At 71.9% G+C, this 111,271-nt stretch carries 116 protein-coding genes and 1 pseudogene (1 of these 117 cut by a window edge); 69 read left to right on the forward strand and 48 right to left on the reverse strand.

Going from position 1 to position 111,271, the window contains the following annotated elements:
• Nucleotides 1-108: 108 nt before the first annotated feature.
• Entirely contained in the window at nucleotides 109-1,089 is a 981-nt protein-coding gene (locus ACIOD2_RS34375) for a bile acid:sodium symporter family protein (protein ID WP_400547701.1), read from the reverse strand.
• 96 nt (nucleotides 1,090-1,185) lie between these two features.
• Here ACIOD2_RS34375 and ACIOD2_RS34380 point away from each other — a divergent pair, with 96 nt between their 5' ends.
• Entirely contained in the window at nucleotides 1,186-2,019 is an 834-nt protein-coding gene (locus ACIOD2_RS34380) for a LysR family transcriptional regulator (protein ID WP_392762731.1), read from the forward strand.
• Here the strand turns inward: ACIOD2_RS34380 and shbA are convergent, their stop codons facing one another.
• Together shbA and ACIOD2_RS34390 are read right to left on the reverse strand one after the other, a co-directional pair.
• Entirely contained in the window at nucleotides 2,020-2,616 is a 597-nt protein-coding gene (gene shbA / locus ACIOD2_RS34385) for an RNA polymerase sigma factor ShbA (protein ID WP_400548885.1), read from the reverse strand.
• A 147-nt stretch (nucleotides 2,617-2,763) separates the two neighbouring features.
• Nucleotides 2,764-3,255, reverse strand: a complete 492-nt coding sequence (locus ACIOD2_RS34390) for an RNA polymerase sigma factor (RefSeq protein WP_400547705.1) — start codon at nucleotides 3,253-3,255, stop codon at nucleotides 2,764-2,766.
• A 586-nt stretch (nucleotides 3,256-3,841) separates the two neighbouring features.
• Between ACIOD2_RS34390 and ACIOD2_RS34395 the strand changes: the two genes are divergently transcribed.
• A complete protein-coding gene (locus ACIOD2_RS34395; protein WP_323331510.1) occupies nucleotides 3,842-4,105 on the forward strand; it encodes a WhiB family transcriptional regulator in 264 nt (87 codons plus the stop codon).
• A gap of 220 nt (nucleotides 4,106-4,325) precedes the next feature.
• Here ACIOD2_RS34395 and ACIOD2_RS34400 read toward each other — a convergent pair whose 3' ends face one another.
• The 3 genes from ACIOD2_RS34400 to ACIOD2_RS34410 form a co-directional block, all read right to left on the reverse strand.
• A complete protein-coding gene (locus tag ACIOD2_RS34400) occupies nucleotides 4,326-5,306 on the reverse strand; it encodes an RNA polymerase subunit sigma-70 (RefSeq protein ID WP_400547709.1) in 981 nt (326 codons plus the stop codon).
• Between the two features lie 9 nt (nucleotides 5,307-5,315).
• Entirely contained in the window at nucleotides 5,316-6,833 is a 1,518-nt protein-coding gene (locus ACIOD2_RS34405; protein ID WP_400548888.1) for an MDR family MFS transporter, read from the reverse strand.
• A 78-nt stretch (nucleotides 6,834-6,911) separates the two neighbouring features.
• On the reverse strand, nucleotides 6,912-7,532 hold the full coding sequence (locus tag ACIOD2_RS34410) for a TetR/AcrR family transcriptional regulator (protein ID WP_400547712.1): 621 nt from the start codon (nucleotides 7,530-7,532) through the stop codon (nucleotides 6,912-6,914).
• A gap of 96 nt (nucleotides 7,533-7,628) precedes the next feature.
• On the opposite strand from ACIOD2_RS34410, the gene ACIOD2_RS34415 reads away from it, so the two are divergent.
• Together ACIOD2_RS34415 and ACIOD2_RS34420 are read left to right on the forward strand one after the other, a co-directional pair.
• Nucleotides 7,629-8,372: an SDR family NAD(P)-dependent oxidoreductase gene (locus ACIOD2_RS34415; RefSeq protein ID WP_400547715.1), complete on the forward strand. Its 744-nt coding sequence runs from the start codon at nucleotides 7,629-7,631 to the stop codon at nucleotides 8,370-8,372.
• Between the two features lie 216 nt (nucleotides 8,373-8,588).
• On the forward strand, nucleotides 8,589-9,803 hold the full coding sequence (locus tag ACIOD2_RS34420; RefSeq protein WP_400547718.1) for an LCP family protein: 1,215 nt from the start codon (nucleotides 8,589-8,591) through the stop codon (nucleotides 9,801-9,803).
• Nucleotides 9,804-9,809: 6 nt separating this feature from the next.
• On the opposite strand, the gene ACIOD2_RS34425 is transcribed toward ACIOD2_RS34420, so the two are convergent.
• The 7 genes from ACIOD2_RS34425 to ACIOD2_RS34455 form a co-directional block, all read right to left on the reverse strand.
• Nucleotides 9,810-11,000, reverse strand: a complete 1,191-nt coding sequence (locus ACIOD2_RS34425; RefSeq protein ID WP_400547720.1) for an acyl-CoA dehydrogenase family protein — start codon at nucleotides 10,998-11,000, stop codon at nucleotides 9,810-9,812.
• Between the two features lies 1 nt (nucleotide 11,001).
• Nucleotides 11,002-11,913, reverse strand: a complete 912-nt coding sequence (locus tag ACIOD2_RS34430; protein ID WP_400547723.1) for a 3-hydroxyacyl-CoA dehydrogenase NAD-binding domain-containing protein — start codon at nucleotides 11,911-11,913, stop codon at nucleotides 11,002-11,004.
• The gene (locus ACIOD2_RS34435) at nucleotides 11,910-12,656 is read right to left on the reverse strand and encodes an acetoacetate decarboxylase (RefSeq protein ID WP_400547726.1); all 747 of its coding nucleotides are present in this window, start codon (nucleotides 12,654-12,656) and stop codon (nucleotides 11,910-11,912) included. Before ACIOD2_RS34435 ends, ACIOD2_RS34430 begins: the two co-directional genes overlap by 4 nt.
• Nucleotide 12,657: 1 nt before the next feature.
• Entirely contained in the window at nucleotides 12,658-13,401 is a 744-nt protein-coding gene (locus tag ACIOD2_RS34440) for a crotonase/enoyl-CoA hydratase family protein (protein ID WP_400547729.1), read from the reverse strand.
• Nucleotides 13,402-13,416: 15 nt separating this feature from the next.
• Nucleotides 13,417-14,562: a CaiB/BaiF CoA transferase family protein gene (locus tag ACIOD2_RS34445; protein WP_400547732.1), complete on the reverse strand. Its 1,146-nt coding sequence runs from the start codon at nucleotides 14,560-14,562 to the stop codon at nucleotides 13,417-13,419.
• 116 nt (nucleotides 14,563-14,678) lie between these two features.
• Complete coding sequence (locus ACIOD2_RS34450) at nucleotides 14,679-15,575, reverse strand: LysR family transcriptional regulator (RefSeq protein ID WP_400547735.1); 897 nt, start codon at nucleotides 15,573-15,575, stop codon at nucleotides 14,679-14,681.
• Nucleotides 15,576-16,206: 631 nt separating this feature from the next.
• Complete coding sequence (locus ACIOD2_RS34455; protein ID WP_400547738.1) at nucleotides 16,207-16,743, reverse strand: TetR/AcrR family transcriptional regulator; 537 nt, start codon at nucleotides 16,741-16,743, stop codon at nucleotides 16,207-16,209.
• Between the two features lie 81 nt (nucleotides 16,744-16,824).
• Here ACIOD2_RS34455 and ACIOD2_RS34460 point away from each other — a divergent pair, with 81 nt between their 5' ends.
• Entirely contained in the window at nucleotides 16,825-17,229 is a 405-nt protein-coding gene (locus ACIOD2_RS34460; RefSeq protein ID WP_400547741.1) for an ester cyclase, read from the forward strand.
• Between the two features lie 234 nt (nucleotides 17,230-17,463).
• Here the strand turns inward: ACIOD2_RS34460 and ACIOD2_RS34465 are convergent, their stop codons facing one another.
• The 5 genes from ACIOD2_RS34465 to ACIOD2_RS34485 all read right to left on the reverse strand — a co-directional run bounded on the left by ACIOD2_RS34465 (nucleotide 17,464) and on the right by ACIOD2_RS34485 (nucleotide 20,804).
• Entirely contained in the window at nucleotides 17,464-18,852 is a 1,389-nt protein-coding gene (locus tag ACIOD2_RS34465) for a sensor histidine kinase (RefSeq protein WP_400547744.1), read from the reverse strand.
• On the reverse strand, nucleotides 18,849-19,535 hold the full coding sequence (locus ACIOD2_RS34470) for a response regulator (protein ID WP_400547747.1): 687 nt from the start codon (nucleotides 19,533-19,535) through the stop codon (nucleotides 18,849-18,851). Before ACIOD2_RS34470 ends, ACIOD2_RS34465 begins: the two co-directional genes overlap by 4 nt.
• A 45-nt stretch (nucleotides 19,536-19,580) precedes the next feature.
• Nucleotides 19,581-19,769: a hypothetical protein gene (locus ACIOD2_RS34475; protein ID WP_400547750.1), complete on the reverse strand. Its 189-nt coding sequence runs from the start codon at nucleotides 19,767-19,769 to the stop codon at nucleotides 19,581-19,583.
• A complete protein-coding gene (locus tag ACIOD2_RS34480) occupies nucleotides 19,766-20,188 on the reverse strand; it encodes a hypothetical protein (RefSeq protein WP_323331493.1) in 423 nt (140 codons plus the stop codon). The genes ACIOD2_RS34475 and ACIOD2_RS34480 overlap by 4 nt, the downstream gene beginning before the upstream one ends.
• Nucleotides 20,189-20,258: 70 nt before the next feature.
• Nucleotides 20,259-20,804, reverse strand: a complete 546-nt coding sequence (locus tag ACIOD2_RS34485; RefSeq protein WP_400547753.1) for a TetR/AcrR family transcriptional regulator — start codon at nucleotides 20,802-20,804, stop codon at nucleotides 20,259-20,261.
• Nucleotides 20,805-20,827: 23 nt separating this feature from the next.
• Here ACIOD2_RS34485 and ACIOD2_RS34490 point away from each other — a divergent pair, with 23 nt between their 5' ends.
• The 4 genes from ACIOD2_RS34490 (at nucleotide 20,828) to ACIOD2_RS34505 (ending at nucleotide 23,138) form a co-directional block, all read left to right on the forward strand.
• Nucleotides 20,828-21,268: an SRPBCC family protein gene (locus ACIOD2_RS34490; RefSeq protein ID WP_400547756.1), complete on the forward strand. Its 441-nt coding sequence runs from the start codon at nucleotides 20,828-20,830 to the stop codon at nucleotides 21,266-21,268.
• 66 nt (nucleotides 21,269-21,334) lie between these two features.
• Nucleotides 21,335-21,910, forward strand: coding sequence for a TetR/AcrR family transcriptional regulator (locus tag ACIOD2_RS34495; RefSeq protein ID WP_326951604.1), 576 nt, complete (start codon nucleotides 21,335-21,337; stop codon nucleotides 21,908-21,910).
• 40 nt (nucleotides 21,911-21,950) lie between these two features.
• Complete coding sequence (locus ACIOD2_RS34500; RefSeq protein ID WP_400548892.1) at nucleotides 21,951-22,322, forward strand: winged helix-turn-helix transcriptional regulator; 372 nt, start codon at nucleotides 21,951-21,953, stop codon at nucleotides 22,320-22,322.
• Between the two features lie 99 nt (nucleotides 22,323-22,421).
• A complete protein-coding gene (locus ACIOD2_RS34505) occupies nucleotides 22,422-23,138 on the forward strand; it encodes a M50 family metallopeptidase (RefSeq protein ID WP_400547759.1) in 717 nt (238 codons plus the stop codon).
• On the opposite strand, the gene ACIOD2_RS34510 is transcribed toward ACIOD2_RS34505, so the two are convergent.
• Nucleotides 23,135-23,785, reverse strand: a complete 651-nt coding sequence (locus tag ACIOD2_RS34510; RefSeq protein WP_400547762.1) for a response regulator — start codon at nucleotides 23,783-23,785, stop codon at nucleotides 23,135-23,137. The two genes, ACIOD2_RS34505 and ACIOD2_RS34510, sit on opposite strands and share 4 nt — an antisense overlap.
• Complete coding sequence (locus ACIOD2_RS34515) at nucleotides 23,760-24,995, reverse strand: sensor histidine kinase (RefSeq protein ID WP_400547765.1); 1,236 nt, start codon at nucleotides 24,993-24,995, stop codon at nucleotides 23,760-23,762. Before ACIOD2_RS34515 ends, ACIOD2_RS34510 begins: the two co-directional genes overlap by 26 nt.
• A 165-nt stretch (nucleotides 24,996-25,160) precedes the next feature.
• Here ACIOD2_RS34515 and ACIOD2_RS34520 point away from each other — a divergent pair, with 165 nt between their 5' ends.
• The 5 genes from ACIOD2_RS34520 (at nucleotide 25,161) to ACIOD2_RS34540 (ending at nucleotide 29,997) form a co-directional block, all read left to right on the forward strand.
• A complete protein-coding gene (locus ACIOD2_RS34520; RefSeq protein WP_400547768.1) occupies nucleotides 25,161-26,612 on the forward strand; it encodes an ArnT family glycosyltransferase in 1,452 nt (483 codons plus the stop codon).
• Between the two features lie 10 nt (nucleotides 26,613-26,622).
• Nucleotides 26,623-27,282 (forward strand): GPP34 family phosphoprotein, encoded by a 660-nt coding sequence (locus ACIOD2_RS34525; RefSeq protein WP_400547771.1) that lies wholly within the window; start codon nucleotides 26,623-26,625, stop codon nucleotides 27,280-27,282.
• Nucleotides 27,283-27,484: 202 nt separating this feature from the next.
• Nucleotides 27,485-28,249 carry an isocitrate lyase/phosphoenolpyruvate mutase family protein gene (locus ACIOD2_RS34530; RefSeq protein ID WP_400547774.1) on the forward strand — a complete coding sequence of 255 codons (765 nt, stop codon included), beginning with the start codon at nucleotides 27,485-27,487 and terminating at the stop codon, nucleotides 28,247-28,249.
• Nucleotides 28,250-28,280: 31 nt separating this feature from the next.
• Nucleotides 28,281-29,291 (forward strand): aminotransferase class V-fold PLP-dependent enzyme, encoded by a 1,011-nt coding sequence (locus tag ACIOD2_RS34535; RefSeq protein ID WP_400547777.1) that lies wholly within the window; start codon nucleotides 28,281-28,283, stop codon nucleotides 29,289-29,291.
• Nucleotides 29,292-29,403: 112 nt separating this feature from the next.
• Nucleotides 29,404-29,997, forward strand: a complete 594-nt coding sequence (locus ACIOD2_RS34540; protein ID WP_400548895.1) for a hypothetical protein — start codon at nucleotides 29,404-29,406, stop codon at nucleotides 29,995-29,997.
• Nucleotides 29,998-30,082: 85 nt separating this feature from the next.
• Here the strand turns inward: ACIOD2_RS34540 and ACIOD2_RS34545 are convergent, their stop codons facing one another.
• On the reverse strand, nucleotides 30,083-31,024 hold the full coding sequence (locus ACIOD2_RS34545) for a ferritin-like domain-containing protein (RefSeq protein ID WP_400547780.1): 942 nt from the start codon (nucleotides 31,022-31,024) through the stop codon (nucleotides 30,083-30,085).
• 121 nt (nucleotides 31,025-31,145) lie between these two features.
• Here ACIOD2_RS34545 and rimP point away from each other — a divergent pair, with 121 nt between their 5' ends.
• The 7 genes from rimP to ACIOD2_RS34580 all read left to right on the forward strand — a co-directional run bounded on the left by rimP (nucleotide 31,146) and on the right by ACIOD2_RS34580 (nucleotide 37,914).
• On the forward strand, nucleotides 31,146-31,691 hold the full coding sequence (gene rimP, locus ACIOD2_RS34550) for a ribosome maturation factor RimP (protein WP_400547783.1): 546 nt from the start codon (nucleotides 31,146-31,148) through the stop codon (nucleotides 31,689-31,691).
• A complete protein-coding gene (gene nusA / locus ACIOD2_RS34555; protein ID WP_400547786.1) occupies nucleotides 31,688-32,734 on the forward strand; it encodes a transcription termination factor NusA in 1,047 nt (348 codons plus the stop codon). The genes rimP and nusA overlap by 4 nt, the downstream gene beginning before the upstream one ends.
• A gap of 140 nt (nucleotides 32,735-32,874) precedes the next feature.
• A complete protein-coding gene (locus tag ACIOD2_RS34560; RefSeq protein WP_400548898.1) occupies nucleotides 32,875-33,126 on the forward strand; it encodes a YlxR family protein in 252 nt (83 codons plus the stop codon).
• A 78-nt stretch (nucleotides 33,127-33,204) separates the two neighbouring features.
• Nucleotides 33,205-36,219, forward strand: a complete 3,015-nt coding sequence (gene infB / locus ACIOD2_RS34565; RefSeq protein ID WP_400547789.1) for a translation initiation factor IF-2 — start codon at nucleotides 33,205-33,207, stop codon at nucleotides 36,217-36,219.
• Nucleotides 36,220-36,297: 78 nt separating this feature from the next.
• Nucleotides 36,298-36,591, forward strand: a complete 294-nt coding sequence (locus tag ACIOD2_RS34570; RefSeq protein WP_155545954.1) for a DUF503 domain-containing protein — start codon at nucleotides 36,298-36,300, stop codon at nucleotides 36,589-36,591.
• Nucleotides 36,592-36,600: 9 nt separating this feature from the next.
• The gene (gene rbfA, locus ACIOD2_RS34575; protein ID WP_400547793.1) at nucleotides 36,601-37,077 is read left to right on the forward strand and encodes a 30S ribosome-binding factor RbfA; all 477 of its coding nucleotides are present in this window, start codon (nucleotides 36,601-36,603) and stop codon (nucleotides 37,075-37,077) included.
• Nucleotides 37,078-37,080: 3 nt separating this feature from the next.
• Entirely contained in the window at nucleotides 37,081-37,914 is an 834-nt protein-coding gene (locus ACIOD2_RS34580; RefSeq protein WP_400547796.1) for an alpha/beta hydrolase, read from the forward strand.
• On the opposite strand, the gene ACIOD2_RS34585 is transcribed toward ACIOD2_RS34580, so the two are convergent.
• The 4 genes from ACIOD2_RS34585 to ACIOD2_RS34600 are packed head-to-tail and all read right to left on the reverse strand — an operon-like array spanning nucleotide 37,898 to nucleotide 39,973.
• Nucleotides 37,898-38,308, reverse strand: a complete 411-nt coding sequence (locus ACIOD2_RS34585) for a VOC family protein (RefSeq protein WP_392762642.1) — start codon at nucleotides 38,306-38,308, stop codon at nucleotides 37,898-37,900. The two genes, ACIOD2_RS34580 and ACIOD2_RS34585, sit on opposite strands and share 17 nt — an antisense overlap.
• Before the next feature lie 5 nt (nucleotides 38,309-38,313).
• On the reverse strand, nucleotides 38,314-38,757 hold the full coding sequence (locus tag ACIOD2_RS34590; protein WP_392762639.1) for a helix-turn-helix transcriptional regulator: 444 nt from the start codon (nucleotides 38,755-38,757) through the stop codon (nucleotides 38,314-38,316).
• A gap of 26 nt (nucleotides 38,758-38,783) precedes the next feature.
• Nucleotides 38,784-39,416, reverse strand: coding sequence for a class I SAM-dependent DNA methyltransferase (locus ACIOD2_RS34595; RefSeq protein ID WP_400547800.1), 633 nt, complete (start codon nucleotides 39,414-39,416; stop codon nucleotides 38,784-38,786).
• Complete coding sequence (locus ACIOD2_RS34600; RefSeq protein ID WP_400547803.1) at nucleotides 39,413-39,973, reverse strand: TetR/AcrR family transcriptional regulator; 561 nt, start codon at nucleotides 39,971-39,973, stop codon at nucleotides 39,413-39,415. The genes ACIOD2_RS34595 and ACIOD2_RS34600 overlap by 4 nt, the downstream gene beginning before the upstream one ends.
• A 134-nt stretch (nucleotides 39,974-40,107) precedes the next feature.
• Here ACIOD2_RS34600 and ACIOD2_RS34605 point away from each other — a divergent pair, with 134 nt between their 5' ends.
• Both ACIOD2_RS34605 and ACIOD2_RS34610 read left to right on the forward strand, forming a co-directional pair.
• Entirely contained in the window at nucleotides 40,108-40,347 is a 240-nt protein-coding gene (locus ACIOD2_RS34605; protein ID WP_400547806.1) for a hypothetical protein, read from the forward strand.
• A gap of 20 nt (nucleotides 40,348-40,367) precedes the next feature.
• Nucleotides 40,368-41,525, forward strand: a complete 1,158-nt coding sequence (locus ACIOD2_RS34610) for an SPFH domain-containing protein (protein ID WP_400547809.1) — start codon at nucleotides 40,368-40,370, stop codon at nucleotides 41,523-41,525.
• Nucleotides 41,526-42,056: 531 nt separating this feature from the next.
• On the opposite strand, the gene ACIOD2_RS34615 is transcribed toward ACIOD2_RS34610, so the two are convergent.
• Nucleotides 42,057-43,088: a TRM11 family SAM-dependent methyltransferase gene (locus tag ACIOD2_RS34615; RefSeq protein ID WP_400547812.1), complete on the reverse strand. Its 1,032-nt coding sequence runs from the start codon at nucleotides 43,086-43,088 to the stop codon at nucleotides 42,057-42,059.
• Nucleotides 43,089-43,113: 25 nt separating this feature from the next.
• On the opposite strand from ACIOD2_RS34615, the gene ACIOD2_RS34620 reads away from it, so the two are divergent.
• Nucleotides 43,114-44,103 (forward strand): bifunctional oligoribonuclease/PAP phosphatase NrnA, encoded by a 990-nt coding sequence (locus ACIOD2_RS34620; protein ID WP_400547815.1) that lies wholly within the window; start codon nucleotides 43,114-43,116, stop codon nucleotides 44,101-44,103.
• Between the two features lie 78 nt (nucleotides 44,104-44,181).
• Entirely contained in the window at nucleotides 44,182-45,501 is a 1,320-nt protein-coding gene (locus ACIOD2_RS34625) for an MATE family efflux transporter (RefSeq protein WP_400548901.1), read from the forward strand.
• Between the two features lie 35 nt (nucleotides 45,502-45,536).
• Here ACIOD2_RS34625 and ACIOD2_RS34630 read toward each other — a convergent pair whose 3' ends face one another.
• On the reverse strand, nucleotides 45,537-46,340 hold the full coding sequence (locus tag ACIOD2_RS34630; protein ID WP_400547818.1) for an SDR family oxidoreductase: 804 nt from the start codon (nucleotides 46,338-46,340) through the stop codon (nucleotides 45,537-45,539).
• Between the two features lie 163 nt (nucleotides 46,341-46,503).
• On the opposite strand from ACIOD2_RS34630, the gene ACIOD2_RS34635 reads away from it, so the two are divergent.
• A complete protein-coding gene (locus ACIOD2_RS34635; protein ID WP_400547821.1) occupies nucleotides 46,504-47,829 on the forward strand; it encodes a nitrate/nitrite transporter in 1,326 nt (441 codons plus the stop codon).
• On the opposite strand, the gene ACIOD2_RS34640 is transcribed toward ACIOD2_RS34635, so the two are convergent.
• Nucleotides 47,800-48,297 carry a GNAT family N-acetyltransferase gene (locus ACIOD2_RS34640; RefSeq protein ID WP_400547824.1) on the reverse strand — a complete coding sequence of 166 codons (498 nt, stop codon included), beginning with the start codon at nucleotides 48,295-48,297 and terminating at the stop codon, nucleotides 47,800-47,802. The genes ACIOD2_RS34635 and ACIOD2_RS34640 overlap by 30 nt on opposite strands.
• Before the next feature lie 123 nt (nucleotides 48,298-48,420).
• Here ACIOD2_RS34640 and truB point away from each other — a divergent pair, with 123 nt between their 5' ends.
• The 10 genes from truB (at nucleotide 48,421) to ACIOD2_RS34690 (ending at nucleotide 57,746) form a co-directional block, all read left to right on the forward strand.
• Entirely contained in the window at nucleotides 48,421-49,326 is a 906-nt protein-coding gene (gene truB, locus ACIOD2_RS34645) for a tRNA pseudouridine(55) synthase TruB (protein ID WP_400547827.1), read from the forward strand.
• Nucleotides 49,327-49,355: 29 nt separating this feature from the next.
• Nucleotides 49,356-50,318 carry a bifunctional riboflavin kinase/FAD synthetase gene (locus ACIOD2_RS34650; protein ID WP_400547830.1) on the forward strand — a complete coding sequence of 321 codons (963 nt, stop codon included), beginning with the start codon at nucleotides 49,356-49,358 and terminating at the stop codon, nucleotides 50,316-50,318.
• A 120-nt stretch (nucleotides 50,319-50,438) separates the two neighbouring features.
• A complete protein-coding gene (locus ACIOD2_RS34655) occupies nucleotides 50,439-50,912 on the forward strand; it encodes a helix-turn-helix transcriptional regulator (protein ID WP_323331462.1) in 474 nt (157 codons plus the stop codon).
• Nucleotides 50,912-51,415 carry a 2'-5' RNA ligase family protein gene (locus ACIOD2_RS34660; RefSeq protein ID WP_400547833.1) on the forward strand — a complete coding sequence of 168 codons (504 nt, stop codon included), beginning with the start codon at nucleotides 50,912-50,914 and terminating at the stop codon, nucleotides 51,413-51,415. The genes ACIOD2_RS34655 and ACIOD2_RS34660 overlap by 1 nt, the downstream gene beginning before the upstream one ends.
• A gap of 145 nt (nucleotides 51,416-51,560) precedes the next feature.
• On the forward strand, nucleotides 51,561-51,830 hold the full coding sequence (gene rpsO / locus ACIOD2_RS34665) for a 30S ribosomal protein S15 (RefSeq protein WP_003084034.1): 270 nt from the start codon (nucleotides 51,561-51,563) through the stop codon (nucleotides 51,828-51,830).
• A 231-nt stretch (nucleotides 51,831-52,061) separates the two neighbouring features.
• Entirely contained in the window at nucleotides 52,062-54,308 is a 2,247-nt protein-coding gene (locus tag ACIOD2_RS34670; protein ID WP_400547839.1) for a polyribonucleotide nucleotidyltransferase, read from the forward strand.
• Nucleotides 54,309-54,405: 97 nt separating this feature from the next.
• Nucleotides 54,406-55,770, forward strand: coding sequence for a M16 family metallopeptidase (locus tag ACIOD2_RS34675; RefSeq protein WP_400547842.1), 1,365 nt, complete (start codon nucleotides 54,406-54,408; stop codon nucleotides 55,768-55,770).
• Nucleotides 55,767-56,507, forward strand: a complete 741-nt coding sequence (gene dapB, locus ACIOD2_RS34680) for a 4-hydroxy-tetrahydrodipicolinate reductase (RefSeq protein ID WP_400547845.1) — start codon at nucleotides 55,767-55,769, stop codon at nucleotides 56,505-56,507. Before ACIOD2_RS34675 ends, dapB begins: the two co-directional genes overlap by 4 nt.
• Nucleotides 56,504-56,950, forward strand: coding sequence for a tetratricopeptide repeat protein (locus tag ACIOD2_RS34685; RefSeq protein WP_323331457.1), 447 nt, complete (start codon nucleotides 56,504-56,506; stop codon nucleotides 56,948-56,950). Before dapB ends, ACIOD2_RS34685 begins: the two co-directional genes overlap by 4 nt.
• Nucleotides 56,951-56,969: 19 nt before the next feature.
• Nucleotides 56,970-57,746, forward strand: coding sequence for a hypothetical protein (locus ACIOD2_RS34690; RefSeq protein ID WP_400547849.1), 777 nt, complete (start codon nucleotides 56,970-56,972; stop codon nucleotides 57,744-57,746).
• 437 nt (nucleotides 57,747-58,183) lie between these two features.
• Here ACIOD2_RS34690 and ACIOD2_RS34695 read toward each other — a convergent pair whose 3' ends face one another.
• On the reverse strand, nucleotides 58,184-58,702 hold the full coding sequence (locus ACIOD2_RS34695; RefSeq protein WP_400547852.1) for a hypothetical protein: 519 nt from the start codon (nucleotides 58,700-58,702) through the stop codon (nucleotides 58,184-58,186).
• Between ACIOD2_RS34695 and ACIOD2_RS34700 the strand changes: the two are divergent.
• Nucleotides 58,656-59,297: pseudogene (locus ACIOD2_RS34700) on the forward strand (GtrA family protein); the annotation flags it as partial. The gene ACIOD2_RS34695 and the pseudogene ACIOD2_RS34700 sit on opposite strands and share 47 nt — an antisense overlap.
• Before the next feature lie 18 nt (nucleotides 59,298-59,315).
• On the opposite strand, the gene ACIOD2_RS34705 reads toward ACIOD2_RS34700, so the two are convergent.
• A complete protein-coding gene (locus ACIOD2_RS34705; protein WP_400547855.1) occupies nucleotides 59,316-59,873 on the reverse strand; it encodes a GNAT family N-acetyltransferase in 558 nt (185 codons plus the stop codon).
• Nucleotides 59,874-59,931: 58 nt separating this feature from the next.
• On the opposite strand from ACIOD2_RS34705, the gene ACIOD2_RS34710 reads away from it, so the two are divergent.
• Entirely contained in the window at nucleotides 59,932-61,146 is a 1,215-nt protein-coding gene (locus ACIOD2_RS34710) for a winged helix-turn-helix domain-containing protein (protein WP_400547858.1), read from the forward strand.
• Nucleotides 61,147-61,501: 355 nt separating this feature from the next.
• Here the strand turns inward: ACIOD2_RS34710 and ACIOD2_RS34715 are convergent, their stop codons facing one another.
• The 3 genes from ACIOD2_RS34715 to ACIOD2_RS34725 form a co-directional block, all read right to left on the reverse strand.
• Nucleotides 61,502-62,587: an ADP-ribosylglycohydrolase family protein gene (locus tag ACIOD2_RS34715; RefSeq protein WP_400547861.1), complete on the reverse strand. Its 1,086-nt coding sequence runs from the start codon at nucleotides 62,585-62,587 to the stop codon at nucleotides 61,502-61,504.
• A gap of 82 nt (nucleotides 62,588-62,669) precedes the next feature.
• A complete protein-coding gene (locus ACIOD2_RS34720; protein ID WP_400547864.1) occupies nucleotides 62,670-63,635 on the reverse strand; it encodes a DUF4097 family beta strand repeat-containing protein in 966 nt (321 codons plus the stop codon).
• Nucleotides 63,636-63,647: 12 nt separating this feature from the next.
• Entirely contained in the window at nucleotides 63,648-64,166 is a 519-nt protein-coding gene (locus ACIOD2_RS34725; protein WP_400547867.1) for a toxin-antitoxin system HicB family antitoxin, read from the reverse strand.
• Nucleotides 64,167-64,298: 132 nt separating this feature from the next.
• Here ACIOD2_RS34725 and thyX point away from each other — a divergent pair, with 132 nt between their 5' ends.
• The 9 genes from thyX (at nucleotide 64,299) to ACIOD2_RS34770 (ending at nucleotide 74,700) form a co-directional block, all read left to right on the forward strand.
• Entirely contained in the window at nucleotides 64,299-65,051 is a 753-nt protein-coding gene (gene thyX / locus ACIOD2_RS34730) for an FAD-dependent thymidylate synthase (protein WP_323331449.1), read from the forward strand.
• Entirely contained in the window at nucleotides 65,051-65,449 is a 399-nt protein-coding gene (locus ACIOD2_RS34735) for an ACT domain-containing protein (RefSeq protein WP_323331448.1), read from the forward strand. Before thyX ends, ACIOD2_RS34735 begins: the two co-directional genes overlap by 1 nt.
• Nucleotides 65,450-65,621: 172 nt before the next feature.
• Nucleotides 65,622-66,863: an Nramp family divalent metal transporter gene (locus ACIOD2_RS34740; RefSeq protein WP_400547872.1), complete on the forward strand. Its 1,242-nt coding sequence runs from the start codon at nucleotides 65,622-65,624 to the stop codon at nucleotides 66,861-66,863.
• Between the two features lie 25 nt (nucleotides 66,864-66,888).
• The gene (locus ACIOD2_RS34745; RefSeq protein WP_400547875.1) at nucleotides 66,889-67,329 is read left to right on the forward strand and encodes a hypothetical protein; all 441 of its coding nucleotides are present in this window, start codon (nucleotides 66,889-66,891) and stop codon (nucleotides 67,327-67,329) included.
• A 77-nt stretch (nucleotides 67,330-67,406) separates the two neighbouring features.
• Nucleotides 67,407-68,888, forward strand: a complete 1,482-nt coding sequence (locus ACIOD2_RS34750; RefSeq protein ID WP_400547878.1) for a serine/threonine-protein kinase — start codon at nucleotides 67,407-67,409, stop codon at nucleotides 68,886-68,888.
• A 101-nt stretch (nucleotides 68,889-68,989) separates the two neighbouring features.
• Nucleotides 68,990-70,003 (forward strand): 4-hydroxy-tetrahydrodipicolinate synthase, encoded by a 1,014-nt coding sequence (gene dapA, locus ACIOD2_RS34755; RefSeq protein ID WP_400547881.1) that lies wholly within the window; start codon nucleotides 68,990-68,992, stop codon nucleotides 70,001-70,003.
• Nucleotides 70,000-71,697, forward strand: coding sequence for a ribonuclease J (locus ACIOD2_RS34760; RefSeq protein WP_400547884.1), 1,698 nt, complete (start codon nucleotides 70,000-70,002; stop codon nucleotides 71,695-71,697). The genes dapA and ACIOD2_RS34760 overlap by 4 nt, the downstream gene beginning before the upstream one ends.
• 360 nt (nucleotides 71,698-72,057) lie before the next feature.
• A complete protein-coding gene (locus tag ACIOD2_RS34765) occupies nucleotides 72,058-73,710 on the forward strand; it encodes a VWA domain-containing protein (protein ID WP_400547887.1) in 1,653 nt (550 codons plus the stop codon).
• A 108-nt stretch (nucleotides 73,711-73,818) separates the two neighbouring features.
• Nucleotides 73,819-74,700, forward strand: coding sequence for a TIR domain-containing protein (locus ACIOD2_RS34770; RefSeq protein ID WP_400547890.1), 882 nt, complete (start codon nucleotides 73,819-73,821; stop codon nucleotides 74,698-74,700).
• A gap of 16 nt (nucleotides 74,701-74,716) precedes the next feature.
• Here ACIOD2_RS34770 and ACIOD2_RS34775 read toward each other — a convergent pair whose 3' ends face one another.
• From ACIOD2_RS34775 to ACIOD2_RS34790, 4 genes are all read right to left on the reverse strand, one after another.
• Nucleotides 74,717-75,664, reverse strand: a complete 948-nt coding sequence (locus ACIOD2_RS34775) for an EamA family transporter (RefSeq protein ID WP_400547893.1) — start codon at nucleotides 75,662-75,664, stop codon at nucleotides 74,717-74,719.
• A gap of 49 nt (nucleotides 75,665-75,713) precedes the next feature.
• Nucleotides 75,714-76,331, reverse strand: a complete 618-nt coding sequence (gene wrbA, locus ACIOD2_RS34780; protein WP_323331440.1) for an NAD(P)H:quinone oxidoreductase — start codon at nucleotides 76,329-76,331, stop codon at nucleotides 75,714-75,716.
• A gap of 60 nt (nucleotides 76,332-76,391) precedes the next feature.
• Nucleotides 76,392-76,736 (reverse strand): hypothetical protein, encoded by a 345-nt coding sequence (locus ACIOD2_RS34785; protein WP_400547896.1) that lies wholly within the window; start codon nucleotides 76,734-76,736, stop codon nucleotides 76,392-76,394.
• Nucleotides 76,737-76,854: 118 nt separating this feature from the next.
• Nucleotides 76,855-77,661, reverse strand: coding sequence for a lysophospholipid acyltransferase family protein (locus ACIOD2_RS34790; RefSeq protein WP_400547899.1), 807 nt, complete (start codon nucleotides 77,659-77,661; stop codon nucleotides 76,855-76,857).
• A gap of 126 nt (nucleotides 77,662-77,787) precedes the next feature.
• On the opposite strand from ACIOD2_RS34790, the gene ACIOD2_RS34795 reads away from it, so the two are divergent.
• From ACIOD2_RS34795 to ACIOD2_RS34810, 4 genes are all read left to right on the forward strand, one after another.
• On the forward strand, nucleotides 77,788-80,268 hold the full coding sequence (locus ACIOD2_RS34795; RefSeq protein WP_400547902.1) for a DNA translocase FtsK: 2,481 nt from the start codon (nucleotides 77,788-77,790) through the stop codon (nucleotides 80,266-80,268).
• Nucleotides 80,269-80,354: 86 nt separating this feature from the next.
• The gene (locus ACIOD2_RS34800) at nucleotides 80,355-81,572 is read left to right on the forward strand and encodes an ATP/GTP-binding protein (protein ID WP_400547905.1); all 1,218 of its coding nucleotides are present in this window, start codon (nucleotides 80,355-80,357) and stop codon (nucleotides 81,570-81,572) included.
• A 65-nt stretch (nucleotides 81,573-81,637) separates the two neighbouring features.
• A complete protein-coding gene (locus tag ACIOD2_RS34805) occupies nucleotides 81,638-82,132 on the forward strand; it encodes an RloB family protein (protein WP_400547908.1) in 495 nt (164 codons plus the stop codon).
• Nucleotides 82,133-82,173: 41 nt separating this feature from the next.
• Entirely contained in the window at nucleotides 82,174-82,584 is a 411-nt protein-coding gene (locus tag ACIOD2_RS34810) for a hypothetical protein (RefSeq protein WP_400547911.1), read from the forward strand.
• On the opposite strand, the gene ACIOD2_RS34815 is transcribed toward ACIOD2_RS34810, so the two are convergent.
• From ACIOD2_RS34815 to ACIOD2_RS34825, 3 genes are all read right to left on the reverse strand, one after another.
• Nucleotides 82,577-83,197, reverse strand: coding sequence for a nitroreductase family protein (locus ACIOD2_RS34815; protein WP_400547914.1), 621 nt, complete (start codon nucleotides 83,195-83,197; stop codon nucleotides 82,577-82,579). The genes ACIOD2_RS34810 and ACIOD2_RS34815 overlap by 8 nt on opposite strands.
• Nucleotides 83,198-83,243: 46 nt before the next feature.
• Nucleotides 83,244-83,678 (reverse strand): phospholipase, encoded by a 435-nt coding sequence (locus ACIOD2_RS34820; RefSeq protein ID WP_400547917.1) that lies wholly within the window; start codon nucleotides 83,676-83,678, stop codon nucleotides 83,244-83,246.
• A 157-nt stretch (nucleotides 83,679-83,835) separates the two neighbouring features.
• Nucleotides 83,836-84,354, reverse strand: a complete 519-nt coding sequence (locus tag ACIOD2_RS34825) for an amino-acid N-acetyltransferase (protein ID WP_392762851.1) — start codon at nucleotides 84,352-84,354, stop codon at nucleotides 83,836-83,838.
• 87 nt (nucleotides 84,355-84,441) lie between these two features.
• On the opposite strand from ACIOD2_RS34825, the gene rimO reads away from it, so the two are divergent.
• The 7 genes from rimO (at nucleotide 84,442) to atzF (ending at nucleotide 91,890) form a co-directional block, all read left to right on the forward strand.
• Nucleotides 84,442-85,878: a 30S ribosomal protein S12 methylthiotransferase RimO gene (gene rimO / locus ACIOD2_RS34830; RefSeq protein ID WP_400547920.1), complete on the forward strand. Its 1,437-nt coding sequence runs from the start codon at nucleotides 84,442-84,444 to the stop codon at nucleotides 85,876-85,878.
• Nucleotides 85,875-86,534: a CDP-diacylglycerol--glycerol-3-phosphate 3-phosphatidyltransferase gene (pgsA, locus tag ACIOD2_RS34835; protein ID WP_400547923.1), complete on the forward strand. Its 660-nt coding sequence runs from the start codon at nucleotides 85,875-85,877 to the stop codon at nucleotides 86,532-86,534. Before rimO ends, pgsA begins: the two co-directional genes overlap by 4 nt.
• A gap of 2 nt (nucleotides 86,535-86,536) precedes the next feature.
• The gene (locus ACIOD2_RS34840; protein ID WP_323331430.1) at nucleotides 86,537-86,998 is read left to right on the forward strand and encodes a CinA family protein; all 462 of its coding nucleotides are present in this window, start codon (nucleotides 86,537-86,539) and stop codon (nucleotides 86,996-86,998) included.
• Nucleotides 86,999-87,096: 98 nt separating this feature from the next.
• Nucleotides 87,097-87,564, forward strand: a complete 468-nt coding sequence (locus ACIOD2_RS34845) for a helix-turn-helix transcriptional regulator (protein ID WP_323331429.1) — start codon at nucleotides 87,097-87,099, stop codon at nucleotides 87,562-87,564.
• 242 nt (nucleotides 87,565-87,806) lie between these two features.
• Nucleotides 87,807-88,652 (forward strand): PspA/IM30 family protein, encoded by an 846-nt coding sequence (locus ACIOD2_RS34850; RefSeq protein WP_400547928.1) that lies wholly within the window; start codon nucleotides 87,807-87,809, stop codon nucleotides 88,650-88,652.
• Between the two features lie 32 nt (nucleotides 88,653-88,684).
• Nucleotides 88,685-89,689, forward strand: coding sequence for a hypothetical protein (locus ACIOD2_RS34855; protein ID WP_400547931.1), 1,005 nt, complete (start codon nucleotides 88,685-88,687; stop codon nucleotides 89,687-89,689).
• A gap of 446 nt (nucleotides 89,690-90,135) precedes the next feature.
• Nucleotides 90,136-91,890: an allophanate hydrolase gene (gene atzF, locus ACIOD2_RS34860; RefSeq protein WP_400547934.1), complete on the forward strand. Its 1,755-nt coding sequence runs from the start codon at nucleotides 90,136-90,138 to the stop codon at nucleotides 91,888-91,890.
• Here atzF and ACIOD2_RS34865 read toward each other — a convergent pair.
• The 5 genes from ACIOD2_RS34865 to ACIOD2_RS34885 form a co-directional block, all read right to left on the reverse strand.
• Nucleotides 91,856-92,899, reverse strand: coding sequence for a quinone-dependent dihydroorotate dehydrogenase (locus tag ACIOD2_RS34865; protein WP_400547937.1), 1,044 nt, complete (start codon nucleotides 92,897-92,899; stop codon nucleotides 91,856-91,858). The genes atzF and ACIOD2_RS34865 overlap by 35 nt on opposite strands.
• A 65-nt stretch (nucleotides 92,900-92,964) precedes the next feature.
• Nucleotides 92,965-93,525: a GNAT family protein gene (locus ACIOD2_RS34870; RefSeq protein WP_323331424.1), complete on the reverse strand. Its 561-nt coding sequence runs from the start codon at nucleotides 93,523-93,525 to the stop codon at nucleotides 92,965-92,967.
• Nucleotides 93,526-93,894: 369 nt separating this feature from the next.
• A complete protein-coding gene (gene add / locus ACIOD2_RS34875) occupies nucleotides 93,895-94,941 on the reverse strand; it encodes an adenosine deaminase (protein ID WP_400547940.1) in 1,047 nt (348 codons plus the stop codon).
• A 123-nt stretch (nucleotides 94,942-95,064) separates the two neighbouring features.
• Entirely contained in the window at nucleotides 95,065-95,868 is an 804-nt protein-coding gene (locus ACIOD2_RS34880) for a DNA-formamidopyrimidine glycosylase family protein (protein ID WP_400547943.1), read from the reverse strand.
• Nucleotides 95,869-95,871: 3 nt separating this feature from the next.
• Entirely contained in the window at nucleotides 95,872-96,765 is an 894-nt protein-coding gene (locus tag ACIOD2_RS34885) for a ParA family protein (protein WP_400547946.1), read from the reverse strand.
• Between the two features lie 126 nt (nucleotides 96,766-96,891).
• On the opposite strand from ACIOD2_RS34885, the gene ACIOD2_RS34890 reads away from it, so the two are divergent.
• From ACIOD2_RS34890 to ACIOD2_RS34900, 3 genes are all read left to right on the forward strand, one after another.
• Entirely contained in the window at nucleotides 96,892-97,620 is a 729-nt protein-coding gene (locus ACIOD2_RS34890) for a class I SAM-dependent methyltransferase (RefSeq protein ID WP_400547949.1), read from the forward strand.
• 246 nt (nucleotides 97,621-97,866) lie between these two features.
• The gene (gene dinB / locus ACIOD2_RS34895) at nucleotides 97,867-99,081 is read left to right on the forward strand and encodes a DNA polymerase IV (RefSeq protein WP_400548904.1); all 1,215 of its coding nucleotides are present in this window, start codon (nucleotides 97,867-97,869) and stop codon (nucleotides 99,079-99,081) included.
• A gap of 206 nt (nucleotides 99,082-99,287) precedes the next feature.
• A complete protein-coding gene (locus ACIOD2_RS34900) occupies nucleotides 99,288-99,692 on the forward strand; it encodes a DUF3040 domain-containing protein (RefSeq protein WP_392762510.1) in 405 nt (134 codons plus the stop codon).
• Between the two features lie 590 nt (nucleotides 99,693-100,282).
• On the opposite strand, the gene ACIOD2_RS34905 is transcribed toward ACIOD2_RS34900, so the two are convergent.
• Genes ACIOD2_RS34905 through ACIOD2_RS34915 form a run of 3 tightly spaced genes read right to left on the reverse strand, consistent with a single transcriptional unit; the run spans nucleotide 100,283 to nucleotide 105,146 of the window.
• Nucleotides 100,283-102,772 carry a transglutaminaseTgpA domain-containing protein gene (locus ACIOD2_RS34905; protein WP_400547954.1) on the reverse strand — a complete coding sequence of 830 codons (2,490 nt, stop codon included), beginning with the start codon at nucleotides 102,770-102,772 and terminating at the stop codon, nucleotides 100,283-100,285.
• Complete coding sequence (locus ACIOD2_RS34910) at nucleotides 102,769-104,043, reverse strand: DUF58 domain-containing protein (protein ID WP_400547957.1); 1,275 nt, start codon at nucleotides 104,041-104,043, stop codon at nucleotides 102,769-102,771. Before ACIOD2_RS34910 ends, ACIOD2_RS34905 begins: the two co-directional genes overlap by 4 nt.
• Nucleotides 104,044-104,072: 29 nt before the next feature.
• On the reverse strand, nucleotides 104,073-105,146 hold the full coding sequence (locus ACIOD2_RS34915) for an AAA family ATPase (protein WP_400547960.1): 1,074 nt from the start codon (nucleotides 105,144-105,146) through the stop codon (nucleotides 104,073-104,075).
• 303 nt (nucleotides 105,147-105,449) lie between these two features.
• On the opposite strand from ACIOD2_RS34915, the gene ACIOD2_RS34920 reads away from it, so the two are divergent.
• The 8 genes from ACIOD2_RS34920 to ACIOD2_RS34955 all read left to right on the forward strand — a co-directional run.
• Nucleotides 105,450-105,800 carry a hypothetical protein gene (locus tag ACIOD2_RS34920; protein ID WP_400547963.1) on the forward strand — a complete coding sequence of 117 codons (351 nt, stop codon included), beginning with the start codon at nucleotides 105,450-105,452 and terminating at the stop codon, nucleotides 105,798-105,800.
• Between the two features lie 4 nt (nucleotides 105,801-105,804).
• Complete coding sequence (locus ACIOD2_RS34925) at nucleotides 105,805-106,344, forward strand: DUF3558 family protein (protein ID WP_400547966.1); 540 nt, start codon at nucleotides 105,805-105,807, stop codon at nucleotides 106,342-106,344.
• 84 nt (nucleotides 106,345-106,428) lie between these two features.
• A complete protein-coding gene (locus ACIOD2_RS34930) occupies nucleotides 106,429-106,932 on the forward strand; it encodes a PPE domain-containing protein (RefSeq protein ID WP_400548907.1) in 504 nt (167 codons plus the stop codon).
• Nucleotides 106,929-107,684: an ESX secretion-associated protein EspG gene (locus tag ACIOD2_RS34935; protein WP_400547969.1), complete on the forward strand. Its 756-nt coding sequence runs from the start codon at nucleotides 106,929-106,931 to the stop codon at nucleotides 107,682-107,684. The genes ACIOD2_RS34930 and ACIOD2_RS34935 overlap by 4 nt, the downstream gene beginning before the upstream one ends.
• A gap of 596 nt (nucleotides 107,685-108,280) precedes the next feature.
• Nucleotides 108,281-108,712, forward strand: coding sequence for a division/cell wall cluster transcriptional repressor MraZ (gene mraZ / locus ACIOD2_RS34940; RefSeq protein ID WP_247054593.1), 432 nt, complete (start codon nucleotides 108,281-108,283; stop codon nucleotides 108,710-108,712).
• Nucleotides 108,713-108,922: 210 nt separating this feature from the next.
• Nucleotides 108,923-109,876: a 16S rRNA (cytosine(1402)-N(4))-methyltransferase RsmH gene (gene rsmH, locus ACIOD2_RS34945; RefSeq protein WP_400547974.1), complete on the forward strand. Its 954-nt coding sequence runs from the start codon at nucleotides 108,923-108,925 to the stop codon at nucleotides 109,874-109,876.
• Nucleotides 109,873-110,619: a hypothetical protein gene (locus tag ACIOD2_RS34950; protein ID WP_400547977.1), complete on the forward strand. Its 747-nt coding sequence runs from the start codon at nucleotides 109,873-109,875 to the stop codon at nucleotides 110,617-110,619. Before rsmH ends, ACIOD2_RS34950 begins: the two co-directional genes overlap by 4 nt.
• Nucleotides 110,619-111,271 carry the start of a peptidoglycan D,D-transpeptidase FtsI family protein gene (locus ACIOD2_RS34955; protein WP_400547980.1) on the forward strand. It continues 1,273 nt past the right edge of the window, so 653 of the gene's 1,926 nt are visible here — the first part of the coding sequence; the start codon lies at nucleotides 110,619-110,621; its stop codon lies off the right edge, out of view. The genes ACIOD2_RS34950 and ACIOD2_RS34955 overlap by 1 nt, the downstream gene beginning before the upstream one ends.

Below are 111,271 nucleotides of genomic sequence, written 5' to 3' on the forward strand. Positions count from 1 at the left end.
TCCCCCTCGCACGACGAACATCGACACTATTGCGGGGAAAGTCCGGATTCGGGTATGACCTGTGTCACAACGGGTTTGCCGCTGAGCGGGACCGTCCACAGTGGAGCTTCAGGCGGCGACCAGCTCGTCGGCGGGCGAAGCGTCGCGGGCGTAGCGGCGCGCCATCGTCGCGCAGACGATCAGCTGCAGCTGGTGGAACAGCATGAGCGGCAGCACGATCAGCCCGACCTGCGCGTGCCCGAACAGCACCGTCGCCATCGGCAGGCCGCTGGCCAGGCTCTTCTTCGACCCGCAGAACACGATGGTGATCCGGTCGGCGCGCGCGAACCCGAGCACCTTCGCGCCCCGGCCGGTCGCCGCCAGCACCGCCGCGAGCATCACGACGCACACCGCGGCCAGCACCAGCAGGTGGCCGACGTCGAGCCGGTGCCAGATGCCCTCGGTCATGCCCGCGCTGAACGCCGTGTAGACGACCAGCAGGATCGACCCGCGGTCGAACAGCTTGAGCGGTGCGGAGTTCCGGGTGATCCAGGCGCCGATCCAGCGCCGCGCCAGCTGGCCCGCGACGAACGGCGCGAGCAGCTGCAGCACGATCCCGAGCACGGCCGAGCCGTCGACGCCGGCGCCGTCACCGGACAGCAGCAGCGCCACCAGGATCGGCGTCAGCACGATCCCGGCCAGGTTGGACAGCGACGCGCTGCAGATCGCGGCCGCGACGTTGCCCCGCGCGATCGAGGTGAACGCGATCGAGGACTGCACCGTCGAAGGCAGCACGGACAGGAACAGCACCCCGGCGGCGAGCTGGGCCGGCAGCACGGACGCGGGCAGCAGCGTGACGGCGAGGCCGAGCAGCGGGAACAGCACGAACGTCGAGGCGAGCACGACCGAGTGCAGCCGCCAGTGCCGCAGCCCTTCGAGGGCCTCCTGCGTGGACAGCCGGGCGCCGTAGAGGAAGAACAGCAGCCCGACGGCGATCGTCGTGGCGGTGCCGAACCCACCGGCCACGGCGCCCGAGGCGGGCAGCAGCGTGGCGACGCCGACGGTGGCGAGGATGGCGACGATGAACGGGTCGAGACGCAAGCGGGACATGGATCTCCTTCCACGACCATTCTCGGATGCCCCGCGCTCATTGTGAACCCCGATGACCGGACTGACTGTCATCGCGAATCGCGATAAAGTGAACCTGTGCTGGACCCGCGCCTGTGCCGTTCCTTCCTCGCCGTCGCCGAGACGCGCAGCTTCACCGCGGCCGCGCGCCGGCTCGGTGTCGGCCAGCCGACCGTCAGCCAGCACGTCCGGCGGCTGGAGCGCGACGCCGGCGGGACGCTGTTCGCCCGGGACACCCACACCGTCGAGCTCACCGCGCGCGGGCAGGCGATGGTGGGGTTCGCGCAGACCATCGTGGACACCGAAGAGCGCGCGCAACGGCACTTCCGCGGCGCCGGGCTGCGCGGCCGCGTCCGGTTCGGGGTGTCCGAGGACTTCGCGCTGGGCGAGCTGCCGGAGATCCTGCACCGGCTGCGCCGCAGTCACCCGCTGGTCGACGTCGAGCTGACCGTCGAGCTGTCGGACGTCCTCGCGCAGCGGCTGCGGGCCGGGCAGCTGGACCTGGTCCTCGGCAAACGCCGCCCGGGTGCGCACCACGGCCGGCTGCTGTGGCGGGAACCGCTGGTGTGGATCGGTTCGGCGGCCACCGTGCTCGAGCCGGGGGAGCCGGTGCCGCTGGTGCAGTACCCGATGCCGTCGATCACCCGGCAGCTCGCCGTCGAGTGCCTCGAACGCGCCGGCCTGGAGTGGCGGGCCGCCTGCCAGACCTCGAGCCTCACCGGCCTGCGGGCCGCGGCGGCGGCCGGGCTCGGCGTCACGCTGCACGCGCGCAGCCTGGTCCCGGCCGACCTCGTCGAGCTCGACGGCCTGCCCGAGCCCGGCGACATCGAGTTCATGCTGCTGGCGCGGGAGTCGATGGAGGAGCCCGCGGCGGCACTGGCGGAGTTCGTCCTGGACCGGGTCGGACGCTGACTACTCTTCGTCACCGGTCAGCAGGCGCCGCAGCCGGGCCAGCGCGCGGTGCTGCGCGACGCGGACCGCGCCCGGCGTCGAGCCGACCACGCCGGCCGTCTCCTCCGCGGACAGGCCCACGACCACCCGCAGCACGACGATCTCGCGCTGCTTCTCGGGCAGGATCTCCATCAGCCGCGAGAGCCGCTCGTTGAGCTCGAACTGCAGCGCCCGCTGCTCCGGGCCGACGGTCTCGGCGACGCCGTCGGGGACCTCGGCCACCGGGTCGGTCCGGTTGCGGGCCGCGGCGCGGTGCGCGTCGGCGACCTTGTGCTGGGCGATGCCGTAGACGAAGGCGAGGAACGGGCGGCCCTGGTCGCGGTAGGACGGCAGCGCCGTCAGCACCGCGAGGCAGACCTCCTGGGCGACGTCGTCGGCCGAGGCGAAGGACCGCTCGTTGCGCCCGACGCGGGCCCGGCAGTAGCGCACCACCAGCGGCCGGATCGTCGCGAGCAGCCGGGCGGTCGCGGCGTCGTCGCCGGCGATCGCGTCGGCGACCGGCTCGTCGTGCCGCCGCCAGTGGGACGGGAACTCGGCGGCGGGCTGCGCCGCGGCTATCTCCCGGACCAGCGCCCGGCCGCGGACCCGCAGCAGGGTGCCCTCCACGTCGAGGCCGCCGCGCAGCGAGTCGTGCAGCGCGGCGTTCGACTCCCGCAGCTGCTCGGTGATCGCGCGATCCCCGTACTCGGTTGCCGGCATTTCAGCTCACCTTCCCCTGTCCCGCTGGTCTTCGGGTGGTGCGGCCCGGTGACGCCGGAGGCGTTCCCGTACGTGGCGGAGGTTCGAGCGGACGGTCGCCGGGGCGACCCGGAGCGCCTTCGCGATCTGCGCGGGGGTGAACCCGTCGAGCGACCACGCCAGGACCATCCGCTGCTGGCCGGGGAGCGTCGCGAGCAGCTCGATGAGGTCGCCGTGCGGCTCCACCAGCGCGGACAGCTCCTCGTCGTCCCGCGGGTCGGCGATCGGTGCCCAGTCCACGCGCGCCTCGGGGTCCGGCGTGTCGAGCAGCCGCCCGGCGACGCGGCGCACCCAGGCCCGCGGTTCCTCGATGGTCGGCCACGCCTCCAGCGCGTGCAGCATCGCCTCGGCGGCCACGTCACGCGCGGTTTCGACCTCGAACCCGGCCTTGCACAGGAACGCCACGAGTGGCGGGAAGTCGGCGCGGAAGAACGCGTCGAACTCGTCTCGACCGCACACGGCCGTCTCACCACCCCTCGCCTCCACAGGGACAGGTGCGGTGAGGTGACCGCTACGTGTAACGATTCGATCACGACTACACGGTAGGAGTAATGCGGTGCGCCATCCGGATCACAGCGAGTGACGGGTTAGCCCGTCGATCTTGGGTACCCGGTCGGGATGAGCAACGGAGACCGATGCCATGGGCAACTGGCCGCGCGTCCCGGCTCCAGCCGGAGACGCACCCGCGAACGGTGACTTCCGGTCACCGGCCGGCGACCGCGCGTCCTGATGCGCGTCTGTCGCGGCCGGGCCGGAAGTCGTTGCCGGCGCGGGAAACCGGCGCCGGTGATGAGGCCCGGGCGTGGGGGTGCAAGGGGACGCGCCGGGGCCGGTGCCGTCGATCGGGTGACGTGATCGACATCGAGATCCCCGGAAGAAAGGCGTACTCTCACGTGTTGCAGTCTTGGTTGCCCGGAGGGTGAGCCGGGGACCGACGCCAAAACCCCCTAGACCACGCGGATACGCTTGCGCGCCCGCGGCGGTCAAGTCGGTTGACGCGCCATGACAATGGGAAACAAGAGAGCTAGGGAGGTGAACGAAGGAAATGGAAGCCACGATGACGGGCTGGGCGGAACTCGCGGCCTGCAAGGACGAGGACCCGGAACTGTTCTTCCCGATCTCCGAGGTCGGTCCGGGCGCCCGGCAGACGTCCCACGCGAAGGCGGTGTGCGGTCGCTGCCCGGTACGCGCCGAGTGCCTCGGCTACGCGCTCGACAACGGCCTGGACCATGGCGTTTTCGGCGGGTACACCGCGGTCGAACGCCGGCAGCTGGTGCGCACGGCGCCCCAGCGGGACCGAGTGGCCTGACCGCCGCCCGGTGACCTCTTCCCGGCGGCCTGAAAGCGAAACACCGAATCCGGAGAAACGAATACCGGATGTGTGTGCGCCCGGGTGGGTGATTCCCGCGGGAATCACCCACCCGGGCATTTCCTTTGCCTGATGTGGGTGACGCATTGCCGGCCCACCATTCACCACGGTTTCCGGAGCGCGCGCGGGGATCCGCGTTCGTGCTCTCCCAGCGGGCTCACTACGGCGTGGGGAAGCCCTCCGCGGGCCAGGTTTCCGGCAGGCCCCACGGCGCCGGCGACGTGCCCTCGAACGCCGCCATCGCCGCGACCAGGCCGCGCTCGACGGTCAGCAGCGTCACGCCGAACCAGCGGTAGCCGTCTTCGCCCGGGCGGCGCAGGTACGTCGCGACGGCGGGCTGGCGGTTGGCGCGGACCGGCAGCATCCGGAACCGGCCGACGCACGTCGGCGCGGCCGGGTCCAGGCTGAGCGACAGGGCCGCGGTGATCGCGTCGCGCGAGCCGAACCACAGCGTGTACGGCGGCATGACCGCCTGCGCGTCCTCGTGCAGCAGCCGCGCCACCGCGTTCGGGTCACCCTGTTCGTACGCCGTGATGAACCGCTTGAGCAGCGCGGCTTCCTCGGCCGTCGGATCACCCGCGGACCACTCGGCCCGGCGCGCGGGCAGCCGCTCGCGCAGCGTCGTCCGGGCCCGCTGGAGCGCGCTGTTGGCCGACGCGACGGTCGTTTCCAGCACCGACGCCGTCTCCTTCGCCGGCCAGCCGAGCACGTCCCGCAGCATCAGCACCGCCCGCTGCCGCGGCGGCAGGTACTGCACGGCGGCGAGGAACGCCAGCTCGATGGTCTCGCGCTCGACGACCAGGGCGTCCGGCGCGCCGGTGTCCAGCAGCCGGTCCGGGTACGGCTCCAGCCACGGCAGGTCGGCCGCCGCGAGGGGCCCGCCCGGTTCCCCGGACGGGCCCAGCTGGTCCGGCAGCACCCGCCGCGGCCGGCGGGCGAGCGTGTCGAGGCACGCGTTCGTCGCGATCCGGTAGAGCCAGGTGCGCACGCTCGCGCGGCCTTCGAACCCGTCGCGGCTCTTCCACGCCCGCAGGAACGTCTCCTGCGTGAGGTCTTCGGCGTCGCTCAGCGAGCCGAGCATCCGGTAGCAGTGCACCTGGATCTCCCGGCGGTGGCGCTCGACGACGCTTTCGAAGTCCACTCGGGCAAGCTAGCGCACCGCGGGCTCCTCGTCCGCCAGCCGCTCCAGGCCGCTCTGCGTCTTGAGCGGCAGGTGCTTGAGGAACGCCACCGCGACGACCACGAGCAACGCGATCGGCGCCGCGATCAGGAACAGGTCGCTGGTCGCCGTGCCGTACGCCTCCCGGATCACCCTCGCCACCGGCTCCGGCAACGTCGCCAGGTTCGGCACCGTCTCCGAGCTGCCGCCGCCCGGCAGCGGGCCGAGGCCCGCCGTGATCAGGGTGGTGACGCGGTCGGCGAGCACCGCGCCGAGCGCGCTCACCCCGATCGAGCCGCCGAGGCTGCGGAAGAACGACAGCGTGGACGTCGCCGCGCCGAGGTCGTGCGCCGGGACGTCGTTCTGCGCCACCAGCACCAGGTTCTGCATCAGCATGCCGACGCCGACGCCGAGCACCAGCATGAACAGGCTGAGCATGAGCACGCTCGTGTGCGCGTCGATCGTGCCGAGCAGCCCGAGCCCGGCCGCCAGCAGGATCGCGCCGAGGATCAGGTGTGCCTTCCACTTGCCGGTCCGGCTGATCAGCTGGCCCGACACCGTCGAGGAGACGAGCAGGCCGAAGATCATCGGCAGGCTCATCAGCCCGGCCACCGTCGGCGACTTGCCCAGCGCCAGCTGGAAGTACTGCGACAGGAACACCGTGCCGCCGAACATCGCGACGCCGACCAGGAAGCTGGCCACCGTGGTGAGGGTGATCGTGCGGTTGCGGAACAGGCCCAGCGGCAGGATCGGCTCGCGCACCTTCGCCTCGACCAGCACGGCCAGCGCCAGCACGACCAGGCCGGTGGTCACCAGCACCGCGGTCTGCCAGGAGCCCCAGGCGAACTGGTGCCCGGCCAGCGACGACCAGACGAGCAGCGTCGACACTCCGGCCATGATCAGGAACGCGCCCAGGTAGTCGACCTTGACGTCCCGTTTCACCGTCGGCAGCTTCAACGTCCGCTGCAGCAACAGGATCGCGGCGACGGCGAACGGCACGCCGAGGAAGAAGCACCAGCGCCAGCCGAGCCACGAGGTGTCGACCAGGACACCGCCGATCAGCGGGCCGGCGACGGTGCCGACGGCGAACACGCCGCCGAAGATCCCGGAGAACTTGCCCAGCTCACGCGGGGACACGATGGCGGCCATGATCACCTGCGCGAGCGCGGTGAGCCCGCCGCCGCCGATGCCCTGGGCGACCCGGCTGGCGATCAGCACCTCGATGTTGCCGGCGAACCCGGCCACGAGCGAGCCGACCACGAACAGTGCTAGCGAGACCTGGATCAGCAGCTTCTTGTTGTAGAGGTCGGAAAGCTTGCCCCACAACGGGACGGTGGCGGTCATCGCCAGCAGCTCGGTGGTGACCACCCAGGTGTAGGACGACTGCGAGCCGCCCAGCTCGCTGACGATCCGCGGCAGCGCGTTGGCGACCACGGTCGAGGCGAGGATGGCCACGAAGATGCCCATCATCAGCCCGGACATGGCTTCGAGCACCTGCCGGCGGCTCATCGGGCCGGACGTCGTCGTCTCCGGTGGGTCGGCGGTCATGGACATGGGTGTCCCCCCTGGGTGTCGGACGCGGACCGGTCAGCGGGTCCGCTTCGGGTCGGGCAGGCCGGCGGCGACGCTCGCCACGGCCTCGTCGAAGAGCTCGGTGACCGTGATGTTCTTGCCGTCCAGCTCGCGCCACCGCAGCATCGCGGCGCTCATCGCGCCGCCGACCACGGCCAGCAGCAGCGACGGAAACAGGTCGCCCTGCTCGCACCCGGCGCGCCGGGCGATCGCCGCGGTCAGCGGCTCGGCCTGCTGGGCGTTCATGGTCACCGCGCGGTGGAACAGGGCCGGGTTCTTCTTGATCGCGGTCATCCGGGCCAGCCACTCCCGCGGGTTTTCCGCGACGTCGGCGACCTCTTCGCGCATGACGGCGACCAGCGCGTCCATTGTGGACAGTTCGGGCGACTGGGCGAGGAACCGCTCGACGGCGCGCTCGGTGCGTTCGAGGTGGTCCGGGAAGGCGATCACCACGGCGTCCTCTTTGGACGCGAAGTAGTTGAAGAACGTGCGGACCGACACGTCGGCCGCGGCCGCGATGTCCTCCACCGTGACGTCGTCGAGGCCGCGCTCGGCGACGAGTTCGACGGCGGCGACGGCCAGCGCGCGGTGCGTCTCGTACTTCTTGCGCTCACGCAGGCCGGGAGGTGGGGGCACACCACCACGGTAGCGGAACTTGCACGTCATGCAAAGTTGCATCTCGTGCACGTACCTGCCGGGCGCGGCGTGTGGCCGGGCTGGGAGACTGCCCGGGTGAGCGGAACGGTGCTGGTGCTCGGCGGACGCAGTGAGATCGGGCTGGCCGTGGCGAAACGCCTGGTCGACGGGGACGCGCGGCGGTTCGTGCTGGCCGCGCGGCCGGGCGCCGACCTCGCCGCGGAGGTCGCCGCGCTGCGCGAAGCGGGCGCCGAAACCGTCGAAACGGCCGACTTCGACGCCGACGACCTCGCCGCGCACGGCGCATTCCTGGAGAAGGTCGCGGCCGACCACGGGCCCCTGGACGTCGTCGTGCTCGCCTTCGGCGTCCTCGGCGACCAGGAGCGCGCGGAGTCCGACGCCGCCCACGCCGCCGCCATCGTCCACACCGACTACGTCGCCCAGGTCGGCGTCCTCACGCACGCCGCGAACCTGCTGCGCGCGCAGGGGCACGGCAGCCTCGTCGTGTTCTCCTCGGTGGCCGGGGTGCGGGTGCGCCGCGCGAACTACGTCTACGGCTCGGCGAAGGCCGGCCTCGACGGCTTCGCGAGCGGCCTCGCCGACGCGCTGCACGGCTCCGGCGTCCGCCTGCTGCTCGTGCGCCCGGGCTTCGTGATCGGGCGGATGACCGAGGGCATGTCCCCGGCGCCGTTCTCGAGCACGCCGGATCAGGTCGCGGACGCGACGGTCGCCGCGCTGCGCCGCGGGCGCGGGGTCGTCTGGGTGCCGGGAGTACTCCGTCCGGTCTTCTTCGGGATGCGCTTGCTGCCCCGCGCGATCTGGCGCAGGATGCCGCGTTGACCCGATAGCCGGGACGCGTGTGGCAGGCGCCACAGCACTTTCCCGTGCCCGCTCCGGCACGGTCCGTGGCGAAATCGGCCGATAGGCTCGTTCTTGCTCGGCCGATCGGGCAGCGTCACAAGCTTTCAACAAGTTTCTCAGGTAATTCCCAGCTAGCGCGGTGATCCTCGAAGACAGGGGTCGGAGGTCCATCGAGGGAAGCAAGGGGAACCTGTCGTGCTGTGGTCGTCCCGGGGGAGCCGCGTCGGCGGCCGCGTGGTGCTCGGCGTCGTGTCGACGCTGGTGCTCGCCGCGACCGGGTACGCGTGGTCGCAGCTGAGCAAGCTGGACGACGGCATCGTCACGGCCAATGTCATCCCGCCCGCCGCGCAGATCGACACGGAAGACGCACCGCCCGGCGAGCCGCTCAAGGTCGCCCAGAACATCCTGCTCGTCGGGATCGACGCGCGGACCGACGCCTACGGCAACCCGTTGCCGCAGAACGTGCTCGACGCCCTGCACGCGGGCAGCGGAGACGACGGCGGTGACACCACCGACACGATCATCGTGGTGCACATCCCGGCCGGCGGCGCCGCGGCGACCGCGATCTCGATCCCGCGTGACTCCTATGTGGACATCGCGGGCGGTTACGGCAAGCACAAGATCAACTCGGCGTACAGCCGCGGCAAGAACGCCTCGATGTCCGGTCTGCGGGCCCAGGGGCTGTCCGGCGCGCAGCTGGAGGTGGCGGCGAACGAGGCCGGCGCGAAGACCACCATCCAGACCGTCGAGAAGTTCACCGGCCTCACGATCAACCACTACGCGTCGATCAACCTCGCCGGGTTCGACGCGCTGTCGCAGGCCGTCGGCGGTGTCGAGGTCTGCCTCAAGGCGCCGGTGCACGACACCTACTCCGGCGCGGACTTCCCGGCCGGGACGCAGACGCTGTCCGGCGCCCAGGCGCTCGCGTTCGTCCGGCAGCGCCACGGCCTGCTCAACGGTGACCTCGACCGGATCGCCCGGCAGCAGGCGTTCCTGTCCGGGATGGCGAAGACCGTTCTCAACGCCGGCACGTTCACCGAACCGTCGAAGCTGAACGCGCTGGTCAGCGCGGTGCAGGGCGCGGTGGTGCTGGACAAGGGCTGGGACGTCCTGAGCTTCGCGCAGCAGCTGCGGGGGATGACGTCGGGCGCGATCGGGTTCGCCACGATCCCGGTGCAGAGCCTCTCGCTGGCGACGCCGTCCGACGGCGACGCGGTGAAGGTCGACCCGGGTCAGGTCCAGCAGTTCGTGCGCACGGCGATCAGCACCCCGTCGGTGCAGGCGTCGGGTGACGCGGCGGTCGGTGTCCGCCCGGTCGCCGCGACCGGTTCGACGACACCCACGCCGGACAAGTCTTCGGACAAGACGGAGCAGCCGGCGACCTCGACGGCCGCCGGCTGCGTGAACTGAGCGTCCTTACACGAACGCGGACTGTCCGGTGATCGCCTTGCCGACGATCAGCGTGTTCATCTCGCGCGTGCCTTCGAACGAGTAGATCGCCTCGGCGTCGGCGAAGAACCGCGCGACGTCGTAGCCGAGCACGATCCCGTTGCCGCCGAAGATCTCCCGGCTCCAGGCGACGACCTCCCGCATCCGGGACGTCACGAACGCCTTGGCCAGCGACGAGTGCTCGTCCTTGAAGATCCCCGCGTCCTGCAGGCGGGCGAGCTGCACGAGCATGCCCCACGACGCGGTGATGTTGCCGAGGTTCTTCACGAGCAGGTCCTGCACCAGCTGGAAGCGGGCGATCGGCCGGCCGAACTGCTGCCGCTCCTGGGCGTAGGCGAGCGCGGCCTCGTAGGCGCCGATCGCCACGCCGAGCGCCTGCCACGCGACCCCGCCGCGGGTGGCGCGCAGGATCTCCGCGACGTCGCGGAAGGAGTTGATGCCCTGCAGGCGGTTGGCCTCCGGCACACGGACGCCGGTCAGGGTGATCTCGGCGTTCTCGACGATCCGGAACGCGATCTTGCCCTCGATCTTCTCCGGCACGAAGCCCGGCATGTCCTTCTCGACGACGAAGCCCTTGACGTGGTTGTCGTCGACGTCGCGCGCCCAGACGACGATGTAGTCGGCGAAGGTCGCGTTGCCGATCCACTTCTTGGCGCCGTTGAGGATCCAGGTGTCGCCGTCCCGCTTGGCGGTGGTGCGCATGCCACCCGCGACGTCCGATCCGCCGAGCGGCTCGGTCATCGCGAACGCGCCGATCTTGTCCATCGCGGCCATCTCGGGGAGCCAGCGGTCGCGCTGTTCCTGGCTGCCGCCGGAGTAGATGGAGTACATCGCGAGTCCGTTGTGGACACCGAAGAACGTCGCGACCGACGCGTCGGTGCGGCTCATCTCCATCGCCATCATGCCGGTGAGCAGGTGGCTGACCGCGGGCTTGTGCTCGCCGTAACCCTCGTAGGGCAGGCCGGCGAGGCCGCTCTCGCGGAACATCCCGATCAGTTCCTTCGGGAAGGTGCCCTTCTCCCAGTTTTCGTTGACCAGCGGCTTCACGTCGTTCTGCATGAACTCGCGGGCCTGGACGAGCAGCTTGCGCTCGTCGTCCGGCAGCAGCGCTTCGAAGTCGTAGAAGTCGGCGGTCAGCTTGTCCTTGAGCGGTTCCATGTCAGTTCTCCTCCACTGCTTTGATGACGGCGAGCTGCTTGCGGTCGCGCGTCTCGGCGAGTTCCGAGTACGTGGAGGAGCCGTAAGCCTTTTCGACGGCTTCGATCAGCCGTTCCTGCTCTTCGGGGCTTTGGCTGGGGTTGCCCAGCCCGGCCCACATCTTCTTCATCGACTTGCCGATGTGCTCGGCCATGTGCCGGTACCCACCGGGGCCGCCGCCGAGGTGCGAGCCGAGGAACGGCCCGACGGTGGCCCAGCGGATGCCGAGCGAGTTCGTGATGACCTTGTCCAGGTCCTCCGGCGTCACGACACCCTGTTCGACGAGGTAGATCGCCTCGCGGCTCAGCGCGTTCTGCAGCCGGTTGCCGACGAACCCGGCGATCTCCTTGCGCTCCACGACCGGCGTCCGGCCGAGGAAGGTGTAGAAGGCGACGGCGGTCTCGACACTCTGCTGACTGGTCTGCTCGCCGGGGACGACCTCGACCAGCGGGATCAGGTGCGGTGGGTTGAACGGATGTCCGATGAGGACTCGGCTGCCGTCGATCTCGTCAGTGAACGCCGTTGACGGAATGGCACTGGACGAACTCAGCAACAGGGCGTGCTGCGGGGCTTCCTTGACCAGCGTCGCGAACAGGTCCTTTTTGAACTCGACGTTCTCGGGACCGTTCTCCTGCACGACATCGGCGTCCTTCACGGCGTCGGTGACGTCGGTGGCGACGTGGACCCGGCTCGCCAGCTCGCCGGCGGTCGTGCCGAGGTGCGGGGCGAACGTCTCGAGCGCGTCGGTGATGGCCTCGGCGAGGTCGGGGCGCGGGTCGCTGACCCGGACGGTCAGGCCGTGGTGGGCGAACAGCGCCGTCCAGGACAGGCCGATGGTGCCGGCACCGATGACCGCTGCGTTGCGGAAAGTCATGACCGGGTTCCCTTCAGGTAGTCGAAGACCGGCTTGACCGGAGCGAGCGTCAAGTCGGTGAGGATGTGGCTGGCGGACACGACCTCCAGCACGGGCAGGTCGGCCAGCGGGGCCAGGACGTGCTGGAACAGCTGCAGCCGCGCGGGGCCGGTGTAGGCCTCCTTGACCACGACGTCGGTGATCTCGGTGCGGACCAGCTCCTGCACTCGCGGCGTGCCGTCGTAGTGGGGGATGGTCTTGAACATGAACGTGGGGACCGTGATCTGCCGTTCGGCCTCTCGGACGTCCAGCTCGTGGTGCTTGTAGCCCATGGTCGCGGTCGCCACCCGGAGCGTCCCGTAGTCCAGCGTGCCGACCAGGACACCGTTGTCGACATACAGACTCGGGCTGCCGACCGTCTTCGGGTACGCGCTGACCTCGCGTCCGGACGCCGTAGCCGGGAAGTTGTCGAGGTACATCGCGTGCAGGTACTCGCCGCGCTCGCCGTCAAAGCTGACTTCGATCGCCTGGCCGGACTCGGTGTACGGGCCGTAGCCGGAGACGTCGCCCATCTTCATGACCTCGAAGCGCACCAACGGTTCTTCGACCTGCAGCGGCTCCGGCACGACGGCGCGCAGGGCGTCGGCGTCGGTGCGGTAGACGATGTTCAGGTACTCGCGGTTGGTGAACCTCGGGACCACGGGCGCGAACGCCGGGGCGGTCAGGGGAGTCGTCACGTGCTGGCGGACTTCGTCGATCTTCATGTCACTCACCGGTCCACTTCGGAGCGCGGCGCTCGGCGAAGGCGGTCATGCCCTCGCGGACGTCGGCGGACTGCATCAGGTTCTTGATTTCTTCGCGCTGCGCGGTCGCGGGATCCGCGGCACGCACGATCTTCTTCACGGCGGCCAGCGCCAGGGGCGCGTTCTCCGCCAGCTTCTCGGCCAGCTGCAATGCGACGGCGGCGGCGTCCCCGGTCGGCGTCACGCGGTTAACGAGGCCCAGCTCACCCGCGCGGCGGCCGGTGACGGGCTCGCCGGTGAGCAGGAACTCCATCGCCAGGTGGTGCGGGATCCGCTTCGGCAGCCGGATCACGCCACCGCCGGCGGCGATCAGGCCGCGCTTGACTTCCGGCAGGCCGAACTTGGCGTCTTCGGCGGCGACGATGAGGTCGCAACCCAGGGCGAGTTCGAACCCGCCGCCCATGGCGAACCCTTCGACGGCGGCGATCAGCGGCTTGGTCAGCTCGGCTTCGGTCAGGCCGCCGAACCCGCGGCCCGGGATCTCCGGCGACTCGCCCTTGAGCGCGGCCTTGAGGTCCATCCCGGCGCTGAAGGTGTTCTCGGCGCCGGTCAGGACGCCCGCCCGGAGCGTGGGGTCGGCTTCCAGCTCGTCCAGCGCGGCGGCCAGCCCGGCGGCGACAGCGGCGTTCACGGCATTTCGCGCCTGCGGCCGGTCGATCGTGATCAGCAGAGTGCTGCCGATCCGCTCGGTGCGTACTTCGGTCATGGTCTTGCTTCTTTCTCAGAGTTCCGCGAGGACTTCGGCGGTGTCCTGCCCGGCCAGCGGGGCCAGGCGGCGGATCGAGCCGGGCGTCGCGGAGAACTTGACCGGGATGCCGACCGTGCGGATGGTGCCCTCGCTCGGGTGCTCGACGGTGTCGAGCAGGTGGCCGTCGCGGACGTAGCTGTCCTCGTGCGCCCGGTCCAGCTCGAGCACCGGCGCCATCGGGATGCTGTGCTTCGCGCAGACCTCGGCCCACTCGCCGGTGGTCAGCGCCGGGGCGCACGCGGCGATCTGCTCGGTGAGCCACTCGTTGTCGGCGCGATCGATGGCCTCGCCGTTGACCCGCCGGTCCGCGGCCAGCTCCGGACGTCCCGCCGCGGCGAAGAAGTCGCGGAAGTTCTGGGGGTTGTAGGGGATGACGCAGGCGAGGCCGTCCTTGGTGCGGACCGCGGCGTGCCCCTTCGTCATCGACAGCCCGAAGCCGGTGGGGCCCTCGGCGGGCTCGTAGGTGTGGCCGGCGAGGTGCTCGACCAGGTTGAACGCGAGCAGGGTGTCCGTCATCGGGATCTCGATCTGCTGGCCCTCGCCGGTCTTGTCACGGTGGACCAGCGCGGCGAGAACGCTGTAGGCGATGGTCAGCGACGACACCTTGTCGCCGATGATCGTCGGCAGGTAGACCGGCTGGCCGAGCGCGCGGTTGGCGACGTCGACCAGGCCGGAGGAGGCCTGCACGGTCTCGTCGTAGGCGGCGTTGCCCGCCTGGTCGGAGTCGCTGCGGAAGCCCTGCGCGTGGGCGTAGACCAGGCGCGGGTTGCGCGCGGCGACGTCGGCGTAGTTCATTCCGAGCCGGGCCAGCGCGCCGGGGCGCATGTTGGTGATCAGCACGTCGGCCGTGTCGATCAGCTTGAGGGCCTGCTCGCGCTCGGCCTCGTCCTTGAGGTTGAGGGCCACGCTGCGCTTGTTGCGGTTGACGTTGAGGTTCAGCGGGGTCATGCCCGGCGTGGTGCGGTACTGGCCCACCCGCACGGTGTCCGCGGGGGACTCGATCTTGATCACGTCGGCGCCGAGGTCGCCCATGATCTGGGCCGCGTACGGGCCCATCACCACGGTCGAGAGGTCGATCACACGCACGCCGTCCAGCGGGCCGGCGGTGATGTTCGTCATCGTTCGTCCTTTCGCGCCTTGCTGTTTCGCTCTACTTACGAACGTAGGCGCGGGCGGCGCGAAAGGGAATGATCATGATGCGCACAATGGTATGACCGCGACGGTCATACCATTGTTTACGTGATTATCGGCTCCGCGAAGATGTCTTTCGCGGCCTCGACGAGTTCTTGCAGGTCGCGGTCCCGGCGCCACAGCAGGCCGGTGTCCAATTGAGGCTGGAAGTCGCTGAACGGCAACACGATCACGTCGTCCAGGCGGTAACCGTGCATCGGGCTCCGGTCGTCGAGCATGGAAATGGAGAACGCCTCGCCGCTGGAAATGATTTCGGACGTCCCGCCGTAGCCGGTGTTGGTCAGCCGGATGCGTTTCTTGACGCCCAGTTCGGTCAGCTGGTGGTCGAGCTGGTCGAAATAGGCGGGCGTGATTTCCCCGGGTGAGGCCACGTACGGGAATTCGGCCAGCTCGGCGAGGGTGACGGAGTCCCGTCCGGTGAACAGGTCGGCCGGGACGACCGCGCCGAGCCGTTCCGACATCACGGGCAGCTGCTCCAGCGCCGGATCGGTGACCGGCAGCCGGGCGAGGGTGAGCGCGAGCTTCCCGTCGTGCACGCCCTGGACGAGGTCGGCGGTGGTGCCGGGCCAGCGCTTGAGCTCGTAGCGCGCCTTGACCCGCTCGGCCAGGGCGTTGACCCGCTCCCGCAGGTCCGGGTGCACCCCCGCGGGCATGCCGAGGAAAACGGTGCTGCGCTGCGGCCGCACGGCCTCCTGCAGCCGCCACGGGATGGCGCTCACCTGCTCGAGGACGTCCCGCGCGAGCGGCAGCAACGCGGTCCCGGCGGCGGTGAGCGTGACGTGGTGGGTGCTGCGGTCGAACAGCTGCTGCCCGAGCTCGTGCTCGAGGTCCTTGATCCGCTGGCTCAACGGCGACGCGGCCATGTGCAGCTTCCGGGCCGCCGCCGAGAAGTTCAGCTCCTCGGCGACCGCGACGAAGTAGCGCAGGTGCAGCATCTCCATCCCCAGACCCTAACGACCCCCACCGTGTCGTCCCCCCAGGTACGCGTGTCGTCCACCGGAGTACGCGTGTCGTCCCTCCAATCACGCGAGCCGACCCTCCAATCACGTGTCGACCCCCCGATCACACGTGATGCCCCTCCAATCACGCGAGATGCCTCCTCAATCACGCGAGATACCCCTCTGATCACGCGAGTCACGCGCCCAACCACGCGAGTTGCGCCTCTGATCACGCGAGTCGACCCTCCAGTACGCGAGCCGACCGCCCGGGTACGCGAGCCGACCCCCTGGGTGCGTGAGCCGACCCTTCAAATGCGCGAGCCGACCCTCTGGGTACGTGGGCCGACCGCCAGGTGCGCGAGCCGACCGCCCGGGTGCGCGAGCCGACCCCCTGGGTGCGTGAGCCGACCCTTCAAATGCGCGAGCCGACCCTCTGGGTACGTGGGCCGACCCGCCAGGTGCGCGAGCCGACCCTCCAGATACGTGAGCCGACCCTCTGGGTACGCGCACCGATCCGCCAGGTGCGCGAGCCGACCGCCCGGGTGCGCGAGCCGACCCCCTGGGTACGTGAGCCGGCCTTCCGGTTACGTGAGCCGACCGTCCGGGTACGTGAGTTCGCCGTCCCGGTACGAGTTCAGCGCGCCGACGCGCCGCGGCGGACCAGGGTGAGCAGCCGGGCGGGCTCGCCGCCGGAGAGGGCGATGCCGGTCGCGAGCAGGAGGAGGTCCAGTTCGGTGACGTCGGGGGCGACGTGACCGGCAGCCCGGGCGCGGCCGAGCAGGGTGGCGGCGGTCGTGTTCATCGCGGCGTGCCACCCGGCGAACAGGCTCTCGTGCTCGCCCGCGGGATCGGCCAGCGACAGCGCGAGCGCGCGCTTGGTCCGGACGTGCTCGATGAACAGCTCCAGCCAGGCGAAGAGCGCTTCGCCGGCGTCGTCCGCGTCGAGGTTCGCGCGGCTTCGCAGCTCCGCGACTTCGTCGGCGTACACCGCGACGACCAGTTCGCGACGGTTCGGGAAGTGCCGGTACATCGTCGCGTTGCCGACGCCGGCGCGGCGGGCGACGCGGTCGAGCGGCGCGTCCGGCCCGTCCTCGGCGAAGACCTCTTTCGCGGCGGCGAGCAGCAGCGCCTGGTTGTCCCGCGCGTCCGACCTGCGGGCCCGTGCCGTCATGCTGCTCCCTTGCCAACTGGGGATCTCCCCGGTTAGCGTAGCCGAACACTAACTGGGGAGTTCCCCACTTAAGGAGTGACCATGGACGCTGCCGAAGTTCACCGCCGGCTGATCGCGCTGACGCCGTTCACGGCCGAGAGCGTCGCCGAAGGCCTGCGCTACATCGACCCGGACGTGGTCGACCACCGCGGCGGCGCGGGCGGCGACCACCACGGCATCAACGCCTGGCGCGCGAAGTGGGAAGCCATGCTGGGCGGAGAGTTCTTCGCCGACTTCCGCGACGTGGGCGTCCGGGTCGAGCGGAACGTCAGCGACGGCGATTTCTCGGTGAACCGCTACACGAGCACGGGAACGCAGATCTCGACCGGCCGCAGTTACGCCGTGACCAGCATGGACATGATCCGCGTCCGCGACGGCCGGATCGTCGAGCACTGGGCCGTGATGGACGTGACCGACCGCGCGGCCCAGCTGGCCACACCGGCCTGACCGCCGCGTGCTTGAAGGGGCATCACGTGAGATCAGAGGGGCATCTCGCGTGATCAGGGAGGCATCTCGCGTGATTGGAGGGGCATCACTCGTGATTGGAGGGTCGACTCGCGTGATTGGGAGGTCGACTCGCGTGTCTGGAGGGGCGGCTCGCGTACCCAGGGGGTCGGCTTGCGTGCCTGGAGGGGCGGCTTGCGTACCCGGGGGGTCGGGTCGCGTGCCTGGAGGGTCGGGTCAGGGGCGGGGGAGGGGGACTGTGGTCGACGTCGGGGCCAGCGGGAGGGTGATCGTGAAGGCCGCGCCGCCTTCCGGGGCTGGGCCTGCCGTCAGGGTCCCGCCCATGCGGGTGACCAGGCCGTGGACCAGGGCCAGGCCGATGCCCGAGCCGACCGGGCGGCGGTCGCGGTAGCGGGCGTTCAGGACGCCGCGCTCGAACGCCACCGGGTAGTCCTCCGGGGCCAGGCCCGGGCCGCCGTCGCGGACCGAAAGGTGGGCGTCGGAGCCGGACACGGAAAGGGCGAAGACCATGGGGGCGCCCGCGGGGGTCACTCGGAGGGCGTTTTCTGCCAGGCCGTCTACGACCTGGTGCAGGCGGCGGGCGTCGGCGGAAACGAGCACGGGGGAAGGAGGCGCCGCAACGGAAAGCCGCACGTTTTCGCGGGCGCACCGCAGCTGCCAGACCTCCGCGCAGTCGCGCAGCAGCGCGCCCAGGTCGAGGGTCGTGACGTCCAGGCGGAACTCGTCGGCGCCCAGCCGGGCCAGTTCCAGCAGGTCCGTGACCAGGCGCTCCAGCCGCACCGCCTCCCGCTGGATCGTCTGCCCGGCGCGCTGGGCGTCGTCGCCCGACGCGACGCCGTCCGCGATCGCCTCGGCGAAACCCGTCACGGTCGTCAGCGGCGTCCGCAGCTCGTGCGACACCGAAAGCAGGAAATCCCGCTGCCGCGCCTCGCTGTGAGCCAGCGCGTCGGCCAGCGAGTTCAGCGAGCCCGCCACCTCCGCGACCTCCCGCGGCCCCTCGACCGGCACCCGGACGTCCCGCCGGCCGGCCCGCAGCGAACCGGCGGCCGCGGCCGCGCGGCGCAGCGGACGGCCCAGCAGCCGCCCGGACACGAACCCGGCGGCGGCCGCCACCAGCAGCCCGATCCCCAGCGCGAACAGGATGTTCCGGACGAGCGCACGCTGTGTCGTCTCCGCGTTGCGTGCCGGCAGGACCAAGCCGAACGCCGCGCCGCGGCTGCCGATCGGGCGCGTCTCCACCAGGTACTGCGCGCCCGCGACCACGACCCGCTCGGAGTGCCGCGCGCCGAGGCCCGCCTTCACCGCCGCCTGCACGGACACCGCGTCGCCGGCCGGCTGCCCGCCCGCGCGCCGCACGACGACCGAGATGCCCTGCCCGCGCACGACGTCGGCGACCTTGCCGACGCCGAGCCGGTTGCCGATGCCGGTCTCGTCGAGCTGCGACGCGACGACGTCGGCCTGGGCCGAGAGCGACGTCTGCAGCACGTTGTCCGCCGTGGTCCGGATCAGCCGCGCGGCCACGAACCCGGCCACGATCACCGCGATCCCGGCGACGGCGAGGCAGACGAGCGTGATCCGCCCGGCCAGGGTGCCGCGGTACCTCATGCCGGGTCCGCCGCGTAGCCGATGCCGCGGACCGTCCTGATCGGACTGGACGCGCCGAGTTTCGCCCGCAGCTGCGCGACGTGGACGTCCACCGTGCGCGTGCCCGCCGCCGCGGCGTACCCCCAGACGGCGCTGAGCAGCTGGTCGCGCGAAAGCACCTGCCCCGGGTGCCGGAGCAGGTGCGTGAGCAGGTCGAACTCCGTGGACGTCAGGGAAATCTCCGTCTCGCCCGCCCACGCGCGGCGGCTCGTGAGGTCCACTCGCGCCGCGCCGACGGTGAACGCCGACGGGGCCGCCGCCGCCCCGGACGCGCGCCGCAGCACGGTCCGGACGCGCGCGGCCAGCTCGCGCGGGCTGAACGGCTTGGTCAGATAGTCGTCGGCACCGATCTCCAAGCCCAGCAACCGATCCAGCTCGTCGTCGCGGGCCGTGACGAACAGCACCGGCGTCCAGTCCCCGGCCGCGCGCAGGGTCTTGCAGATCTCGATACCGTCCATTCCGGACAGTCCGATGTCGAGCACGATCGCCACCGGCTTGAGCCGCCGGACGGCGTCGAGCGCGCGGCCGCCGTCCGCCTCGACGTGCACGCCGAAACCGTCGCGCTTGAGGTACAGCGCCGCCAGCTCGGCGATCGCGGCCTCGTCCTCGACCACGAGGACGAGGCCGCGCCCCGGTGACCCCATTCCCGCTCCCGTCTCCGCCGTCACTTCCGGGGAGACGCTAGCCGGTCAGGGTGAGCCATCGCTGTTCATGTCGGACTCGACGCCGTTGAGTGTCGACTCGATGCCGCTCAGTTCGGACGACGCCGGCGAGGTCCCGGAGCCGGGTGAGCCCACCAGGTTGTCGCGGCAGGCCGAGCAGCCGAGCGTGATGAGCGCGACGGCCCCGGCCGCTGCCGCGATCTTCGCCGCCCTCACTTGGTCGGCGCCGGGGCGGCCGGCTTGCAGTGGGCGGAGGCGAAGGCGTCGAGCTTCTGCTTCGCGGTGGTCAGCTCGCCGACCTTGCCCTGACGCTTGGTGGCGCGCTCGTCGAGCTTGGTCGCGCGGTCGTTGTGCCCCGCGGTGCGCTGGTCCTGCGCGCGGGCCTTGAGGTTGGCGACCGAGCCGGCCACCTCCGGGCCGCCGTTGATCCGCTTCTCCAGGCTGTCGGCCCGCTTCTGCAGCTTCGGCACCCAGTCGCCGCAGACCTGCTGCGACTCCTCGGGGCTGAGCGTGATCGGCGCGACCGGCGCCGGGGACGTCGTCTGGGCGGAGGCCAGCGGCGCCAGCGCCAGCAGGCAGGCCGCGCTCCCGGCGCCCGCCAGTGCCAGCCGCCGCGTCCAGATGGGTCCTCGCATGGTGTCTCCTTCAGTGGAGGTTTCCGGTACGAGGAGAACTTTCGCGGGCGGGTGTTCGGACGGCGTGCGCCTACTGTTCGGGCTGTGTAAGGGCGTACATCGCGAGGAACCGCTCCATCGCGGCGTCGACGGCCTCACGGTCGCCGGTCGTGACGAGGTCGAGCAGCAGACCGCGGGTGACGGCCAGCCCGAGGCGGGCGTGCGCGGGCCGGTCGGCCTCGGGGACGCCGTAGCGCGCGAGCAGGGCCTCGATCGGGCCGAGCCAGTCGTCGACGACGCCGTCCAGGAACTCGGTGGTGCCCGGGGTGCCGCCGAGGGCCTGGCCCCAGAGCTGGAAGAAGAGCTTCTCGTTGGCGCGCAGGTCGTCGGCCGTCAGGCGCTGCCAGAATTCGCGGCCTTCGCCGACGTCGGCCAGCGCCGTGCGCTGCCGGGCCTCGACCTCGCGCGCGACGGCTGTGAGCAGGCCTTCCTTCGAGCCGAAGTGGTAGATGAGCATGCGGTGGCTGGTGCCGATGTCGGCAGCCAGCGCGCGCAGGCTCTTGCCCGCGCCGCCGTGGTGGGCGATGTGGTCGATCGCCGCGTCCAGCAGCTTGGCCCGCGGGCTTGTGTCGATCATGTACCAGATGGTACACGTACCAAATGGTACAGAGCATTTCCGTCCGCGGCCGGACGTCCGCCTCGGCCGACACCGTCTACGCCCTCCTCCGTGACGGCGCGAGCTGGCCCACCTGGTCGCCGCTGGAGTCGTTCGAGCTGGTCAGCGAAGGGGAGGAGGAGCGAGAGGGGCTCGGCGCGGTCCGGCTGTTCCGCACCGGCCGCACCCGCTCGTACGAGAAGATCGTCGCGCTGGAGCAAGGCCGCCGGTTCGGTTACGCGCTGGAACACGGCCTGCCGCTGCGGGACTACGTCGCCTACGTCGACCTTTCGCCGAGCGACGGTGGCACCGACGTCCACTGGCATTCGACGTTCACCGCGAAGATCCCCGGCACCGGCTGGTTCTACCGGCGGGTCCTGGGCGTGTTCATCAAGCGGGTGGTCGCCGGGCTGGTCGCCGCGACCGAGGCACGCGTCGCCCCATAAAGTGAACGTATGTCAGCGCCACGACGGGGATCGACCGGCCGCACCCAGGAGGAGCGCAGCGCGGCGATGCGCGTCCGGCTGCTCGACGCGACGATCGACTGCCTGGTCGAGTACGGCTACGCGGGCACGACGACCACCCGCGTCGCCGACCGCGCCGGCGTCACGCGCGGCGCGCAGGTGCACCACTTCCCGACGAAGGCCGACCTGGTCACCTCGGCGATCCGGCACCTGGCCGCGAAGCGCACCGAGGTCGCGATGGCCGAGCTGGACCGCCTCCGCGCGTCCACCGACCCGGTCGGCGACGCGCTGCAGCTGATGTGGGAGATGCACCAGGGACCGGTGTTCTCGGCGACGGTCGAGCTGTGGGTCGCCTCGCGGACCGACGCCGAGCTGCGCCGCCAGATGGCCGTGGTCGAGCCGATCGCGACGTCCAGCCTGGTCGAGTTCGGCAAGGCCCTGCTCCCGGAGCACGCGGGGCACCACGAGTTCCTGCACGCGGTGTACACCGCGATGGACGTCGTCCGCGGCATCCTCATCGCCAGCTGGGCCACCCGCGACCAGGGTGAGCTGGACGCGCGCTGGGAACGAGGGCGCCGCCACCTGCGGATCCTCTTCGCCACGTTGATGGCTCCCACTGCCTGAAACGCGTGTTACTCTCTTTGGGAAAGTGAGGAGACGCGCTGTGCACCCGGACCCGTACGACCGCGACTGCCCGACCCGTCAGCTGCTCGACCGCATCGGCGACCAGTGGACGGTCCTCATCGTCGGCGCGCTCACCGCCGGCCCGCTGCGGTTCACCGAGATCGCCCGCCGTGTCGACGGCATCTCCCAGAAGGTCCTGACGCAGACCCTGCGCAGCCTGGTCCGCGACGGCATCCTCACCCGCACGGCCTACGCGGTGATTCCGCCGAAAGTCGAGTACGAGCTGACGTCGCTGGGGCGCAACCTTTCCGAGCCGCTGGAGATGCTGGACCAGTGGGCCCGGCTGCACATGACGTCGGTCCAGGACGCCCGCGACGCCTACGACGCGGAGCACACCCCCGCGTCCGCTTGAGGCTGGACAGCTCAAGGACAATCCGCCGCCGGGGTTCCGCCCGGAATCCCGCTCCGGTGACACTGTGGAGGACGGCTCCACGGCTCCGGGGAGGGACTCATGGCGTCCGCTTTCGCTGTGCTCAACGAAACCGTGCCGCCGCCGGGGTCGGCGCTCGTGGGCACGACCGCCTCGATCGCCGCCGTGGCCGTCGTGATGTCCTTCGTCAGCGGCCGGCGGAATGTCGTCTACGGGGCCAACTTCCTCGGCACGCTCTTCCACGAAGGCGGCCACGCGCTGGTGAGCATCCTGACCGGCGGCGGTGTCCTCCGGGTCCGGATCACGAGTGCGGAATCCGGTGGCACCCTGCAGTGGAATCCGTCGGCGCTCGCCGCGGTCCTGACCATCGCCGCCGGCTACGCGATGCCGCCGCTGGCCGGCCTGGGCGCGGCGGCCCTGCTGCACCGCGGGCTCGTCCCCGCGGTGCTCACCCTGACCCTGGCCGCGATGGTGTTCCTCCTGCTGTTCACCCGGGACGTGCTCACCTTCGCCGTCGTCGTCGCGGTCGGCGCGATCGTGTTCTGCGCGTTGCGCTGGGCACCGCTCTGGCTGAAGAACGGCGTCGCGTACGCCGAAGCGTGGCTGCTGCTGACCAGTGAGATCGGCGGGCTGCGCGCGATCGTCTCCAACCGCTTACGCGGTGGGTTCCGTGACCAGGAGGACGACGCCGCCATGCTCGCCGGGAGCACGGGAATCCCCGCGTTCGTCTGGATCGCCGGCTGGCTCGCCCTCATCGGCTGGGCGGTGTGGCGCGCGGTTCCGCTGCTGTGGCCCTAGCGGGCGACCAGGCCGGCTTCGTGGGCCAGCAGTCCCGCCTGGGTCCGGTTGGTGCAGTCCAGCTTCACCAGCATCCGCGACACGTAGCTCTTCACTGTCGCCTCGGCCAGGTGCAGCCGGGCCGCGATGTCCGCATTGGACAGTCCCTCGCCCAGGCAGGCCAAGACATCTCGCTCGCGGTCCGTGAGACCCGACGTCCGACGGCGGGCGTCGTCGCCGCGTTCGCGGCCGTCCGAGGACAGGGCCACCAGACGGCGGGCCGCGGACGGCGACAGCACCGTGTGGCCGTCCGCCGCCACGCGGACCAGGCCGATCAGGTCCTCCGGCGGGGTCGACTTCACCAGGAAGCCCGCCGCGCCCGCGCGCAGCGCGCGGATCACGTACGTGTCCGCGTCGAACGTCGTCAGCGCCACCACCGCGGGCGGGTCCGGCAGGGCCGCGATCCGCTCGATCGCGGTCAGGCCGTCGACACCCGGCATCCGCAGGTCCATCAGCACGACCCGCGGGCGGTGCCGGACCACGGCCTCGACGGCTTCGGCGCCGTCGCCCGCCTGGGCCACGACCTCGATGTCGCCCGCCGAACCGAGGATCGTGCGCAGGTGCGCGCACACCATCGGCTCGTCATCGACCACGAGCACCGGGATCACGGTTAGTGCCTTCCGCCGTCGGGACGTAGGCGGGCAGTATCGCACCGACCCGGAACCCGCCGCCGGGTACCGGGCCCGCGTCGAACCGCCCGCCGACCAGTTCCACGCGCTGCCGCAGCCCGGCCAGCCCCGCTCCGGAACCGCTGCCCGCCAGCGCCGGGTCGGGCCGCCGCGACGCCGCGGTGTTGCCGACCGAGACGTCCAGGCCGCCCGGGTGGTAGCGCAGCGACACCGTCGCCGACGCGCCCGGCGCGTGCTTGCGGATGTTCGTCAGCGCCTCCTGCACCAGCCGGTACGCGGTCCGCGCGACGGTCGGCGACACCTGCGCCGGGTCGCCGTCCACCGCGAGCTCGGTGACCACCCCGACCGAGCGGGACTCTTCGACCAGCTGGGCCGGGTCGCCGGGCTGCTCCGGGCTGAGCGTCCGCGGGCTCAGTTCGGTGCCGTTGCGCAGGACGCCGACGAGGTCGCGCAGTTCGTCCAGCGCGAAGACGCCTTCGCGGCGGATGTCCTCGGCCGCCGCCCGCACCGGCTCCTCCTGCGACGTCACGCCGAGGGCTCCGGCGTGCAGCACCATCAGGCTGAGCCGGTGCGTGACGACGTCGTGCATCTCGCCCGCCAGCCGCCGCCGTTCCTCCGCACGGGCCCGCTCGGCGAGCAGGTGCTGCTCGCGCTCGGCGCGTTCCGCGCGGTCCCGCAGCGACCGCAGCAGCTGGCGCCGCGCCTCGCCGTACAGCCCGAACATCGCCGGCAGCGTGGTGCTGAGCAGCGCGAACGGCGTGGTGCTCCAGCTCGGCACCCACGGCCGCGCGGCGATCAGCGTGAGGATCCCGGCCAGCCACAGCACGGTCCGCCGGTCCAGCACCCGCGGCAGCTGCGACAGCACGACCGGGCTGATGGTCGGCACGGTCGTCAGGGCGAGCTGGCGCACCGGCACGAGCAGGCCGGGGGTGAACAGGTCGGACGCCAGCATCAGGCCCGCCGCCGCGACGACGAACCAGGCGACCTGCCGCGGGAACCGGAACAGCAGCACGATCGAGAAGTCGCAGGCCAGCTGCAGCACCAGCCCGGCTGCCGGGCCGAGCGGCCCGGTCGTGGCCTCGCCCAGTGCGTAGAGCAGGACGTTCAGCCCCGCGAACGCGGACGCCGCCAGCAACAGCCAGAAGACGTCGGCGCGGCTCGGCCACCACGGCCGCCTGGTGCTGGTCACGCGGTCACGGTAACCGTTCGCGCGGGCCGTCGCGCCGGATGCGCAACCAAAGTTGCGGCCCGGGCGCGGGCCCGCAACTTTTGTCGCCGCGACGACCTTCCTTGCCCCGTTTCGCCCGTGCTCCCGATCCGGTGGAGTGAGTGGACCACAGCGAGGGAGGCAACCGTGGTGACTGTCCAAACGCGACAGACGACGAACGTGGCTTTCGCCCGCGGCCCGGTGTTGGCGATCGCGGGCCTCGCCGGGCTCGCGCTGCTCCTGACCAGCGGGCGTTACGCCGGCGGGTTCGACGAGCTCTACTTCCTGGTGGCCGGTCGAGATCACCTGAGCTGGGGGTATTTCGACCAGCCACCGCTCATCCCGGCGCTGGCCGCGGCGATGGACCGGCTCGCGCCGGACTCGCTGGTCATGCTGCGGCTGCCGATGACGCTCGCGGCGGCCGCGGGGGTGGTCGTCACGGCGCTGATCGCGCGGGAGCTCGGCGGCGGCCGCGGCGCCCAGGCGATGGCGGCGGCCTGCTACGCGACGTCCAGCATCGTCATCGTCAGCCACTGGATCGGGACGTACGTGCTGGACCCGTTCCTGTGGACGGTCGTGGCCTGGCTGCTGGTCCGCTGGACCCGCACCCGCCGCGACGGCCTGCTGGTCTGGGCCGGCGTCGTGACGGCGGTGTCACTGGAGACGAAGTTCCTGATCCCGGCGTTGTGGGCGGCGGTGCTGCTCGCCGCGCTGGTGTTCGGGCCGCGGGACCTGCTCCGGCGCCCGAAGCTCTGGCTGGGCGCGGCGATCGCCGTCGTGGTCACGGTCCCGACCCTGGTCTGGCAGGCGACGCACGGCTGGCCGTACACCCACATGAGTGAAGTCGTCGCCGCGGAGTTCCCGGGTTACGGCCCGTGGGTGCGCGACGGGCTGCTCGGCGCCGGGATCGGGGTCGGCGTGGTGGCCCTGCTCTACGGCGTCTGGCGGCTGCTGCGGTCGGCGGAGCTGCGGCCGTACCGGTACCTCGGCGTCGCGCTGATCCTCGTGGCGCTGGCCGTGGTCGCGACGCAGGGGCGGTCCTACTACCTGATGGGCTGCTACGCCGTGCCGTTCGCGGCGGCGGCCACCGAGCTGACCCGGCGGAACCTGGCCGGCTGGTGGAAAGCCGTCGCGTGGCCGGCTTTCGTGCTCTCGGCGGTGGTCACGCTCGTCGCGCTGCCGGTGTGGCCGGCTTCGGCGCGGACGTCGTTCGGGCCGTTTTCGCTCGGCAGCGCGTTCGCACAGGGGGAGCTGCCGCAGCAGGACCTGGCCAAGGTGATCGGGCAAACGTACGCGGCGCTGCCGCCGGCCGTCCGGACGAGGACGGCGGTCTACTCCGAGATCTACCCGTTCGCGGCGGTGACGGAGTTCTACGGCGCGCCGTACGGCATCCACACCGTCTATAGTGGACACCGGGCCTACTGGTACTTCGGGCCGCCGCCGGAGTCGGCCGACGCGGTGCTGTTCGCCGGGTTCGACCCGGGGCTGCTGCGGCCCTACTTCGCGCACGAGACCCAGGTCGTCGACGGACTGCTGTGGGAGTACGACGGCCGGAACGCGCCGTGGTCGCAGATCTGGCCCGCTCTGAAGCGGCAGTGAGAGGAACACGATGAGCACTTTTTCCTTGCCCGCCCAGGTTTACCTGCTGGCGTGCGACACCGGCCGTGACCGGTTGCCGGACCGGCAGCGGGTCGCGCCGCTGGTGCGCGCGGCGGCGCTGACCGACCTGGTCCTGCGCGGGCTGGTCGCCGACGACGACGGGCGTCCCGTGGTCACCGGCGCCGGCGGCACCGGCCACCTGGTGCTCGACGACCTGCTGGGCGACCTCGCCGCGGACCCGCACCGCAAGTGGCGCGGCTGGGTCCGCCGCGACGCCCGCGCCACGCTCCACTCCCTGGAGGCCCAGCTCGACGCGGCGGGCACGATCACGCTGCGGACGTCCAGCGTGCTGGGGCTCTTCCCGCGCCGCCGCCCGGTGGTCCGCGACCGCGCCGAGGCGGCCCGGCTGCACGAGGTGGTGACGGCCGCGCTGCTCGGTGCCGAACCGGTGTCCCGGGTCGACCCGGGGGTGGCCGCGCTGACGTCGCTGGCCGCGGCGGCGGAGCTGACCACGGTCCTCCCGCGCCGCGAACGGCGTCAGCACAAGGCCCGGCTCGCCGAGCTGGAGGACCGCGCGGGAGCCGCCGTCCCGGCCCTGCGCAAGGTGGTCCGGCAGCTGAAGGCGGCCCGCACCGCGGCGATCTCGGCGGGCGGCGCCAGCGGCGGCTGACGCCGTGTCGTCGCCGCAATCACGCGTGTCGGCTTCGCAATCACGCGTGTCGGCGCCCGGATCACGGAAGTCGGCCGTTCGATCGCTCGAGGGGTGTGATCGAACGGCCGACACGCGTGATCAGGAGGTCGACACGCGTGATTGGAGGGTCGACACGGTGGTTCGGCGGCGGCCGAAGGGTTGGCGTCCTACGGTCGGGGGCATGGACGAATTTCGTGCACTGCACGTCCCCGGTACTCCGCTGCTGCTGCCGAACGCCTGGGAGTTCGGCGTCGGCGCGCACCTCGTCGCGCAGGGGTTCCGCGCGCTCGGCACGACCAGCCTCGGCGTGTCCGCGGCGGCGGGGGAGGCCGACGGCGCGCCTTCGACGCGGGACGTGACCGTCGCGCTGACCACCCGCCTGGCCCGGCTCGACGCGCTGGTCAGCGTCGACATCGCCGACGGCTTCAGCGCGGACCCGGCCGCGGTCGCCGACCTGGCCGAGGAGCTGGCCGCGGCGGGCGCGGTCGGCGTCAACCTCGAAGACGGCCGCGCCGACGGCTCCCTCGCCCCGGTCGAGGTCCAGTCCGCGCTGGTCAAGGCGGTGAAGGAGCGGGCGCCCCAGCTCTTCCTCAACGCCCGCACCGACACCCACTGGGCGGGCGACCACTCGGTGGCCGAAGCCGAGACGCGGGCGCGGGCCTACGTCGAGGCGGGCGCGGACGGCGTGTTCGTGCCCGGCCTCGCCGACCCGGCGGACGTCGAGCGGATCGTCGCGATCGGCGTCCCGGTCAACCTGCTGTTCCTGCCCGGCAAGGTCACCCTGGCCGGGCTGGCGGAGCTGGGAGTCGCGCGGGTCAGCCTGGGCTCGCTGCCGTACCGGATGGCGCTGGCCGCGGCGGCCGGGACGGCGCTGGCCGTGCGCGACGGCCGTGACCTGCCGCTGACGCCGCCGTCCTACGGCGACGTGACGGCGTTGCTGCCCTGATCGGGTTGCGCCGGTCTGCTTGGCTCGGGGCATGCACGCCTTCGGAGCCGACTTCGCCGTCCCGCCCGGGTACCTCAACACGCCGAGCATGGGCATCCCGCCCGCGCCGGTCGCCGCGGCCGTGGCCGGGTCGGTCGAAAACTGGCGGACCGGCGCGAGCCGGCCGGGTGACTTCGACGAGTACGTCGCCCGCTCGCGGGCCGGGTTCGCCCGGCTGCTCGGGGTCGAGGCCGGGCGGGTCGCGATCGGCGCGTCCGTCTCGCAGGTGATCGCGAACGTGGCCGCCGCGCTGCCGGAGGGCACCCGCGTGCTCACCGCCGAAGGCGACTTCACCAGCGTGACCTTCCCGTTCGCGGCCGGCGGCCACCACGTCACCGAGGTGCCGCTGGACGAGCTGGCCGCGCGGGTCGAGGGCCACGACGTCGTCGCCGTCAGCGTCGTCCAGTCCGCCGACGGCCGGATCGCCGACCTCCCCGCGCTGCGGGCCGCCGCCGAAGCCGCCGGTGCGGCGGTGCTGCTCGACGCGACCCAGGCCGCGGGCTGGCTGCCGCTGGAGCTCGCCTGGGCGGACTGGGTGGTCGCGGCGGGCTACAAGTGGCTGCTCTCGCCGCGCGGCAGCGCCTGGCTGGCGGTCCGGCCGGACGCCCAGGACCGCACCCGCGCGGTCGCGGCCAACTGGTACGCGGGGGAGGACCCGTGGGCTGCCGTCTACGGCCTCCCGCTGCGCCTGGCCGGCGACGCCCGCGCGTTCGACCTCTCCCCGGTCTGGCTGGCCCAGGTGGGCGCGGCCGCCGCGCTGGAGTACCTCGGCGGGCTCGACCTCGCGCAGGTCAGGGCGCACAACGTGGGACTGGCCGACACGCTGCTGGAGAAGCTCGGACGGCCGCCGCGGGGGAGCGCGATCGTGTCGCTCGAGGCCGACCCGGAACGGGTGGCCGCGGCCGGGATCGTCTCCGGGTTGCGCAACGGGAAGGTGCGGGTCGGCTTCCACCTCTACAACACCGCTGACGACGTCGAACGCGTCTTACACGCATTCGAGTGAACGCCGCCGAGCGAGTGAACTACCGTATGGCGTCGTGGTTGGTGCGCATTTCACCCCAGGCCCGTCCGACACGGCCCCGCTGGGCGCGGTTCCCCCGCAGCCCCGCCCGCCCGTGCCCGGTCCACCGGCGCGTGACACCCGGACCCTGGCTCTCAGGGGCGCCGGGCTGGTCGCGATCGCCGTGATCTCGGGACTGCTCTGGTTCCTGATCCGGCACGACTCGTCGCCGGACGAGCCGACGGCGCAGCCGCCGGCCAAGAGCACCGGGCAGTACACGTTCACGCCGGTCGCCGGGCCGGTGCGGTCCACCGACTGCGCCGCCAAGTCCTACGGCAAGACCCAGGACTTCTTCCAGGACAGCCCGTGCCAGTCGCTGGTCCGCGCGCTCTACACGACGGAGTCGGGCGGCGCGAAGGCGCTGGTGTCGGTGGTGCTGGTGGGGATGCCGGACTCGACGAAGGCGAAGGCCCTCAAGACGCTGACCGAGCAGGACGGCACCGGCAACGTCACCGACCTGGTCAAGGACAAGACGTTCGCCGGCTCCGGCACCCCGAGCGTGAGCAGCGAGAACGCCGCGTACGCCTCCCGGGTCGAGGGCACGAACACGACGATCGTGCTGGGCGACTTCTACGACAAGCACAAGGACAAGGCCCTGCTCGGCAAGATCGTCCAGGACGCCCTGCGCCTGTCCGGCGACTTCGGCTGACCGCACTCCCAACGGCCGTGAAGGCCACCTTGAGGGACTCTGAGTCCCTCAAGGTGGCCTTCACGGCATTACGGGGTCAGCTGGGTCAGCTCGCCTGGCCGGGCATGGCGACGGCGGTCGGCTTCTCGCCCGCCTCGGAGCGCCACGGCGTCCCGCGCCGGGAAGCCGCCACCAGCGCGTGCAGGGCCGTCGTGCGCAGGGCCGCGTCGTCGGTGTGGTTGACCACGGCCAGCCACGCCGACGCGCAGTCGGCCTCGGCCGTCGCGACCACCAGCGCGGCCGACGCCGTGTCGGTCACCGGCTTCTTCGGGTTGTACGCCGCCTCCGGTGCCACCGGGGTCGCCCCGGCGGCCGCGAGCATCGTCTGCAGCAGGTCGCGCCGCTGGGTGTGCTCGGCGACGCCGCCCTTCTCCGCGTCCCCGAAGTCGGCCGGCAGGAACGCGCCGACCAGCCCGTACACCCAGACCGCGGCGTGCTCGGCGGCGAGCGCCTGCTGCAGCGGGTCGACGGCCTCCGCGGGGACGGCGCCGGACGGCGCGGCGGCGGCCGGGGCGTCCTCTCCCGGGCCCAGCGCCGGGGCGATGCGCTGCAGGGCCGCGCAGCCCGCGGCGATCGCCGCGACCATCCCGGCGCGGTAGCGCGGCAGGCCGCCGACGAGGTCTTCGGCCTGCTTGCGCGAGGTCGCCAGCCGCTCCTTCAGGTCGCTCAGCGACGCCGCGGCCGGCGGCGGCGCCGAGGACGACGGCTTCGGCCGGTTCAGCCGGTCCACTTCGGACTTCAGCGCGGCCGCGTGCGCCGCGCGCGCGTCGGCGAGCTGGCCGGCGGCATCGGCGTCCTTGCCCTTGGCCAGTGCGCGCGCGGCCGCGGCGTCCGCGTCGGCGGCGGCCAGGAGCGGCTGCAGCGGGTCGGGGCTTTCGTCGTAGCCGGGCCCGCAGGCGGCCAGCGGCACGGCCAAAGCGGCCAGTGAGGCCGCCGCCCCGAAGCGGAGGGCGGCACGGCGGGTCAGCTCGGTCGGTCTTCCGGTCACGTCGGCCCATCCTGCCAGGCCCCGGGGCGGGGCCGCCGCTCGCGCGTCGTGACGGGGCGACCGGATAAGCTGGTCCACCACCGACCCGAACGAACCCCACCCCGACCGAGGAGAGCCCCACGTGCCAGGAGAACTCGCCAGCCGGCTTCAGCCGATCGTGGCCGAAGCCGTCACCGCCGCGGGTTTCGACCTCGACTCCTTCGAGGTGCAGCAGGCCGGCCGGCGGCAGCTGGTCAAGGTCGTCGTCGACTCCGACGACGGCATCGGGCTGGACGAGGTCGCCGAGGTCAGCCGCAAGGTCGCGGCGGCGCTCGACGAAAACGAGCACGTGCTCGCGAGCGCGTACACGCTGGAAGTCACTTCGCCGGGCCTGGACCGGCCGCTCACCGAGCAGCGGCACTGGCGCCGCGCGCGGTTCCGCCTGGTTAAGGTCACCCCGGCCGAAGGTGACGCCTTCGTGGGCCGGGTCGGTCACGCGGGCGCGGACGCCGCCCGCGTCCTCGTCGGCAGCGACCTGCGCGACGTCCGCTACGCCCACGTGGCGAAGGCGATCGTCGAGATCGAGTTCAAGCAGCCGCCGGCCGAGGACCTGAAACTGCTGGAGAACGACGCGTCCGGCATGATCGGCGCCGGTCAGGCCGAGACGGAGAAGAAGGGGTCGAAGTGAACGTCGACATCGCCGCACTGAGGGCGATCGAACGGGACAAGGACATCCCCTTCGAAACGGTGATCGAGGCCATCGAGACGGCCTTGCTCACCGCGTACAAGCACACCGAAGGGCACCAGCCGCACGCCCGCATCGACATCGACCGCAAGACCGGCCTGGTGCGCGTGCTCGCGCGCACGCTGACCCACGACGGCGAGACCGACGAGGAGTGGGACGACACCCCCGAGGGGTTCGGCCGGATCGCCGCCACCACCGCGCGCCAGGTCATCCTGCAGCGGCTGCGCGACGCCGAGCACGAGAAGACCTTCGGCGAGTTCTCCACCAAGGAGGGCGAGATCGTCGCCGGCGTCATCCAGCGCGACGCCCGCGCCAACGCGCGCGGCATGGTCGTGGTCCAGGTGGGTGACACCGAGGGCGTGCTGCCGTCGGCCGAGCAGGTGGCCGGCGAGTCGTACGAGCACGGCAGCCGGATCAAGGCGTACGTGGTCACCGTCTCGCGCGGCAACCGCGGCCCGCAGATCACGCTCTCGCGCTCGCACCCCAACCTGGTGCGCAAGCTGTTCGCGCTGGAGGTCCCGGAGATCGCCGACGGGACGGTCGAGATCGCCGCCGTGGCGCGCGAACCGGGACACCGCACGAAGATCGCCGTGAAGTCGACCGTGCCGGGCGTCAACGCCAAGGGCGCCTGCATCGGCCCGGTCGGCGCGCGCGTGCGCAACGTGATGAGCGAGCTGGCCGGCGAGAAGATCGACATCATCGACTACTCGGAGGACCCGGCCCGGTTCGTGGGGAATGCCCTGTCCCCGGCGAAGGTTGTGTCCGTTCGGGTCATGGACGAGCGGGGCAAGACCGCCCGCGTCGTGGTGCCGGACTTCCAGCTGTCGCTGGCGATCGGCAAGGAGGGCCAGAACGCCCGCCTCGCCGCCCGCCTGACCGGCTGGCGGATCGACATCCGCAGCGATGCCGCACCGGTCGAGGACGAGGGTGATCAAGACCACGCCGGTCCGTCGCGGCCCGCCGCGACAACCGGTTCGGCTGAGTGAAGGTCGAAGCGGTAGACTCAGGAGTGGTTCGAAGCCCGCGGCGGGTAGCCGAGCACCAGCCCCACCGAGAATCCCCGGTGCGGACTTGTGTCGGCTGCAAGCGGCGGGCGTTGATCGGTGAGCTGCTGCGCGTGGTCGCGGTGGCCGGACGGGTGGTCGTCGACGGACGTCGTCGGCTCCCGGGCCGGGGGGCATGGCTGCACCCCGACCCGGACTGTCTGGCCAAAGCCGAACGGCGGCGGGCTTTCCCGAGGGCTTTGCGAGCTCCGGGAGTGCTCGACCTCCGCGAGGTCCGCGAGTACGTCGAGCACGCTGCGCATCACGAAGCCGGGACGTCCCCGGCTCCGCGAGGAACGAAGGAAGCAGGTCGACCCGTCATGAGTCAGCCGTGAAGCTGAAGCCATGAACGCGAGACAATAAGGACGAGGTCAGCGGGTCACCCGCCTGGCCTCCCCTAGATGAGGAGAGCTGTGCCAGGCAAGGCCCGCGTACACGAGCTCGCTAAGGAGCTCGGCATCACCAGCAAGGACGTTCTCGCCAAGTTGAAGGAACAGGGCGAGTTCGTCAAGTCCGCGTCGTCCACGGTCGAGGCGCCCGTCGCCCGCCGTCTCCGTGACGCGTACGCCCCCAAGGGTGCCAAGAAGCCGGGGCCGACCCCCGGCCCGTCGGCGCGCCCCGGGCCCCCGGCCGCGAAGCCGGGCGCGCCCGCCCCCAAGCCCGCGTCGCCCGCTCCCCAGCAGCAGGTGCCCGCGGCCAAGGCCGCCCCCGCGGCGGCCCCGCAGCAGCAGGCACCGGCCTCGAAGCCGGCCGCCGCCCCGGGTGGTGCCCGCCCCGCGGGTCCCGGCCCCCGGCCCGGCCCGCGTCAGCAGCCGGCGGCGCCCGCTCCCCAGGAGCAGGTCCCGGCCGCGAAAGCCGAAGCGCCTGCCGCACCCCCCAAGCAGGAGACCCCGGCCGCGCCCCCCGCGGGCAACACCGGTTCGGTCGTCCCGCCGAAGCCGCAGGGCCCCAAGCCCGGCGGTCCCAAGCCCGGTCCGCGCACCCCGCGGGTCGGCAACAACCCGTTCGGCGTCGGTTCCGGCGCCCCGCCGCGCCCGCAGGGCCCGCGCCCCGGTGGCGGCCAGGGCGGCGACAACCGCCCGCCGCGTCCCGGTGGTACCGGTGGCGGCGGTGACCGTCCGGCCCCGCGTCCCGGTGGTGGCGCCGGTGGCAACCGGCCGAGCCCGGGCAACATGCCCCCGCGGCCGAACCCCGGCATGATGCCGGGCCGCACGCAGCGCCCGGCCGGTCCCGGTGGCGGCGCTCGCGGTGGTCCCGGCGGCGGTGCCCGTGGCGGCCCCGGCGGCGGCGCTCGTGGCGGTCCCGGTGGTGGCGGCGGCGGTTTCCGCGGCGGTCCCGGTGGCGGTGGCGGCGGCGGTGGCTTCCGCGGCGGCCCCGGTGGCGGCGGCGGTGGCGGCGGCTTCCGTCCGGGTGGCGGCGGCCCCGGTGCCGGTGCTCCGGCCGGTGGCGGCGGCGGTTTCCGTGGCGGCGGCGGCGGTCGTGGCGGCCCCGGTGGCCGTGGCGGCACGGCGGGTGCCTTCGGGCGCCCGGGTGGTCCCTCGCGCAAGGGTCGCAAGTCGAAGCGGCAGAAGCGCCAGGAGTACATGGACAACATGCAGGCGCCCAGCGTCGGCGGCGTCCGCCTGCCCAAGGGGCAGGGCGAGACGATCCGGCTGCCGCGTGGCGCTTCGCTGACCGACTTCGCCGAGAAGATCGACGCCAACCCGGCTTCGCTGGTGCAGGTGCTCTTCCACCTCGGCGAGATGGTCACCGCGACGCAGTCCGTGTCGGACGACATCCTCGAGCTGCTCGGCGGCGAAATGAACTACAACGTTCAGGTCGTCAGCCCCGAGGAGGAGGACCGCGAGCTGCTGGAGACCTTCGACATCACCTACGGCGACGACGCGGGTGGCGAAGAGGATCTGCAGGTCCGGCCGCCGGTCGTGACCATCATGGGTCACGTCGACCACGGTAAGACCCGCCTGCTCGACACGATCCGGAAGACGAAGGTCCGCGAGAGCGAGGCCGGCGGCATCACGCAGCACATCGGTGCCTACCAGATCGAGACCGAGCTCGAGGGCAACCCGCGCCTGATCACCTTCATCGACACCCCGGGCCACGAGGCGTTCACCGCCATGCGTGCCCGTGGTGCCAACTCGACCGACATCGCGGTGATCGTGGTGGCGGCCGACGACGGTGTGATGCCGCAGACGGTCGAGGCGATCAACCACGCGCAGGCCGCCAAGGCCCCGATCGTGGTCGCGATCAACAAGATCGACAAGGAAGGCGCGAACCCGGACAAGATCCGGCAGCAGCTGACCGAGTACGGCCTGGTCGCCGAGGAGTACGGCGGCGACACGATGTTCGTCGAGATCTCCGCGCGGCAGAACATCAACATCGACGGCCTGCTCGAGGCGATCCTGCTGACCGCCGACGCCGCTCTGGACCTCCGGGCCAACCCGGACATGGAGGCCCAGGGTGTCGCGATCGAGGCGCACCTCGACCGCGGCCGCGGCCCGGTGGCCACCGTCCTGGTCCAGCGCGGCACGCTGCGCGTCGGTGACTCGGTCGTGGCGGGTGACGCCTACGGCCGCGTCCGCCGGATGGTCGACGAGCACAACGTCGACGTGACCGAGGCGCTGCCGTCGCGTCCCGTCCAGGTCATCGGGTTCACCTCGGTGCCGGGTGCGGGCGACACCTTCCTGGTGGTCGACGAGGACCGCGTCGCCCGGCAGATCGCCGAGCGCCGCTCCGCTCGTACGCGCAACGCGCTCAACGCGTCGCGCCGCAAGCGGGTCAGCCTCGAGGACCTCGACTCCGCCTTGAAGGAGACGAACAGCCTCAACCTGATCATCAAGGGTGACAACTCGGGTACCGTCGAGGCCCTCGAAGCATCGCTGCTGCAGCTGGACGTCGGCGACGACGTCGAGCTGAACGTGGTGCACCGCGGTGTCGGTGGCGTGACCGAGTCGGACATCGACCTGGCGACCGCGTCCGACGCGATCGTCCTCGGGTTCAACGTCCGCGCCCAGGGCAAGGCGACCGAGCGGGCCACCCGCGAGGGCGTCGACGTCCGCTACTACACGGTCATCTACCAGGCGATCGACGAGATCGAGCAGGCCCTCAAGGGCATGCTCAAGCCGGAGTACGAAGAGGTCGAGCTGGGCCGCGCGGAGGTTCGCGAGGTCTTCAAGTCCTCCAAGATCGGCACGATCGCGGGTTGCCTGGTCATGTCCGGCGAGATCCGGCGCAACGCGCGGGCCCGGCTGCTGCGCGACGGCACTGTCGTCGCGGAGAACCTGCCGGTCAGCTCGCTGCGGCGGTTCAAGGACGACGTGGTCGAGGTCCGCGAGGGCTACGAGTGCGGTCTGACGCTGGGCTCGTACGGTGACCTCAAGGTCGGCGACCTGATCGAGACCTACGAGCAGCGCGAGAAGCCGCGAGCGTAAGGCTTTCGGTCCCGGGTGTGCGGTTTCGGCCGCACACCCGGGTTTCGCGTCCTATCCCTACGACACCACCTCTTGCCTATGTTCGTCGGAGCTCTTGAGCTCGACATCCTGCTCGGCGATGTCCATTCGCTGAAGCAGAAGCGATCCGTGGTCCGTCCGGTGCTGGCCGAGGTGCGCAAGCGCTTCGCCGTCTCGGTGGCCGAAGCCGGTCACACCGACCTGCACCGCCGGACTCTCATCGGGGTGGCCGTGGTCGCCGAAGGTGGCGAGCACGTCCGTGACGTGCTCGACTCGTGTGAGCGGTACGTGGCGAGCAGACCGGAGTTCGAGCTGCTCACCGCACGCCGCCGGCTGCTCGGTCCAGAAGACTAGGAGAAAGACATGGCTGATCCGGCTCGGGCTCGCAAGCTCGCCAAGCGGATCTCGCAGATCGTGGCGTCCGCGATCGAGCACGAGGTCAAGGACACCCGGCTGGACTACGTGACCATCACGGACACGAAGGTCACCGGCGACCTGCACGACGCCACGGTGTACTACACGGTGCTCGGCGAGAAGCTGGACATCCCCCCGGACTTCACCGGCGCGGCCGCCGCGCTCGAATCGGCGCGCGGCATGCTCCGCACGATGGTCGGGCAGGGCACCGGCGTGCGCTACACGCCGACCCTGACGTTCGTGGCCGACACGATCCCCGAAGAGTCGAAGCGGATCGAGGCCTTGCTCGAAAAGGCCCGTGAAGCCGACGCGGAGGTCGCGCGGCGCTCGGCGGGGGCGCAGCACGCGGGCGAACCCGACCCGTACAAGGCGCCCCGCGAAAGCGAAGACGAAGACGAGCTCGCGGAAGAGGAGAGCCGGGGCTGACCCGTGCTCTCCCGCCGCGGCCTGCTCGCCGGCAGCGCCCTCGCGCTGCTGGCGGGCTGCTCGCCGTCGCCGTCCGGTCCGCCACCCGGCCCGCCCGCGGTGCCGGTCCCGACCGGGCCGTCGCCCTTGCGCGATCCGGTCACGGTGCAGCGGATGCCGTCGGCGGCCCGCGGCACCGACGTCGACCTGGTCCTGATCAGCCCCGAAGGCGTGCCTGCCTCGGGGCTTCCGGTGTGTTTGGCCCTGCACGGCCGGGGTGCCCGCGCCCGCACGTTCCTGGAGCTGGGTGTCCCCGCCGCGCTGACGGCGGCGGTGCGCGCGGGTGTCCCGCCGTTCGTGATCGCCGCGGTCGACGGTGACCACTACTGGGTGGCCGTCGGCGACGAGGACGACCCGCAGAAGATGCTCACCGACGAGGTCCCCGCGTGGGTGCGGCAGCGTGACCTGCCACCGCCGTCGGCGGTGCTCGGCATCTCGATGGGCGGGTTCGGGGCCCTCCGCTACGCCCGGGCCCACCCGGACCTGAAGGCGGCCGCCGTGGCGAGCGCCGCCCTGTTCGTCAGCTGGCCGGATGCCCGTGCCCGCAAGGTGTTCTCCGGCGAAGCCAACTGGCGAGCCGAAGAGCCGCTGCTGCACCCGGACGAGCTGCGCGGTGCGAACCTCGGGGTGTGGTGCGGCGAGTCGGACCCGTTCGAGGGCGCGGACCGCAAGCTGGTGAAGGCGGTGTCCCCGGCCGTGGCGCGGTTCTCGCCGGGCAAGCACGAAGACGCGTACTGGCGCGGGGTCCTGCCCGAGGTCCTCGAGTTCGCCGGGCGGCGGATCACCCCAGCTGGCTGATGCGGACCATGTTGCCCGCGGGGTCGCGGAACGCGCAGTCGCGGACGCCGTAGGGCTGGTCCATCGGCTCCTGGACGACGTCGGCGCCGCTGGACTGGACCTGGTCGAACGTGCCCGCCAGGTCCGAGGACGCCAGCACGATCGACGCGTAGCTGCCCTTGGCCATCAGCTCGGCGATCGTGCGGCGCTCGTCGTCGGTGAGCCCCGGGTCGGCCGCCGGCGGGTGCAGGACGATCGACGTGTGCGGCTGGTCGGCCGGGCCGACGGTGATCCAGCGCATCTCGCCGTACCCGACGTCGTTGCGCACCTCGAAGCCGAGCGCGTCACGGTAGAAGGCGAGCGAGGCGTCCGGATCGTCGGCCGGGAGGAACGTGTGCTGGATGATGAGGTTCATGCCGGTCACGATAGGTCGGCGCGGGTGGGCGTCGCTTCTCGATTCCTGATCGGCCGCATGACCTGCTTGGCCAGGCAGGTGGGGATGCCCTCGCCGTCCCCGGCCGCCATCCGCTTGTAGACGCTCGGCGAGATGCCGACCAGCTCGGAGAACCGGGTGCTGAACGTCCCCAGCGACGAGCACCCGACCGCGAAGCAGACCTCGGTGACCGAGAGGTCACCCCGGCGCAGCAGGGTCATCGCCCGTTCGATCCGCCGGGTCATCAGGTAGCTGTAGGGCGACTCGCCGAAGGCGGCGCGGAACTCCCGGCTCAGGTGCCCCGCGGAGACGTGGACCCCGCGCGCCAGCGCCTCGACGTCCAGCGGCTGCGCGTAGTCACGGTCGATCCGGTCGCGGACGCGGCGCAGCAGGACGAGGTCGCGCAGGCGCGCGTCTGATCTGCCGGTCACGCACTCAGCATGCCCGCTGCGCCCGGTCACCGCAAAGGGGGTCGCCGGGCGAACAGGATCGCCTGCGGAACGTCGTCGTCGGGGCTCAGCAGCCACTCCGCCTCGATCTCGAACCCGGCGTCGCGCGCCAGGGCCGCCACCTGCTCCGGGCGACGGCGGTGGACGTGCACCTTCATCGGGTGACCGCCGTAGCCCTGGGTCTTCAGCCGGGACTCGTCGCCGACGTGGTAGCCGATCACCACCCGGCCGCCCGGGCGCAGCACCCGGTGGAAGTGGCCCAGCACGCCGGGGACGGCGTCGTCCGGGACGTGGATCAGCGACCAGAACGCGAGCACCCCCGCGACGGCGGCGTCCGGGAGCGGCAGGTCCGTCATCGAGCCCACCTCGAACCGGATGCCGGGGTACGCCTCGCGGGCCAGCTCGATCATCGACGGCGAGAGGTCGATGCCGGACACGTCGAGGCCCAGCGAGGCCAGGTGGGCGGTGAAGTGGCCGGGGCCGCAGCCGACGTCCACGACCGGGCCGTCGGCCTGCTCGGCGAACAGCGCGAGCGCCGCCCGGAGGTACGGCTGGGTCGTGACGGCGTCGCGCACGATGCCGGCGTAGTTCGCCGCCACCGTGTCGTACGACGTTCGCGTGTCCGCGAGCCAGTCGTTCACGGCAGCGGGTGCGCGGCCGGGGCGCGCAGGCCGTCGAGCACCAGGGCGAGCCCGCGGCGCCAGTCCGGGGTCGCCGTCGCCGCGGCGAACACCACCGCCAGGTCCAGCAGGCGGAAGTCCGGCCGCAGCGCGCCGGCCTCCTGCGCCCGCGTGATGATCCGCTCCATCCGGGAACCGTTGGCGCGCTTGGCCTTCTCGATACCGGAAGCCGGGTCGAACGTCCGCGAGCACACCTCGGTGAAGCCGCGGTCGGTCACCTGCATCCGGATCGAGCGCTCGAGGTACCGCACAAAACCGTCCCACGGGTCCTCGCACGCGAGGGCCTCGTCGCCGATCGCCTGCGCCTCCTCCAGCGTCGGCAGGAACGCGGCCTCGACGAGGTCGGCGCGGGTCGGGAAGCGGTTGTAGAGGGTGCCGATGGCGACCTCGGCGCGGCGGGCGATCTCGTCGAGCGGGGCGTCGACGCCCTTGGCGCCGAACACCTCCCGCGCGGCCGCCACCAGCGCCTCGCGGTTGCGCCGGGCGTCCGCGCGCAAGGGGCGCTGCTCCACCGTCACGGTCCGGAGTCTAGCCGCCCAGGTTGCTTTCTGATCGGAACCTCACACAGCCCACGCGCGGTCGCCGCCGGGAGCACAATGGGAACAGCGGGGGTGACCCGCGTCGAGGCGCCCACCGAGGGGAGGTCGGCAGTTTGCACTCCGATCTCTCCCCGTCGGGCCGCACCGGAGTCCTCCTGGTCGGGACGCGCGGGCAGCGCGGTCCCGGGGAGGTGCTGATCAGGATCCGGGGCGGCTTGGAAACCTTCCTGGCCTGGTCCGACACGGAGCTGCCGAAGGGGACGACCGTGCTGGTCGTCGAAACCCGGGGACGGCGCACGGTCGACGTCGTGGCGTGGGACGTCCCCGAACCCACGCCGGAACCCACTACCTAGTGTTCGTCTAAGGACAGCCGATGTTCGGTTATCGCGTTCCCGCCCCCAACGAAGCGATGCTCATCTCCGGCGGGAAGAACAGCAGTGGCGCGGCGCCGTTCCGGGTCGTCACCGGCCACGGTGCGTTCGTCATGCCGATCTTCCGGAAAGTCCGGTTTCTGACGCTTGCCATGAACGAAGCCGAAGTGACCGAAGTGTGCGTCACGAAACAGGCCATCGCCCTGACCGTGCGGGCGGTGATCGCGTTCAAGGTCGGCAACGACACCGAGAGCATCGTCAACGCCGGCCAGCGGTTCCTCTCCGACCAGGACCAGATGTCCGTGCTGACCGGCCGGATCTTCTCCGGTCACCTGCGCTCGATCATCGGGTCGATGACGGTCGAGGAGATCATCACCGAGCGGCAGAAGCTGGCCACCGAGGTGCTGGACGGCTCGGCGGTGGAGATGGCGAAGATCGGCCTGTCCGTCGACGCGCTGCAGATCCAGTCGATCGACGACATGAAGCTCGGCTACATCGCCGCGATGGCCGCGCCGCACAACGCCGCCATCCAGCGGGACGCCCAGATCGCGCAGGCCGTGGCGAACAAGCGGGCGGCCGAGGCCGAGCAGGAGTCGCAGCGGACGCAGGCGGAGTACGCCCGGCAGACCTCGATCGTGCAGGCGCAGTACCGCGCCGAGGTCGAGGCGGCGCAGGCCGAGGCCGCCCAGGCCGGGCCGCTCGCGCAGGCGAAGGCGCAGCAGGAGGTCATCGACGCGCGGACCGAGCTGGCCCAGCGTGAAGCCGAGCTGCGTCAGCAGCAGCTGGTGGCCGAGGTGATCAAGCCGGCGGACGCGGAGGCCGAGCGGATCCGCATCCTCGCGCTGGCCGACGCGGAGAAGATGCGCGTGCAGGCGGAAGCGGCGGCGTCGAACAACCGCGTCGCGCTCGACCGCATGCTCATCGACCAGCTGCCCCTGATCGTCAAGGAGGCCGGTCGCGGCCTGGCCGGCGCGAACGTCAACATCCTCAACGGCGCCGACGGCCTCGGCGAGATGGCCGCGGGCCTCGTCGGCCAGGGTCTGTCCATCTTGGACTCGGTGAAGCGCGGCCTGAGCAACCCGCCCGTGTCGGCCCCGGCGCCGGCACCGGAGACCAACGGGCAGGCGCTGCCGAAGCCGGGTGAGCTGACGCAGTCCTAGGAGGCGGGTGCCTTTCCGGGCACGTCACGGCAGGGGCTTGAGTGCTCGTCGATGGAGGTTTCTGGCCGCTCGGTGTCCCGGATCTTCCATCGTCGGCGCGCGGCCGTGGTCCCGGCCCGGAGATTCCCGCGCGGGCGGAGATGTGCACGGCAGGTTTGGTCGACGGTGGCGGGGAACCTCGGGCGCGCGGTTTGGGGCAGCGGGCGCGTTCCGGGCACGTCGCGGCAGGGGCTTGAGTGCTCGTCGATGGAGTTTCTGGCCGCTCGGTGTCCCGGATCTTCCATCGTCGGCGCGCGGCCGTGGTCCCGGCCCGGAGATTCCCGCGCGGGCGGGGAGGTGCACTGCAGGTGTGGTCGGCGGTGGCGGGGAACCTCGGGCGCGCGGCTTCAGGCAGCGGGCGCGTTCCGGGGGTGTCACGGCAGGGGTTTGAGTGCTCGTCGATGGAGTTTTCTGGCCGCTCGGTGTCCCGAATCCTCCATCGTCGGCGCGCAGCCATGGTCGACGGCGCCGGCCAACCTCAGACCCGCGACCCTAGGAGACGGGCTTCGCCGCCACGACCAGGTCACGCAGGATGGCCTGGTCGACGCGGTGGACGAAGCCGTCGTACGGGCCGCCTTCGCGGACGTCGAGCCCGGCCTTCTGCAGGACCGCGACCAGGTCCTCGCGCGGCAGCACGGTGGTGTTCCACGAGATGCCGAGCGCGCCGCCCGGCTTCAGCACCCGCGTCCACACCGGGATCGCCGCCGCGAGCAGGTCGCGCGGGCTGCGCTGCAGGCCGGCTTCGCGGTGGCTGCCGTGCTGCACGCCGTACGGCGCGTCCGTGACGATCACGTCGGCGGAGTTCGCGCGCAGGATCTCGTCCGTGGTCAGGGTGTCCGCGTTGAAGTACGCGAGCTTGCGGGTTTCGCCCGCCTTGTAGTCCTCTTTGGTGAACGCGTACTCGATGTCGAGGCGGCGCCCGAGCCGCACCTTGTTGCGGCGCAGGAAGCCCGACTCGGCCGTGTGCTTCACGCGCTTGTTCCGCAGCCACGTCTTGATGAACGCCTCGTACGCCTCGAAGTCCTTGGCGTCGACGTCCAGGCCGGTGGCGTGCAGGCCGTACATGATCGCCTGGTTGAGCGTGGTGCCGCGGCCGCAGAGCGGGTCGAGCAGGTAGCGCGGCTTGTCCGAGAGCGGGTCCGCGGTGGCCAGCAGCGTGACGTTCAGCAGGAGCTTGGTGAACGACTCGTTGGTCTTGCCGGCGTACTTCTGGATGGTCAGCAGGTCCGAGTCGGCTTTCGCGAGCGGGGTCACGGTCACCGGGCGCAGGACGTCGCCCTCCAGCCGGAACAGGGCGTACAGCGACGACAGGTTCGACAGCAGCGCGACGTCGCGCTCGCCGAGCGGCGCGGAGGTGGTGAACCGGACGTAACCGACGCCGCCGAGCTCGACGTCCTCGATGCCGGACAGCTCGGCCGCCAGTGCCGTGCCGAACACCGCCAGCTCGGCGCGCAGCAGCGCGGGGGCGGAGGCGGCGTAGACCCGGTTGGCGGACGGGTGGACCAGGATCACGTACTCGGACATCCCGCAGAGCGTAGCGTGACGCACCGTGACCCCTACTTTGGCGCAGGACATCCGCGCCGCGGCCGCGCTGCTGGCCTCGGCCACCGACGTGACGGTGCTCGGGCACGTCCGCCCGGACGCGGACGCGCTGGGCAGCGCGCTCGCCCTCGGCCGGGCCCTGCTCCAGCGGGGTGCGCGGGTGCGCGTCTCGTTCGGCGAGCCGGACGAGGCCCCGGAGACGCTGCGGTGGCTCGACGAGGACGCCCTGCTCACCCACCCGGACGACCTGCCCGAGACCGAGGCGCTGCTCGTCTGCGTCGACACGCCGGTGCCGAAGCGGCTGGGCCGGCTGGCGGGGCGCGTCGAGCTGGCCGGTGACGTGCTGGTGATCGACCACCACGCGACCAACACGTTCTACGGCACCTGCAACGTCGTCGACGAGAGCGCCGAGGCCAGTGCGATCCTGGTGTTCCGCGTCCTCGACGAGCTGGGCGCCGAGCTCGACGAGCCGATCGCGCGCGGGCTGTACGCCGGGATCGTCACCGACACCAGCGGGTTCCGCCGCGCGAGCCCGGAGACCCACCGGATGGCGGCGCGGCTGCTGGCGGCGGGCGTCGACCCGGAGTCGGTGGTGCGGCGGATCGTCGACGAACGGCCGTTCGCCTGGCTGCCGATGCTGTCCTCGGTGCTGGCCGGGGCCGAGCTGGAGCCGGAAGCCGCCCAGGGCAAGGGGTTTGTGCACGCGATCGTCGGCGTCGAGGCTGCGGGCACGGTGCGGGCCGAGGAGGTCGAGTCGGTCGTCGACGTCGTCCGCTCGGTGCGCGAGGCGGCGGTGGCGGCGGTGCTGAAGCAGGACCCGTCGAACCCCGGGCAGTGGCAGATCTCGTTGCGCTCCATCGGGATCGACGTCTCTGCGGTGGCCACGGAGTTCGGCGGCGGCGGGCACCGGCAGGCCGCGGGGTGCACGATCCCGGGCACCGCCGAGGACGTCCTGGCGGGCCTGCGCGAGGCCCTGGAGCGGGCGCCGCTGCTCTAGGACGTCCACAGTGGACTTGGGTCATCGCGTTCCCGCCGGCCGGGATTGTCGGTGGTGGCGGTTAGAGTCCGGTTCGTGGTGAACGTGGAGGAGAACGAGCGGGTCCCGGCCAAGCGTGTCTTGGGTCTGGCGGTGCCGGCGCTGGGCGTGCTGGCCGCCGAGCCGTTGTACGTGCTGGTCGACACGGCGGTGGTCGGCCACCTCGATGCGCTCTCGCTGGCCGGGCTCGCGCTCGGCGGCGTGGTGCTGGCGCAGGTGTCGAGCCAGCTGACGTTCCTGTCGTACGGCACGACGTCGCGCACCGCCCGGCTGCACGGCGCCGGGCGCCGGGCCGACGCGGTCCGCGAGGGCGTCCAGGCGACGTGGCTGGCGGTGTTCGTCGGGCTGGCCGTGCTGGTCGCCGGGCAGCTGCTGGCCTGGCCGATCGCGCGGGTGCTCTCGGGCAGCGACCAGATCGCGGAAGCGGCGGTGTCGTGGGTGCGGATCGCGCTGTTCGGGGCGCCGCTGATCCTGGTCACGATGGCCGGCAACGGCTGGATGCGCGGAGTGCAGGATGCCGCGAAGCCGCTGCGGTACGTGCTGGCGGGCAACGGGATCTCGGCCGTGCTGTGCCCGGTGCTCGTCTACTGGGCCGGGCTCGGCCTGGAGGGCTCGGCGATCGCGAACGTCGTGGCGCAGGTGATCTCGGCGTCGCTGTTCTTCGCGGCGCTGGTCAAGGAGAAGGTCGGCCTGCGGCCGGACTTCAAGGTGATGCGTGCCCAGCTCGGCCTGGGCCGCGACCTGGTGCTGCGCAGTCTCGCGTTCCAGGCGTGCTTCGTCTCGGCGGCGGCCGTCGCGGCCCGGACGTCGACCGAGGCGGTGGGGGCGCACCAGGTGGTGCTGCAGCTGTGGACGTTCCTGGCGCTGGTGCTGGACTCGGTGGCGATCGCGGCGCAGTCCCTGGTCGGCGCCGCGCTCGGCGCGGGCGTGGCCCGGCAGGCGCGCGGGGTCGCCAACCAGATCACCGGGTACGGCCTGCTGATGGGGTGCTTCCTGGGCGTGCTGTTCGCGGCGCTGGCGTGGGTGCTGCCGCACGCGTTCACCTCCGACGCGGGCGTGCTGGCGGAGATCCCGCACGCGTGGTGGTTCTTCGTCGCGCTGCAGCCGATCGCGGGGGTGGTGTTCGCCCTGGACGGCGTGCTGCTCGGCGCGGGTGACGCGGCCTTCCTCCGCAACGCGACCCTCGGCAGCGCGGCCCTGGGTTTCCTGCCGCTGATCTGGGCGTCCCTCGCCTTCGGCTGGGGCCTCACGGGCATCTGGACCGGCCTGTCCCTGTTCATGGTCCTGCGGCTCGTGTTCGTCCTGGTCCGCTGGCGCTCGGGCAACTGGGCGGTCACCGGCGCCATCCGCCCCGCCTAGAGGGTCGGCTCGCGCACCCGGGGAGCCGGTTCGGGTCAGCGGCGGGAGTGGCGGATGCGGCGGTCCACCAGGCGGCGCAGGAAGGGGGCCGCCAGCGGGCCCAACGCCGCCAGCAGGGCCACCGAGCGGTCCGGGTAGACCGCGTAGCGCTCCCGCTCCACCGCGCGGACGATCGCCGTCGCCACCGCCTCGGCCGCCATCGGGCGGATCGTGCCGCTGATCGCCGTCGTCTCGGCCGGCTTGTAGCGGTTCTCCTCGGCCAGCTGGGGCGTGTCGACGTCCGGCGGGTAGACGCAGGCGACGTGCACCCCGGCCGGGTTCAGCTCGTCGCGCAGGGCCTCCATCAGGCCGCGGACCGCGAACTTCGCCGGCGCGTACGCCGTGTACCCGTAGATCCCGAGCACCGCGGCCGCCGACGAGATCGCCACGATCGAGCCCGACCGCCGCCGGACCATCGACGGCGCCACCGCGCGCACCGCGTGCAGCGTGCCGAAGTAGTCGACCTCGACCATCCGCCGGAACACCTCGTCGTCCAGCTCCAGGAACTCGCCGGGACGCGCCTGGCCCGCCGACGTCACCAGGACGTCGCACGGCCCCGCCGAAGCCGTCAAAGAAGCGAAAGCCGCCTCGACCTCGGCCTGGGACGAGACGTCGGCCACGGCCGTCCGGACGTCGGCGCCCCGTGACTTCAGCGACACCGCCGCCTCGCGCAGCCGCTCCGGGTTCCGCGCGATCAGCGACACCGACGCGCCGCGGGCGGCGAGCGCGGCCGCGGTCGCCAGGCCGATCCCGCTGGAGCCGCCGGTGATCACCGCGTGCGCCCCGTGGAGCCCGGTCACGAAACCACCCCCGAACGTGAAAGACATTCAGATAAAACCATGTGGTGAACGCCACCGGGGTAACGGCTAGGTTTCGCCGTTGCTTAGGCGCTACAAGTAGTGGGGACGGCAGCGAGGGCGTCCCGCACCGAAAGCCCCGAACGCCGAACTCCTGGAGGTCCCCGTGCCGCCCGCCACCGGCCGCGCCACCGCCCGGTCCTGGCTCATCTGGTCCGCCGCCGTCACCGTCTACCTCCTCGCGGTGTTCCACCGCACCTCCTTCGGCGTCGCCGGGCTGCAGGCGGCCGAGCGCTTCGGCGTCGGCGCGGCCGCGCTCGGCACGTTCACCGTGCTGCAGGTCGGCGTCTACGCCGCGATGCAGATCCCGACCGGCGTCCTGGTCGACCGCTACGGCCCCCGCCGCGTGCTCACCGTCGCCGTGCTGATCCTCGGGGCCGGCCAGATCCTGCTCGGCGTCGCGCACTCCTACGGCCTGGGCCTGCTCGCCCGCGGGGTACTCGGCCTCGGCGACGCGCTCACCTTCGTCAGCGTGCTGCGCCTGGTCGCGGCCCACTTCCCGGGCCGCCAGTACGCACTGCTGACGTCGTTCACCGCGGCTGTGGGCTACATCGGCAACCTGGCCGCCACCGTCCCGCTGTCCCTCGTGCTCGACAGCGCCGGCTGGACGCCCACCTTCCTCGCGGTCGGCGTGCTGACCGTGCTCTACACCCTCGTCGTGACGCTGCGGGTGCGTGACGTCCCGGCCGGCGTCGAGGTGCCGGCCCGCGAAGCCGTCCGCCCCCGCGAACTGGCGCACCAGGTCGCCGAGGCCTGGCGGACGCCGGGGACGCGCCTGGGGTTCTGGGTGCACTTCAGCACGATGTTCGCGCCGAACGCGCTGACGCTGCTGTGGGGCGTGCCGTGGCTGGTGCAGGGCCAGGGCCAGTCGAAGGCCGCCGCGAGCGCGCTGCTGACCGTGTTCGTCTTCGGCTCGATGGCCGGCGGCCCGCTGCTGGGCGGCCTGATCGGCCGCCGCCCGTCGCTGCGGATGCCGCTGGTCGGCGGGTACATCGGCGGCGCCGCGCTGCTGTGGGCGGTGCTGCTGAGCTGGCCCGGCCAGGTGCCGGTGGCGCTGCTGGTGCCCGCGTTCGCCTTCCTCGCGCTCGGCGGCCCGGCGTCGATGATCGGCTTCGCGCTGGCGCGTGACTACAACCCGCTCAGCCGGGTCGGCACCGCGACGGGCGTGGTCAACGTCGGCGGCTTCGTGGCGACGACGATCGCCGCGCTCGCGGTCGGCGTGCTGCTGCAGTGGACCGGCGGCAGCTTCCGGCTCTCGCTGCTGGCCTTCGTCGCGATCCTGGCGTTCGGCACCTCGCGGATGCTCGTGTGGTGGCGCCGCACCCGGACCCACCTGTTCCTGGCCGAAGCCCGCGGCGAACAGCTGCCGGTCCGGATCACCCGCCGCCGCTGGGACGCCGCGCTACCGGAGACGCCGATCGTGGCCGCCTGACCGGCCGGGCGCCACCACGGCCTGCATGAGGTGCCGGGCCACCGCGAACCCGCGCCGTTCGTAGGCCGGCACGGCCCGTTTCGACGAGTGCACGGTCACGCGCTCGAGCCCGAGGTCCGCGGCCAGCCGCAGGATCCCGTTGATGAGCAGGCCGCCGAGGCCGCCGTCCCGCGCTTCCGGCGAGACGTAGACGCTCTGCACGTCGCCGGCGGCCCGGGTGAACGCCGTCGGCGTCGGCACGCGCGCGGTGATCGCGAGGAACGCCATCCCGAGCACCCGGCCCTCGCGCACCACGACCAGGCACCGGTGGGTGGCCGCGTTCGCCAGCGCCCACGCGGCGAACTCCCGCACGAACTCCGCGCGCCCGGCACCGGGCAGGCCGTCGCGCTCTGCCACCCACCGCCATCTCAGCCCGGCGACGGCTTCGAGGTCGGCGGGACGGGCGGGCCGGACTTCGATCTTCGCCACGCCTTCATCCTGGCCCGCCGCCGCGCCGCCGCTCAAGCACCCGGCCGCCATACCCGAAGGCGCCGATCGCGCGGCCGAACGCACCCGATCGGCCGACGACCGGCGGCCGCTAGGGTTTGCCGCGTGTCGAGCCCCAAACCGCCCCGCCGTCCCGCCCCGCCGCCCGGTCTCGTGATCGTCGACAAGCCCGCCGGGATGACGTCGCACGACGTCGTCGCCCGCGCCCGCCGCATCATGGGCACCCGCAAGGTCGGGCACGCCGGCACGCTCGACCCGATGGCGACCGGTGTGCTGGTGCTCGGCATCGAGCGCGCGACCAAGCTGCTCGGCCACCTGGCGCTCGACCGCAAGACCTACCTGGCCACGCTGAGCCTCGGCAGCAGCACCACGACCGACGACGCCGAGGGCGAGGTCCTCTCCAGCGCGGACACGAAGGCCGTGGAAGACGACGAGATCGCCCGCGGCATCGCGAAGCTGACCGGCGACATCCAGCAGGTGCCCAGCGCGGTCAGCGCCGTCAAGATCGACGGCAAGCGCGCCTACGCCCGGGTCCGCGCGGGGGAGGACGTCGTCATCCCGCCGCGCCCGGTCACCGTGTACCGCTTCGACGTCCTGGGCATCCGCCACGAGGACGACCACGTCGAGGTCGACGCCGTCGTCGAGTGCTCCTCCGGCACCTACGTCCGCGCGCTGGCCCGCGACCTGGGCGCCGACCTCGGTGTCGGGGGCCACCTGCAGGCCCTCCGCCGCACCACGGTCGGCCCGTTCACGCTGGCGAAGGCGAAGACCCTCGACCTGCTCGAGGAGACCCCCGAACTGAGCCTGGACCTCGACGCCGCCGTCGCCGCCGCCTTCCCGCGGCGCGACCTCGACGCCGCCACGGCCAAGGCGGTCCGCCACGGCCAGCGCATCCCGGCGGCCGGGCTCGAGGGCACCTACGGCCTCTTCGGACCGGACGGCCGGGTGCTCGCGCTGGCGGCCGATGAACAAGGCGTGTCCAAAGCGGTGGTCGTGCTGCTGCCCGCCTAGGGTGGGGTGCGAGAAGACGGGAGTGTGACGTGCTGCGGTGGCGTGGGCTGGGGGACCTTCCCGGCGGCTGGGGACGGTGCGTGGTCACCATCGGCGTGTTCGACGGGGTGCACCGCGGGCACCAGGAGCTGATCAACCGGACCGTGGCCGCGGCCGCCGAGCGCGGCCTGCCGGGCGTGGTACTGACGTTCGACCCGCACCCGTCTGAGGTGCTGCGCCCGGGGAGCCACCCGGCGCAGCTGACCACGTTGCGGCGCAAGGCGGAGCTCGTCGAGGGCCTCGGTGTCGACGTCTTCTGCGTGCTGCCGTTCACCCTCGAGCTGTCCCGGCTGCAGCCGGAGGAGTTCGTGCACGAGGTGCTTGTCGACCGGCTGCACGCGGCCGCGGTGATCGTCGGTGACAACTTCACCTTCGGTGCCAAGGCCGCCGGCACGGTCGAGCTGCTGCGCACCCTCGGCCGCCGCTTCGGCTTCGCCGCCTACGGCGCCGAGCTGCAGGGCAAGGAACTGTCCGAAGAGGACCAGTCGGCCATCACGTTCTCCAGCACGTACGTCCGCTCGTGCATCGACGCCGGCGACGTCGTGGCCGCCGCCGAGGCGCTCGGGCGCCCGCACCGGCTCGAAGGCATCGTCGTCCGCGGCGACGGCCGCGGCCACGAGCTCGGCTACCCGACGGCCAACCTGTCGACCCCGCGCTTCGCCGCCGTCCCGGCCGACGGCGTCTACAGTGCCTGGTTCACCCGCTCGGCGGACCCGTCGCGCCGGCTGCGCGCCGCGGTCTCGGTGGGCACCAACCCGACGTTCTCCGGCCGCGAGCGGACCGTCGAGGCCTTCGTCCTCGACGTCGACGAGGACTTCTACGGCCAGCACGTGGCGATCGACTTCGTCAGCAGGCTGCGCGACCAGGTGCGGTTCGCCGACTCCGCGGGGCTGGTCGCCCAGATCGACGAGGACGTCGTGGCCACGCGCACTGCCCTTCCGGACACGCCGTAGCGCTCGACCGGGGCGGAATCGGTGATTTCGCGTTCACGGAGGTGACCGTGATGGCAAGATGCTCACGTACGGTGTGCGCGCGGACTGTGCGGGCGAAGCGGGTTTAGGGGAGCGGAACTGGTGGAGGACCACAAGATCGTCCAGCGGAACATCGCGCTGCAGCGGGAGTGGTACGGGGAGCCGCTCGGCGACCGCGTGCGCCGGCTCGTCGTCGCCTTCGATGTCTCGCAGGCGTTCCTGGCCGAGGTTCTCGGGATCAGCGCCCCCATGCTCAGCCAGGTGATGAGCGGGCGGCGGGCGAAGATCGGCAACCCGGTCGTGCTGGCCAGGATGATCATGCTCGAACGCAAGATCCTGGTCCCCGAGGTCGCCGCGGGCAACCGCGACGCGATGCTGGCCGCGATGGAGGACGTCCGCGACGCCCGCCCGACCGTCGGCCGCGACAACATCCCGCTGGGCAACGACGACCAGTCCGTCCTCGCCTACCTGCGCGACCTGGCCGAGGACGAGGACCTGGGCGAGGCCGCCAAGCGCCTCGACGACGACTTCCCGGCCATCGCCGACCTGCTCCGCCGGGCCGGTCACGGCGGCTGATGACGGCCCTGTTCAGCGCGCTGCTGCCGCCGGACGACGTCGTCGAAGCGGTCGCGGAGGCGCTCGGGGACACCGGCGACGGCCTGGCCTGGGAGCCGCCGGAGCGGTGGCACGTCACCCTCGCCTACTACGGCCCCGACGACCTCGGCACGCGAGCGGCCTGGCTGGCCGGGCGGCTCGCCGGCCGCCGCGCGGTGGACGTCCGGCTGGAAAAGGCCGCGACCTTTCCCGGGGTGCTGTGGTTGACTGTCGCCGGACCGGAGCTGACGCCGCTCGCGCACGCCGCGGGCGCCGGCGCCGATACGAGACCGTATGTGGCCCACCTCACGCTGGCGCGGTTCCCCCGGGAAGAACCGGAGCTCGTGCGGCGTTGGACAGCGCAGCTGGCCGGCTTCACGAGCCGGCGCTGGCAGGCCGCCGAGGTGGCGCTCATGACGAGTGAGCGCGAGCCGGGCGGGACCCGCTACCGGGTGGCTCGCTCGTTCGGGCTGGACCGCGCCTGAAGGCCCTGCTCAGGGGCACAGTCGCGGCGGCTGGTAACGTCAATGACCGGGTCCGGCTGCAGTCCGTGGCGGCCGTGACCGACTTCCCGGCGTTCATTCCGCGTCCGGGGCCGCACGGCACTGATCATTTCGAGGAGTAACACAAGTGGCGCTGTCCACCGAAGAGAAGAAGTCGATCCTGGCCGAGTACGGCGTGCACGACTCGGACACGGGATCCCCCGAGGCCCAGGTCGCGCTGCTGACCAAGCGGATCGTCGGCCTCACCGAGCACCTCAAGGCTCACAAGCACGACCACCACTCGCGTCGCGGGCTCCTGCTGCTGGTCGGCCGTCGCCGCCGGCTGCTGAACTACGTGATGAAGGTGGACATCGAGCGTTACCGTGCGCTGATCCAGCGCCTCGGCCTGCGCCGATAGCTGTTGCCCGAAGGGGAGTGACCGCCGGTCGCTCCCCTTCGGTCCAGCAGGAGAAAGAAACGGCGCGAGCGCGCCCGGGGAACCGTCCGCCGGTCCTCGGTAGTGGCTTCCGGGAAGAGTCCCGGGGGCTTCGATCGAAGACCGGCATCACTCCTCGAGCGTCCTCAGGCGAAACGGGTCCCAGGGTGGGAGACTCGCGCCGTACGAAGGAACCAAAGAGGAGAAGCATTTATGACCGACTCCACCGGAGTCACCGTGCACGAAGCAGAAGCCGTGATCGACAACGGCCGCTTCGGCACCCGCACCGTCCGCTTCGAGACGGGCCGCCTGGCCAAGCAGGCCGCCGGCGCCGTCGTCGCGTACCTCGACGAAGAGACGATGCTGCTCTCGGCGACGACCGCGTCGAAGCACCCGAAGGACCACTTCGACTTCTTCCCCCTGACGGTGGACGTCGAGGAGCGCATGTACGCGGCCGGCCGCATCCCCGGCGCGTTCTTCCGCCGCGAGGGCCGCCCCTCGACCGACGCGATCCTGACCTGCCGCCTGATCGACCGGCCGCTGCGCCCGTCGTTCACCGACGGTCTGCGCAACGAGATCCAGGTCGTCATCACCGTCCAGAGCCTCAACCCGGACGACCCGTACGACGTGCTGGCCATCAACGCCGCCTCGGCGTCGACCCAGATCGCCGGCCTGCCGTTCTCGGGCCCGGTCGGCGGCGTCCGCGTCGCGCTGATCGAGGACCAGTGGGTCGCGTTCCCGACCTGGTCGCAGCTCGCCAAGGCCACCTTCAACATGGTCGTGGCCGGCCGCATCGTCGGTGATGACGTCGCGATCATGATGGTCGAGGCCGAGGGCACCGAGAACACGCTCGACCTGATCGCCGACGGCGGCAAGGCGCCGGACGAGGTCTCGGTCGCCGAGGGCCTCGAGGCCTCCAAGCCGTTCATCAAGGTGCTGTGCGAAGCCCAGCAGAAGCTGGCCGACGTCGCCGCCAAGCCGACCGGCGAGTTCCCGGTCTTCCTGGCCTACGAGCAGGACGCCTTCGACGCCGTCGCCGCGATCGCGACCGACGACCTGGCGAACGCGCTGCAGATCGCCGGCAAGCAGGACCGCGACAGCGCGACCGACCAGGTCAAGGCCGCCGTCCTGGAGAAGGTCGGCATCGGCGAGGGCGAAGCCTTCGAGGGCCGCGAGAAGGAGATCGGCGCCGCGTTCAAGGCGCTGTCCAAGAAGGTCATGCGCAAGCGCGTCCTCACGGACAAGATCCGCATGGACGGCCGTGGCCTGACCGACATCCGGTCGCTCTCGGCCGAGGTCGCCGTGATCCCGCGGGCGCACGGCTCGGCGCTGTTCGAGCGCGGCGAGACCCAGATCCTGGGTGTCACCACGCTGAACATGCTTCGCCTGGAGCAGCAGATCGACTCGCTGTCCCCGGAGACGCACAAGCGCTACATGCACCACTACAACTTCCCGCCGTTCTCCACCGGCGAGACCGGCCGCGTCGGTTCGCCGAAGCGGCGCGAGATCGGCCACGGCATGCTCGCCGAGCGCGCCCTCGTGCCGGTGCTGCCGAAGCGTGACGAGTTCCCGTACGCGATCCGCCAGGTCTCCGAGGCGCTGGGCTCCAACGGCTCGACCTCGATGGGCTCGGTCTGCGCGTCCACCATGGGCCTGTACAACGCCGGCGTGCCGCTGAAGGCGCCGGTCGCGGGCATCGCGATGGGCCTCATCTCCGACGAGGTCGATGGCGAGACGCGCTACGTCGCGCTGACCGACATCCTCGGTGCCGAGGACGCCATGGGCGACATGGACTTCAAGGTCGCCGGCACCAAGGACATCATCACCGCCCTGCAGCTGGACACGAAGCTCGACGGCATCCCCTCCGAGGTGCTCGCCGCCGCGCTGAAGCAGGCGAAGGACGCCCGGCTCACCATCCTGGAGGTCATCGCCGAGGCGATCGACGGCCCGGACGCCATGAGCCCGTACTCGCCGCGCGTCACCAGCGTGAAGATCCCGGTGGACAAGATCGGCGAGGTCATCGGCCCGAAGGGCAAAATGATCAACTCGATCACCGAGCAGACCGGTGCCGACATCTCCATCGAGGACGACGGCACGATCTACGTGGGCGCGGCCGACGGCCCGTCGGCGGAGGCGGCGATCGACCTGATCAACGCCATCGCCAACCCGCAGCTGCCCAAGGTCGGGGAGCGCTTCCTCGGCACCGTGGTGAAGACGGCCGCGTTCGGCGCGTTCGTCTCGCTGCTGCCGGGCAAGGACGGCCTGGTGCACATCTCCAAGCTGGGCAACGGCAAGCGGATCGCCAAGGTCGAGGACGTCGTCAACGTGGGCGACAAGCTCCGCGTCGAGATCGCCGACATCGACAACCGCGGCAAGATCAGCCTGATCGTCGTCAAGGAGGACGAGGCCCCCGCCGAGGGTGCCCCGGCCGACGCCGACGCCGAGAAGGCCGACGCCTAGTACGACCGCATTGCGCGAGCTACCTGTCCGTGAAGGCCACATTGAGGGACTCTGAGTCCCTCGATGTGGCCTTCACGGCTAGTTGAGTAAGGAACCCATGGCACGGCAGGTTTCCGGGCACGAGCAGCCCGTCGGCACCACCCGCACGCTGGAGTCCACTTCGGACGGTGCGGTCGTCAAGCGCAGTGTCCTCGCCGGTGGCCTGCGCGTGATCACCGAGCACGTGCCGGCGTCCCGTTCGGCGACGGTCGGGCTGTGGGTCGGCATCGGCTCCCGTGACGAGCCGGACGCCGTCGCCGGCGCCGCGCACTACCTCGAGCACCTGCTGTTCAAGGGAACCAAGCACCGCGACGCGAAGACGATCGCCGAGGAGATCGACGCGGTCGGCGGCGAGTTCAACGCCTTCACCGCGAAGGAGCACACCTGCTACTACGCGCAGGTGCTCGACGCGGACCTCCCGCTCGCCGTGGACCTGGTCACCGACGTCGTGTTCGAGGCGCTCTGCACCGACCGCGACATGGACATGGAACGCAGCGTCGTCCTCGAAGAGATCTCGATGCGCGACGACGACCCCGAGGACCTGCTGCACGAGACGTTCGTCAACGCGATCCTCGGTGAGCACCCGCTCGGCCGCCCGGTGCTCGGCACCGAGAAGTCGATCATCGGCATGTCGCCGACGGCGTTGCGCGGGTTCTACAAGCGCCGCTACACGCTGCCGCGGATGGTGCTGGCCGTGGCCGGCAACGTCGACCACAGCCAGGTGCTCCGCCTGGTGCGCAAGGCGTTGAAGGAGCGGCTGACCGGCACCGCGACGCCGGTCGCACCCCGTGAGGGCCGCGCGCGGATCAAGACCCCGCCGAAGCTCGCGCTGCACACCGACGACACCGAGCAGGCGCACGTCATGCTCGGCCTGCGGTCGCTGTCGCGCCACGACGACCGCCGCTTCGCGCTGTCGGTGCTCAACGCGGCACTCGGCGGCGGCATGAGCTCGCGGCTGTTCCAGGAGATCCGCGAGGAGCGCGGCCTGGCGTACCAGGTGTATTCGTCCGTCGCGAGCTACGCCGACACCGGCCACATGTCCGTGTACGCGGGCTGCCAGCCGGAGAAGCTCGGCGACGTCGCGGGCGTGATCCGCGAGGTGCTCGACAAGGTCGGCGTCGACGGCCTGACCGAGGCCGAGGTGGCCCGCGCGAAGGGCCAGCTGCGCGGCGGGATCGTGCTGGGCCTGGAGGACACGTCGTCGCGGATGTCGCGGATCGGCAAGAACGAGCTCAACTACGCCCACTACCTGGGCGTCGACGACACGATCGCCCGCATCGACGCCGTCACCACCGAAGAGGTGTGTGCGCTCGCTCGCACTTTGTTCGCGCGGCCGGGCGGGGTCTCGGCGGCGGCGGTCGTCGGGCCGTACGCTCACGCCGACGACCTTCCGGACGACCTGCACGAGGTGATCGCTTCATGACCGTCAACGTCGGTGTGCTCGGTGCGCGCGGCCGGATGGGCGCGACGGTGGTGAAGGCCGTCGAAGGCGCCGGCGACATGAAGGTCGTCGCCGCGCTGGACGTGGGTGACGACTTCGCGGCACTGGCCGAGGCCGAGGTCGTCGTCGACTTCACCCACCCCGACGCCGTGATGGACAACCTGAAGTACCTGGTGGCGCACGACATCCACGCGGTCGTCGGCACCACCGGCTTCAGCGAGGAGCGGCTCGCCGAGCTGCGCGGCTTGCTCGAACCGAAGCCGTCGCTCGGGGTGCTGATCGCGCCGAACTTCGCGCTCGGGGCGGTGCTGGCCATGCGCTTCGCTGCGCAGGCGGCCAAGTTCTACGCCTCGGCCGAGATCATCGAGCTGCACCACAACCGCAAGGCCGACGCCCCTTCGGGCACCGCCGCGCACACCGCCCGGATGATCGCCGCGGCGCGCGCGGAAGCGGGCGTGGAGCCGGGTCCCGACGCCACGACGTCCGAACTGGACGGTGCCCGCGGCGCTTCGGTCGAGGACGTCCGGGTGCACTCGGTCCGGCTGCCCGGGCTCGTCGCGCACGAGGAGATCCTGTTCGGCGGCGAGGGGGAGACCCTGACCATCCGCCACGACTCGCTCGACCGGACGTCGTTCATGCCGGGTGTGCTGCTCGGCGTGCGCACGGTGCTGACGCGCCCCGGCCTGACGGTCGGCCTGGAGAACGTGCTCGACCTGTGAAGGCCCGCAACGTCGCGCTGCTGATGACGGCGGCGCTGGTCGTCTACCTGGTGCTGCTCGCGGACCGGGCGTTCGCGCTGTTCGCGTCCGGCACCGGGGCGGGCATCGCGCTCGGGATCGGCGTGCTGCTGCTGCCGATCCTGGGGATCTGGATCGTCGTCGTCACCTGGCGCAACGGCCTGCAGATCCAGCGGCTGTCCCGCCGGCTGGACAGCGAGGGCCAGCTCCCGGACGTCTCCGACCTGCCGCGCCGCCCGTCGGGCCGCGTCGACCGCGACGCGGCCGACGCCTGGTTCGACCAGCGCCGCGCCGAGGTCCAGGCCGACCAGGAGAACTGGCGCGCCTGGTACAAGCTCGCGTACGCCTACGACATCGCGGGCGACCGGCGCCGGGCCCGCGAGACCATGAAGAAGGCCCTGGAACTGGAAGCCGCCGACCGCTGAGTCCGGCAGACTGGCGTCAGTGACGCTGCTGCTGAAGCTCGTGCTCGCGCCACTGCTGGTCGTCGGGTCGTCCCTGGCCGGGCGCCGCTGGGGCCCGGGGGTGACGGGCCTGCTGGTGGCCCTGCCCGTCGTGGCCGGGCCGATCCTGTTCATCACCTACCTGGAGCAGGGCGCGGCCTTCGCCGCCCGGGCCGCGTCGGCGTCGTTGCTGGGGCTCGTGTCGCTGGCGGTGTTCACCGTGGTCTTCGCGCGGGTGTCGGCGGCGCGCGGGCTGACGCTGACGATCCTGACCGGCTGGGCCGCGTGCCTCGCCGTCGACCTGGCGCTGTCGTTCGTGCCGGTCCCGGCGTGGGTGGCGCTCGGCCTCGCGGTGCTGACTGCGTGGGGCGCGGCGAAGGCCATGCCCCGGGCCCGGGGCGAGGCCCGGCCGGTGGCGCTGCCGTGGTGGGACCTGCTGGCGCGCGCCGCGGCGACGGCGGCCCTGGTGCTGGCCCTGACGGCCGCCGCCGGCCGGCTCGGCCCGGAGATCACCGGGGTGCTGGCACCGTTCCCGATCGGCACGACCGTGGTGGCCGGGTTCGCCCTGGCCCAGGGAGGCCCGGCGGCGGCAGTCGCGACGACGCGGGGCGTGCTGCGCGGGCTCGGCGGGTTCGCGGCGTTCTGCTTCCTGGCCGCGGAGCTGGCCGAGCCGCTCGGCGGTTACGTGTTCCTGGCGGCCGTGGCTGGTGTGTTCGTCGTCCAGGCGGGGATTTCCGTTTGTGGTCGGCGGTGGTTCGGTGTCCCCGATGCTGGCTGAGGTCCTCGATCCGGACGGCGGATGCGGTTAGCGGGTGCCCGTCGGCCGAGGTGCTGGCCGAGCCGCTCGGCGGTTTCGTGTTCTTGGTGGCGGCGGCCGGTGTGTTCGTGGTCCAGGCGGGGATTTCCGCTTACCGTCGCCGGTGGCTCCGCGTCCCCGATGCTCGCTGAGGTGCTCGATCCGGATCCGCGGACGCGGTTAGCGGGTGCCCGTCGGCCGAGCCGCTCGGCGGTTACGCGTTCCTGGTGGCCGCGGCCGGTGTACTCGTGGTCCAGGCGGGGATTTCCGCTTACCGTCGCCGGTGGCTCAGCGTCCCCCATGCTCACTGACGTCCTCGATCGGGATCGGCGGACGCGGTCAGGGTTCCCGGCTTCCCGCGGGCAAGCAAGGAACCATGGCGCGGATCCCGGCAGCGGGCTCCTTCGGCGGTGAACCAGTCAGTGGTGCAGCCAGCCCGCGAAGACCGCGGGCGCGGCGGCGATCAGGCTGAAGCGGATCCAGCGGCCGGTCAGCCCGGCCGTCAGGAACGTCGCCAGGCGCATGCGGACCAGCCCGGCCAGCACGCTCGTCGCCATGAACGGCGGCAGGCCCACCAGCGAGCTCACGCCGTACGTGCCGGCCATCCAGTGCGGGTGGCGGTGGCAGCGCTCGCGCAGGGCGTCCACCCGGGCGCGGATCTTCTTCGTCCGCAGCTCCCAGCGCACCTTGCGCGCGGTCATCGGGCGTTCGCGGTGCAGGCGGTCGTGCAGCGGCTTCGGCAGCTTGATGGTGCCGCGCGCGGCCAGGTAGTAGAGCGTCTTGCCGGCGATCTGCCCGACCGCGACGGCCGCGCCGAGCCACAGCCAGTGCAGGCCCGGGTGGCTCGCGCACAGCCCGATCAGGAACACCTCGGCGTTGATCAGCGGCACGATGGCCGAGCCGAACGCGACGCCCAGCGTCAGCAGGATCCAGCTCATCGTGTCACCTCCTGATGTGCTCCCGGTCTTCCAAGTTATCAGTTCGAAATCTGCGTGCACTGGGGTTGGCCCTACTCTTCGGCCGGTGGCAGGCACCAGAAGATCACCTGCCGGACGGTTTCCGGCCACCTGCCGCTGGAAACCTGGCGGCGTGGCCGCCGAGCAACCTCCTACGCCCGCTGACCGGTTCGGCGCCCTGTGCCGGACCGTCGTGCGGTTTCTTCCCCTGGGTCTGTCGCGGATCGTGGCGCCGACGTTTCTGGGCTTCTGCCTGATCAACGGCTTCACCTTCGGCGTCGACCTGGGGCTGCTGACCGTTTTTCACGGCCTGCTGGGCTGGCCGTTGTGGCTCGGCATCACGCTGGCCTACCTGTGTGCGTTCGCGGTGAGTTTCGTGCTGAACCGGACGTTCAACTTCCATTCCCACGCGGCCGTCGGATTCCAGCTCGTGCTTTACATCGGGGCGATCGCCGTCAATTACGCGGCGTTTCTGCTGGGTGTGGGCGCGGGGCTGACCGCGCTCGGCCTGGAATACCACCTCTCGCGGGTGCTGGCCGGTGCCTGCGAGGGCGTCTTCATGTACTCCGTGATGCGCTGGGTGATCTTCCGGGACTCAGGCGAGGGACAGCGCGAGGGTGCCGGTGAGCCGGACCTCGCGGAGCATGCGTTCGCCGGTGTCGAGGGTGCGGACCGTGCCGTCGGGGTTCCAGCCGGCCCGGCGGTAGAAGCCGAGGGAGGCGTGGTCGCCCTGGGCGACCCAGGCGATACCGCGGGTGGCGCCGTCGGCCCGCAGCCCGGCGGCCGCCGTCGCGAGTAGCCGTCCGGCGTGGCCGCGGCGTCCCCACCGCGGCTCGACGAGCAGGGTGGCGATCAGGCCGGTGGTGCCGGCGTCCTCGGGCAGGGACCCGTCGGCGGCGGCGACCTCCCCTTCGGGGGCACGGCCCGCGACGCAGAACCCGACGGTGTACTCGCCCTCGGTCGCGACGTAGACCAGGCTGCCGGGGTAGTCGATGGTCTCGGCCCAGGTGCCGGGCAGGTCGGTGGCGTCCAGCTCGGCCAGCGCCTGCTTGCCGAGGAGGTCCTCGTAGGCGGCGTGCCAGGTCTCGCGCTGGATGCGGGCGATCTCCGCGGCGTCGGGCAGGTCGGCGGGGCGGACGGCGGCGTCGCTCATGGGCCTGAATCTAGCGGTGCGGTTTTTGTCGGTGGTGCCTGGCACCATGTGGTTCATCATGCAGACGATCAGTGTCGCGACGGCCCGGAAGACCTTCCTGGCCGCGCAGGGCTTCGCCGACCCGCGTCCCTCCGGTGTGCCGTCGCGGCGGCACCTGAAACGCGTGCTTTCGCGCGTCCAGCTGCTGCAGCTGGACTCGGTGAACGTCGCGGTCCGGGCGCACTACATGCCGGTGTTCTCGCGCCTGGGCTCCTATGACCCCGCGTTGCTGGACAGCGCGGCGTGGTCGCACTCGGCGAAGCAGCCGCGCCTGCTGGTGGAGACGTGGGCGCACGAGGCGAGCCTGCTGCCGGTCGAGGACTGGCCGCTGATCCGCTCGGGCGCGAAGCGTGACGGCTGGTGGAAGAACTACGGGCCGCTGATCGAGAAGTCGCCGGGGCTGGTCGACGAGATCCTGTCGGTGGTCAAGGAGCTGGGCCCGATCGGCGCGGGCGGCATCGAGCGTCAGGTGGAAGCGGACGCGCAGCGGCGCGGCCCGGGGTCGTGGTGGGAGCGCTCGGAGGTCAAGCGCGTCTGCGAGTACCTGTTCGGCGTCGGCCAGCTGACCACGGGCACGCGCCGGTCGTTCGAGCGGCTCTACGACCTGACGGAACGGGTGGTCCCCCCGGAAATCCTGTCGGTTTCGGTGTCGGCCGAAGAAGGGGCGCGCGGCCTGATCGAGCGTTCGGCGCGGGCGCTGGGCGTCGCGACCGAGACGGACCTGCGCGACTACTACCGCCTCGGCCCGGCCCCGGCCCACCAGGCGGTGGCGGAGCTGGTCGAGTCGGGCGTGCTGGAGCCGGTGGCGGTCCGCGGCTGGAAGGCCCAGGCGTACCGGCACTTCGAGGCGCGCACGCCCCGAGCGGTCACCGGCCGGGCGCTGCTGTGCCCGTTCGACCCGCTGATCTGGGAGCGGGCCCGGACCGAGCGGCTGTTCGGGTTCCACTACCGCATCGAGATCTACGTCCCCGAGCCGAAGCGGGTGTACGGGTACTACGTGTTCCCGTTCCTGCTGGACGGTGAGCTGGCGGCCCGGGTCGACCTGAAGTCCGACCGCGCGGCGGGAGTGCTGCGCGTCCAGGGCGCCTTCGCGGAGGAGGGCGCGGACGTGCCGCGGGTGCTCCCGGAGCTGGCGGCGGAGCTGACGCACATGGCGGAGTGGCTGGGCCTGTCGGGCGTGGCGGTCGGCGCCCGCGGCGATCTGGCCCCGGCACTGACAAAACTGGTCCGCTGACGACGGCGGTGAGGTCCGGACTCGCCTGGGTTACGGGAACCGGGTGGCCGGCCACACGAGCCGACCTCCCAGGTACGCGAACCGCCTGTCCAGGTGCGCGAACCGACTGTCCAGGTGCGCGAGCCGGCCATCGAGGTGCGCGAACCCCACCGTCCGCGCGCACGCGAACCTGCTCCGACCGGCGCCGAATGACCTGCGAGCCCGCCGCGCGGCGTCGATGCTCGTCGTGGGGGACCCGGCGGTCACGAGTCGATTCGCGCTCAGCCGTACCGAGCTGGTGGCAGTCGAGCCGCGCGGACTGCCGGGTGCGCCGGACCTGGCGAGCCTGCCTCGAGTGGTCCGCCGGGTTCCTCGCCTAATACCCGCGCGTCTGAGCCGACTCGGTCGCGAAGTCGTCGGCCAGCCGGGCGATCGTCGCGCGACCCTCCACAAGGGACAGCCAGTCCCCGGGCAGCACGTCTTCGCCGTGCCACGCGCCGAGGAGGTTCCCGCAGATCGAGCCGGTCGAGTCGCTGTCGCCGGAGTGCGTGACGGCCAGCCGCAGCCGGGCGCGGAACGCCGTCTCCGGGTACGCGTCCGGCACGCTCACAGGCGCCAGCGCCGCGTAGACGCCGATCGCCAGCGCCTCCTCGGCGACCCAGCCACCGCCGAGGGACTCCACCTTCTCGGGCGACGGATCGCCTGAGGAGGCCAGTTCCAGGGCCTGGCGCAGCGCGGCCAGTGTCTCCTCGTGCGACGAGTACCGCGCGAGCAGCCGCATCGACCGCAGCACCGCCGCCTCCAGCGACTCGCCTTCGAGCAGGTACGCGATCATCGCCGCGAACGTGCCCGCCGCGTGGTAGCCGGTCGGGTGGCCGTGGGTGATCTGCGCGCAGTTGGCCGCGACGACGTAGGCGTGGTGAGCGCCGCCGGCGAACCCGAACGGCGCCGAGCGCATCACCGTGCCGCAGCCCTTGGAGTCCGGGTTCACCGGGCCCGGCCGGCCGCTCGGCTCGGCGAACGTGTCGGGCGTGTAGTCCGCGCGCAGGCCCGAAAGGCACGCCGAACCCGGCGCCCGCCGCGCGTAGAGCCACGGCTCCAGCCGCAGCTGCCCGGTCCGGTGCCGCAAGTCCTCCGCGGGCGGCGGCGCCGGGTTCTCCTGCGTGTCCAGCCAGCGCAGGTACGCGTCGTGCACCAGCGGCGCCATCGCGCCGCCGATGCCCTTCGCCTGCGCGCGGACCCACCCGCGGTGGAAGCCCTCCAGGCTGAACAGCGTCATCTGCGTGTCGTCGGTGATCTCCGCGACGCCTTCGGCGTCCGGCACCAGGCCGACCGGCTGCCGGATGGCGGTGAGCGCCTGGAACTCCACCGGGTTGCCCAGCGCGTCCCCGATCTCCCCGCCGAGCAGGCAGCCGCGCAGCCGGGTCCGGTACACCGCGCGGCCGGTCTCCACCGTCGTCATGGCGTCATCCTGGCACCCGCCGGGCAGGGGAACGGGCCGTTCCCGGTAACCCCCACCGGAAACGGCCCGTCACCCCCTTCATTCAGCCGGCCGCGCGCGTCACCACGGCGTTGCCGGAGCCCGTGCGGGCGCGGACCTTGAGCTTCACGCCGCCTTCGGGGGCGGTGTCGGCGACGTCCAGCTCGCTGGACACGCGGCCGCCGCTGGAGGTCAGGTCGACCTCGGCGGACGTGCCGCCGCGGATGCCGATGCGGACCTCGCCCGAGCCGGTGATCAGGTCGAGTGAGCCGGAGCCGGCGTCGGCCACCGAAAGGTCGCCACTGCCGGTGCGGGCCATCACGTCGCCGGACACCGCGCCCAGCCAGACGTCGCCGGTGCCGGTCGCCAGGGTCGCCGACCCGGCCAGCGACGTCGCCTCGACGTTGCCGCTGCCGCTGCGCAGCTGCAGGCCGCCGAGGGTCGGGCCGAGCTTGATGGTGCCGCTGCCGGTGCGCACGGTCGCCGCGCCGTCGGCCCGGTCGAGCTTCACCTCGCCGGAGCCGGTCAGCACGTCCACCCGCCCGGCCGAGCCGGAGACGGTGACGTCCGCCGCGCCCGCCCGCACCTCGACGTGCGAACCCGCCGGCGCGTGCACGATCACCGACAGCGCGACGTTGCGCAGCTGCCACGCCTTCGGCGCCTGGACGACGAGGCGGTTGCCGAGCTTCTCGATCCGGCTCTGCTTCACCGCCTCGGCGGGTGAGGCCGTCGGGTCGACGCCCAGCTGGTCGCCGAAGCGCTCGCCGACCCAGGACAGCAGGTTGTTGACGCCCTCGACCCACGGCTGCTGCTCGCCCCGGTCGTGCCGCACCTCGACGCGGGCGCCGGAATCACCGGTCAGCACCAGTTCCACGCGCCCGATCGTGACGGCGACGTCCAGCTCGAGCGGCCCGCCGGCCTCGAACTCCTCGACGCGCGCCGGCTTGTCGGCCGTGGTTTCCCCGGCCGGAGCCGCGGCCGGCTCTTCGGCGGGGATGTCTTCGTTCGGTGTCGTCTGCTCTTCGCTCATGGTCGTTTCCCCTCAGCCCTCGACCCAGCCGTGCAGGCGGGAGCCGCTCTGGTTGCTCTTGGAGTGGTGCTGCTTGTGGCCGCCGCCGCCCAGCGCGCCGTGGCCCAGCGCCCCCTGCACCGCTTGGGAGACGAAGGTGTTCAGCGAGACGCCCTGCGCCTGCGCCGCGCGCTCGGCCTGCCCCTTGATCTGCTCGACCAGCCGCAGGGTGATGCGCGTGATGTCACCGCCGTCGATCGGTGGTGGTGGCGTGGTGTCACGTGGTGTCGCGCTCGGCGGCGGCTCCTCGGCCGCGCCGGTCACGACCACGCGGACGTCCCGGCCGTCGAGCCGGACGTCGACGACCTGTCCGGGTAGGTTGGCGGTGACCTCGGCGGCGAGGTCCGCGAGGGCGTTCATCAACGTCAAGCGAACCGAGGGTTCGAGCGCGCTCGAGAGCAGGGCGGCCGCACGCCGGGTGTGCTCATCCCCGGCGGAGGCCGTGTTCGCGAGGTCCTCGCGGAGGTTGGCGATGTACGGCGTCAGGTCCATGACACCACTATGACGTCATTGGTGACGTCGGTCAAGGAGGCCGTGGTGTCACGTGTCCCCCGGGAGTGGCCGCCCGCGCGCGGTTAGGCTGCGCTGGGAGTCGTGGAGCCGGGCCGGAGAAGGAGTGCGGACGTGGCCGAAACCGTGTCACCGAGAGTGCAGCTGATCGCGAAGACGGAGTTCTTCCCGCCCGAGGACGTGCCGTGGTCCACCGACGCGGACGGCGGCCAGGCCCTCGCCGAATTCGCCGGGCGCGCCTGCTACCAGTCCTGGAAGAAGCCGAACCCGGCCACCGCGACCAACGCCGGCTACCTCGAGCACATCATCGACGTCGGCCACCTTTCGGTGCTGGAGCACGGAACCGTCACCTTCTACATCACCGGCATCTCCCGGTCGCTGACCCACGAGCTGATCCGCCACCGCCACTTCTCCTACTCCCAGCTCTCCCAGCGGTACGTGCCCGAGCGCGACGCCGAGTTCGTCGAGCCCGAGGTCATCGCGAACGACCCGGTGCTGCACGAGAAGTTCCTCGCCGCGGCCCAGGCGAGCGTCGACGCCTACACCGAGCTGCTCGCCGGGCTCGAGGAGAAGTTCGCCGACGTGCCGAGCGCGACGCTGCGCCGCAAGCAGGCCCGCCAGGCCGCCCGCGCCGTGCTGCCGAACGCCACCGAGACCCGCGTCGTCGTCACCGGGAACTACCGCGCGTGGCGCCACTTCGTCGCGATGCGCGCCACCGAGCACGCCGACGTCGAGATCCGCGAGCTGGCCGTGGACTGCCTGCGGGAGCTGCAGAAGGCCGCGGCGAACGTGTTCGCCGACTTCACCATCTCGACGCTGCCGGACGGCACCGAGATCGCCACGAGCCCGAAGGTTTTCGAAGGCTGATGAAACGCCTCGCTATCGACGTCCGGCCCGGCGAGTACGCCGTCGTCCGGCTGCCCGCGGACGCCCCGGTGCCGGCGGAGCTGCTCGCTCCCGGCGAACCGGCGTTCGTCTCGGTGACCCGCACCCCCGAAGAGCTGTCGGTGATCTGCCCGGCCGGGCGCGAACCCGGCGGCGGGACGGCGTCGGAGGACGGCTGGCGGCTGCTGTCGGTCCGCGGCCCGCTCGAGTTCACCCTCACCGGCATCATCGCCGCGCTGGCCTCCGAGCTGGCCGCGGCCGGGGTCGCGCTGTTCTCGATGTCCACGTTCGACACCGACCACATCCTGGTCCGCGCGACCGAGCTCGACCACGCCGTCAAGGCGCTGCGCGAGTCCGGCCACGAGGTCGCGCACCCCTGATCCGACGTGCCGTGAAGGCCACCTTGAGGGACTCAGAGTCCCTCAAGGTGGCCTTCACGGCTTTCCGGGGTACACGCGCCGGGAGTGGGTGGGAGTGGTCACCCTTGTCAGGGAAAGTTCGGCGTGCCTAAACTTCGGTTTAGGGTTACCGACATCAGGCGGAAGGGCAGACATGGCTGTGACCGAGGCCGCCCGGCCGAAACTGGTGTCGCGGCTGCGCACGGGCTCGGCGCTGCTCGGCCCGGCGTTCGTCGCGGCCATCGCCTACGTCGACCCCGGGAACGTCGCGGCCAACATCAGCGCCGGTGCCCGCTACGGCTACCTGCTGGTCTGGGTGATCGTGGTGGCGAACCTGATGGCCGTGCTCGTCCAGTACCTGTCGGCGAAGCTCGGCCTGGTCACCGGCACGTCACTGCCGGAGGCCCTGCGCGCCCGGCTGTCCCCGGCCGCGCGGCTGGCCTACTGGCTGCAGGCCGAGGTCGTCGCCATCGCCACCGACCTGGCCGAGGTCGTCGGCGGCGCCATCGCGCTGAACCTGCTGTTCGACCTGCCGCTCGTCGTCGGCGGCCTGATCACCGGCGCGGTTTCGCTGACGCTGCTGGCGGTCCAGGACCGCGGCGGCCAGCGCACGTTCGAGCGGGTCGTCACCGGGCTGCTGCTCGTCATCGCGATCGGGTTCCTGGCCAGCCTGTTCGTCGAACCGCCGTCGGCCTCGGGCACGCTCGGCGGGCTGGTGCCGAAGTTCGACGGCTCCGGCAGCATCCTGATCGCCGCCGCGATGCTCGGCGCGACCGTCATGCCGCACGCCGTCTACCTGCACTCCGGCCTGGTCCGCGACCGTCACGGCCGGGCGGACGCCGGCAGCCGCCGCCGTCTCCTGCGCGCCACCCGCGCCGACGTCGGCCTGGCGATGCTCCTGGCCGGCGCGGTCAACCTCGGCATGCTGCTGCTCGCGGCGACGAACCTGCAGGGCCAGACGGGTGTCGACAGCATCGAGGGCGCGCACGGCGCCGTCGCGCAGGCCCTCGGCCCCGGCATCGCGCTGATGTTCGCGATCGGCCTGCTCGCCTCCGGCCTGGCGTCGACGTCGGTCGGCGCGTACGCGGGCGCGATGATCATGCAAGGCTTGCTGCACAAGAGGATTCCGCTGGTCCTGCGCCGCCTGGTGACCCTCACCCCGGCTATCGTGGTACTCGCGCTCGGTGCCGACCCGAGCACGGCGCTGGTCGTTTCGCAGGTGGTGCTGTCGTTCGGGATCCCGTTCGCACTGGTACCGCTGATCCGGCTGACGGCCGACCGTGATCTGATGGGCATCGACGCCAACCGCCGTTCGACGACCATCGCGGCGTCACTGATCGCGGTGGTGATCATCGCGCTCAACCTGGTGCTGATCTACCTCACCATCACCGGCTGAGCCCTCGAGCAGGGAGGCCGCTGCCATGGCCGGGATCTTCGCCCTCAACGCCGAATGCGGGGGACGGGAGACCCACGCACGGGACCTCGCCCGCCATTTCGACGGCTGGACGTCACGCGTGTTCTCCCACGGCACCGGCTGGTGGTGCGGTGTCACGCCGGAGGGCCTCAGCGAAACGGGCATCGGGTCCGGCGCGGACGCCGCGGCCACGACCGCGGCGGTGCGCCGGCTCTACTGGCTGCTGCGGACCGCGCCGCCGGTCTACCGCTACGCCCTCGCCGGCGGCGGCACCGAAGAACTCCGTAAGTACGACACGCTCATGGCCGAAGACCTGACGCTCGTGCCCGGCCTCGTGGTCAGCGAGGACATCTGGTCCGCGGCCGGGCGCCGGCTCGAGTTCAGCGACTTCGCCCCGGGCTACCGGTGGATCCCCTACCACGGGGAGCGGTACACCCCGGCTCGGTGAGTCACGATTTCGCGGAACCCAGGGCGCTCCGCGACGGTCCGACTAGCATCTGCGCGACCGCCGCCTGAAGGAGCACCGTGACCGACGAACAGACCCGGCCCTATCCACCCCGGGCCCCCGCGACGCCTGGTCAGCGGGTGGTCGCGGGCCGTTACGCGCTGCTCGGTGAGCTCGGGCGCGGCGGCATGGGCGTCGTGTGGCGGGCGCACGACCAGGTCATCGGACGGCAGGTCGCGGTCAAGGAACTGCGGCTGCCCGACGCCGAGTCCGCCGCCGTGTTCTCCGAGCGCGCGCTGCGCGAGGTGCGCACCGGCGGGCGGCTCAACGACCCGGCCGTCGTCACCGTGTACGACGTCGTCACCGACGGCGGCACCACGTTCATCGTCATGGAGCTCGTCGAGGCGCCGTCGCTGGCCGAGCTGGTGCGCCAGCGCGGCCCGATGCACGCCGCGCAGGCCGCGCAGCTGGGGGAGCGGGTGCTGGCCGCACTGCAGGCCGCGCACGCCGCCGGGATCGTGCACCGCGACGTCAAGCCGGCGAACATCCTGGTCGCGCCGGACGGCCGGGTTAAGCTGACGGACTTCGGCATCGCCCACGCCATCGACGACCCGCGCCTGACGACCAGCGGCATGATCGTCGGCTCGCCCGCCTTCATGGCGCCGGAGCGCGTCGAAGGCCGCGAGGCCATGCCCGAGTCCGACCTGTGGTCCCTGGGCGCGACGCTGTTCTACGCGGTCGAAGGCACCATGCCGTTCGAGCGGGCGACGACGGCGGCGACGCTGCACGCGATCATGACCGAGATCCCGTACCTCACCCGCGGCCACGGCCCGATCGCCGCGGTGATCCTCGGCCTGCTGGTGGCCAAGCCGGAGGCCCGGCTGACCGCGGCCCAGGCCCAGAACCTGCTGGCCACGGCCCAGGGCATGCGGCCGACCCCGCCGGGCGGCACGGCGCTGACCCCGCCGCTCACGCGCGTCACGCCCCAGCCGCCGAAGAAGAACCTGCGCGCACTGTGGCTCTCGCTCGCCGCGGTGCTCGTCGTGGGCGCCCTGATCGGCGGGTTCTTCGCGGGCAAGGCGTTCGAGAAGCCCGCGGTGGACGCGCAGAAGCTGCCGACGATGACCTTCGGCGTCGGCGGCCAGCTGAAGGCGGACATCACCGACTACGACCGCTGTTACAACGCCACCGTCCAGGAAGGCGCCATCATCGGCGACAACAAGGGCGACTGCGACAAGACCCACACGCTCGAGGTCTACGAGATCTCCGACGTGCTCTCGGTCCAGAGCTGGACCACCGACGACGTCGCCGTGGCCGCCTACCCGGGGCTGGGCGCCGTCACCGCGGTCGCCGAAGCCCGCTGCGCGGCCGTGTTCCGCTCGTCGGTCGTCCCGGAGGCCAAGCGCGAGGGCCTGACCTACCGCGCGCTCGTGCCGACGCAGGCCGAGTGGCAGAGCGTGCCCCAGGAGAGCGGCGAATACCCGACCCGCTGGTTCTACTGCGTGCTCGCCAAGGCCGACGGCGGCCCGATCACCGCGCCGATCGTGACCAAGGTCAAGTAGAAGTTCCGGCACGAGCGGCGTCCTCGCGGAAATCCTCCGCACTTCGCGTACCCGACCAGGTCGGCGCGGTTTTCGTCGGTGGGACGGGGTACCGTCTGGGCATGTCCAACCCACCTGCCGCAGCGCCCGGACGGCCGTTCGGGCGCGTGCTCACCGCGATGGCCACCCCCTTCGACGCCGATGGCGCCTTGGACCTGAAGCGGGCGCAGGAGCTGGCCGAGCACCTCGTGGACCTGGGGAACGACGGCCTGGTCGTCAACGGCACCACGGGCGAGAGCCCGACCACGACCGACACGGAGAAGCAGGAGCTGATCCGCGCCGTCGTCGAGGCCGTCGGCGACCGCGCGACCGTCGTGGCCGGCGCGGGCACCAACAACACGGCGCACAGCATCGAGCAGGCGAAGCAGGCCGAAGCGGCCGGCGCGCACGGCCTGCTGGTCGTCACCCCGTACTACTCGCGCCCCAGCCAGGCCGGGCTGTACGCGCACTTCACCACCGTCGCCGACAGCACCGGCCTGCCGGTGCTGCTCTACGACATCCCGCCGCGCTCGATCGTCCCGATCGAGGTCGACACGCTGCTGCGGCTGGCCGAGCACCCGCGGATCGTCGCGGTCAAGGACGCCAAGGGCGACCTCATCGCCGGTTCCGAGGTCATCGCCAACACCCACCTCGCCTACTACTCCGGTGACGACGGCCTGAACCTGCCCTGGCTGTCGGTCGGCGGCGTCGGCGTGGTGAGTGTGATCGGTCACGTCGTCGCGGGCCGGATCCGCGCGATGATCGACGCCTACGAGAACGGTGACACCTCCACCGCGCGCACCAACCACCGCGGCATGCTGCCGGTGCTGCGGGCGATGTCGCGGGTCGGCGGGGTCGCGTTCAGCAAGGCGGCCCTGCGGCTGCGCGGCTTCGACATCGGCGGCCCGCGCCTCCCGATCGTGGCCCCGACCACCGAGCAGACGGCCCTGATCGCCGCCGATCTGGCCCAGGGCGGCGTGCCGCTGGGCGACACGGCGGCCCAGGACTGGCATGGTGAGCGGGTGGCACATGCAGACTCGAGGGCCGCCTACGTGGCGCCGACCTCGCACACCAGCGTTGGGACCCTGCCTCGGTGAGCTCACTTCCCCCAGGTCCAGGCCCCACCAACGCCCCTCCCGCGCTTCCCGACGGAGCCCTGCGCGTGGTCGCGCTCGGCGGCATCGGCGAGGTCGGGCGCAACATGACCGTCTTCGAGTTCGCCGGCCGGCTGCTCATCGTCGACTGCGGGGTGCTCTTCCCCGAGGACGACCAGCCCGGCGTCGACCTGATCCTGCCCGACTTCCGCGCGATCGAGGACCGGCTCGAGGACATCGAAGGGCTGGTGCTCACCCACGGGCACGAGGACCACATCGGTGCCGTCCCGTTCCTCCTGCGGCTGCGGCCGGACCTGCCGATCTACGGCTCGAGGTTCACCAACGCGCTGCTCGCGGCCAAGGCCAAGGAGCACCGGCAGCGGCCGAAGCTGATCGAGGTCCGCGAGGGGGAGCGCCGCGACGTCGGCGTGTTCAACCTCGAGTTCTTCGCGGTGAACCACTCGATCCCGGACGCGCTGGCCGTGGCCATCCGCACCCCGGCGGGTGTGGTCCTGCACACCGGCGACATCAAGCTCGACCAGTTGCCGCTCGACGGCCGCCTCACCGACCTGGCCGGGTTCTCCCGGCTCGGCGACGAGGGTGTCGACCTCTTCTGCGTCGACTCGACCAACGCCGAGGTCCCCGGGTTCGTGATGCCCGAGCGCGACATCGGCCCGGTGCTCGACGACGTCATCCGCCGCGTGGACCAGCGCGTGATCGTGGCCTGCTTCGCCAGCCACGTGCACCGCGTCCAGCAGGTGCTCGACGCCGCGCACCGGCACGGCCGCCGGATCGCGTTCGTCGGCCGGTCGATGGTCCGCAACATGGGCATCGCCGCCGAGCTGGGCCTGCTCAACGTGCCGGACGGGCTGCTGGTCGACCTCGACCAGGCGAGCTCCCTGCCGGAGAGCAAGGTCCTGTTCGTCTCCACCGGGTCCCAGGGCGAGCCGCTCTCGGCGCTGTCGCGGATGGCGCGCGGCGAGCACCGGCAGATCTCGATCCGCGCGGGCGACACCGTGGTGCTGGCCAGCTCGATGATCCCGGGCAACGAGACCGCGGTGTTCGGCGTGGTCAACGGCCTGACCCGGCTCGGCGCGAACGTCGTGCACCAGGGCAACGCCAAGGTCCACGTGTCCGGCCACGCGTCGGCGGGGGAGCTGCTCTACCTGTACAACGCCGTCCGCCCGAGCAACGTCATGCCGGTCCACGGCGAGTGGAAGCACCTGCGCGCCAACGGCGAGCTGGCGATCCGCACCGGCGTCGCCCCGGACAACGTGGTGATCGCCGAGGACGGCGTGGTCGTCGACCTGGTCGACGGCAAGGCCACCCGCACCGGCCGCGTCGAGGTCGGGCACGTCTACGTCGACGGCCTCTCGGTCGGCGACGTCGGCGAGTCGACCCTGTCCGACCGGCTGGTGCTGGGCGAGGGCGGGTTCATCTCGATCAGCGTCGCGGTGGACTCCAGCACGGGCCGCCCGGTCAGCGCCCCGACGGTGTCCGGCCGCGGTTTCTCCGACGACCCGAAGGCGCTCGACGCCGTCGTGCCGCTGGTGGAGATGGAGCTGGCGCGCACGGAGGCCGAAGGCATCACCGACACCCACCGCATCGCGCAGGCGGTCCGCCGGGTCGTCGGCCGCTGGGTCGCCGACACCTACCGCCGCCGCCCGATGATCGTCCCGACGGTCATCCCGGTCTAGACCTCAACGCCGTGAGGGGCACCTTCAGGGACGTCATGTCCCTGAAGGTGCCCCTCACGGCGTTTCAGCGCCCGGCTTTGGCGAGCAGCAGGGCGACGGCGACCGTGGCGGCCTGCCGGGCCAGGTCCCACCGGGCCCGGCGCTGTTCGGTGCGTGTCGGCTTCATGCGAACCCCCTTCGACGGCACCCAGTGTTCCGCGGGGAGCGGCCCGGGACATCCCGCCAGGGGACGAATCGCCTCCGACCCGGGGATGAGGTTTCCCCGGTTGCAGCGGTACTTACGCCGTCCGGACCACGTGCCGCCGGTGGACCGCGGACTAGCCTTGGAGCACACCCGCCTCGGGAAGAGAGGCCGCGCCGATGGGACGTCATTCGCCGGACGGGCGACGACGCCGGCTGCTCGTGCCCGCCCTGGCGACCGGTCTCGTGGTCGTGCTCGGTGCCGCGGCCTGGGTGACCGTCTCGGTGGTGCGGTCCCGTCCTGCGTGTGAGAACCCGGCGAAGGTCCTGGTCACGGCGTCCCCGGACATCGCGCCCGCGCTGTCGCTGGTCGCGCGCGGTCTCGACATCGGCTGTGGTTCCGTCGAGGTCCAGACCCGTGAGGCGACGCTGGCCGCCGAAGCACTCGCGATGTCCGACGGCACCCCGCGGCCGCAGGTCTGGGTGCCCGACTCCACCCTCGCGCTGCGCCGCGCCCACCAGCTCGGCGCCGCCGACGTCCCCGAGACCGGCGCGTCGGTGGCCAGCTCACCGGTGGTCCTGGCGGTCGCGGAGGCGGCGGCGAAGGGCCTCGGCTGGCCGTCGCGCACCTTGGACTGGGCCGACGTCCTCGCGCCGGACGCGGCGGGGATCGTCACCGGCATGCCCGACCCGGCCCGCGACGCGGTCGGCGCGACGGCCCTGCTCGGGATCCGCGCCTCGGTGCGGCCGGGCCCCGACGCCGCGGCGGCGTTCGTCGCGCAGCTGCGGCGGTTCTCGGTGAACACGCTCGGCGGGGACACCGACCTCATCGCCCGGCTACCGGAGTCGGGCGACGGCACCGGGGCGGGGTCGGTGACGGCGTTCCCGGCGTCGGAGAACTCCTTGCTGCGCCACAACATCGAGGACTCGACGTCGCCGCTGGTCGCTGTTTACTCGACAGCAGTGCCCACTTTGGACTATCCGTTCGCCGAGCTGGGCGGGATCACGCCGCAGCAGCAGTCGATCATCGACAAGCTGCGCGACGCGATGCTCAACGGCTCGGGCGGCGACGCCATCGCGAAGACCGGCCTGCGGGCCGCGGGCGGCCAGGCCCTGCGCGAGCACCCCGGCGACCCGCGGGTGGCGCCCGCGGGCTTCTGGACGGTCGGCATACCGGAGGCAGGCGACGTCGACCAGCTGCTCAGCCAGTGGGCCGGGATCAACCTGAGCGCGCGGGTGCAGGTGCTGCTGGACGTCTCGGGTTCGATGAACGCGCAGGTGCCGGGGACCGGGCTGAACCGGATGCAGCTGACGACCGAGGCCACGGCGAAGGCGTTGCACCTGTTCAAGCCGACGACCCAGCTGCGGATGCTGGAGTTCTCGACCCGCCTGGACGGCGACAAGGACTACCGCGAGATCCTCCCGATGGCCCCGGTCGCGCAACACCTGGCCAGCGGCGCGCTCGACAAGCTGAACCAGCTCAAGGCCACCGCCGACGGCGGGACGGGCCTCTACGACAGCGTGCTGGAGACCTACCGCACGGCGCGTCGCGAATGGGAGCCCGGCCGGCTGAACCTGGTGATCGTCGTGACGGACGGCCGCAACGAGGACCCGAAGGGCATCAGCCGCGCGGACCTGCTGGCGGAGCTGGCGAAACTGCAGGACCCGAGACGCCCGATCCGGCTGATCGGGGTGGGCGTCGGCCCGGACGCGGACAAGGCGGAGCTGGACGACCTGACCAAGGCGACGGGCGGCAGCGCCTTCGTGGCCGCGGACCCGGCGAAGGTCACCGAGGTGTTTTTCGGCGCCTTGAGCCGGATCGCCGGTGGCTGACGAGAGCTTGATGCGCCGTACGACCCGAACAATCGCGGGTGAATGCCGCACCCGGCAGTCCGGCGGGCGCGTTCGCACTCGCGCTCCAGTGTGAAATCATCGCTGCTCATGAGTCTCGAACGACACGTCTTCGTGATCCACGGCCGGGACAAGCGTGCTCGACGGGAGTTCTACACGTTCCTGCGGGCGATCGGGCTGCAGCCGATCGAATGGTCGCGAGCTCTGGCTGAGGTCAAGGACGGTTCGCCGCTGATCAGCGCCGCGCTCGACGAAGCGATCGGTCCGGATCGGGCGATCATCGTGCTCTTGACCCCTGACGACGTTGCCTACCTGAAGCGCGAGCACGCGGATGACGAAGTCGATCCGGACCTGCAGCCGACCGGGCAAGCCCGGCCGAACGTGCTCTTCGAAGCGGGTATGGCTTTCGGCCGGTACCCGGAGCACACCGTGCTGGTCGAGTTCGGGAAGGTACGTTCGTTCACCGACATCGACGGGCGGTTCCGTGTTCGACTCGACGATTCCGCGGAGAAGCGGAACCTGCTCGCCCACCGGCTGAAGGACGTGGGCTGCGAGGTCGACCTGAGTGGATCGGACTGGTTGAAGGCGGGTGACCTCGTCCCTCCCACCACGGAAACAACGCGGACTCGTCAAACAGGGAAGGCCACACCCACGCCTCCGGACGTGGTGGACATCGAGATCAGCAGCAATCCGGGAAAGTGGAACATCGAACTCGGCAACTTCACGGTGGATCCGCACAAGCGGTCGCCGTTGACCGTCCGCGGCGAGATCACCAACCTCGACGACGACGCCGAACTTACGTTGAACCTGAAGGGGACGCTCTACTTCGAGGACAGGCCCGTCGGTTCGGTCACCGGAACCGTGCAGGACCTTTCTGGCGGTGAACGCCGGGCATTCGAACTCACGGAGTGGGACGTTACGCAGAAATTCACCCGCGTCCACGTGCACGTCGACCTCGGCATTCGTTCATAGCCGGCGTGAAGAACCGTCAGGCGGTGAGGATCTGCGAGTGGCGCTGCACGATGTAGGCGCCGCCCAGCAGGATCGCCGAGCCGAGCAGCTGCGGCCACGCGAGCTCCTCGCCGATCAGCAGCCACGCCGCGACGGTCGTGATCACCGGTTCGACCAGTCCGAGCACACTCGCCACCGAGGCGGGCAGGTGCCGCAGCGACGAGATGCCGCAGACGTAGGCGAGCACGGTCGCGACCAGGACCAGCAGGGTCATCAGCAGCCAGATCGGCGGGTGCCAGGCGCCGAACTCGACGTCGGCGTCGAGCAGGTGCACCGGCCACGTCCACGGCGGCGCGACGAAGCAGATCGCGACCGCGCCGAGCACCATGCCCCAGGTGACCAGGCCCAGCGGGTCGATGTCGGCGACGGCGCGTTCGCCGAGCAGGAAGTAGCCGGCCGAGCAGAGGGCCGCGCCGAAGCCGGCGAGCAGCCCGACGCCGTCCAGCGTGACGCCCTGCCAGACCTGGGCGACCAGCGACAGGCCGACCATCGCCAGCGCGATGCCGCCCCACACCGCCCGCGGCAGCCGGTGCCGCCGCACGAACCGCACCCAGAGCGCGATGAGCACCGGCGAGACGAACTCCAGCAGGATCGCGATGCCGACCGGGATCCGGCCCGCGGCGACGAAGTACAGCAGCTGCACGCCGGCCACGCCGAGCATGCCGTACCCGAGCAGCACCGGGACGTGCTCGCGGCGCACCTTCAGCTTCCGCGGCGCGAACAGCGCCACGCCGGCGAGCAGGACGAGCCCGGCCAGCGTGATCCGCGCCGCGGCGACCTGTTCCGGGGTGATCCCGGCGGACATCGCGGACTTGCCCAGCGTGCCCGACGTGCTGAAGAACAGGGCGGCGAGCAGGACGAGCGTGGTCCCGCGGCCGCGCGAGGCGACCCGGGGTGGTGCGACGACGGGCAGTTCGGTGGTCACCGTCGCGACTCTAGGTGCCGCCCGGTCACCACCAAAGCGGTTTTCCGGGTTACTCCTGGTCCTGTTTGAGCCCGGTCGCGACGTGCGTCGTGATCGTGGCCAGCCGCCGCCCCTGCACCCGCAGCGCACCGAGCGCCAGGTCGTCGGGCGCGGCCGACTTGCGCGAGACGAACGAGCCGCCGTACGGGTTGCCGGACTCCATCAGGTGCGGGTCGGTGTAGCCGAGCGGCACGACGATCGCGCCCCAGTGGTAGAAGACGTTGTTGATCGCCAGGAGCGTCGACTCGAGCCCGCCGTGCGAAGTCGACGCGGTGGTGAACGACGTCGCGACCTTGTCCGCCAGCTTTCCCTTCGCCCACAACCCGCCCGTGCTGTCCAAATAGGACTTCAGCTGGGCGGCCGGCCCGCCGAAGCGGGTCGGGCTGCCGACGGCGAGGCCGTCGGCCCACAGGAGGTCGTCGAGCGTGGCGAGCTCGTGGTGCGGACCCGAGTCGATCCAGGCCTGCCAGCGCCGGTTCTGCGCGATAAACTCGGCGGGCACCGTCTCCGGCACGGTCCGCACCCGCACCTCGGCCCCGGTCTCGGCCGCCCCCGCGGCGAGCGCCTCGGCGAGGGCGGCGGTGTTCCCGGTCGAGCTGTAGTAGACGACGAGTATCCGTGTGCTCACGGGCCCGACTCTAGGTGGGCCGTGGCCCACGTCCGAATCCTGGGACGTGGGCGACGGCGTTCAGCAGCCCTGCCGGCCGGAGTAGATGTAGCGGGGGAAGCCCAGCCACACGATGTAGCCGAACGCGGCCACGCAACGGTTCGCCGTGCCGGTCACCCCGCGAGGACCCGCGTAGTAGGCGTAGTTGCCCTCGTCCGGGCTCGACGACCGGTCCGCGGTGCACGGCTGGCCCTTGCCGCTCGTCTCGACACAGCGGTCGATCTGCACGTAGGTGTCCGCGGGGACCCCGCGGGCGGCGCCGAGGTGGTAGAAGCAGGCGCTGTTGGTCCCGCCGTTGGTGGTGTTGTAGAAGATCGTCAGTTCGCCCACGCCGAGGGTGCCGCTGGCACGGCCAGAACCGAACACGCGGCCTTCGCGATCCTTCGCATGGAAACCAGCCCCTCTTGTGTCGCTGACGGGAACGCTGTCCCCACGTCGGCGGCACGGAGCCGGTTGAGCCCACGAGCGGGACTCAGGACCTGGGCTACCGGGGCTTCCAGGGGCTGACGGTGTCGGTCGGCCGGGTCGGGTCGTGGAAGCGGGGGCGGTCGAGCTCGCCTGCGCGCAGCGGGACCAGGCCGTCCGTGATCGCCTGCATGATCTTCGCGTGCGCCCGCACGCCCGCGCCGGGGCGGGACGGCTCGACGTCCGACAGGTCGACCGGGTCGCCGAAGTGCACCCGGAACTTCGGGCGGCGCAGCGGCGCGCTGAGGCCCGAGCGGGCCAGCGGGACCAGGTCGGCGGGGCCGTTGACGGTCTCCGTGCCCCAGTAGACGGCCTCGTGCGCGCCCCACTGGCTGATCGGGATCACCGGGACGTTCGCCGCCAGCGCCAGCCGCGCCGCGCCCGTCTTGCCGCGCTCCGGCCACAGGCCCGGGTCGTGGCTGATACGGCCCTCGGGGTAGACGATCAGCGGCTCGCGCGTGGTCTTCAGCGCCTCGACGGCCTCGGTGAACTGCCCGACGGCGGTCGCCGCGACCTTCCGGTCCACCCGCAGGTGCCCGCTGACGCGCAGCGCCGGCCCGATCACCGGGGCGTCCAGGATGCCGCCGGCCAGCATGAACACCGGGTTGATGCCGATCCGCTTGCACGCGGCCATCAGCACGAACGCGTCGAACACGCCGATGTGGTTCGCGGTCATCAGCAGCGGCCGTCCGCGCAGCTGGGCCGGGATCCGGCCGGTCACCGTGAGGCGCCCGACGAGGTTCACCAGCCCGCGGTCGATGTTCAGCATGGTCCGCCAGATGGCCGGGGCACGGCGGGACGAGTCGTCGGTGCGCAGCGCGAACATGCGCAGAGCATGTCAGACGCCGATTTCACCCGGATGGCCCCTCATGCCCCGGCTGTGAGGCAGAAGTTCACGATGCGCTGAGAGTGGCGCATGTGACGAAACGTCCTCGGCGGTTACCGTTGGAGCATGGCTGGGTCGGCGACGAGGAAGCGAAGTACGGGTAGCGGCGCGAAGGGAGCAGCGGCGCGCAAGCCCCGTACTCCGGCGAAGCCACGTACCTCCGCCGCCCGCAAGCCGGCGCCGCGGCGCAAGACGCCGGGGGTGTTCGGCAAGGGCGTCCGCGGGACCTGGAACCTGCTGGCCAAGGGCATCGGGACGCTGGCGCGCACCGTCGGCCGCACCCGGGAGCTGGAGGCCGAGCACCGCCGTGACGGCCTCGCGCTGGGCCTGATCGCCCTGGCCATCATCGCCGCGGTCGGCGTCTGGTGGCGCGCGGCCGGCCCGATCGGCGCGGCCGTCGAGATCGCCACCCGGACCGTCCTCGGGGCGGGCGCCGTCACGTTGCCGCTGGTCCTGGTCGTGGTCGCGGTCGCCCTGATGCGGTCCGAGCCGCACCCGGAGACCCGGCCGCGGATGGTCGTCGGCACGATCATGGTCGTGCTGTCCGTGCTCGGGATGCTGCACATCTTCACCGCGCTCCCGGACACCAACGACGGCCGGATGTACGCCGGCGGCATCATCGGCGCCTTCTCCGGCGGCCTGCTCACCCTGGGCCTCACCACCTGGGTCGCGGTGCCGCTGCTGATCCTCGCGCTCGTGTTCGGCGTGCTCGTGTTCACCGGCACGCCGGTGCGCGAGATCCCGCAGCGCCTGCGCAACTGGGGCCTCGACGAGGAGGAGATCGCCGAGGCCGAGCAGGGTGCCGGCTTCGCGACCGACGAAGGCGCCGTCACCGAGGCCGACCCGAAGGCCGCGCGGCTGCGCAAGCCGTCGCGGCGCCGCCAGGCCGCCGACGCGAACCCCGAGCAGCTGGACCTCGACGCCGCGCTGGCCGAGATGCCGACGCCGATCAAGCCGCCGAAGGCGCTGCCCAAGCCGCCCGCCGAGGTGCCGGAAAAGAAGCCGAAGAAGGCCGTCGAGCCACCGATGGCGGTCACCCGGACGGTGGAAGGCGACTACCAGCTGCCGCCGCCGGACCTGCTGAAGCTCGGCGACGCGCCGAAGTCCCGCAGCAAGGCCAACGACGCCATGATCGAGGCGATCACCGGCGTGCTGGAGCAGTTCAGCATCGACGCGCAGGTCACCGGCTTCACCCGCGGCCCGACGGTGACGCGGTACGAGGTCGAGCTCGGCCCGGGCGTCAAGGTCGAAAAGATCACCGCGCTGACCAAGAACATCGCCTACGCCGTCGCCACCGACAACGTCCGGCTGCTGGCCCCGATCCCCGGCAAGTCCGCGGTCGGCATCGAGGTGCCGAACTCCGACCGCGAGATGGTCCGACTGGGTGACGTCCTGCGCGCGCCGACCACGGTCAAGGACAACCACCCGATGGTGATCGGCCTCGGCAAGGACATCGAGGGCCACTTCGTCACCGCGAACCTGACGAAGATGCCCCACCTGCTGGTCGCCGGTTCGACCGGTTCCGGTAAGTCGAGCTTCGTCAACTCGATGCTGGTGTCGCTGCTCGCGCGGGCGACGCCGGACGAGTGCCGGATGATCCTGATCGACCCGAAGATGGTCGAGCTGACGCCGTACGAGGGCATCCCGCACCTGATCACGCCCATCATCACCCAGCCGAAGAAGGCCGCCGCCGCGCTGGCCTGGCTGGTGGAGGAGATGGAGCAGCGCTACCAGGACATGCAGGTCAACAAAGTCCGGCACATCGACGACTACAACAAGAAGGTCAAGTCCGGCGAGATCACCGCGCCGCCCGGGTCCGAGCGCGAGTACCGGCCGTACCCGTACATCATGGCGATCGTCGACGAGCTCGCCGACCTGATGATGACCGCCCCGCGCGACGTCGAGGACGCGATCGTCCGGATCACCCAGAAGGCGCGTGCGGCCGGTATCCACCTGGTCCTGGCCACGCAGCGGCCGTCGGTCGACGTCGTCACCGGCCTGATCAAGACCAACGTGCCCTCGCGGCTGGCGTTCGCGACGTCGTCGCTGACCGACTCGCGGGTCATCCTCGACCAGCCGGGCGCGGAAAAGCTGATCGGCATGGGCGACGCGCTCTACCTGCCGATGGGCGCGGGCAAGCCGGTCCGCATCCAGGGTGCGTTCGTCGGCGACGAGGAGATTTCCGCGGTCGTCAACTACGCCAAGGAGCAGGCGCAGCCGGACTACCAGGACGGCGTCACCGCGCAGAAGGCCGGCGAGAAGAAGGAAATCGACTCGGACATCGGCGACGACCTGGACGTGCTGATCCAGGCGGCCGAGCTGATCGTGACGTCCCAGTTCGGCTCGACGTCGATGCTGCAGCGCAAGCTGCGGGTCGGCTTCGCCAAGGCCGGCCGGCTGATGGACCTGCTGGAAAGCCGCGGCGTGGTCGGCCCGTCGGAGGGCTCGAAGGCCCGCGACGTGCTGATCAAGCCGGAGGAGCTGGAGTCGGTCCTCTTCATGATCCGCGGCGGCGACTCGGTGCCTTCGGACCCGGACGACGAGTAGAAACCGGCCCTGGTTGGTGCTTCGGGCTGTTCTGTGCGGTTTACTGGTACAGAACAGCTTGGAGTTCCGCCAGGGAGGTGTTCGGGATGTTGCGCAGCTTTCGTCTGGGCAACCATCGCTCGTTCCGGGACGAGCAGGAGCTGCTGCTCATGCCGGCGATGCCCGGCGACGAGCGGCCCGCGGTGCCGGTGGCCGCGGTCTACGGCGCCAACGCCTCCGGCAAGTCGAACCTCTTCAAGGCCATGACCCTGGTGATGGGCGCCGTCCTGAACCGGCACCTCCCGAACCCCGCCGGTCGTCATGACATCGTCGCTGTGCAAGATCCCTTCCGGCTCTACCCCCGCGCCGAGCCGCGCCCGTCGACGTTCGTCTTCGAACTGATCGCCGAAGGCATCCCGTACACCTACGGCTTCCTCCTGGACGGCAACGAGATCGTCGAAGAATGGCTCTACTCCTACCCGGAGAAGCGGAAGCGAGTCGTCTTCGAGCGCGACCGCGGGGTCATCAAGTTCGGTACCACGGTGGCCGACAGCAAGCCGAAGCTCGACGTCCTCGAAGAGCTGATCCGGCCGGCAGCGCTGTTCCTGAGCGTGTGCGACCGGCTCGAACTCGGCCCGTTGATGCCGGTCTACCGGTGGTTCTCCGCCGGGCTCCTGGTCAACGGCCTGAGCGGCGGGTGGTTCGACTCGGGCTTCGTGCAATGGGCCGTCGGCGACTACCTCCTCCGGAATCCGGAGAGCCGGCAGCGCATGGTGTCGCTCCTCGGCGCGGCCGATGTCGGCATCGTGGACGTCGTCGTGGCGGAGCGGCGCGATTCGGCTCGCCGGTTCACGGGAGAGTTCGGCCTCGAACTCAAACTGCTCCACGGGCGCGCTCGTGAGCCCTTCGACTTCGACGACGAGTCGTCGGGGACGCGCAACTGGATCGGTCTTCTGCCCCAGGTGCTTCTGGCGCTGGACGAAGGGCGGGTCCTGCTGGTCGACGAGATCGACGCCAGCCTGCACCCGCTGCTGACGGCCGAGCTGGTGGGCCTGTTCCAGGATCCCGAGCTGAACACCAAGGGCGCCCAGCTGATCTTCACCACGCACGACACCAGCCTGCTCGGGACCATGCTCGGCGAGCAGGTGCTCGACCGGGACCAGATCTGGTTCGTCGACCGGGACGCCGAAGGGGCGAGCAGTCTCTACCCGCTCTCGGACTTCAAGCCGCGCAAGGACCAGAACACCGAACGGCGTTACCTGGCGGGCAGCTACGGTGCCGTGCCGGTGCTCGGCGATTTCGCGGAGGCGCTGCGCAGCCGATGAACCGTCGCGAAAACACCGGTCGGCGGCGGGCGCCGTTTCGGGAACCGCACCGGTCAATCCTCGTCGTGTGCGGTGCGAAGGCGACTGAGCCCGCCTATTTCGACGGGCTGAAGCGGTCGCGGCGAAACCCGGCCATCACCATCAAGATCAAGTCGAAAGCGGCGGATCCCGCGGCCGTCGTGAAGTACGCCGCCGATCTCGGAAGCCGCGCCGGGGCGGGGTACGACGAAGTGTGGTGTGTCGTCGACGTCGACGAGTTCGACCTCGACAAGGCGGTGACGGCGGCTCGGCAGCTGGACGTGCGCCTGGCGATCTCGAACCCCTGCTTCGAGTACTGGCTGCTCCTCCACTTCGAGGCATGTGCAGCCCCGCTCACCTGCTACGGCGACGTCGAGAAGCGACTGTTGAAGCACGTCCCCGGCTACCGGAAGTCGGCGCTCACGTTCGGCGACTACGTTCACGGCGTCGCCGCGGCGGTCGAGCGAGCCCGGCATCCGGAAGCCGGTCACACCCGCAATCCGTCCACCCAGGTGGGCCTGCTCGTCGAGAAGATCGGCTAGCCCGGTGCAACCCGCCGCCGGGGTCGTTCCGTCCTGAGCGCATGGACCTGCAGCGCATCGCAGCCGGAGTGTTCGCCCTCGTGGTCGTCGTGGTGGGTGCCGGGAGCTCGGCCGCTTCCGGGCACGCCGCGTCCTCGACCGTGAGCACCGCGCCCGGGGCGGAGGTGACGCTCCACGCCGGCCAGGAGGCCGCCGTGCAGGGGAAGGACCTGACCGTGCGGTACGTCCGCGTGGTCAGCGATTCGCGGTGCCGTCCGAACATGACGTGTGTCTGGCAGGGGGAGGCGTCCCTTGCGTTCGTGCTGAGCGAGCCCGGCCGCGGTGAGAGCACCACGGCCGAGCTGCACAGCGGCCCGCGCACCGGCCCGCAGGCGACGTCGTTCGCCGCGAGCCGGGTCGAGCTGGTGTCGGTGAGCGAGGACGGCCAGGAGGCCACGGTCCGGGTCAGCTGAGCGGCGCGCCCCAGTGGTCCAGGAAGGCGACCTCGGACAGCGGGAGGCGCGCGGCCGGCTTGAAGTCCGGGACCGTCGTATACGCCACCGGCAGCAGCCCGACCTGCGTGAAGCCGTCCGGGACGCCGAGGATTTCCGCCGCCTCCGCCTCGCGCGAGAGGTGGTACGTCGTGAGGGTCGAGCCCAGCCCGCGGGAGCGCAGGGCCAGCTGGAAGCTCCAGACCGCCGGGAAGATGCCGCCGTAGAACGCCGCATCCGTCGCGTTCTTGCCGCTGGGCAGCCCCTCGAGACAGGGGATGACGAACACCGGGACCCGCTCGATGACGTCGATCAGGTGCCGCCCGGACGCCAGCGCCCGGCTCGCGCCGGCTTCACCGGCGGCTTCGCGGCCCGCCAGGTAGGCCTCGCCGACCTCGCGGAACAGCGCGCCGAGCCGTTCCTTCACGTCCTGGTCGCGCACGACGAGCCAGCGCCACGCCTGGGCGTTGCCCGGGGTCGGGGCCTGCAGGGCCAGGTTCAGGCACTCCTCGAGGACCGCCGGCTCGACCGGGCGGCCCAGGTCGAGCTTTCGCCGGACGGCGCGGGTGGTGCTCAGCAGGTGATCGATCTCCATGACCCCATCCTGGCCCGGACCGCGGCGGCCCGGGCCGGGAACGGGATCAGCCGCCGAACTTGCGGACGGCCTGGTAGTACGTCCAGGCCGTGCCCTTGCAGGCCACGTTGGAGCCGCAGACGCTCTTCAGGTCGTTGTAGAGGTTGTCGTCGATCGTCTTGCGGGTCGTCTCGGTGAAGCGGCCCTGCTTCTTGTAGTTGCGGTAGCCGAAGTCGTGCCGGTGGCAGCCCGGCAGGAACTGGAAGCCGAACGGGGTGTCCGGCGACCAGGAACAGCCGTCGGACGACCAGTCGAGCTGGCCGTTGTAGGGCTGCTGGGCCCGCGTCGACTCGAAGCCGGACAGCGAGGTGTGGAAGAGGTACTGGTCGGTGACCGTCGGGATGTCGACGGCCGCCGCGGTGCCGGCGCCCATCAGGACGCCCCCGCCGACAGAAACGGCCACCGCCACGGTGGCCCCCAGGTTCCGCAGTGTCGTGCGCATCGTTCTCGTTCCCTTGCTGATCAGAAGGACGATTCCAGACCAGCTTCAGGCTTCGGGTGGCGCGCGTCACCGCCCGAAAGAAGGGTTTCGGAAAATTCTTCTCGAAGCAGGGGTACCGCGTGTGAATCGTTCAGGTGATCGGGGTTGACACCGGGGTTCAGAGCTCGAGCAGCATGCGCGAATTGCCCAGGGTGTTCGGCTTGGCGTAGGGCAGGTCGAGGAACTCGGCGACGCCGGTGTCGTGCGAGCGCCGCATCTCCTCGTAGACCTCGTGCGACACCGGGGTGCCGTCGATCTCCACGAAGCCGTGCCCGGCGAAGAAGCCGGTTTCGAAGGTCAGCACGAACAGCCGCTTGAGACCGAGCTCACGCGCCTCGTCGACCAATCGGGCGACCAGCAGCCGCCCGACACCCTGGCCGCGGGCGGCCTTGTCGACGACCACGGTGCGCAGCTCGGCGATGTCCTCCCACAGCACGTGCAGGGCCGCCGCGCCGAGGACCTCGCCCGCCGCCTCGGCGACCCAGAACTCGTGGACCGCCTCGTAGAGCGTCACCAGGTCCTTCTCCAGCAGCACGCGGCCCGCGTCCGCGTCGACCAGGGCCTTGATCTTGCGGATGTCGGCGATCCGGGCACGGCGGACGGTCGGGCGGGGCGAGTCGGACGGCACGATCGTCAACTCAACCACACGCCCCCGGAGGCGGGGCGACACGACCGGGCTACGCCGTCGTCGGGCCGCGCGGGCCCGGCGGCTACCCTGAACGTCGTGCCTTCTCCCACCACGGAACCTGCCGCCACCCGACGCGTCTCCCTGCTGACCCTGGGCTGCGCCCGCAACGAGGTCGACTCGGAGGAGCTGGCGGGCCGGCTGGCGGCCGGCGGCTGGGAGCTGGCGGCCGATCCGGAGGACTCCGACGTCGTGGTGGTCAACACCTGCGGCTTCGTCGAGTCGGCCAAGAAGGACTCCGTCGACACGCTGCTGGCGGCCTCCGACACGGGCAAGAAGGTCGTCGCGGTCGGCTGCATGGCCGAGCGCTACGGCCACGAGCTGGCCGACAGCCTGCCCGAGGCGGACGCCGTCCTCGGCTTCGACCACTACGCCGAGCTTTCCGACCGCCTCGACGACGTCGTCGCCGGGCGCAAGGTCGCCTCGCACACCCCGGGCGACCGCCGCAAGCTGCTGCCGATCAGCCCGGTCCAGCGGCCCGCCGCGGCCGAGAACGTCGAGGTCCCGGGCCACGCGCAGCACGGCTGGGGCCCGCGGGTGCTGCGCACGCGCCTCGACGACTCGCCGGTGGCCGCGCTGAAGATCGCCTCCGGCTGCGACCGCCGCTGCTCGTTCTGCGCGATCCCGTCGTTCCGCGGCTCCTTCGTGTCGCGGCAGCCGGACGAGATCGTCGCCGAGGCGATGTGGCTGGCCGAGCACGGCGTCAAGGAGCTGTTCCTCGTCAGCGAGAACTCGACGTCCTACGGCAAGGACTTCGGCCGCGACGGCGCCACCGCGCTGGAGCGGCTGCTACCGCGCCTGGCGGAAGTCGAGGGCATCGAGCGCGTCCGCGTCTCCTACCTGCAGCCGGCCGAGACCCGCCCGCAGCTGGTCAAGGCCATCGCGACCACGCCGGGGGTCGCCGAGTACTTCGACCTGTCCTTCCAGCACTCCAGCGAGCAGGTGCTGCGCCGGATGCGCCGGTTCGGCTCCACCGACTCGTTCCTGGCGCTGACCGAGCAGATCCGCGAGTACGCGCCCGAGGCCGGCATCCGCACCAACGTGATCGTCGGGTTCCCCGGCGAGACCGAGCACGACCTGGCCGAGCTGGAGCGCTTCCTCACCGGCGCCCGGCTCGACGCGGTCGGCGTCTTCGGCTACTCCGACGAGGACGGCACCGAAGCCGAGGGCTTCGACGGCAAGCTCGACGAGGAAGAGGTCGGCCGCCGGGTCACCCGGATCTCGGCCCTGGTCGAGGAGCTGACCTCGCAGCGCGCCGAGGACCGCATCGGCACCTTCGTCGACGTCCTGGTCGAACTGGACGACGACGGCGAGCTCACCGGCCGCGCCGCCCACCAGGCCCCCGAGGTCGACGGCGAGTGCATCATCCTCGACGCGCCGGAGAAGGTGCAGGTCGGCGACTTCCTCCGGTGCGAGGTCGTCGACTCGGCGGGGGTGGACCTGATCGTCCGCGCGTCACCGGACGCCGACCGGTGAGTGCGCTCCCGAGCGACGCCGCGGACGAGGGCCTGGCCCACGCCACGCCGGCCGCGGAACCCGCGCCCGCGCAGGTTCCCGAACCGACCCCGGTGCCGACCCTGAACCTGGCGAACCTGCTGACGCTCTCGCGCCTGGTGCTGGTGCCGCTGTTCATCGCGGCCCTGTTCACCGGCGACGGCGTCGACACGACCTGGCGCGCCATCGCCACCGGGCTGTTCGCCGTCGCTTCGGCGACCGACCAGCTCGACGGCTGGGTGGCCCGCAAGTACGGCCTGATCACCGACTTCGGCAAGATCGCCGACCCGATCGCGGACAAGGCGCTGACCGGCGCCGCGCTGGTGGGCTTGAGCATCCTCGGCGAGCTCGGCTGGTGGGTCACGATCGTGATCGCCGTCCGCGAGATCGGCGTCACCCTGCTGCGCTTCTGGGTGATCCGCCACGGCGTCATCCCGGCCAGCCGCGGCGGCAAGGCCAAGACGCTGGCCCAGATCGCCGCGATCACCGCCTACCTGCTGCCGCTGCCGGCCGGCGCCGACCCGGTGCGCTGGGCGCTGATGGGCCTGGCGCTGGTGCTGACCGTCGTGACCGGCGTCGACTACCTGGTCCGGGCGGTGCGCCTGCGCGCGGCCGGGCGCCGCGTCACCGGGAGCTGAGCGTGGACGAGAAGGCCCTCGTCGCGGCGCTGCGGGCCCGGGGCGAGACGGTCGCGGCCGCCGAGTCGCTGACCGCCGGGCTGGTCTGCGCCACCCTGGCCCGGGTGCCCGGCGCGAGCGCGGTGCTGCGTGGCGGCCTGGTCGTCTACGCCACCGAACTCAAGACACGCCTGGCCGGGGTCGACCCTGAGCTGCTGGCCGAGCACGGCGCCGTGTACCCCGAGGTCGCGGCCCAGCTGGCCGCGGGCGCCCGCGAACGCTGCGGCGCGACCTGGGGGCTCGGGCTCACCGGCGTGGCCGGCCCGGCGGCCCAGGACGGGGTCGCCCCGGGCACTGTGCACGTAGGGCTCGACGGGCCGGGGACACGCACAGTCCGTACCCTGGCCTTGAGCGGCGACCGGGACTTGATCAGGACCGAGTCGGTCCGCGCCGCGTTTGCCCTGCTCGGGGAACATCTGGCGTGAATCGGGCGTTCGCCCTTGGCGTACGGGCACCCAAATCCTGCGCCCGGGGCGCCGCTCTGGGTAACGTAGGGGGTACTTGTACGGAAGGGAGGCGCGTGATGACCGTGCTGTTGCGTGAGGCGATCGGTGATCGGCTCCGTCATGCCCGCACCAACCAGCGTCGTACGCTGCGCGACATCTCCCGCGCCGCCAGGGTCAGCCTCGGCTACCTCTCCGAGGTGGAACGAGGCCAGAAGGAAGCGTCGAGCGAGCTGCTCGCGTCCATCTGCCAGGCCCTGGACCTTCCGCTCGGCGAACTGCTGCACAACGTGGCGGCGGACGTTTCGGCCCTCGACAACGTCGAGGTCGCACCGGTCGACGAGCGGATCGTGGAAGGCGCGGCCCGGGAGAAGCTGCCCGAACGCGGTGCCAAGGCCACGGCGGCCGGGATCGAAGGCGGCCGCCTGATGTCCGAGCTGATCGGCAACGACCTCGCTGACCTGCGGGTTTCGCCGGCGCCGCGGATGAACACCACGCTGCGCACGACGATCGGGCAGCCGAAGCTGGCCTCGACGATCGCGGCATAGAGACGAAGAATCACGGATCGGACACGACGACGGCCCCGGGCAACGCGCCCGGGGCCGTTCGCGTGGGGATACCGGGGTGATCAGGGACGAACCCTGAAATCCCCCGGGGTCGCCTGGAATGGACGTGGCCGACCTGACACGATGGAACCCAACGCCGGGGTCGGTGCGTTGCATCAGCAGGGGAGCGACGCCCCACCCCGAGTACTCAAGGCCCGTGGGACGCAAGAAGGCAGGCGGAGGAGATGGCCAACCCGTTCGTGAAGTTCTGGAAGTACATGATGGCGGCGTTCTCGTCGAAGATCGACGAGCACGCCGACCCGAAGGTACAGATCCAGCAGGCCATCGAGGAGGCGCAGCGCAACCACCAGGCGCTGACGCAGCAGGCCGCCTCCGTGATCGGCAACCAGCGTCAGCTGGAGATGAAGCTCAACCGGCAGCTCGGCGACGTCGAGAAGCTGCAGGCCTCGACCCGGCAGGCCCTCGTCCTCGCGGACGAGGCGCGCTCGAAGGGTGACGAGCAGAAGGCGACCGAGTTCGAGACCGCCGCGGAGAGCTTCGCGACGCAGCTCGTCACGGCCGAGCAGAACATCGAGGACCTCAAGACGCTGCACGACCAGTCGCTGCAGGCCGCGGCCCAGGCCAAGAAGGCCGTGGAGCGCAACTCGCAGATGCTGCAGCAGAAGCTGGCCGAGCGCACCAAGCTGCTCTCGCAGCTGGAGCAGGCGAAGATGCAGGAGCAGGTCTCCGCTTCGCTGAACCAGATGAGCCAGCTGGCCGCGCCGGGCAACACGCCGTCGCTGGAAGAGGTCCGCGACAAGATCGAGAAGCGCTACACCACGGCCCTCGGTCAAGCGGAGCTCGCTCAGAACTCGGTCCAGGGCCGCATGATGGAGGTCCAGGCCTCCACCACGCAGTTCGCCGGGCAGTCGCGGCTCGAGCAGATCCGCGCGTCGATGCGCGGCGACTCGGTCGCCCAGGTGACCGACGGCGGCGGGGCCGCGGCCCAGAAGCCGGCCAGCAGCTCGGCCGACATCCAGCGTGAGATCCAGGCGCGCGTGCAGGCCGAGCAGGGCAAGAACCCGGCCTGACGCCGGGGCCGGAGTCGATCCAGGGGGCGAGCATGGGACAGCAAGGCAGAGGCCGGGACTTCAGCGAGTTCAGCGCCAAGCTCGACAAGCACATCGAGAAGCTGCCCGAATACGCCCAGCGCGCCCAGGAGAAGCTCCAGAAGGTCCAGAAGTACTTCCCGCCGGCCGATCAGGCCGGCGGGAAGCCCGGGACGGCCCGGCCGTCCTACCAGCGTCCGCGGCCGAACCCGCTGCAGCGGCCGCGGACACCGGTGCCGCGGATGCCGGACGTGACGTCGCTGGCGAACCAGGTCCCGGCCTTCGCCGAGGCGCGGGCCAAGTGGACCCGGTGGAACGAACCGGCCGCGAAGCTCGAACGCCGCAAGCGCCGGACGTCGCGCGCGCTCACCCTGTGGATCCTGCTGACGATCCTGTGCGGGGTGCTCGCCGTGGCCGCCGGTGTCGGCTGGATGAGCGCCACCGGGGCCGCGATGATGCCGCAGGCGATCATGGCGTTCGCCGGAGCCGTCGTGTTCGGCACCTTCAGCGTCCGGTCCGGGGTCAAGCTCCGGGCCCTCAACCGCGTCCAGCTGCCGTCCGCGCCGGCCGGCCCGCCACCGCTGCCGCCCGCCGGTTCGGCGGCGCGTGAGCCGATGGAACGCCTCGCCGAGGGTGAGGCGTCGCTGGCCGAGCTGCTGCGCCAGCTGTCGGTGCCGTCGTCGGTGGGCACCACGCCGGTTTCCGGGGTGTCCGTCGAGGACGCCCGCCAGACCGCGAACGAAGCCGCGGCCGCCCTGCGCGGCCTCGCGGCCCGCATCCAGGCGATCGAGCGCGGCCGCAACGCCGCCCCGGCCCGCGAGCAGGGCGCGCTGGACGCGGCGGTCGCCAAGCTCCGCGAACAGCTCGACGACGGCCTCGAAGGCTACGGCGGCCTGGTCGCCGCGGCCGGCCACACGGTCGCCGCCGCCGGTGACGGCCTGGTCACGTCCAAACAGGCCCTCACCGACGCCACGGACCGCCTGGCCGGCCTGGCCATGGCCCTCCGCGAACTCTCGTAACGGCTGGCTCGCGTACCCGAAGGGTCGGCTCGCGTGACCGGGTGAGTTCCGGGTCGGGGACCGTCCACACTCGCGTGTCGACTGTCCAATCACACGTGTCGACCCTTCCGTCACACGTTTCGGCCCGCCGATCACGCGGAAAGCCGCGCCGCTGCGCCGTTCAGGTGCCCCGCTCTGCCATCCGGGTGCCGTCACCCTGCTCCGGCGGCCCGTCGTCACGCGGCGTGCGTGATCGTGCGTTTCCCCCCGGCGTCGCCGCCTGTTCACCTCTTGGTTCCGAAACACGCGCGTAATCGGAAACTGATGGCGACGGAAACGTGCACGATCTAACGTTTCTGTCATGCATGCAGTGGTGGCACTCGACGGAAGGCTCTCCGTGCACTGAGGTTCGCCGGCGCCGTCCGTACACAGTGGACTTTCTCGATCCGCCGAGGAAAGGACGCCCCGTGAACACGCTCCCGCCGGACCAGGACCCTGCCCCGCCGACCCCACCCACCGCGTCCCAGCGCGTGATCGCGGCCTTCGAGCGCGTCTCCGAGGTCGACCGCCCCGAACTCTGGACCACTCTGCGCGCCATCGAGGACGTCCTCGTCGACGCGAAGGCCGTCGACGAGCGGGTGAAGGCGGGTGAAGTCCTGCCCTTGGCGGGCACCGTCATCGCCGTGAAGGACGTGATCGACGTCGCCGGGCAGCCCACCACCGCGGGCTGCCCGTCCTTCGGCCGGGTCCCGGAAACCTCCGCGACCGTCGTCGCCCGGCTCACGTCGGCCGGCGCGGTCGTGCTCGGCAAGACCAACCTCGACCAGTTCGGCTACGGCCTCACCGGCACCCGCAGCCCGTACGGCGCGGTGTCCGCGGCCTGGGACCGGACCAAGGTCGCCGGCGGCTCCAGCTGCGGCTCGGCCGTCGCCGTCGCGCTCGGCATCGTCGACCTGGCGCTGGGCACCGACACCGCGGGCTCCGGCCGGATCCCGGCCGCGCTGAACGCCGTCGTCGGGCTGAAGCCGACCCTCGGCCTGCTGCCGATGACCGGTGTCCTGCCGACGTCCCGCTCCTACGACGCCGTCTCCGTCTTCGCGACCGGCCTCGCCGCCGGCCGCCGGGCGCTCGCCCTGATGACCGGCCCGGACGGCGTCGACCCCGGCACCCGCGCCTGGCCCGCCGACGTCCGCCTCGGCGCCGGCGACCACCCGCGGATCGCCGTCCCGGACCGGGCCGGCCTCGCTCCGCTGAGCGCCGCGGCCCGGCTCGCCTTCCAGGACACCGTGACGCGGCTGGTGGCGTCGGGAGCGGTGGTCGAACCGATCGCCTTCGACGCCTTCCGCGAAGCGGGCGAACTGGTCTACACCGGCTCGCTGGACGCCGAGAGCTACGCCGTGATCGGCGAGTTCCTGGGCAAGGACCCCACCGACGCCGATCCGACGGTCGCCGCACTGGTCCACGGGGCGGGCGGGCACACCGCGCACGCGTTCGCCGCCGACAAACACCGGCTCGCCGAGCTGAAGGTCCGTGCCGCGCAGGCACTCGACGGCTTCGACGCGCTGCTGGTGCCGACCGTGCCGGACCACCCGGACCTCGCCGAGGCGCTGGCCGACCCGATCGGCGTCAGCCACCGCCTGGCCACCTACAGCTCGTTCGTGAACGTGCTCGACCTGGCCGCGGTCACCGTCCCGATGCTGCCGGGCGACCGCCGCCCGTTCGGCGTCACCTTCGTGACACGCGCCTTCGAGGACCAGATCGCCCTCGACCTCGCCACCGTCTGCACGGACGAGCCGATGACGCACTACCCGGAGCCCGGCGAGGACCTCGTCGTGTTCGGCGCGCACCTGCGCGGCCAGCCGCTCAACGGCCGGCTCACCGAGCTGGGCGCCCGTTTCACCGGCCCGGTCCGGACCGCCGAGCGCTACCGGATGGTCCTGTTGGCGACCGAACCACCGCAGCCGGGCGTGCTCGAGGACGCCGACGGCAGCGGTCTCGACGGCGAGCGCTGGCGGCTGTCCCCGGCCGCGCTGGGCCGGTTCGCCGCGACGCTGCCGGAGCCGTTCGTGCTGGCCCGTGTGGAGCTCGAGGACGGGACGCGAGTCTTGGCGGTCCGGTGCGAAAAGGACGCCACCGCAACGGCCCCTGGCCTGGAACGCTACGAATCCTGGCGCGGCTACGTGCGCTTCACGTCCACGGCCGGGCTGCGAGCCCCCGGCTGACGCGGCGCACCAGCCCCGGCCCGTGCAGCGCGAACCCGGTGTAGAGCTGCACGAGGGACGCCCCGGCGTCCACCAGCCGGACGGCGTCGTCGGGGCCGAGGATGCCGCCGACGCCGATGATCGGCAGGTTCCCGCCGGTGTGGTCGTGCACGAACCGCACGACCTCGGCCGCGCGGGTGGTGAGCGGCCGGCCGGACAGTCCTCCCGCCTGTCCGGCCAGGCTGCTTTCCGCGGCCACGATGCCGTCGCGGGACAGGGTCGTGTTCGTGGCGATGATCCCGGCGACGCCGTGCTCGAGGCAGACCTCCAGCAGTTCGGCCAGCGCGTCGTCGGTCAGGTCGGGCGCGACCTTCACCAGCACCGGCGTCGGCGTGCCGGAGCCGGCGAGCGCGACGGAGGTCGACCGCAGCTCGCCGAGCAGCTCGGCCAGCGCCGCGCGGTCCTGCAGCTGACGCAGGCCGGGTGTGTTGGGCGAGCTGACGTTGATCGCGAAGTAGTCGGCGTACGGGTGCAGCGCGCGCAGCGAGAACCGGTAGTCCTCGACGGCGTCATCGAGCGGGGTGAGCTTCGACTTGCCGATGCTGATCCCGAGCGGGACGCCGGGTTTGCCGTCGCGGGCGAGCTTCGCCGCGAGCGCCTCGGCGCCGTCGTTGTTGAAGCCCATGCGGTTGATCACCGCGTCGGTCTCGGGGAGGGTGAACAGCCGCGGCTTCGGGTTGCCGGGCTGCGCCAGCCGCGTCACGGTGCCGACCTCGACGAAGCCGAAGCCCAGCCCCGCCCACGCGGGCAGCGCGCGGCCGTTCTTGTCCATCCCGGCGGCGAGGCCGACGCGGTTGGGGAACCGCAGGCCCAGCACGGTCACCGGGTCGTCGACGCGGTAGAGGCGGCTCAGCGCCGGAGCGGCCTTGCCGAGGCGGGAGAGGACGCCGATCGTGCGCTCGTGCACCAGCTCGGGGTCGTGGTAGGACAGCCGGTACAGCGCCGGGCGGACGATCTTGTCGAAGAGCACGCCCTCATGCTGCCAAATCGCCCGGAACGCGCGACCGGAGCGTCACCTGGGCGTGAACGGGCCCACTACTCGCGGGCCTTCCACTCGTCTTCGAGCATCCCGAAGACGAGCTCGTCGGTCCACTCGCCCTTGACGATCTCGTTCTCCCTCAGGTGCGCTTCCTCGCGCATGCCGAGGCGCTCCATGAGCGCGGCGGAGGCGGTGTTGCGGCCGTCGCAGCGGCCGATGATCCGGTGCAGCCCCAGGTCTTCGAAGCCCAGGCGCAGCAGCTCGGTGGCCGCCTCGGCGGCCAGGCCCTTGCCGTGGTGGTCGGGGTGGAAGACGAACCCGATCTCGCCCTGCCGGTGCTCGCTGCTCAGCCACTCGAGGTTCAGGTCGCCGATCAGCTGCCCGGTCGAAGCCAGCTCGACCGCGACGGCCAGGAACTGCCCTTCCTTCGTCAACGTCGAGCTGTGCACCCGTTTCGCGAGCGCGGCGGCCGATTCGGCGCGGCTGCGCGGACCCCAGTACAGGTAGCGGGCGACGTCCGAGCGGGACTGGAAGGAGTTCAGCGCGTCGAGGTCGTCGGGCGTGAACGGGCGCAGGAGCAGGCGTTCCGTGGTGATCGGGTAGTCGGGCCTGAGCATGTTCACAGGCTAGCCACGGATACGCCGTTCGGGGGAGAGAACCGCGAAATCGGATCGCCGGGCGGTCATCCGCCGCCGATCGGTGGCGTGACCTGCACAAATGAGCGGTTTAGGGGTGCCTCCAGGGGGTCTCTCGAACGCCGTCAAACGCTCGAGCCCGGGCCGGACCGGTGCCCGGGAACCCTGGAGGCCCGGTGACTGCCTGGTATTCGCTATCAGGCAAGCACGGGAAGCAGGCGATGAGCCGAAGGTGGCTCCGTTGTATCGCTGCTCAAAGTCCCATCTCGTACCATCCGCTAGCGGACAGTCACCTCACGAGTCCTGTTGGAATACAACTTAGGACCACCTCCTCTCTCGTGTACCGCCACGCTAAACGAAGTTCGCGGTACCCGGCAACGTCATTTGGCGGATCTCACGCCGCAGGACCCCTTTCGGTGCGTCACCGAGGAAGGACGCGTCGACGGCGTTCTCCGCGAGCCGCGCCAGCTCGGCCGCGGTCAGGCCCAGCGTCTCGGCCACGGCGACGTACTCGCCGGTGAGCGTCGCGCCGAACATCGGCGGGTCGTCGGTGTTGAGCGTGACGACGACACCGTGGTCGAGCATCCGCCGCACCGGGTGCGCGGCGACCGAGGCGACCTGGCCGGTGCGCACGTTCGACGTCGGGCAGACTTCGAGGGGAATCCGTTGCGCCGCAAGGTGTTCGAGCAGCGCCGGGTCGGCGGCGCAGCTGGTGCCGTGGCCGATCCGCTCGGCGCCGAGGTCGTGCAGCGCGGACCAGATCGTGGCCGGGCCGGTGGTCTCGCCGGCGTGCGGCACGCTGTGCAGCCCGGCTTCCCTGGCGCGGGTGAAGAACGGCGCGAACTGCGCCCGCCCGACCCCGAGTTCGGGTCCGGCGAGCCCGAAGGACACCAGCCCTTCGGGGCGTTCGCGGAGCGCGAACACGAGGGTTTCGGCGCCGGCCTTGGTGCCCTTTTCGCCGGGAATGTCGAAACACCACGCCAGTTCCACGCCCAGTTCGGCCGCGCGGGCCCGGCCGGACTCCAGGCCGGCGAGCAGGTCGTCGCCGGGCATGCCGTCCAGGAGGTGGTTGTACGGCGTCACGGTGACTTCGGCGTAGCGGCAGTTCTGCGCGGCGAGGTCGGCGGCCAGGCCGGCCACCAGGGTGTGGACGTCGTGGCGGTCGCGCACCAGCGACGTGACCGCGAAGTAGACCGTGAGGAAGTGGTCGAAGTCGCGGAAGGTGAAGAACGCCGCGAGCTCGCGTTCTCCGGTGGGGACACCGGCTTCCGGGCGGCGCCGGGCCAGCTCGAGGACGGTCGGCAGGCTCGCCGAGCCGACCAGGTGGACGTGCAGTTCGACCTTGGGCAGGGCGCGCGCGAACGCGCGCAGCGCCGGCCCGGCCGGGATTTCGGGCATGACGGAACTCCCTGGGACGTGCGGGTGAGGTGACGTGGCTGCGCGGGCGGCTCAGGGAGCGAGGTCGCCGCGTTCGGTGTCGGTCCCGTAGAGCGGGAGCTTGAACGACGTCACCGGGCCAGCTTAGCTCGTGGGAGCCGGGCCGGACTGGCACTTCGGGCAGAACCACGTGGGCCGCCGCTGGACGTCGTGGCCCTGCGTGCGCACCAGGACGCGGCCGCCGCAGTGGAGGCAGCCCCGGCGTTCGCGGGCGTAGACCCAGGTGTGGCGGCCGCGCGTGAGGTCGTTGGTGGTGCACTGCTCGAAGCGCCAGGCGTTGGCGATCAGCAGCTTCCGGCCGAGCATGACCGTCGTCGCGGCGTCCACTTCGGACACCGGCGTCCACGGTGTCACCCCGAGCAGGTAGCACATCTCGCACTTGTAGAGGTTCCCGATGCCCGCCATGACACGCTGGTCGAGCAGGGCGAGACCCAGCTCGCGGTCCGGGTCGGCGGCCAGCGCCGCCGCCGCGCGGGCCTGGTGCTCGTCCGTCCACTGTGGATCGAGCAGGTCCGGGCCGAGGTGGGCGACGAGGTCGTGTTCCTTCGCCGTGGGCAGGAGCTGCAGGTCGTGGACGCGGAAGCCGATCACCTGGACGTCGGCCGCGGTGAGCACGACGCGGGCGTGGTGGCCGGGCTTGCGCCACTTCGCGCCGGCCGGGTAGACGTCCCACGAGCCGTCCAGCTTCAGGTGCGAGTGCAGCGTCAGGTCGCCGGAGAAGCGGGTGAACAGGTGCTTGCCGACCGTGCCGACACCGAGGACGTCGCGCCCGGCGAGGTCCACAGTGGCCAGTTGCGGCACGCGGAACTGCCCGCGCAGCAACGTCTTCCCGGCCAGCGCCTGGGCGAAGCGCTTCCCGGCGAGGAACACGGTGTCACCTTCGGGCACGGCTCACCCCGCGGATTCGGACACCTCGGCCGGCGCCGCCTCGGTCTCCGGCGCCGGGCCTTCGGGCCAGTCCGGGCCCTCGGGCTCCTCGCCGTGGACGCGGTGGCGGCCCGCGCGATTGGAGCGCAGGATCTTGGCCAGCACCATGTTGAACGTCAGCGCGATCTCCTGCGCGCCGGGGGAGTGCCACTCGTGGATCGGGCTGCACGCGCCCTGGGCCTGCTGCACGGCCAGCCGGTCGGTGATCGCCGTCGGCATCACCAGCGGGCCGAAGTTCTCGCGCAGCTCGGCGATCCGGAACTGGTGCTCGTAGGAGCGCACGCGCAGCTTGTTCACCAGCACGCCGATCGGGCGCAGGTCCGGGTTGAGCTCCTTGCGGATGTTCTCGATCGCCTCCAGCGCCCGGCGGGCCCCGGCGACGGCGTACATCGTCGGCTCGGTGACGATCAGCGCGCTGTCCGCGGCGACCAGCGCCGACTTCGTCAGCCGGCCCAGCGACGGCGGGCAGTCCAGGATCACCAGCTCGTACGGCGTTTCGCGCAGCGGCTCGCGGTGCAGCTCGTCCAGCGCCCGGGAGAAGTTGGCGAGCCGCTCGCTGCTCGCGTCCGGGTCGTTGAGCAGTTCCAGCTCTTCGGCGCCGACGAGCACGTCGACGTCCTCGCTCCAGACGCTCGGCGCGATCGCGCGGGTCAGCGTCTCGCGGGTGGGGTCCTCGAGCACGTCAGCGAGGGTCGCGTCGGTGTAGGGCGGGTCGAGCGAGGTCGTGGCGTTGCCCTGCGGGTCCAGGTCGACCACCAGGGTCCGCGTGCCCCTACGCAGGGCGGCGGAGGCCACACCGAGGGCGACCGTCGTCTTGCCGACGCCTCCCTTGAGGCTGAGTACGGCGACCGTGTGCACGGTGTCCAGCCTACGGGTGAGGGCCAGAGGGGCCACCGGGCCAGCCGTCGTGATCGCTCCCACGGGGTTGTTCACCCGAAGGGACCAGCCGGGAGGAAAGCCGGACCGGGCACTACCCTGTGCGACATGAAGACGGAGACCGTGGCCGCCCGGGGTTCGGGCGCCGTCCGCCGGGTGCTCGAGGCCGAGATCGAGGCCGCCCGCGCCCGGGGCGCCGAGCACCCCGGCGTCGTCGACGTGGGCGGCGGCAGCGGTGGCTGGGCGGTGCCGTTCGCGGCGGCCGGCTGCCGGGTGACCGTCGTCGAGCCGAGCCCGAACGCGCTCGCCACGCTCAAGCGCCGTGCCGAGGAGGAGGGCGTCTCCGGCCGGATCACGGTGATCGCCGACGACGCCGACGCACTGGGCCGCCACATCCCGGACGGCTCGGCCGACCTGGTCCTGGCGCACGGCCTGCTGGAGATCGTCGACGACCCGGCCGCGGTGCTGGCCGCACTGGCGGCGGCGGTCGCCCCGGGCGGGGCGGTGTCGGTCCTGGTGGCCAACCGCCACGCGGCGGTGCTGCACCGCGCGCTGGCCGGGCGGGTGGCCGAAGCCCGGCAGCTGCTCACGAGCGCCGCCGGGATCGCCGCCGGCGACACGGTCCTGCGCCGCTTCGACGGCGACGGCCTGAAGGCCCAGCTGGAGGCGGCCGGGCTCGAGGTGACCCTGCTGCAGGGCGACCGGGTGATCGCGGACCTGGTCCCGGGCGACGTCCGCGACGAGGACCTGGCGGAGTTCGAGCAGGCGGCGGCCTCGTCGCCGGCCCTGCGGACGATCGCGGGCCGCCTGCACGCGGTGGCCCGCCGCCCGGCCTGACCGCTCCATCTCAGGCTCCCTGATACGAGCTTTCGCCGGGAAAGATGCGTCCAGGGCGCCTCGGACGCATCTTTCCCGGCGAAAGTGACGTCTCCGGGGTCGCCAGGCGCAGCTTTCCCGGCGAAAGTGGCGGGTTTGCGACCTTGTGCTCACGTCACACGCTGGTGTGGGCCTCGGCGTCCGGAACTGTCGGTGGTGGCCGGTAGCGTCCCCCTCGTGGGGCGAAACGCTGAACTTCCCGGCGGCATGGGCCGGTTCCGGGTCCGGCCGGGGGAACCGCCGCCGGACGACACCGGCTGCGGGATGCTGCATGTCGACATGGACGCTTTTTTCGTGTCCGTGGAGCTGCGCACCCGGCTCGAGCTGGCCGACCGGCCGGTCGTCGTGTCCGGGGGCGGGCCGCGGGCCGTCGTGGCCGCCGCGAACTACCCGGCGCGCAAGTTCGGCGTGAAGTCCGCGATGCCGTTCTCGACCGCGAAACGCCTCTGCCCGCACCTGATCAACATCCCGCCGACCTCGGGGCTCTACGGCGAGGTCTCCCGCGGCGTGATGGGCATCTTCCGCGACCTCACCCCGCTCGTCGAACCGCTCAGCCTCGACGAAGCCTTCCTGGACGTCAGCGGTGCGCTGCGCCGCCTCGGCGCGACCCCGGCGCAGCTCGGCGCGCGGATCCGCGAGCGCGTCGCGGCCGAACACGGCATCAGCTGCTCGGTCGGCGTCGCGAAGGTCAAGTTCGTCGCGAAGCTCGCCTCGGGCATGGCGAAGCCGGACGGCATGGTCGTCGTGCCCGCCGCGGAGACCCTCGCGTTCCTGCACCCACTGCCGGTTTCGGCGCTGTGGGGCGTCGGCGCCCGCACCGAGGAGAACCTGCGGCGGCTCGGCCTCGACACCATCGCCGACGTCGCCGGGTTCCCACCCGAACGGCTGAAGAAGTCGCTCGGCGTCGCCGCCGGCGAGCACCTCTACCGTCTCGCGCACGGCGTCGACGAGCGGGAGGTCGTCACCGAGGCGCCGGACAAGTCGATCGGCGCCGAGCACACCTTCGACGTCGACCGGCACGACCGGGCCGAGATCGGCCTCGAGCTGCTGCGCCTCTCGGAGCGGGTCGGCGCCACCCTGCGCGGGCGGGGCGTGCGCGGCCGGACCGTCTCGATCAAGGTGCGGTTCGCGGACTTCCGGACCATCACCCGCGCCCGCACGCTGGTCTCGGCCACCGACGTCGCCCGCGAGATCACCGCCGTCGCCGTGGCGTTGCTCACCGAGCACGCGCCGACCGGCGCCGTCCGGCTGATCGGCGTCCGGGTCGAAGGGCTCGAAACGGGCGAAGCGGGCGAGCAGCTGGTGTTCGACTCGCCGGCACCGCGGTGGCGGGACGCCGAGGTCGCGGCCGACGTCGCCCGCTCGAAGTTCGGGTTCGCGGCCGTCCGGCCGGCCTCGCTCCTGACCCCGCGGGACCCCTGAACCGGTCACGATCGGCGACGGTGACGGTCCGTCAGCCCTCCTCGGCCCGGATTTAGCCCAATTCGATCCCTTCTGGATGCGGGATCGGGTAGTCGTCCGGGCGCGGGCCTCGTATCCTGGACAGTGCCACCCCGCCTGGGGTTGGCTGTTGGGTCCAGGACGTTGCGCGGCCCGGCGCCCGCGACAGCTGTGCCGGAGGAGGAAAGATGCCACTCTCCGAGCATGAGCAGCGGCTGCTCGATCAAATCGAGCGCGAGCTCTATGCCGAGGACCCCAAGTTCGCATCCACGGTGCGTGGCACCCGGTTGCGTCGCCCCGCTCGCCGACGGCGTATTCAGGGCATCGCCCTGTTCGTAGTGGGCGTGGCCCTGCTGGTGCTGGGCGTGGTGGTGCCGCAGTTCCGGGTGGCCGACATCCCGCTGATCAGCGTGCTCGGGTTCCTCGTGATGTTCTTCGGGGTCATGTTGGCCGTCACATCGCTTCGGCACGGCGCCGAAGCGGACGGCAAGGGCGGTGGAGCGGGTTCACGGGGCGGCAAGCAGCAAGGCCGCCGCAGCTCCTTCACCCAGCGGATGGAGGAGCGCTTCCGCCAGCGCTTCGAAGAGCAGTAGCGCCGCAAGACCACGAGATCCGCGTCCCGCCCGTTCGATGGGACGCGGATCTTCTTGTGTGCTCATCCGCCACGGCGAATCCGCCCGCCCCCGGCGGCGACGGTGGGTGACCCTCGGACGGGTGAGCCCCGCCTGTGCCCCGCCCCGCGCCCACGTGCCCGACACCGGATCGCGCGTGGCCAAAGCCGGAACTCGCATCGAACCCGGATCCCGGATCCCACGTGACCGAGCCCGGATCTCACGTGATCGAGCCCGGATCTCACGCGATCGAGTCCGGGTCCCGCGTGGCCGAGTCCGGATCTCACCGGACCGAGACCGCATCCCGCGTGCCGAGTCCGGGTCCCGCGTGCCGAGTCCGGATCTCACGTGATCGAGCCCGGATCCCGCGTGATCGAGCCCGGGTCTCACCGGACCGAGCCCGGATCCCGGCTCGATCAAAGCCGGAACTCGCGTGATCCCAGGGGCATCACTCGTGACTGGGGAGGCATCACGTGTGATTGGCGGGGCATCGCGGGTGATGCCCCTCGGGACACGGGTGATGCCCGCAGGATCACGCGTGATGCCCCTGGGGACACGGTGATGGGGTCGGGTCAGTCGCGGTTGCGGAAGATCGAGCGGGGGAAGAGCCGGCCCTTCCAGGACATCGGCGCGTTGCGGTGCAGGCTCCGGCGCAGGTGGTCGAAGGCCGTCGGCAGGGTCGAGTCCGGTTCCGCGTTTTCGCCGTACCAGGAGCGCTCGACGACCCCGATGACCGTGCGCAGGCCTTCGCGGCCTTCGTCGTCCAGGTGGTGCTTCTGCGCCAGCTTCTGCCCGGCCACCCGGACCGTGTCGCTCGGCGGGATCGGCAGCCCGCGGTCGGCGCACTCGGCCCGCAGCTCGGACCACGCCGCGTCCGCCGCGCCGGGCCGCTGCCCGACGATCTCCTGCAACCGCCGCCGCCTGCCGACGTCGCGGGCCGCCGACGGCCCGAGCAACCCGGCCAGCAGCAGCACGACGATCAGGCTGAACCACCAGGCCACCAGCCACGACAGCACGCCCAGCACGGCCACCCACAGGACCGCGGCTATCAGCGGCAGCCAGTTCTTGAGCACCGCGCCGAGCCCCGTCGACGCCGGTGCGTTCTCCGGGAGTCTCCGGCGCCCGCCGGCGACGACCATCGCGGTCGCTGCGATCGCCAGCGCGGCCAGCAGGAGCACCAGGACCCAGGACCAGAGCGGCGTGCCCTCGTCGGACTGCTGCGGGCCCTGCGCCTGCGTGTTCTGGTCGGTGTCGCGGGGCACGCCGGTCGGCGCGGCGCTCGACTGCACCGTGCTCGGCGCGATCTGCGTGTCGTCCGGCTGGTTGCCGTTCTCGCCGCCGGCCTGCAGGTACGGCGGGGTGATGCCGCGGCCGTCGGACAGCGGCGTCGGGTCGAACGTGACCCAGCCCTTGTCCCCGAAGTACGCCTCGACCCACGCGTGCGCGTCCTGGGTGGTGATGGACATGTAGTCGTTGACCGGGACACCGGGGGTGAAGCCGATCGCCACCCGCGACGGGACGTCCGCCACCCGCAGCATCACGGCCATCGCCGAGGCGAACTGCTCGCAGAAGCCGCGCTTGCCCTTGAGGATGAAGTCGGCGAGCGCGTCGGCGTCGTTCGCCGGCGCGGTCTGGGTGTCGTAGACGAACCCGTTCTGCGCGGTGAAGTACTGCCAGATCGCGCTGGCCCGGTCGAAGTCGTTGGTCTTGCCCGCGATCAGCTGCTCGGTCTTCTGCCGGACGCGGTCGTCGACCCGGTCGATCTGCGTGTAGCGCGGCGGGAGGTCGTCGACCTTGTCGGTGACGCGCAGCTGCTGCGCCGTCGGCTCCTTCAGCGACGCGTATTCGGTGTAGGACGGCGGAACCTCGCTGCGCGTGGTGAACACCGTGCCGCTGACCTGGTCGTAGAGGTAGCCGTTGCCCGCGCCGTCGATCACCCGCGGCGCGCCGTACACCGGCAGCCAGTTGTCACGCCAGCTCGTCGGCTCGACGTCGACCTTGCGGGCCGTGCCGCTGCCGTCGTCGCCCGGGGCGGGCGGCAGCTCCGGCCCGATCGGGCTGCCCTGCTGCGACCGGCCGTCGTCGTGCAGGCCCCAGCCCTTGTTGGGGTAGTAGGTGTCGAGCGTCATCGCGCGCAGCAGCCGCCGGTCGGTGCCGAGGCCGCGGACCTTGAACAGCTCCCGGTTCGCGCCCTGGTCGAGCATGCCGCGCAGCTCGGTGAACGGCTGGATGCCGAACCCGCCGGCGCCCGCGCCCGGGCCGTCGCCGCTGGTGCCGAACGGGATCCGGCCGACCGTGCCGACCCAGGTGATCGCCCCGCCGAACAGGCCGAGCACGATCGCCGCGCAGACCACGGCGACCGGCGCCGACAGCACACCCGGCTTGCCGCTGCGCCCGGGCGCCTCGCGGGTCCGCCAGCGCTGGTGGCGGTGGTTGCCGTCGACGGCGAGCAGCCCGGCGAACGCGGCCCCGCCGAGCAGGAACGTCCACCAGGGCAGCATTTCCTCGGACAACGCGGCCGGCACGGCGTAGACGCAGAGCAGTACGAGCCCGGTCGCGGCGGGCGCCGCGGCGGCCACCGTCAGCGTGTCGACCAGCACGGCGACCAGGCCGACCAGGATCGTCACGAGACAGAGGATGGGCTGGCTGCCCTCGACCGGTGGCAGCCCGACCCGGATCTGGTCGGCCGCGGCCGAGAGCGTGCTGCCCAGCTCCCCGAACGCGTCCGGTCCCGGGATGATCAGCAGGATCCCGTGCGTGGTGAAGGCGCCGGTGATGAGGAAGAGCAGTACCAGCAGCTGGCCGAGGCCGACGAGCACGGTCGGCACCTGCAGCGAGCGCAGCGCGAGCCCGCTCGCGCCGATCAGCAGGACGGCGACGAACAGGTAACCGAACCAGGCCAGGCCGGACACGACGCTCGTGACGGACGTCGCCGCGCAGAGCGTCGCGATCCCGGCGCAGGCCGGGGCGAGGAGGCTGCCGCGCCAGGCGGACAGCGGGTGCTGGGCGGGAGGACGCCGGGGCGGTGTCGCGGACGGGCGCGGCGGGGCGGCGGTGCTCATCGGCTGCCGCCGATCAGCGTGCCGCGGCGGGCGCCAGCCTGGCAGAGCTCGGCCCACACCTGGGGCATCGGCGAGCCGGGGCCGGCGATCACCACGCCCCAGCCGGCCGCGCGCAGCAGCGCGGCCGAGTCCTCGGTGGCCGCGGCCCGCTGCTCGGGTGCGCTCACCCCGGCCGACCAGGTGGGCGTGTCGAGCAGGACGGCGAGGCTGCGGATCCCGCGCGGGCGGTACTGGGTCAGCTCGTGCACGGCCTCGGTGCTGACCGTGCCGAGCACGGCGATCAGCTCCTGGCCGTCGGCCGGGTCGCGGGCCAGCGTGATGTCGCGCTGGTGCGCGGCCTGCAGCGCGGCGAGCGCGTCGAGCACGACGTGGTCGTAGTGGTCGCCGCCGTCGCCGGGGGTGTCGGCCAGGACGGCGCCGTGCTCGCTGACCAGCCGGACGCGGTGCCCGGCGCGGCGCAGGTGCAGCGCGGCGGACGCGGTGAAGGACACCGCCCACTCCAGGCTGGCGGCGGGACCGGCACCGTGGTGCGCGGCCGCGCGGTGGTCGAGCAGCACGGTGGTGCCGCCGCGCCAGGGCCGTTCCTCGACGCGCACCATGATCTCGTCGCGGCGGGCGGTCGAGCGCCAGTGCACCTTCCGCAGGTCGTCGCCCTGGCGGTACTGCCGGACGATGACGTCGGCCTCGCCCTGCCCGGCGTGCAGCCGGACGGTGCCGTCGTCGCCGACGCCGATGCCCGCGCCGCTCGGCAGCCCCCACAGGGCGACCACGCGGGGGACGACGACCAGCCGCGAGTGCCCGATCAGCTCGCGCTCGAACTCGCACAGCCCGAACGGGTCGGTGATCGTCGCGCGCAGCGGGCCCACCTGCTGGATCCCGCGCAGCACCGGCTGCAGCGGGTAGCGCAGCGCGACGCGCCGGTCGTGCGGGAGCCGTTCGACGACGAACCGCGGCCGCGAACCCAGCGCGTACGGCACGCCGTCCTCGAGCAGGATCTCGCCGGCCGGCAGCCGCCCGCTGCGCCACAGCTCCAGCTGCACCTCGCCGTTCGCGCCGACCGCGACGCGCTGGGGGTGCAGCGCCCGGGTGGCGCCGATCCGCAGCCGGGTCGCCGAGATGAACGCGGCGACCAGCAGCGGCAGGCCCACCACGAAGATGGCGACCCGCAGCAGGTCGCGTTCGTTGAGCACGAACGAGCACACCGCGGCCGCGAGCCCCGCGGCCAGGAGGCAGCGGCCGCGGGTGGTCAGGCCGGACAGGGCACGCAGCATGCGGTTCTCTTCACCTTCGCCGAAGGGGACTACTGGCGCGGGCCGGAGCCCTGGGGCACCGGGACGCGGTGCAGGACCGCCCGCACGACGTCGGTCGCCGAGCGGCGGGCCGCGTGGGCCTCGGTGGTGAGCATCAGGCGGTGCGCCAGCACCGGGACCGCGACGGTGTGCAGGTCGTCCGGGACGACGTAGTCGCGGCCGGACAGCGCCGCCTGCGCACGGGCCGCGCGGACCAGGTGCAGCGTCGCGCGCGGGGACGCGCCGAGCCGGATCTCCGGCAGCTGCCGCGTCGCCGAGACGAGGTCGACCGCGTAGCGGCGGACGTCGGGGGCGAGGTGCACCCCGCGGACCGTCTCGATCAGGCGGTGCACGGTCTCGCCGTCGGACACCGGCTGCAGGTCCTCGATCGGGTTGTGCCCGGCGTGCTCGTCGACCATGGCCAGCTCGGCCTGCTGGTCGGGGTAGCCGATGGAGACCCGCGCGGTGAAGCGGTCGCGCTGGGCTTCGGGCAGCGCGTAGGTGCCTTCCATCTCGATCGGGTTCTGCGTCGCGATCACCATGAACGGCTCTTCGAGCCGGTAGGTCGTGGTGTCGACGGTGACCTGGTGCTCTTCCATGCACTCGAGCAGCGCCGACTGCGTCTTCGGCGAGGCGCGGTTGATCTCGTCGCCCACCACGATGTTGGCGAACACCGGGCCGGGGCGGAAGTCGAACTCGCCGGACTGGCGGTTGTAGATGGAGACGCCGGTGACGTCGCTCGGCAGCAGGTCCGGGGTGAACTGGATGCGGCTGACCGTGCAGTCGATGGACCGGGCCAGCGCCTTGGCCAGCGACGTCTTCCCGACGCCGGGCACGTCCTCGACCAGCAGGTGGCCTTCGGCGAGCAGGGTGACCAGTGCGATCCGGATGACGTCGGGTTTGCCGACCAGCACCCGTTCGATGTTGGCGGCGATCCGCCGGGCGACCTCGTGCAGTTCGTCCAGCGACACTCTGCCGGGACGGCCGGGTCCGTGGCCGTTGCCCGAGGCGTCCGCCGGATAAGGCGGCCGCCCGGATGCCTGCTCGCCCGATCCGGGCGTCGCAGACTGGATTCTCGACGTCACTCGACCTCCTGGTGGCGCATGGCTGGGCGCGTTGTGCGCACAGCCGGGCCGATCGGCCCCCTGGCTGCTGTCCACGCAGCGACCAGCCTTCCATCCAGTGTGTCAAACCCGGGCGAACCAGGGGCCGGAACCCCGCGAAGCCCCGATGCTGACGGTCGTCATGGCGGTCGATGACACTGCGCAAGCAGGGACGATACCCCGATCGGGTGCTCTGTCACCCGATTCTGGGCGCTCCCGCTGACACCCCGCACTGTCGTATGCTGCGATTCGAGGTCGCTCCGTTACTGAGAGGCGTAACCGCTTATGAGCGAGGTCCGGACGCAGCCGCCGTTCGACGTGCGCGGGTTCGCGGTCGCGCCCGAGCTGGCGACGGACGCCTACGCGAAGCTCGGCCAGCTGCAGGACGTCGTCGGCGAGATGGTCCGCGAGGCCAAGGTGCTCGGCCGCACCGTCCCGCTCGGCGGCGGGTACGCCGGGGAGATCGGCAAGTTCATGGCCGAGTACGGCATCGGCGGGCAGGGCTCGGCCGTGCAGCAGCTGACCGCGTTCGGCAAGGAGCTCGACACGCTGAAGCACCGGATCGGCCAGGCGCTGGCGAAGTACCAGCACGCCGACGAGCAGGCGGCCGACGGCGTGGACTGCACGGGTGGCTGAGGGCGTGCAGAAGAAGTATTTGTGGGCGCCGGCCCTCTTGCTCCTCGCGGCTTGCGGAGCGCAACCCGCGCAGCCGGCCGCCGTCGGGCACACGTCATCGCAGGCCGCCGCCCCGGCGGTGCCGCCGCCGGTGGCCGCGCCCGCGACGCTGGCCGCGCTCGACCCGTGCGCGCTGCTCTCGCCGCAGGACCGCTCGGCGGCCGGGGTGAGCGTGCTCGGCAAGGCCGAGGACATCGCCGGCGCGCGGGCCTGCGACTGGACCATGCCCGGCACCTTCGGCGTCACCGTGACCCTCGACGAGCAGAACGGCCTGGCCGACCTCGACGTCGCGAAGAAGACGGCCACCAAGACGACCGTCGGGGCCCACCCGGCGCTGCGCGTCTCGGACAAGAAGGCCGCCGACGGCACCTGCTCCGTGCTGCTCGGGGTGGGGGACTCCGGCAGCGTCCAGGTCGACGTCAGCAACACCGCCTTCACCGACACCGCGCTCGCCTGCCGCCGCGCGGCCACGGTGGCCGGGCTGGTCGAACCCAAGCTGCCCTGACCCCGACGACCGGAAGGTAACGCCGTGCCCGACGCCGAGCCCCCCGTTCCCACCGCCAGGTACGAGTCCTACAGCCACGAGGCGATGGCCGCCGAGGTCGAGCGGGACAACGACCCGGTCGCCGCGGGGGAGGCGGGCGCCCGCTGGGACGACCTGGCGAAGCGGCTGCACGAGTCGACCGCCGACGTCGCCGCGCTGATCGCCGGCACGCACGAGACCTGGCAGGGGCCGGCCGGTGACGCCGCGCGCGCGTCGCTGGGCCGGGCCGCGAAGTGGCTGTCGCACTCCGCGGCGGTGTCCGCGTCGGTCGGCACCGCCGTCGGCGCGCAGGCGGAGACGTCCGCGCGGGCCCGGGCGGACATGCCGCCGCCGGTGACCTACGACCCGGCGGCGATGATCCGCGACGCGGCCGGCACCGGCAGCATCCTCGTGCTGGCCGGGCTGGCCGACGAGATGAAGGCCCGCCGCGCCGAGGCGGAAGCCGCGCGGCAGAAGGCGATCGACGTCCTCCGCACCCGGGACGCGGCCCTGCGCGGCCACGTGCCGGGCGAGACGTTCGCGGCCCCGCCGTCGCTGGGGCAGGCTTGATCCGCGTCTCCGCGTCGGCGTTCGACATCCTCTGGACGGACCTCGGGCACGACCGCCCGCCCGAGCCGCTCAGCGTGCGCAGCGTCGGCGGGACCGACGAGGAGCGCGCCGGGGTGCGCAAGGCCGTGTACGAGAACCTCGCCGGGCGCGGGCTCTACGACGGGTCCCGGCTGGAACCCGCGCTGGCGCACCGGCTGGAGCTGCTCGCGGCGGGGGAGGTGTACGTCGCCTGCGAGGCGCTGGCCGACATGACGGCGGAGGTGCCCTTCCGCGCGGTGGCGGCGGTCCGCGGCCGCCGCGGCGTCCTGGCGACCCAGCCGGAGCAGACCATCAGCCTCGACGGGATCCGGGAAAGCGAGCTGTGCACGGCGATCGTCGACGTCCTGCCGGAGCTGACGGCGGGGCCGGGGTACGGCGTCAGCCTCGCCGCGGCCGCGCTCGGCTCCGGCGTCGAGGACCCGGTGTTCGCCGAGCGGGGCGCGCAGTCGGCGGCGTCGTCGGCCCAGCTGCGGGAGGTCCTGGCGATCCAGGCGCGCCCGGTGTACGCGGCGGGCCAGTTCAGCGTCAGCCGCCGCGGCGCGTCCGGCCGCGTCGAGCGCACGGGCGGCCTGACGTGGTTCGACACCGACGTCGGCGCGTACTGCGCGACGAAGACCGCGGGCCGCGGCGGGCAGGACTGGGTCAACGTCACCCCGGTGGACAGCGCGCGCCTGGCGTCCCGCGTCGCCGCCCTGGTCACCCCCGAAGCCTGACCCGGCTGCCCGAAGGGGCAGGAAGCGTGTCCGGACGGGCAGTCCCCGTGATCCGGGAGCCGGCACGCGTGATTGAAGAGTCAGCACGCGTGATTGCGGGGTCGACACGGCGGTGGAGGGTGTGTCGACCCTTCAATCACGCGTGCCGGCGTTTCCGTCACGGGTGCTGACCTTCCGATCACGCGGGGAGCGGGGGCCGGACGGGTGATGCCTGGTCACCTGGGTTCCCCACTCCGCTCCACCCGCGCCCCCACCGCACCCCACCCGGATCCCCACCGGACCCCACCGGCGTCCCCACTCGGCCCCACGGCGGGTGGTACTGGTTCTTTCGCGGCCGTTATGCGGACGTTTCGGGGACAGCTGAGGTTGCTTCCGGCCACCACGGCGGGGGATCTTGGCCACGGTGCCCCACCATGCCCCCCACCAGGCCCCACCTTGCTGACCTGCGCAAACGTCTGACACGACGGAGTGAGGCGCGCGTTTGACGCGTTGACTGTGGTGAAAAGTGGGGTACGGTGGTGGCCAGTGGGGCGGAAGGGAAGCCCCGGAGCCGCAGCCAGTGGTCCGCCACCGGATGCGGTAGGGAGGTGGAGGCCGTGTTCCTCGGCACCCACACCCCGAAGCTGGACGACAAGGGGCGGCTCGCGCTGCCCGCGAAGTTCCGCGATGCCTTGGCCGGCGGGCTGATGCTCACGAAGGGGCAGGATCACTGTCTTTTCGTCTTCCCCCGCGCCGAGTTCGAGCAGATGGCGCGCAAGGTCGCCGAGGCCCCGTTCACGAACGAGGCCGTCCGGGCCTACCAGCGTTACCTGTTCGCCGGGACGGACGAGCAACGCCCTGACGGGCAGGGGCGCATCAGCATCGCGCCCGAGCTCCGCCGCTACGCGGGGCTCAGCAAGGAATGCGTGGTGATCGGGGCGATCACCAGGCTGGAGATCTGGGACGCCGAAGCGTGGCAGGGCTACCTGGAGGAACACGAAGACAGCTACGCGAAGGCTCGAGAGGAAGTACTGCCGGGCGTCTTCTAGGCGCGTGGACGCGGTGCACCCACGTCGTCGGGGGACGGGGGTACACCACGCCCGCGCACCTCGCCGACGCCCACCCGGATGCCGTGAGGCCTCTGTCCGCTCAATGGCCCTGGTGCACCTTCCCCGGTACCAGGTCAGCAGCGGGCGGACAGGGACCTGACGGCATCCGCTGCATTTCCCCCGAGTCGCCATCAGAAAGGGGGAGGGAACATGACGGCACCCGAGCACGTCCCGGTGCTGCTCGACCGGATCGTCGAGCTGTTCGCTCCCGTGTTCACCGACCGCGACGCGACCCTGGTGGACGCGACCGTCGGGCTCGGCGGGCATTCCGACGCCCTCCTCGAAGCCTTCCCGCGCCTGCGCCTCGTCGCGCTGGACCGCGACCCCGCCGCGCTCGAACGCTCCGGTGAACGCCTGGCCCGCCACGGCGACCGCGTCGACCTCGTGCACACCGTCTACGACGGACTCCCCGAAGCGATCGAGGAACTGGGACTGTCCCGTGTGGACGGCATCCTCTTCGACCTCGGCGTCTCGTCGATGCAGCTGGACCGCGCCGAACGCGGGTTCGCGTACTCGAAGGACGCGCCGCTCGACATGCGGATGGACCCGACCACCGGGTTCACCGCCGCCGACGTCCTCAACACCTACACCCCCGGCGAGCTGATCCGGATCCTGCGCGAATACGGCGAAGAGCGGTTCGCGCAGCGGATCGTCCGCGCGGTCGTCAACGCCCGCGAGAAGGAGCCGTTCACGATGAGCGGGCGCCTGGTCGAGCTGCTCTACGACGCCGTCCCGGCGGCGAGCAGGCGCACCGGCGGGCACCCGGCCAAGCGGACGTTCCAGGCGCTGCGGATCGAGGTCAACGGCGAGCTCGAAGTGCTGCGCCGGGCCATGCCCGCCGCGCTGGGCGCGCTCGCCGTCGGCGGCCGGATCGTCGTCGAGTCCTACCAGTCACTGGAAGACCGCCTGGTCAAGCAGGCGCTGGCCGAGCTCGCGAAGTCCCGCACGCCGGAAGGACTTCCGGTGGAGCTGCCGGGACACGGACCGGAGCTGAAGCTCCTGACCCGAGGGGCCGAAAAGGCCGGCGAAGAGGAGACCGAACACAACCCGCGTGCCGCTTCGGTGCGGTTGCGGGCCGCCGAGAGGATCGGAGAGCCGCGATGACCGCTCCCACGAAGCGCCGGGCCGGCGGGCCCGCGACGCGCAAGCGTGCCGAGCCCGCGCGCGGGACCACCGTCGAAACGGAACCGCAGAAGGCGGAACCGGGCAAGGCCGCGCCCCGGCGCGCCTCGCGCGGGCGGACGTCCGCGGCCGAGCGCGCCTACGCGCGCCGCGCCCAGCGCGCCGACCTGCTGAAGGAGCGTGATCCCCGTCCCGCGCCGAAGGCCGAGCGGGTGTCGGCCGAGCGCGGCCGGGACGTGCCGAAGCCCAAGGTGCAGCTGAAGCTGCGGCTGCCGAAGTCGCGGGCGTCGTTCGTGCTGCTGATGATGGCGCTGCTGGCCGCCGGTGTGGCGACCACGCTGTGGCTGACCACGCAGGCGATCGCCGACTCCTACCGCCTCGAGCAGCTGCGCAGCACCAACTCGAGCCTGGCGGAGACGAAGGAGCAGCTGCAGCGCGACGTCGCCAAGGCGGAGTCGCCCGCGTCGCTGTCCCCCGCGGCCCAGCAGCTCGGCATGGTGCCCGGCGGCGACCCGGCGCGGATCCTCGTCGGCCCCGACGGGAAGACGTCGCTGGTCGGCGAGCCCAAGAAGGCCAAGGCCGACACCCCGCCGGTGCCGGCCGCGCCGCCCGCCGCGCCCGCCGCGGGCACGCAGTCGGAGCAGGGCGCGCCCATCGAGGGCGACCAGCCCGCGGTGCCCGCCGAAGACCAGCCCGCGCCGCCGGCCCAGCCCGGGGGCCAGTGATGGCCTCGAGCCGGGGTGGCCAGTCCCGGGCGCGCGCCGCGGGCAGCGCGCGGCGGACCTACGCCGCCGGGACCCGCAGCGCCACCGCGCGCCGGGGCAACGGCGGCCACCGCAGCCGGTTCTCCGCGGTGCGCCTCATCCTGGTCGCCGTGCTCCTCGTCGCGGGCGTGAAACTGGTGCAGGTGCAGTGGTTCGACGCGGGCGAGCTGTCGCTGGCCGCGGAGAAGCAGCGCACCCAGACCATCGACATCCCCGCCCAGCGCGGGTCCATTGTGGACCGCAACGGCGCCAAGCTGGCGTTCAGCGTCGAGGTCCGCACGCTGTCGGTGAACCTCAAGGCGTTCCGCAAGAACATGGCCGACCTGGCCGCGAAGACGCCGGGGACGAAGAAGACGTTCGACAGCGAGACCGCCGCGGCCGCCAAGTACATCGCGGCCAAGGTGCCGGGCCAGCTCACCGAGCAGCAGCTGCTGGACCTGTTCCACAAGCAGGCGTCGTTCACCTACCTGGAGAACAACGTCGAGCCGTCGGTCGCCGCCGACATCGTCAAGCAGTTCGCGTGGATCAGCGTCGAGAAGCGCGCGTTGCGGGAGTACCCGGGCGGCAGCCTGGCCGCCAACATCGTCGGCGCGGCGAACTGGCGCTCCGACGA

It is taken from the genome of Amycolatopsis sp. NPDC088138 (genome assembly GCF_044741685.1).
Classification (GTDB): Bacteria; Actinomycetota; Actinomycetes; order Mycobacteriales; family Pseudonocardiaceae; genus Amycolatopsis.

Bases quoted from the DNA above. Each gene is read 5' to 3' on its own strand.
- ACIOD2_RS34470 (WP_400547747.1), bottom strand. From the start codon at position 19,535: ATGGGGTCACCGGGGCGCGGCCTCGTCCTCGTGGTCGAGGACGAGGCC.
- ACIOD2_RS34900 (WP_392762510.1), top strand. From the start codon at position 99,288: ATGCCACTCTCCGAGCATGAGCAGCGGCTGCTCGATCAAATCGAGCGC.
- ACIOD2_RS34460 (WP_400547741.1), top strand. From the start codon at position 16,825: ATGGACGCTGCCGAAGTTCACCGCCGGCTGATCGCGCTGACGCCGTTC.
- ACIOD2_RS34710 (WP_400547858.1), top strand. From the start codon at position 59,932: ATGCAGACGATCAGTGTCGCGACGGCCCGGAAGACCTTCCTGGCCGCG.
- ACIOD2_RS34585 (WP_392762642.1), bottom strand. From the start codon at position 38,308: ATGAACCTCATCATCCAGCACACGTTCCTCCCGGCCGACGATCCGGAC.
- ACIOD2_RS34570 (WP_155545954.1), top strand. From the start codon at position 36,298: ATGTTCGTCGGAGCTCTTGAGCTCGACATCCTGCTCGGCGATGTCCAT.
- ACIOD2_RS34405 (WP_400548888.1), bottom strand. From the start codon at position 6,833: ATGAGCCGCCGGCAGGTGCTCGAAGCCATGTCCGGGCTGATGATGGGC.
- ACIOD2_RS34430 (WP_400547723.1), bottom strand. From the start codon at position 11,913: ATGACTTTCCGCAACGCAGCGGTCATCGGTGCCGGCACCATCGGCCTG.
- ACIOD2_RS34660 (WP_400547833.1), top strand. From the start codon at position 50,912: ATGACGGCCCTGTTCAGCGCGCTGCTGCCGCCGGACGACGTCGTCGAA.
- ACIOD2_RS34905 (WP_400547954.1), bottom strand. From the start codon at position 102,772: ATGAGCACCGCCGCCCCGCCGCGCCCGTCCGCGACACCGCCCCGGCGT.
- ACIOD2_RS34455 (WP_400547738.1), bottom strand. From the start codon at position 16,743: ATGACGGCACGGGCCCGCAGGTCGGACGCGCGGGACAACCAGGCGCTG.
- ACIOD2_RS34440 (WP_400547729.1), bottom strand. From the start codon at position 13,401: ATGACCGAAGTACGCACCGAGCGGATCGGCAGCACTCTGCTGATCACG.
- ACIOD2_RS34890 (WP_400547949.1), top strand. From the start codon at position 96,892: ATGAAGACGGAGACCGTGGCCGCCCGGGGTTCGGGCGCCGTCCGCCGG.
- rsmH (WP_400547974.1), top strand. From the start codon at position 108,923: ATGACGGCACCCGAGCACGTCCCGGTGCTGCTCGACCGGATCGTCGAG.
- ACIOD2_RS34425 (WP_400547720.1), bottom strand. From the start codon at position 11,000: ATGGAACCGCTCAAGGACAAGCTGACCGCCGACTTCTACGACTTCGAA.
- ACIOD2_RS34530 (WP_400547774.1), top strand. From the start codon at position 27,485: ATGGACGAATTTCGTGCACTGCACGTCCCCGGTACTCCGCTGCTGCTG.
- ACIOD2_RS34610 (WP_400547809.1), top strand. From the start codon at position 40,368: ATGTTCGGTTATCGCGTTCCCGCCCCCAACGAAGCGATGCTCATCTCC.
- ACIOD2_RS34615 (WP_400547812.1), bottom strand. From the start codon at position 43,088: ATGTCCGAGTACGTGATCCTGGTCCACCCGTCCGCCAACCGGGTCTAC.
- ACIOD2_RS34485 (WP_400547753.1), bottom strand. From the start codon at position 20,804: ATGATCGACACAAGCCCGCGGGCCAAGCTGCTGGACGCGGCGATCGAC.
- ACIOD2_RS34845 (WP_323331429.1), top strand. From the start codon at position 87,097: ATGACCGTGCTGTTGCGTGAGGCGATCGGTGATCGGCTCCGTCATGCC.
- ACIOD2_RS34790 (WP_400547899.1), bottom strand. From the start codon at position 77,661: ATGTTCGCGCTGCGCACCGACGACTCGTCCCGCCGTGCCCCGGCCATC.
- ACIOD2_RS34855 (WP_400547931.1), top strand. From the start codon at position 88,685: ATGGGACAGCAAGGCAGAGGCCGGGACTTCAGCGAGTTCAGCGCCAAG.
- ACIOD2_RS34770 (WP_400547890.1), top strand. From the start codon at position 73,819: ATGAGTCTCGAACGACACGTCTTCGTGATCCACGGCCGGGACAAGCGT.
- ACIOD2_RS34815 (WP_400547914.1), bottom strand. From the start codon at position 83,197: ATGGAGATCGATCACCTGCTGAGCACCACCCGCGCCGTCCGGCGAAAG.
- rbfA (WP_400547793.1), top strand. From the start codon at position 36,601: ATGGCTGATCCGGCTCGGGCTCGCAAGCTCGCCAAGCGGATCTCGCAG.
- ACIOD2_RS34745 (WP_400547875.1), top strand. From the start codon at position 66,889: ATGGCCGGGATCTTCGCCCTCAACGCCGAATGCGGGGGACGGGAGACC.
- ACIOD2_RS34870 (WP_323331424.1), bottom strand. From the start codon at position 93,525: ATGCTCAGGCCCGACTACCCGATCACCACGGAACGCCTGCTCCTGCGC.
- ACIOD2_RS34450 (WP_400547735.1), bottom strand. From the start codon at position 15,575: ATGGAGATGCTGCACCTGCGCTACTTCGTCGCGGTCGCCGAGGAGCTG.
- ACIOD2_RS34950 (WP_400547977.1), top strand. From the start codon at position 109,873: ATGACCGCTCCCACGAAGCGCCGGGCCGGCGGGCCCGCGACGCGCAAG.
- dinB (WP_400548904.1), top strand. From the start codon at position 97,867: ATGGGCCGGTTCCGGGTCCGGCCGGGGGAACCGCCGCCGGACGACACC.
- ACIOD2_RS34930 (WP_400548907.1), top strand. From the start codon at position 106,429: ATGGCCGCCGAGGTCGAGCGGGACAACGACCCGGTCGCCGCGGGGGAG.
- ACIOD2_RS34395 (WP_323331510.1), top strand. From the start codon at position 3,842: ATGGAAGCCACGATGACGGGCTGGGCGGAACTCGCGGCCTGCAAGGAC.
- ACIOD2_RS34735 (WP_323331448.1), top strand. From the start codon at position 65,051: ATGAAACGCCTCGCTATCGACGTCCGGCCCGGCGAGTACGCCGTCGTC.
- ACIOD2_RS34495 (WP_326951604.1), top strand. From the start codon at position 21,335: ATGCGCGTCCGGCTGCTCGACGCGACGATCGACTGCCTGGTCGAGTAC.
- ACIOD2_RS34795 (WP_400547902.1), top strand. From the start codon at position 77,788: ATGGCTGGGTCGGCGACGAGGAAGCGAAGTACGGGTAGCGGCGCGAAG.
- add (WP_400547940.1), bottom strand. From the start codon at position 94,941: ATGCCCGAAATCCCGGCCGGGCCGGCGCTGCGCGCGTTCGCGCGCGCC.
- ACIOD2_RS34445 (WP_400547732.1), bottom strand. From the start codon at position 14,562: ATGACGAACATCACCGCCGGCCCGCTGGACGGCGTGCGTGTGATCGAC.
- ACIOD2_RS34670 (WP_400547839.1), top strand. From the start codon at position 52,062: ATGACCGACTCCACCGGAGTCACCGTGCACGAAGCAGAAGCCGTGATC.
- dapA (WP_400547881.1), top strand. From the start codon at position 68,990: ATGTCCAACCCACCTGCCGCAGCGCCCGGACGGCCGTTCGGGCGCGTG.
- ACIOD2_RS34800 (WP_400547905.1), top strand. From the start codon at position 80,355: ATGTTGCGCAGCTTTCGTCTGGGCAACCATCGCTCGTTCCGGGACGAG.
- ACIOD2_RS34705 (WP_400547855.1), bottom strand. From the start codon at position 59,873: ATGAGCGACGCCGCCGTCCGCCCCGCCGACCTGCCCGACGCCGCGGAG.
- ACIOD2_RS34765 (WP_400547887.1), top strand. From the start codon at position 72,058: ATGGGACGTCATTCGCCGGACGGGCGACGACGCCGGCTGCTCGTGCCC.
- ACIOD2_RS34920 (WP_400547963.1), top strand. From the start codon at position 105,450: ATGAGCGAGGTCCGGACGCAGCCGCCGTTCGACGTGCGCGGGTTCGCG.
- ACIOD2_RS34525 (WP_400547771.1), top strand. From the start codon at position 26,623: ATGAGCACTTTTTCCTTGCCCGCCCAGGTTTACCTGCTGGCGTGCGAC.
- dapB (WP_400547845.1), top strand. From the start codon at position 55,767: ATGACCGTCAACGTCGGTGTGCTCGGTGCGCGCGGCCGGATGGGCGCG.
- ACIOD2_RS34465 (WP_400547744.1), bottom strand. From the start codon at position 18,852: ATGAGGTACCGCGGCACCCTGGCCGGGCGGATCACGCTCGTCTGCCTC.
- ACIOD2_RS34675 (WP_400547842.1), top strand. From the start codon at position 54,406: ATGGCACGGCAGGTTTCCGGGCACGAGCAGCCCGTCGGCACCACCCGC.
- ACIOD2_RS34910 (WP_400547957.1), bottom strand. From the start codon at position 104,043: ATGCTGCGTGCCCTGTCCGGCCTGACCACCCGCGGCCGCTGCCTCCTG.
- ACIOD2_RS34740 (WP_400547872.1), top strand. From the start codon at position 65,622: ATGGCTGTGACCGAGGCCGCCCGGCCGAAACTGGTGTCGCGGCTGCGC.
- ACIOD2_RS34810 (WP_400547911.1), top strand. From the start codon at position 82,174: ATGGACCTGCAGCGCATCGCAGCCGGAGTGTTCGCCCTCGTGGTCGTC.
- ACIOD2_RS34480 (WP_323331493.1), bottom strand. From the start codon at position 20,188: ATGCGAGGACCCATCTGGACGCGGCGGCTGGCACTGGCGGGCGCCGGG.
- ACIOD2_RS34490 (WP_400547756.1), top strand. From the start codon at position 20,828: ATGGTACAGAGCATTTCCGTCCGCGGCCGGACGTCCGCCTCGGCCGAC.
- ACIOD2_RS34505 (WP_400547759.1), top strand. From the start codon at position 22,422: ATGGCGTCCGCTTTCGCTGTGCTCAACGAAACCGTGCCGCCGCCGGGG.
- ACIOD2_RS34820 (WP_400547917.1), bottom strand. From the start codon at position 83,678: ATGCGCACGACACTGCGGAACCTGGGGGCCACCGTGGCGGTGGCCGTT.
- ACIOD2_RS34535 (WP_400547777.1), top strand. From the start codon at position 28,281: ATGCACGCCTTCGGAGCCGACTTCGCCGTCCCGCCCGGGTACCTCAAC.
- ACIOD2_RS34715 (WP_400547861.1), bottom strand. From the start codon at position 62,587: ATGACGACGGTGGAGACCGGCCGCGCGGTGTACCGGACCCGGCTGCGC.
- ACIOD2_RS34435 (WP_400547726.1), bottom strand. From the start codon at position 12,656: ATGAAGATCGACGAAGTCCGCCAGCACGTGACGACTCCCCTGACCGCC.
- ACIOD2_RS34720 (WP_400547864.1), bottom strand. From the start codon at position 63,635: ATGAGCGAAGAGCAGACGACACCGAACGAAGACATCCCCGCCGAAGAG.
- ACIOD2_RS34375 (WP_400547701.1), bottom strand. From the start codon at position 1,089: ATGTCCCGCTTGCGTCTCGACCCGTTCATCGTCGCCATCCTCGCCACC.
- ACIOD2_RS34695 (WP_400547852.1), bottom strand. From the start codon at position 58,702: ATGAGCTGGATCCTGCTGACGCTGGGCGTCGCGTTCGGCTCGGCCATC.
- ACIOD2_RS34725 (WP_400547867.1), bottom strand. From the start codon at position 64,166: ATGGACCTGACGCCGTACATCGCCAACCTCCGCGAGGACCTCGCGAAC.
- ACIOD2_RS34850 (WP_400547928.1), top strand. From the start codon at position 87,807: ATGGCCAACCCGTTCGTGAAGTTCTGGAAGTACATGATGGCGGCGTTC.